Below are 115,343 nucleotides of genomic sequence, written 5' to 3'. Positions count from 1 at the left end.
CTTTCGATTTCCTCTGCAGTAAGTGCCTGAGCCTGTTTTGTCTTTAATCCTAAATGTCTGATTCCTGTTTCTAATGAACGGATGGCTTTCTGTAAAGATTCTTCAAGGTTTCTTCCGATCGCCATTACTTCACCGGTTGCTTTCATCTGAGTGGAAAGTCTTCTATCTGCCGTTTCGAATTTATCGAAAGGGAATCTTGGGAATTTTGTTACTACGTAGTCAAGAGCAGGCTCAAAACATGCGTAAGTTTTTCCTGTTACCGGGTTCATGATCTCATCCAGCGTTAATCCTACGGCAATCTTTGCAGCAATTTTTGCAATCGGATATCCTGTTGCTTTACTTGCCAGCGCTGATGAACGCGAAACTCTAGGGTTTACCTCAATGATATAATAGTTGAATGAGTGTGGATCTAAAGCTAACTGTACGTTACATCCTCCTTCAATTCCTAAGGCTCTGATGATTTTCAGTGAAGCGTTTCTCAGTAACTGATACTCTCTGTCTGAAAGCGTCTGAGAAGGTGCTACTACGATAGAGTCTCCTGTGTGAACTCCTACCGGGTCTATATTTTCCATGTTACAAACCACAATGGCGTTGTCGTTTGCATCACGCATTACTTCGTATTCAATTTCTTTGAAACCTGCAATTGATTTTTCAATAAGACACTGGGTAACAGGGCTGTGCTTTAATCCCAGTTCAGCAATCTCTTTCAATTCAGCTTCTGTGGAAGCGATACCTCCTCCGGTTCCTCCCATCGTAAAGGCAGGGCGAACAATTACAGGATATCCGATTTCATCCGCGAAAGCTAATGCTCCTTCTACCGTGTTTACGATATCAGATTCCGGTACCGGCTCGTTCAGTTCTCTCATCAACTCACGGAAAAGGTCTCTGTCTTCTGCTCTGTTGATCGCAGAAAGCTTTGTTCCCAATACTTCCACTTTGCATTCTTCAAGAATTCCTGACTTTTCCAATTCTACCGCCATGTTAAGACCTGTCTGTCCTCCCAATGTTGGTAATAATGCATCCGGACGTTCTTTTCTGATGATGTGGCTTACAAACTGTAATGAAATCGGCTCGATATATACTTTATCCGCGATTTCCACATCCGTCATGATCGTTGCAGGGTTTGAGTTGATCAAAATTACCTTGTAGCCTTCTTCTTTCAGAGACAAACAAGCCTGCGTTCCTGCGTAATCAAATTCAGCTGCCTGACCGATGATGATAGGTCCTGAACCGATTACTAAAATTGTTTTTATATCTGTACGTTTTGCCATTTTTCTTTTTTAATTGGGGTTAAGAATCAAATTCTTAAACTTCGTATTTTTTACTTTTATAAGACTTACGATTGTACTTTGTCATTCCATAGAATCTAACTCATTATAGTTAAGATTCTTAACTCCGCTATTGCTTCGTTCTGAATGACAAACAAGCAGTCTTATTTCTTAAAGTCTTCCATCATTTGAATGAACTCATCAAACAGGTAGTTTGCATCTTCAGGGCCCGGGCTCGCTTCAGGGTGGTACTGAACTGAGAAACAAGGGTGGATTTTGTGTTTTAATCCTTCGTTTGTTCTGTCGTTCAGTGCGATGTGCGTTTCGATAAGGTCTGTTCCTTTTAAACTTTCCTGATCTACAGCATATCCGTGGTTCTGAGAAGTAATAGCTACTGTATTTTTCTCAAGGTCTAACACCGGGTGGTTTCCTCCTCTGTGTCCGAATTTCAGCTTGAACGTTTTTGCTCCGCAGGCAAGACCAATTAACTGATGCCCTAAACAGATTCCGAAGATCGGAACTTTTCCTAATAATCCTCTGATCATATCTAAAGCATGTGGTACATCTTCAGGGTCACCAGGACCGTTTGACAGCATAATTCCATCTGGGTTCATCAACAGGATTTCTTCCGCTGTTGTGTCCTGAGAAACGACGATGATATCACAGTTTCTTTGAGACAGTTCTCTGATGATTCCCAGCTTGGCACCGAAGTCTACCAATACTACTTTGAAACCTCTGTTTGGATTAGCATAAGGTGTTTTTGTAGAAACTTCCTCTACCTGATTGGTTGGGAAAACTGTTGATTTCAATTCTGAAGCTACAGCCGCTTCGTCAGCATCAGCGTTTACGATTTTTCCTTTCACTACTCCGTGGTTACGAAGAACTCTGGTCAGTCTTCTGGTGTCAATTCCTGAAATCCCTGAAAGGTTTTTCTTTTTAAATAATTCATCTAAAGTGATCTGAGTACGGAAGTTGGAAGGAAGATCGCAAAGTTCTTTTACGATAAGCCCTTTGATTGCCGGCTCGATACTTTCATAATCATCACGGTTAATACCATAATTCCCGATAAGCGGATAGGTCATACAAACTATCTGACCGCAATACGACGGGTCAGAAATCAATTCCTGATACCCTGTCATTCCGGTATTGAAAACTACTTCCCCTGCAGTTTCCAATTCTGCTCCGAAACCTTCTCCATGAAACACTTCACCGGACTCCAGTATTAATTTTTTCTTCATTTTAAACTTTTATCTCTTATTATTTTATTTATATGTCATTAACAGGTCGCCTCTACGGGGCTCTTTACCTTTTAACTTCTTACTTTTACCCTGGCTCTTATTTAAAAGTATACCCTTTACTTTCCAGCGCATCTTTCAGAATAGCCATTCTTGCGAATACACCGTTTTGCATCTGCTTGAAGACTCTTGATCTTTCGCATTCCACAAGTTCAGAGTCAATTTCTACCCCTCTGTTGATAGGAGCCGGGTGCATGATGATCGCTTCTTTTTTCATTGCATGCTCTCTTTCTTTAGTCAGTCCATATCTTTTATGGTATTCCGAAGCGGTGAAACTCATTGCTGAATCATGTCTTTCATGTTGTATTCTTAACAGCATCAGAACATCCACTTCACCGATCAGCTCATCTACGGACATATAAGTTCCGTTAATCAGGGCTCCTTCGTCAAACCACTGTTCCGGTCCTGAGAAATATACTTTAGCACCTAATCTTCTCAGTGCCTCTGCATTTGAATTAGCAACACGGCTGTGTTTTACATCTCCTACGATTCCCACTTTCAGTCCTTCAAACTTTCCGAATTCCTGATAGATGGTCAGCAGATCCAGCATACATTGTGAAGGATGGTTTCCTGTTCCGTCTCCTCCATTGATTACAGGAATGCTGATATTTTTAAGTTCCTCAAAGTATCTGTCTTTTTTATCGCGGATTACCACAAGGTTTACTCCTATACTTTCAATAGTCTTTACTGTATCATAAAGACTTTCGCCTTTGTTTACCGAACTGTGTGATGCATCAAAAGGAACTACCTGAAGTCCCAGTTTTCTTTCTGCAAGATCAAAACTTGTTTTCGTTCTTGTGCTGTCTTCGAAGAAAAGGTTTGAGCAAAAAACTTCTCCTTCAATTTTAGCAGTTTTACCATTTGCAAAAGCCATTGCTTCTGTCAGTATACTGTTGATTCTCTCGGTGCTTAGTTCTGTAATCGTAAACATAATTCTTATTTTTTGGCATAAAAAAAAGCGAAGACAACTATCTTCGCTTAATAACAATAAATATCGTAAAGGGCGCTTTCGCCCGGTAAATCTAATGATATAAATGCTTTTTTATTCATTAGGTGCAAAGATACAACAATTTTATGAACCTACAAAAATTATGTTCAAAATAAATTAAAAACTTCCGTCCTTCCTTATTCTCATTAAAAATTAATATTTTTGTTATCACTCAAATATATTCTATGGATTTAAAAGACAAAATGATTCTCAGTATTATTCAGGAAGACTCTACACTCTCGGTAAAGGAAATTTCCGAAAAGATAGGTCTTACCTTTACTCCTACGTATGAGCGAATCAAACAATTGGAGAAACAGGGGATCATTCAGAAGTATGTGGGCCTTTTAAACCGTGAAAAACTGGGTTTAAATATTGTAGTCTACTGTAATGTCCGTCTCAAGGAACAATCTAAGAAAGTATTGGAAACTTTTGAGAACCATATCGGCAAATATGATGAAGTACAGGAAATCATCAGTCTTTCCGGGGAGTATGACTATATGCTGAAGATTATTGCTAAGGACATCAATTCTTATAACGAATTTGCGGTTAATGTTATTTCAAACATTCCCAATATCGGGCAGTACCATAGTTCTATCGTGCTTCACGAGGTAAAAAAATCTACCAAATTCAAAATTGATCTGGAATAATCCCTTTATTTTAAACTCATTATTCATACCTATTTCAATTACTGAAAATCTTTGATTTTCTTGCGTCTTAAAAATAATATCTATTATATAATTCCTTGCGCCTTTGCGTATACCAACACTTTTCATTTCTATTATCTTGTTAGAAAACGCAAGGACGCAAAAGAAATTTATTAACTTTATGCTTTAGGGCGCAAAGATTTTATCTCCGATAAAATTTTATGCAGCAGATTTACTCTCAATTTCCAACCATAGTCAGTTTAAAGATCAATCATCAAATTCAAAGAGCAGAGTAAAATCCAACCATTAAGATCACTTAAGCAGATAAGATTTATTAAGATTAAGGTTTCTACAACGAAAAGACAGCAGGCTAAAATAATTTAGAAATTCCACTGATTTTTGCTTAAGTTCTGATGACCTTAATGGTTTAGACTCTAACCCAATAATTTATTTTTCAGTTTATTGAACTGATATTCTATTTTATCCAGACAAAGGTTGCCAATACTTCCCTGGTGGGTATGTTCAAAGTTTCCAGGTTCAAATTCAAATTCATTGTTTTCAATCTCCTGTCCCACTTTTACATACGCATCACGGAATGAACTTCCGTTTTTAACCTCTTCATTGATCTTTTCCACACTGAAAAGGTATTTGTACTTCTCATCTTCCAGAATTCCATCTTTTACCTGAATATTCGGTAAAGTATAGCTTAGGATTTCCAGACATTCCTTCAAAGAATCTATTGCAGGAAAAAGAATTTCTTTCGTCAGCTGTACATCTCTGTGATATCCTGAAGGCAGATTGCTTGTTAAAAGAATCAGTTCATTCGGAAGAGACTGAATTCTGTTGCAACGTGCACGAACCAGCTCAAAGATATCCGGATTCTTTTTATGAGGCATAATGCTGCTTCCTGTAGTAAATTCTTTTGGAAAGCTGATAAAATCAAAATTCTGGCTCAGATACAGACATACATCGTAAGCAAACTTCCCCAGCGTTCCTGCCAGAGTAGCCATAGCCATAGCAAGCATTTTCTCTGACTTCCCGCGGGTCATCTGAGCGTAAACCGAGTTATAATTCATTGACTGGAACCCCAGGTTATAAGTGGTACTTTCGCGATTGATCGGGAATGAAGAACCGTAACCAGCAGCTGATCCCAATGGATTTTTATTAATGATATTCTTTACCGAAAACAGCATTTCCACATCATCCAAAAGTGCTTCCGCATAAGCTCCGAACCACAATCCGAATGATGAAGGCATTGCAATCTGCAAATGGGTATATCCCGGAAGCAGTACATTTTTATGCTGATCTGCCAGTTGAATTAAAATCTGGAAAAACTCATCTGTAAGCGATGTTATTTCACGGATTTCATCCAGCAAATACAATTTGATATCCAGTAAAACCTGATCATTTCTTGATCTTGCGGTATGGATTTTTTTCCCTGTATCTCCTAATTCTTCAATAAGAATAGCTTCTACCTGAGAATGGATATCCTCAGCATCTTTATCAATTTCAAAACTACCTTCTTCAATTTTATATAAAATACTGTTTAAAACAGATAGCATCTGTTCTGATTCTTCCTGAGTGATAATCCCGGTTTCTGCCAGCATTTTGCAATGCGCCATAGAACCTTTGACATCATATTTTGCTAAACGCTCGTCAAAGTCAAGATCTTTACCGACTGTAAAGTTATTGACTAATATATTGGTGGCAAGGTCATCCTTCTGCCATATTTTTTTCATGATAATATTTGATTTAAATATTTGTTGGTTTTGACATGCCCGGCAAGGCAATCCTTATTACTATTAACTATAAAAAAACATTTCCTTATGTAAAGCCTTCATTTCTAATTTTCTTCTTGCATAAATCTTATTAAAAACTGAACTTTTAGCGCCTGCCGGACGGAGTCAAAACATATATTGAGCTGGAAGCCTGAGGCTGGAGGCTGGAAGCTAATAACATACTGCAATAACTTCCCTCTTCCTACACCCATCTTCCATTTTTATAACACTTTTTCTAAAATTCTGATGTAGATTTCTATACCTTCTTCTATTTCATGGATATAGATAAATTCATCTGCAGTATGGGAGCGCCTACTGTCTCCAGGTCCTATTTTCACTGATGTGCATGGAATAATCGCCTGATCTGAGGAAGTCGGTGAACCATAGGTTGTCCTTCCGATTTCAATTCCTGCCTTTACAAACGGGTGATCCATTTCGATCCTGGAGGAATTCAGTCTGAACGATCTTGCCGTTAATGTGGATTTCATCTGGGACTGGATAATTTCAAATGCTTCCTGATTGGAATATTCATCCGTTACCCTTACATCCAGTGTAAAATTGCATGATTCCGGAACAACATTATGTTGTACTCCTGCATGAATTCCTGATAAAGTCACTTTAACTTCTCCCAGATATTCCGAAACCTTTGGAAATTTAAAGGCAAGAATATTCTGCAGATCCTGCATACATTTTATAATTGAGTTATCATCATTAGGATGAGCGGCGTGAGAAGGAGTACCTTTCATTTCTCCATCAATCACAAGAAGTCCTTTTTCTGCAATCGCCAGGTTCATCTGCGTGGGTTCTCCTACAATGGCGAGTTCTACGTTGGGTAGCTGCGGAAATAAGGCTTCGATTCCATCAAATCCTGAAATCTCCTCCTCTGCCGTCAAAGCAATAACTAAATTATATTTTAAATCTTCTTTATCATAAAAATGTAAAAAAACATGCGCCATAGCAACCAGAGAAGCCCCGGCATCATTGCTTCCCAATCCGAACAGTTTCCCTTCTTTTTCGATAGGTACAAATGGATCAAGTGTGTACGCTTTATTAGGCTTCACCGTATCATGATGGGTATTCAGCAAAACAGATGGCTTAAATACATCAAAGTGCTTGTTCACCGCCCAGATATTGTTTTTAAAACGCTTGGTAGGAATCTGGTGTTTTTTGAAAAAATTCTCGATTTCTACGGACGTATTAAATTCATCTTTACTGAATGAAGGAATTTCAATCAAATTCTTAAGCAATCCGACCGCATTATTCAACAGTTCTTCTTTATTATAAACAGATTTCAGTTCCTGCATGATGATTTTCTATATGGTTTTTCAGTTCTGTTTCTTTGATGAGAAACACTTTATTGACATTATTCTTTATCGCTCCAAGAGCATTTTCAAGTTTGGGTAAAATCCCTTTGTGAAGTTTTCCTTCTTCTTTTAATACCGTGAATTCTTCCTCATTTACACTTTTGATCACAGACTCCGGATCGTTTACATCCTCCAGAACACCTTCTTTATCAAAGCAATACAGCAATTCAACTTCATATTTCTCAGAAAGCGCCTGTGCAATCACAGAAGCAATGGTATCTGCATTGGTATTAAAAAGATTTCCTTTTCTGTCGTGGGTAATGGCAGAAAACACAGGAACAAGATCCATCTTGATTAATTTTGAAACCAGCTTCCTGTTGACACTTTTCTTGGTAATGTCTCCCACAAATCCAAAATCTATTTCAGGATGTTCTCTTTTCTTAGCTTTGATCAGATTTCCGTCTGCTCCGGAAAATCCTATGGCATTGCATTTTTTCTGCTGCAGCTTTTCAACAATGTTCTTATTGATTCCTCCTGCATATACCATGGTAACAATATCCAATGTTTCTTTATCCGTAATCCTCCTTCCGTTGATCATTTTCTGTTCTATACCCAGTTTATCAGCCAACGTTGTAGCCAGCTTTCCACCACCATGAACAAGAATTTTCTTTTCATTAATTCCGGAAAACTGTTCTAAAAACTGATCCAGCAATTGTTCATCATCAATGAGTGCTCCGCCTATTTTTATGATGTATATTTTCTGTTTCATTAGAAAGGATTAAAGATTAAAATTATAGGGTATATTGTTATTTAATATCATCCAAAATTTCACTGAACACAGCCTGTGCAGAGAAAATACGGTTTTTTGCCTGCTGATAGATGATAGAATGGTTTCCATCCATTACCTCATCACTCAGCTCCACATTACGGCGAACCGGAAGGCAGTGCATCACTTTTGCATTATTGGTATTGGCTAATTTTTCATTCGTAAGCATCCATTCGCCTTTTACTTCAGGCATTGCTGCATAATCATCAAAAGAAGACCAATTCTTCACATAGATAAAGTCTGCATCTTTCAATGCTTCATCCTGATCATGGATTACTTTTACATCTTTGGTAAAGGTTTTATCTAAATCATACCCTTCGGGATTGGCAATAACCAACTCAACATCCATTTCCTGCATCCACTCGGCGAAAGAGTTTCCAACAGCGTGCGCAATAGGTTTGATGTGCGGCGCCCATGTTAATACCACTTTCGGCTTGTGATCTTTTTTCCAGTTCTCTGTAATCGTGATACAATCTGCCAGACTTTGCAGCGGATGACGAGTTGCAGATTCCAATGAAACCACAGGTACTTTTGCATGCTTTTCAAACTGGCTTAAGATGCTTTCATTCACATCATCTTCTTTGCTTTTCATTCCTGCAAAACAACGTACCGCAATGATATCACAATATTGATTTAACACTTCGATAGCATCTTTGATATGTTCTACAGTGTCGCCGTTCATTACCGCTCCGTCAGCAAATTCAAGATTCCATGCTTCCTGTGCTGCATTTAATGTCAACACATTCAACCCTAGATTTTGAGCTGCAATCTGACTGCTCAGACGGGTTCTTAAACTTGAATTTAAAAATACTAGTCCGATTGTTTTTCCCTTTCCTTTTTGTGTTTCAGTAAGGGGATCCGCTTTTATCTGTAAAGCTTTTTTTATGATTTCCTGTAAGTTTTCTACATCACTTACAGAGGTAAATTTTTTCATTTTGAATTGATTTTAAAGGTTACTACCTATTTTGTTAATTTAACCACAAAAGACACAAAAGCTTTATTTAAACACTTTAGAACACTTAAGTAAGTTTAAAATAAAACTGTATATCATAGTTCACATAAGACAAAAATCAAAGATTTTCGAAAACTTAAGTGTATTTCTTAAGCGTTTAGTAGTTTCTTAATATCACTTAGATGCTTAACTCTTTGTGATTTTTGTGGTTGAAAGATTTTGAATGCCAGTAACCCGGTTTAGATTCCTACGGAATGAAAATACTGGATTAGAATTTTATCTTCGCATTTGCACTCTGCCCTCTTAATCTTTTTAATTTTCGATACTTTCCAATACCGTTTTCAAAGCATTGATGAAAAGATCCGTTTCCTCTTTTTTGATATTGAGTGCCGGAAGAATCCTCAGCACCGTTTTATCATTCGAGTTTCCGGTGAAAATATGATGATCAAAAAGGAGCTCCCTCCTTACTTCTGAACAGTCCCTGTCGAGTTCTATTCCGATCATCAATCCTTTCCTTCGGATGGATTTAATATATGGTAAATCTTTAATTTCATTTTCAATATACTCACCCATTTCCTGAGCATTTGTGATAAGATTTTCATCTTTCATCACATCCAGCACAGCAATGGAAGCAGCGCAGGCAAGGTGATTCCCTCCAAATGTAGTTCCCAGCAAACCGTTACTTGCCTGGAATTTTGGATGGATCAAAACTCCGCCTACAGGAAATCCATTTCCCATTCCTTTTGCCGTAGTAATGATATCTGCTTCAACTCCAAATTCCTGATGGGCAAAAAAATATCCGCTTCTTCCGTATCCGGACTGCACTTCATCCAAAATAAGAACAGCGTCATGCTTTTCGCACAGTTCTTTGATTTTAGATAAAAATTCCGGTGTTGGAATCATAATACCTCCTACTCCCTGAATTCCTTCGATGATCACAGAAGAAATTTCATCTCCAAACTTCTCAAAAGTCTCTTCAAGCTGCTGTACATCATTCCATTCTGATTTGATAAATCTTTCGGAAAAGTTAACCGGAGCTACAATTTTTGAATTATCAGTTACCGAAACCGCCGCTGAAGTTCTTCCGTGGAATGAACCTGAGAAATACAGCACCTTGCTTTTCCCGTTATGAAATGAAGCCAGTTTTAAAGCGTTTTCATTTGCTTCAGCCCCGGAATTACATAAGAAAAGGTTATAATCTTCATACCCGGAAAGCTTTCCTAGTTTTTCTGCCAGCTCAGTCTGTAATTCATTCTGAACAGAGTTGGAATAGAAAGATATTTTTTCCAGCTGATCTTTAAGTTTATTCTGATAATACGGATGGTTGTGGCCGATAGAAATTACAGCATGACCTCCGTAAAAATCGAGATATTTTTCTCCTTTATCGTCCCAAAGAAATGATCCCTGAGCTTTTACCGGATTGATGTTGAATAATGGATATACGTTGAATAAATTCATTTTTTTGTTTTTTAACTTTTCTTTTGTCTTGAAATCGAAGATTCGATGTAGTCAAACAAAAGAAACAAAGTTCAAGACCTGGAAACTTCCGCTAAAAATTAGTTCTATTCTCTAAAAATTCTAAAACTTGTGCGAAATCCAAATTGGTTCTTTGGTTCTGTATTCTCCTCGCACTTCGAACAGTAGAATTTTCTTAACGTTCATAGAATTGATTTTCTTAACGCTACATTTTCCTAAGTCGGATTTACTTCTTGTTTAAAATTCTCAATTATTTATTGTCAATTTAAAATGCTACCGGTTTCAGGTTCAGTCCTGCATTTTCTTCCCAGTTCATGGCCAGATTCATATTCTGTACGGCCTGTCCCGATGCACCTTTTAACAAATTGTCAATCGCTGAGTGAATAACGACAACATTTCCACTCTTTTCGATCTGAATCACACAGCGATTTGTATTGACAACCTGCTTTAAATCAACTGCCTTCCTGCTTACCGTAACGAAAGGCTCCTCCGCATAAAAATCCTGATACAGTTGTTCTATTTCCTCCAGCTCTAAATCCGTCTTCATCGTGGAACTTGTAAAAATTCCCCTTGCAAAATCTCCTCTCCATGGAACAAAATTCAGGTTTACTTCTTTATTATTGAATGAAATCAGCTGTTGCAAAATCTCATCTACATGCTGATGAGTTAATGTTTTGTATGCTGAAACATTATCATTTCTCCAGGTAAAATGAGTTGTAGCCTGCAAGGACTGTCCGGCTCCTGTAGAACCTGTAATCCCTGTGGTAAAAACCTCATTTAACATTCCTTTTTCTGCCAATGGCAATAAGGCCAATTGAATTGCTGTTGCAAAACATCCCGGGTTGGCAATGCTTTTGGCAGTTGCCAGTTGTTTTTTATTGATTTCCGGTAATCCGTAGATAAAATCTCTGTTTCCGAAATTTCCTTCTAAACGGAAATCGTTTCCCAAATCAATAACCAGTGTTTCCTCTTTAACAGGATTCTGCGTTAACCAGTTTTGACTTTCTTTATGAGGCAGACACAGAAAAAGGATATCTACATCTTCAGGTTTATCTGTTAAAATCATTTCACAGACCGTCGTTAAATCCGGGTACAGATCCGAAATGCTTGTTCCCGAATTCGAACGACTATATAAAAAACTCAATGTCACATAGGGATGAAAAGCCAGTAAGCGTATTAGCTCACTTCCTGTATAACCGTTGGCACCAATAATTCCTACTGTTTTCTTCATTTTGATTCTGACAGAATTTTGTTCTGCCTTTCATTAAACCGTCCCTTCGGAACTAGTTGATATTCTGGTTAATCTGGTGGTATATATTTAAAGAATTGCTTACAATCTTAGTATATCCTTTTACATCATCGCCTGTCCATGCTCTGTTGGCTTCTCCATAACTTCCGAATTTATCGGACATCAGGTCATGATCAGATTCAATTCCATTCAAAATAAATCTGTATGGATGAAGGGTTACAAATACTTTACCGCTTACTGTTTTCTGAGAATCTGTAAGGAAAGACTCAATATTTCTCATCACAGGATCTAAGAAAAGTGCTTCGTGAAGCCAATTTCCATACCAATCAGATAACTGCGACTTCATCATTTGCTGATATTTTGAAAGCGTATGCTTTTCCAATAAATGATGCGCTTTAATGATCACCGATGCTGCTGCCGCTTCAAAACCTACCCGTCCTTTAATTCCGACAATAGTATCTCCTACGTGGATATCACGGCCGATTCCATATGCTGAAGCCAGTTCTTCTATTTTTTGAATAGCATATACAGAATGTTCAAAACTTTCTCCATTCACAGCAACTACCTCACCTTTTTTAAACTCAATCTCCAGTTCTGAAGGTTGGGTTTCTTTGATCTGAGAAGGAAAAGCTTCTTCCGGAAGATAATTTCTTGAAGTCAATGTTTCTTTTCCTCCCACAGAAGTTCCCCAAAGTCCTTTATTGACAGAATATTGCGCTTTCTGGAATTCCATTTCATAACCGTGTTCCTTCAAAAACTCAATCTCTTCCTCACGGGATAATGCCATATCGCGGATAGGCGTAATGATTTCGATATTCGGACACATTACCTGGAAGATCAGGTCAAAACGAACCTGGTCATTTCCGGCTCCTGTGCTTCCGTGAGCAATAGCATCAGCCTGTACTTCAATGGCATATTTTGCAATCTCCTGCGCCTGAATGGTACGCTCAGCACTTACAGAAAGTGGATAGGTATTATTTTTCAGTACATTCCCGAAAATCAGATATTTCACACATGAATTATAATAGTCTTCCTGAGCGTCCACACACCTGTATTCTTTTACTCCAAGGTTTAAAGCTTTTCTTTCCAATTCTTTTTCTTCTTCTTTTGAAAAACCTCCGGTATTTACAGTGACTGCATACACATCATATCCCAGTGTTTCACTAAGATATTTAGCACAGTAGGAAGTATCCAAACCTCCGCTAAACGCTAAGATGACTTTCTTTTTCATCTGGATTTTTTTTATTTTTATTAATTGCCGCATTGAATTCCCCAACAGTATCCTGTACAGAATATTTAAAATCTGCAGGGTTCATTTCATTATATTTATTTTCCGAGCGGTCATTTACCGCCTCATTCTTTTTTATATTGTCAGGAACAAACAACATCGCTGTACATAAACAGTTTTTACGTTCCTTCATCATCAGGATTTCATAGTTAACACAGTTCTTGCAGCCGTTCCAGAATTCCTCATCCTGAGTCAGTTCCGAATAGATCACTGGTTTATATCCCAGATCACTATTGATTTTCATTACTGCCAAACCTGTTGTTAATCCAAATACTTTCGCATCAGGATATTTATCTCTAGATAACTGGAAAACTTTCTGCTTGATCTGAGTCGCTACTCCCCCGTTCCTGAATTTCGGCGACACAATCAGTCCCGAATTGGCCACAAACTTCCCATGTGACCAGGTCTCTATATAACAGAAACCTACCCACTCGCCGTTTTCAGTGGCTACCACAGCATTGCCCTCTGAAATCTTCTTGCTTAAATATTCTATGGAACGTTTTGCGATTCCCGTTCCTCTACGCTGTGCAGAATCATACATTTCCTGCTGTATTTCACTCACATACATTAGATGTTCGCATGAGGAAATTTCTATTTCCATTTATTTATCTAAATTTTTTGGCAAATTTAAAATATAATTTCTTTTATATCCAAATAAAAAAGATATTTTTTTTGTTTTAAAATTTTAAACAGGTAAAATTATCTTTAAACAAAATCATACATTTGCTAATTTATTATATATTTGCTAAAATAATATAGTTATGGAAAATACCTGTCCAAGATGCAAGAGTACCAAAGTGGTAAAAAGTGGTATTGTCAATGACAAACAACGTTTTCACTGCAAAGACTGCAATTATTATTTTACCGTTAAAAAACTGGGGAAACAAATTGATGATTATTACGTCACCAAGGCTCTTCAGCTTTATCTTGAAGGCTTAAGCTACCGTGAAATTGAAAGAATCATCGGAGTTTCTCATGTTACTATAAGTTCATGGATTAAAAAATACAATATTACCAGACCCCCACACTCTGAATTCCATCCTGTCTATAAAATATTAAAGCAGAATGAACTGATCGAATATATTGCTCAGGAAGAAAACATTAAAAATTCCGGGATTATCATCACCCAATTTGCTGATAAGTATATGCTGATCAAGTGGGAAAGGTTTAAGAAGTAGAGCGGGATTCGGGTTACGGTTTACAAGTGAGAGACACCGGACCCAAGGCACAATAAAATATTAAATATCAATCACTTACAAATAATTTAAATTAAAACCCGGGATTACGAAACCCAAAACTTAAAACATAACACCAATTATAACTATATTATTACCAATAATATATATTAAATTTTCATAAACAAATTATTAATTACAATTTGGCATTCATAAAAAACAACGCCAAAAATTGATAATTTATGAAGAAATTACTTACATTTATTGGAGTAGCCTTAATCAGCAGTTCTCTATACTCACAAGGTTCTCCTGATTATGGCAGTGGCTTAAAAATCAACCTTAATCCTGATGGTGATAAATTTGTCAGATTTATTTTATGGGACCAGCTTTGGTTAAGAAACACTTCCATGAACCCGGGAAGTATGGTAGGCGGTGAACCTACAGACAATTCCTGGAGCATAGGAAACAGACGATTACGTGCTCTTACCTACGCACAGATTTCTAAAAGATACATGATTCTTCTTCACTTTGGAATCAATAACCAGACCTTTATCAATGGCGGAGCTACAGGCACTTCCGGGACAGGAGGTTACGGAAACGGAAAGAAAACCCAGCTGTTTTTTCATGATGCCTGGAACGAATATGCAGTTATTTTACCTGGAGAAGCAGGAAAATTCAGTTTATCTTTGGGAGCAGGACTTCATTACTATATGGGACTTTCCCGTATGACCATGGCTTCCACTCTTAATTTCCTTACATTAGATTCTCCTGTATTTTCATGGCCGTTAATTGATAATTCCGATCAGTTCGCAAGACAGCTTGGAATGTTCGCCAAAGGGAAATACGGAAAACTCGAATACCGCTTTAGCTTAAATAAACCATTTGCTACAGATCTCGTTCCTGTGAACGTGACAGATCCTTCAAAAGCAATAGCCGTTGACAATAACGGAAATCCTAGTTTTTCCAAAGCAGGATATGTTGAATATCAATTTCTTGATGAAGAATCCAACACTCTTCCTTTTAAAGTAGGATCTTACCTTGGAACAAAGAAAGTCTTTAATGTAGGCGCCGGTTTTTATCACCAGGCTGACGGCACAAGGACTTCCGTCAATTCAAATATTGAAAAGCATGACATTACTCTTTTTGCTGTAGATGCATTTGCAGATATTCCTTTGGGTGAGGCAAAAAACAAAATGGCTCTTTCTGCCTATGCCGGATATTATAATTACAATTTCGGACCCAATTATGTAAGAAATCTGGGAACGATGAATATTGCAGCATCTGACCCTAATTTTATAGGGAATAAAGCCATCGCAGGACCGGGGAATCTGCAACCCACCATCGGGACAGGTAATATTATCTACGCACAGGCAGGTTTACTCTTACCAAGTCAGGCAGAAAAGCCAAAGATCAGAATACAGCCTTTTGCGGCATATACTCACAAAAACTTTGAGGCTTTTGATAAATCATCCTCCCAGTTTGATGTCGGTGCCAATTGGTTTATAGACGGACATCATGCGAAAATAACGACACAATATTCAACAAGACCGGTTTACACAAGTCCTACGGAAAGCCCATCTTCAAAAGGAGAATTCATTGTACAGTTTCAAATCTACCTTTAAAATTTGAACCATTAAGAATAGTAAAGAATTTAAGATAAGTTAAGCTCCATCAAAGATGGATAGCAAGAATACCACTGAATAAAATAGCTTTAGCTATCATCTCAAATTATTCTTATCAACTTAAAATCCCTTAATGGTTTAAAACAAATTAAATTCCTATTCCACTAACATCAAAAACTAATCAATATGAGCGAAAATCATCACGAAAGCTACGAAAATATGACCGACAGGCAGAAAAACCGCACCATCTGGAGCGTTATCACAGCCTCCTCCCTCGGTACACTGATAGAATGGTATGACTTTTACATCTTCGGAAGTCTTGCCATTGTCTTAGCGACCAAATTTTTCCCTGCAGTCAATCCTACAGCCGCATTCTTATCTACTCTTGCAACTTTTGCTGCCGGATTTGTAGTAAGACCTTTCGGGGCTTTATTTTTCGGGAGACTGGGAGATCTTATCGGAAGAAAATATACTTTCCTTGTGACACTGCTGATCATGGGTTTTTCCACTTTCCTGATAGGGTGTATTCCAAGTTATGAAACCATTGGGTTTCTGGCACCGGTCTTAGTTTTAATTTTAAGATTGCTTCAGGGGCTAGCTCTTGGAGGTGAATATGGAGGTGCTGCTACCTATGTTGCAGAATACGCTCAACCTCATCGAAGAGGTTACTGGACGTCATGGATCCAGACTACTGCAACAGCAGGACTTTTTATTTCATTAATTGTTATTCTGATCACCAAAACCACTCTTTCCGCAGAAGAATTTGACACCTGGGGATGGAGAGTTCCTTTCTGGATTTCCATTCTGATGGTAGCCGTATCTTACATCATCAGAAAGAATATGAAAGAGTCTCCGCTTTTTGCGAAAGCTAAAAGCGAGGGAAAAACGTCTAAAAATCCTTTAAAGGAAAGTTTCGGAAACAAATACAACTTCAAGTTTGTATTATTGGCTTTATTCGGAGCTGCGATGGGACAAGGTGTCATCTGGTATACAGGACAGTTCTATGCCATGAGTTTCCTTCAAAAGGTCATGAATGTAGAATCTGCTCAGGTAGATTCATTAATGGCTACCGCTTTATTCTTAGGAACACCTTTCTTTGTCTTTTTCGGATGGCTGTCTGATAAAATCGGAAGAAAAGCAGTGATGATGACTGGCATGCTGGTTGCCATTTTAGCGTACAGGCCTATTTATGACAGTATGTTCAAAAGTGTGAGCCTTGAGAATAAAACGGTTGCTTCCAATGGAATTACTGAAAAAAGAACAGCAAAAATCCATAACGATATTGCAACAGACAGCCTGGTTACTTTCCACAAGGAAACCCTTTATACAGACGGAACCCTGATTAAAAAAGACAGTATCGTTCACTGGTCGCCTTCAGGAGTTGTTATGAAAGACGGAAAAGCCGAAGAGCCTAAAGTTTCCCAAAGCTTACAATTAAGTGACAACACCAAATGGTACCTCGTCTTCCTTGTATTCATCCAGGTAATATTTGTAACCATGGTATACGGACCTATCGCAGCTTTCCTTGTTGAAATGTTCCCTGTGAGAATCCGATACACCTCAATGTCGCTACCTTACCATATCGGAAATGGAGTTTTCGGAGGCCTTCTTCCGGCAGTGGCAACTTATCTTGTAACCACCGGAAAAGAAGCAGGGCATGCAACATGGTATCTTGAAGGATTATGGTATCCTATCGGAGTGGCTACGGTATGTCTCATCATCGGATTGTTTTATCTTAAAAATAAGAACAATAATCTTCACGATTAAGTACTGAATCACTCAAATTTTTATTAATTTTAAAACTACTAAAATGAACGGACTAAAAAAAATATTAGGCATTCTCTGGATCACCATTGCTGTAATCGTAGGATATTTCGGAATTACCGTACTGGGAATCCCGAAAATAACTTCCGGAAAGCAGGAAGATCTGGTTTTTGGCATCATCATTCTTTTTGTGCTGATGCCGATTATCTCTGGCGGAATGGCAGTTTTTGGATATTATGCATTAAAAGGAGAATATTCTGACGACAAAATTTAAAGCAATATAAAAAACAGATAATTGATGGATGCCGCATTCATCAATTATCTTTTATCAAAGAATCATTTATGAAAAAAAGACACGAACAAAAACTTATCATACTGAGCATAGGACTTATGATTGCTTTCAGTATTCCTGTTTCACTGCTTTTCAATAGTGACAGGGAGGTTTTGGGCTATCCTATGATTCTTATTTATATGTTCGTGGTATGGATGATTTCCATTATCATTTCTTTGGTAATTGTAAAAAGGTATGATGAGTAGTTTCGCCTTATTTTTTGTGGTTTTGTTTTATCTGGCTCTTCTGTTCTTAGTTGCTTATTTAGCAGAGAAGAAAAGAAGTAAGATCTGGATCAACAACCCCTATATTTATGCTTTGTCTCTTGCCGTTTATTGTACTGCGTGGACGTATTATGGAAGCATAGGCGTTGCAGCAACAAGCGGATTAAATTACCTTCCGATCTACATTGGCCCTATTATGATTATTCCGGCATGGATCTATATCAACACCCGGATTGTAAGAATTTCAAGGGTCAACAAAATAAGCAGCCTTGCCGATTTTATCTCATTGAGATACGGGAACAGCAGAAGCCTGAGTGCTATTATCACGGTGGTTTGCCTGCTGGCCATTGTTCCTTATATCGGACTGCAGATCAAAGCTATTTCTGAAACCTTCCATCTGGTAACGGAAACTCCGATGTCTAACGATATCCTGACCGATAATGCAACTTTTGTGGTAGTTTTAATTGCTTTATTTTCATCTTATTACGGAACACGATATGTTGATGCTTCCGAAAAAAGACTGGGAATTATCTCTGCAATTGCATTGGAAAGTTTTTTAAAACTATTTTTTATCATCATTCTCGGATTTTTTGTCATTTATTATGTCTTTGACGGGTTCTCAGACATTTATGAAAAAGCCAGCAAGTTTGCAGATTTTAAAGAAAAAAATACCTTTAACGGAATTGAAGGCGCTATGAACTGGATGGTTTTATGCATGATTTCCGCTACAGCCATATGCATTTTACCAAGACAGTTTCACACTGCGATTGTTGAAAACAGACAGGAAAAGCATATCAGAACAGCCATTTGGTTTTTCCCGCTTTATCTTTTGATCTTTACCGTATTTATTTTTCCCATTGCCTGGGGCGGCAGGTTGATTTTTGACGGACAAAAAGTAAATCCTGAGTTCTACTCTATTCTGATTCCACAGCATTTTGACAACACCTTAATCACGGTATTTGTATTTCTGGGAGGACTGAGTTCATGTATTTCCATGATTATTATTTCTGCTATTACTTTATCCATTATGCTTTCCAACAACCTCATCATTCCATACGGATTGCTGGGAAAACTAAAGTCTGAAAATGAGGAACAAAACACCAGAAGCATTACCAATATCAGGAAATTCAGCATTTTCGCTTTGATCATCATGGCTTTTGCTTTCTATAAATATTTCATTCTGAAAACTTCACTGGATTCAGTAGGATTAATCTCCTTTGTGGTCATTGCACAGCTGGCTCCGGCATTTTTCGGGGCTCTATTCTGGAGAAGAGGAAGTTATAAAGGCGCTGTTACAGGTCTTATAGCGGGATTAATAATCTGTTATTTCGGATTGATTATTCCTCAGTATTATTTTTCTTACAACCAGGAATTCAAAGGAGTGCTGAGAGATATGTATAATGCTTTCGGTTTTTTCACAATTCCTTATCTGGGAAGAATTCCGCAGATCTTCTTCTGGTCGATGCTTGTAAATACCGGCTTGTTTACTATTATTTCGGTAAGCTCAAAAGGAAATTACCGAGAAAGGAATTTTGCTGAACTCTACGTTGATATTGACAAATATATTCAGAATCATGAAAATGCTTTCATCTGGCGCGGAACAGCCTATATTTCGGATATCCGGAATATTCTTGAGCGTTTTTTAGGTAAAAATAAAACAGAACAGGCCTTAAGAATTTTTAATTTAAAATATAACATCGATTCCAATACGGAGACTGCTGATTCAAGGTTTATCAAATTCTCAGAAAACCTTTTAGCGGGCAGAATCGGGACTGCTTCCGCAAAAATATTGATTGAAGGTGTCACCAAAGAAGATAAAATATCCTTAAAAGAAGTACTGAATATCCTTGAAGAATCCAAAGAAAATATCAGCCTAAACAAGAAACTTACAGAACAGTCTGAAGAACTGCAGAAACTTTCTGATGACTTAAGAAATGCCAACGAAAGTCTTATTATCAAAGACCGCCAGAAAGATGATTTCCTGGATTCTGTTGCCCATGAGCTGAGAACTCCGATTACAGCCATCCGCTCTGCAGGAGAAATTTTAGCGGATGACGACGATATTCCTTTTGACATTAAACAGGAATTTTTAAACAACATCATTACAGAATCTGACAGATTAAGCGAAATTATCAACGATATACTTTACCTGGACAAACTGCAACATGGTGAAATCTCTTTACATATTCAGGAAAACAACATTCTTGAGACTTATAAAAAAGCATTAAATCCGCTTCTTCACCTGATACAGCAGAAAAACATTCATTTAAGCGAAGTAAATCTCCTGAATCAGTTTATATTTGAATATGATGAAGCGAGAATGATTCAATTGTTTCAGAATATCTGGGGAAATGCTTTAAAATTTACAGATGAACAAGGCACCATCCAGACCAAGTTATTTGAAAAAGATGAACAGCTCGTGATTACCATTTTCAATACCGGGAAACATATTCCCGAAGAGGATCTGGAAATGATTTTTGACAAGTTTTATCAGTCAAAGAATCAGAATATTTTAAAACCTACGGGAAGCGGACTGGGACTGGCCATTTCCAAAAAGATAGTACAGGCACTTGGAGGAAGTATAAAAGCAGAAAACAGCGGACTGGGCGTAACTTTCACCATAAGCATTCCCAAAAAAACTAAAAATGAGATTATAAATGAAGTTGAACACCATTAAAACCTTTTTATGAGAAAGATCATTATTGCGGATGACGAACACAAAATATTAATGTCGCTGGAATACAGCTTTAAGAAAAACGGATATGACGTTTATATTGCCAGAGACGGCACAGAAGTTCTCGACTTTTTGAAAACAATGGTTCCGGATGTCATTCTTCTTGATATTATGATGCCGAACCTTGATGGATACAGCACTTTGGATATTATCAGACAGGATGAAAAACTGAAAGGTACCAAAGTGATCTTTCTGAGCGCTAAAAATAATCCCAGGGACATTGAAAAAGGACTGGAAATGGGCGCAGATGCTTACGTCACAAAACCGTACTCCATCAAAAAACTGATGCAGCAGATTGAGGAGATGTTTTAGATTGCTTCGCCTCCGGCCGGCAATGACATAGCTTAACCAAACACAAGATTATTGACATGAAAACAGATACCTTATTTAAACAAAGCATAGAAAATAAAGAAGACTTCTGGAGAGAACAGGCAGGAAAAATACAATGGTTTGAATTTCCCCAACAGATCCTTTCAAAAGACGAAAATAATTACCCACAGTGGTTTTCTGATGGAAAACTTAACATGTGCTACTTATGTATCGATAAACATATTGAAGACGGATTTGGAGATCAGATTGCCATCGTTTATGATTCCCCTGTTACCAGCCAAAAGAAAACCTTCACTTTCAATCAGGCGAAAGAGGAAATTGCAAAGCTGGCTGGCGGATTGATTTCTTTAGGGCTAAAAAAAGGAGATACAGCCGTTATTTATATGCCCATGATTCCGCAGACGCTTTTTGCCATGCTGGCGTGTGCAAGAATCGGAGTCATTCATAATGTGGTTTTCGGAGGCTTTGCTCCCCACGAGCTTGTGGTAAGAATTGATGACTGCAAACCTAAAGTTTTAATCACTGCTACAGCCGGTGTGGAAATTGCCAAAAGAATTCCTTACCTGCCACTGGTAGAAAAAGCGATTGAGCTGGCTCAGGATAAAGTAGACAATATCGTTGTATACAATAGAAGATTAGTGGATAATCAGGATGAGATGTTTGACGGATTAATCGATTATGAAGAACTGGTAGAGAAATCAGCTCCGGCAGAATGTGTTTCTGTAGAATCTACCCATCCGCTTTACCTGCTTTACACTTCAGGTACTACAGGAAAGCCTAAAGGTATTGTTCGTGATACCGGAGGATATGCCACTGCATTGCAATTCTCAATGACCTATGTGTATGGTGTTGAGCCGGGAGAAACCTATTGGGCAGCTTCAGACTTTGGCTGGGCTGTAGGACACAGTTTTTCGGTGTACGGACCACTAATCAACAGGAATACGACGATTATTTTCGAAGGAAAGCCTGTCATGACTCCTGATGCCGGAACTTTCTGGAGAATTATCTCAGAATATAAAGTTTCGGTGATGTTTACGGCACCTACTGCGATCAGAGCTATAAAAAAAGAAGACCCGAACGGGGAACTGGTAAAAAAATACGATTTAACCCACTTCAGGAAACAGTTTCTTGCAGGCGAAAGATGTGATGTAGCCACTTTGGACTGGTTTGCAGAGCATATTGGTGTTCCGGCAATAGATCATTGGTGGCAGACAGAATCCGGATGGCCTATGCTTGGACTGCTGACTCATGATGAAAATTATCAGATCAAAAGGGCATCTGCCGGAAAACCTGTTCCCGGATATGATATTAAAATCTTTGATGAAAATGGCTTTGAACTGGATCCTCACCATGAAGGTTATCTAGTGATCAAGCTTCCTCTCCCACCCGGCGCCATGCTTGGAATCTGGAAAGACTATGACCGTTTTGAAAGCAGCTACCTTTCTCAGTACAAAGGATACTATTTCTCAGGAGACGGCGCCATACAGGATGAGGACGGCTATATTTTCATTACAGGACGAGTGGATGACGTAATCAACGTGGCAGGCCACAGACTTTCCACTTCTGAAATGGAAGAAATCGTTTCTTCACATCCGGACGTTGCCGAATGCGCTGTAGTAGGTATTGATGATGATTTAAAAGGGCAGGTTCCTTTTGCAACAGTAGTTCTAAAAAACGGCTCAGCTATTTCCGAAGAAGACATAGAGAGAGACATTATTCAGATGGTACGCAACAAAATCGGAGCGGTAGCTTTTCTTAAAAATGCCATGGTTGTCAAACGATTACCAAAAACCAGGTCAGGAAAGATTTTAAGAAAGCTGATCAGGACGTTACTGGATGGGAAAGATTTCCAGATTCCATCAACGATTGATGATGAAAAAATCATTGATGAAATTCAGGAAAAAATCAAAGAATATAGGGCTTAAACGGGAAATTAAACATAAATTTAAAATATAATAAATTCAAATTTCAAAAAACGAAAGGGATATGAGAAATTACTTGATAGAAGATTTACCACAATATTTTGAAGACTATAAAAAATCTATCAAAAACCCAAAAAAATTCTGGGATAAGGTAGCGGATCAGAATTTCGTGTGGTACCAGCGATGGAGCAAGGTTGTTAAGTACGATATGAATGAAGCCAAAATCACATGGTTTAAAAATGCAAAGCTCAACATTACCAAAAACTGTATCGACAGGCATCTGGCAATAAGAGGAGATAAAACGGCTATCATCTGGGAACCCAATGATCCTAAAGAAGAAGCACAACACATTTCTTACAACGAACTCTATACACGTGTCAATAAAACAGCCAATGTGCTTCGTGACATGGGTATTGAAAAAGGAGACAGAGTCTGCATTTACCTTCCCATGATCCCTGAGCTTGCCATTACCATGCTTGCCTGCGCCAAACTGGGTGCTGTACATTCTGTTATTTTTGCAGGATTCTCGGCTTCAGCAGTAGCTTCCAGAGTGAATGACTGTGAAGCGAAAATGGTCATTACTTCTGATGGAAGTTATAGAGGAAATAAAGTTCTTGATCTTAAAAGCATAGTAGATGATGCATTGGAAAAGACACCAACTGTTGAAAGTGTTCTTGTGGTAAAAAGAACCCACAATGAAATTAAGATGAAGGAAGGAAGAGATCATTGGATGGCTGATTTGTATGAAAAAGCATCTCCTGATTTCGTCACTGTAATCATGGATTCCGAAGATCCGCTCTTCATTCTATATACTTCCGGATCTACAGGAAAACCAAAAGGAATGCTTCATACCTGCGCCGGCTATATGGTGTACACTGCTTATACCTTTAAAAATGTATTCAATTATAAGGAAAATGATATTTATTGGTGTACTGCGGATATCGGATGGATTACCGGACATTCTTATATCCTTTACGGACCTTTATTGAATGGAGCAACAACAGTAATTTTCGAAGGCGTTCCTACTTATCCTGAACCGGATCGTTTCTGGGAAGTGATTGAAAAGCATAAGATCACTCAGTTTTATACCGCTCCTACCGCCATCCGTTCTTTAGCAAAAGAGAGTGCAGAATGGGTAGATAAGCATGACCTTAGTTCTCTTAAAGTAATCGGTTCTGTGGGTGAACCTATCAATGACGAGGCATGGCATTGGTTCAATGATCACGTCGGAAGAAAAAAATGCCCGATTGTAGACACCTGGTGGCAGACCGAAACAGGAGGAATTATGATTTCACCGCTTCCTTTTGTGACCCCCACCAAACCTACCTATGCTACCCTTCCATTACCAGGTATACAGCCTGTCCTGATGGATGATAAACGAAATGAAATTACAGGTAACCAGGTAACCGGAAATCTTTGCATCCGTTTTCCATGGCCGGGAATCGCAAGAACTATCTGGGGAGACCATCAAAGATATAAAGAAACGTACTTCACAGCCTTTCCGGGCAAATATTTTACCGGAGACGGTGCATTAAGAGATGAAGTTGGTTATTACAGAATTACAGGCCGTGTAGATGATGTGATCATTGTTTCAGGACACAACCTTGGGACTGCTCCTATTGAAGACAGCATCAACCAGCACCCTGCCGTTGCAGAATCCGCTATCGTAGGCTATCCTCACGATATCAAAGGAAATGCACTGTATGGATATGTAATGCTTAAAGAAACCGGGGAAAGCCGTGATAAGGAAAACCTGAAAAAAGAAATTAACCAGCTGATTTCAGATCAGATCGGCCCGATTGCCAAGCTGGACAAGATACAGTTTGTTTCCGGGCTTCCGAAAACGCGTTCCGGAAAGATTATGCGTAGGATTCTGAGAAAAATTGCAGAAGGTGATTTCAGTAATTTCGGAGATATCACTACTCTTTTGAATCCTGAAATTGTAGAGGAAATTAAAAACGAAAGAATTTAATTAATCATTATTTAACCAATAGTGGGCCCTGGGAGTTATTTCCGGGGCTTTTGTTTATGGATAAAATAAATTAAGCCAAACTACCTCGCTCTTCCCCTACCTCACATAAATATTGTAACTTAATAACGTAGATTTCATTATTTTTATACCATGAACACTCTGATTTATAGTACTGTAATTCACATGATCATATGGATAATCTTAATTATACAATAGAAATTACTTAAAATAAAACTTCATGATAATTAGGCTATTAACTAAACTGCGCTACTATATTTTTGAAAGAAAATCAAAATGGAATTATTTAATAATTATAATAATGATTTCTCCTATATTTATTTATATATATAATAAACAGTCTCCTGTTAAGGTTGGCAATTACACAATTGGGTATGCTACAAAGATGTATTGGGCCAATAATATCCTATAAGAGAATTAGATTTAATTACACTGTAAATGGGAAAAATTATAAAACTACAAATATTTATGCACAAGATCCTGAAGCGAAAATACCTGCAAGGTACTTGGTACAATTTTCTTTAGAAGATAATTCATTTTCTAACATTTACCCGAATATTCCGATTCCTGATAGTATACAAAAATCACCTCCGGAAGGTTGGAAAACACTTCCTGAATGGGCAAAAAAATAATTGGTAATGAAATGAAATTTATGTAGGACAATCACAACATTATCCAATCACTAAAATTAAACACCCGTTCAATAATTATTCTCAAACATTATCTACATCTATTAAAAACCAAATATTAATTAACAAATTTTATTGGATCAAATACAATGATAATCGGAAAATTATTAGTAACTTTAATGGTAACTTAAAACCAATTAACTATGTCAAATATATTAGCTGGACTATTTGAGCATCACAGCGACTACAAAAAATTAGAGGGTGATCTGGAAAATTCAGGATTTGGAAATGAAGATTACATTATATACCTTAATAGTGATTCTAATAATTCACAATACCTGGCAAGTGTTACGGTAAAAGATAATACACAGATTGACCTTGCACGGAATGTATTTATTCAGAATGCGGCCCTGAAATCATACTTATTTGAAAATATGAGCATCAGTGAGACAAATTATGATACGATCAAAAAATATATTGACGCAAGAAACAGAGCAGAAATTCATAACAGTCCTGACATTAAGATTAAAACATCAAGCGATGGGATGAATTCTGAAGTAAAATTCTAATCATATAAAAACTTGATAACCGGAGATCCGCAGTGTATGCTGCGGATCTTTTATGTTTGAAAAAAGTAAAAAAATTCGTATTTTCGTCTAATTATAGGCATGTGCACAAATGAGTTACGATTTAGAACAAGAGAATAAGGAAATCCTTGCAAGATATAAGGATCTGATTTCTAACACATACAGAACGTTGGATGAGGAAAATAATAAGCTCATCCGAAAGGCATTCGATATCGCTCTGGACGCTCACAAGGATCAAAGGAGAAAATCCGGGGAACCTTACATCTACCACCCTATTGCTGTTGCTAAAATTGTAGCGACAGAAATTGGTCTGGGTGCAACTTCTATTGCTTGTGCCCTTTTGCATGACGTGATTGAAGACTCTGATTATACCTACGAAGATCTGAAGAAGATCTTTGGAGAAAAGATTGCCAATATCGTGAATGGACTTACCAAGATTTCCATCATGAACCATCAGAATATTTCTGTGCAGTCTGAAAACTACAGAAAACTGTTATTGACCTTATCCGAAGACTTCAGGGTGATTCTGATTAAAATTGCAGACCGCCTCCACAATATGCGGACTCTGGAGAGTATGGCCCCGGACAAACAGAAAAAAATCGCTTCTGAAACGGTTTATATCTATGCTCCGATGGCTCACCGTCTTGGTTTGTATAACATCAAATCTGAGCTGGAAGATCTTTCTTTAAAATATAACAATCCTGAAGTATATAACGAAATCACGGAAAAATTGGAATTAGCCAAAGAAAGCCGTGAAAGATATATCGAAGAGTTCAAAAAAGAAGTATCCGAAAGATTACATGAAGAAGGTTTGAACTTTAAAATCAAAGGCCGCGCAAAAGCCATTTCCTCTATTTACAGGAAAATGCTGAAGCAGGGAGTCTCCTTTGAAGAAGTTTTTGACAATTATGCCATCAGAATTATTTATAAATCGGATGCAAAAAATGAAAAATTCCTTGCCTGGAAGATCTACTCCATCGTTACAGATGTATACCACAGTAACCCTTCCAGAATGCGTGACTGGATTACACAGCCCCGCTCCACTGGATATGAAAGTTTACATTTAACGGTTTTAGGTCCAGATAAAAAATGGATTGAAGTACAGATCCGTTCTGAAAGAATGGATGAAATTGCTGAAAAAGGAGTTGCCGCACACTATAAATACAAAGAAGGTTACAAACAGAGTTCCGATGACAGAAACTTTGAAAAATGGGTAACCGAGATCCGTGAAGTATTGGAGCAACAGCAAAATCTTTCCACTTCCGAACTTTTGGATAATATTAAGCTTAACTTATATTCCAAAGAGGTATTTGTCTTTACACCAAAAGGAGAGATTAAAATTCTTCCTACCAATGCTACAGCTCTGGATTTTGCCTTCTCTGTTCACTCCGATCTGGGAATGAAATGTTTAGGAGCTAAAATCAATGGTAAGCTGGTGCCTATTTCCTATATCCTTCAAAACGGAGATCAGGTAGATATCCTTTCCTCTCAGAATCAGAAACCAAAATCTGACTGGCTGGAATTTGTGGTGACCTCAAAAGCAAAATCCAAAATCAAGAGTTACCTGAATTCTCAGAAAAATCAGCTTGTAGAAGAAGGAAAAGAAATCCTGCAGCGAAAGCTCCGTCATGCGAAAATCAATTTCAATGATGAAGAAATTAACAAGCTGCAAAAGTTCTTCAATTTAAAATCATCTCAGGAACTGTTCCTTAAATTCCAAAGCAATGAGCTGGATGTCAGCAGCCTGAGAAAATATATAGAAAGTAAAAACGTATTCAATAATTTACTTTCAAGATTCAGAAAATCACCTAATAAAAGCCACCATTTCGAGGAACCGAAAGAGGAAAACCTTGATATGATTGTCTTTGGGAAGGATGAAGAGAAGCTTAACTACAGCTACGCAAAATGCTGTACCGTAATTCCGGGAGATAAAATTTTCGGATTTATCACCATTTCAGATGGAATTAAGGTACACAGTGACAACTGCCCGAATGCTATTAATCTTAGAGCTCAGTACGACTACCGTGTAATTCCTGCTAAATGGGTGAATGCGGAAAGCTTCAAAAACAGGGTGAAAATTGAGATTGAAGGTCTGGACAGAATGGGGATGATTAATGATATCACAACGGTCATCAGCGGAAGCATGGGAATGGATATGAAAAGTATGTCCATTGAATCCAATAACGGTGTTTTCACAGGAAATATCAATCTGGAAGTCAAAAATAAAGGTCAGCTCGAAGAGACCTTTAGAAAACTTAAAAGTATTAATGGTGTTTCCAGAGTGAGACGACTACAATCATAACATGAATTTATCTCTTTACTTTAAAAAATTTTTCAACAACAGTCAGTCATCAGGAATTATTCTTATTTTCTGTGTACTTATTTCATTGTTTATTGCCAACTCCTCTGCTGCAGAAAATTTTCAGCAATTTTTAGACAAAGAAGTGGGCACCCATCTTTTCGGGCTTAAATATCCTGTCAGCATCTGGATCAATGACGGATTAATGGCTATATTCTTCCTTCTGGTAGGCCTTGAAATAAAACGGGAACTTATAGAAGGAGAACTTTCATCCTTTAAAAATGCCTCCCTGCCCATTTTTGCAGCAGTAGGCGGAATGCTTGTCCCGGCGGTAATTTACAGCATTTTCAATACCGGAACAGAATACAGCAACGGCTGGGGAATTCCTATGGCAACAGATATTGCTTTCTCTTTGGCGATCATTTCAATGCTGGGTAAAAAGATTCCGAATTCTATCAAAATATTTTTGGCAGCACTGGCTATTGTAGATGATCTGGGAGCTATTCTCGTGATTGCCATTTTCTATACTGAGCAGATTCACTGGAGTTATCTTCTGTTATCTTTTGGAGTAACGGCCTTACTTTTTATCTTAAACTTTTTAAAAGTAACCAGAATTATATTTTATATCATTCCGGGACTGTTTTTATGGTACTTCCTCCATCATTCCGGAATTCACGCCACTATAGCAGGTGTTTTACTTGCATTTTCAATTCCTACCAATGCTTCCAACGTAGAAATATCACCTTTGGAAAAACTGGAGCATCAGCTCCATATTCCGGTAAGTTTTCTGATTATGCCGATATTTGCACTAACAAATACCAATATCACTTTTTCCAACGAAATGGTGACGGGAGTTACAAGTACATTAGGATTGGGAATTATCTGCGGGCTGGTATTGGGCAAACTTCTTGGCATCAATTTATTCTCATTGATTGCCATCAGATTAAAGCTTAGTTCCCTACCCCAGAACAGCAATTGGCTGCAGATGATTGGTGTAGGTCTGCTGGCTGGTATTGGATTTACAATGTCTATTTTTATTGCATTGCTCTCCTTCAAAGAAGAGATACCAATTCAGGACGAAGCTAAGTTTGCCATTCTGATTGCTTCCTTTATTGCTGCAATTGCCGGATTTACCATCCTGAGCATAAGTTCAAAAGAAAATCCTGAACTGGAGGAAAATTAATCTTTCTTCCGGTTCTCCAGCTTTCTTTTATGTTCCTCATCACCATCAAAATCCGGCTCAGTAACCTGTGCATGATATTCTGAGGCTTCTTTGCGGATTTCATCTGACAGCAGCTTTTCTATTCTGAGTTTTCTGATTGCCATATTCAGCTCATTCCCGAATAAAAGAAGATACACATTTACATTCACCCATACCATCAGCAGGATCATACTTCCTATGGATCCGTAAAGAACGTTATACCGTGCAATATCCTTTACATAAATGGCAAAAATATAAGTTGTTACCACAAACAGTACAGTAGTCAGGATAGCTCCCGGAACCGCCTGACGGAATCTTGTGATTTTCACTGTTCCCAGCCAGTAAAATAATGTCAGAAGTATAAAGTAAAAAAGCGGGAAAGAAACGAAACCAATAATCTTGGAAAGGTTATCTACTAGCCAGGTGATTTCATAAGCCGGCGTAAAAGGCCGCATAACAACCTCCGCATAGTAAACACCAAAGAGGGCTAGAAACACGATGGTAATAAAGCCAATTGTAATAAAAAAGGAAAGAATGAATTCTTTTACATCGCTCAGCTTTTCATCCGAATTTTCATTGAAACCATTAATCAGGGAAAAAGTTCCGTTGGTTGCAAAAAGCAAAGCCAGCAAAATGGTCAGATTACTGATCCCTTTCATATTGGGAACAATATTGGCCTCAATATATCCTCGTATATCCCCTTCCATATTAGAAGGAAAAACATTGTGCATCAATACTTCAAAAATATAAAACTGCAGCTTGGCATAATGCGGCATATAAGGCAAAACCGAAAGCAGGAAGAGAATAAACGGAAACAGACTTATCGTAAAGCTCCAAGAAATAGCAGCTGCTTTTCTTCCTATTTTCCCTTTAAAAATTCCGGAGATATAAATCTGAAACATCTGCCAAAGCGATATTCCCAAAACAGGAATATGGATGCTGTCGAAAAACTCTTGAATCTTTAAAATAAATTTAGGAACCTTTACACTCATCGATCTGTTTGTCTTTGATACAAAGGTAGGGGAATTAAATTAAATGGGAAAAGATAGAAGGTAATAGGTAGCAGGAATTAGGACTACAAAATTTAGAGTTCAAAGTTTAAGGTTTAGAGTTTAAAGCTATGAGTTAATCAGTAACAAAAACAAAACCGAATCACGCAACTCGCAACCCGTAACCCCACAACAAAACAATCAACAACTTTGATCTTCCCCTCCTAAAGCCCTATCTTTGCAGCCTGAAACATCTTACAATGCGAATCAGCCTACTTTGTATCGGTAAAACAGATGATAAGGAAATTACCTCTTTGATCAGTTATTACCTTAACCGCCTGCCCAAACACTGGAATTTTGAAATCATTGAAATTCCGGATGTAAAAAATGCTAAGAACCTGTCTCCCGACCTTCTTAAAAAAGAAGAAGCTAAATTATTTTTAAATCATATTGATAAAAACGATCTGGTTGTCATTCTTGATGAGAAAGGGAAACAGTTTACCAGCCGGGAATTTTCAGCAAAGATTGATGTATGGATGAATTCTTCAGTAAAAAAAGTACATATTCTGATTGGAGGTGCTTACGGCTTTTCTGAGGAAATCTACAGCAGAGCCAATGAAAAAATGTCTTTATCCAAAATGACTTTTACCCATCAGATGATCCGCCTGTTTATTGTGGAGCAGCTTTACCGTGCAGATCAGATTTTGCAGGGAAAACCTTATCATAACGATTAAAAGAAAACCCTTCCGGATTCAGGAAGGGTTCATATTTTTCAGATTTTGATTTCATTTACTTATCGGGATCTGTTATTTTAAGCTGAGCTGCCTCTTTGCTTCACCTATGACAAAAGCAACGGAATTGGCAATATTAAAACTCCTGATAAGTTTTGACATAGGAATGGTCAGATGATTATCAAAACGGTCCAGAACATCTTTACTCAGCCCTGCACTCTCCTTTCCGAAAACCAGCCAGTCCCCATCCTGGAAATCAGTTTCCAGATAGGATTTTTCAGCATGTGAGCTCATTAAAAAAACACGTGATCTATCAGGAACAGTTTCAATCCATTCTTCTATATCTGCATATTCTGAAACATCAAGATGTACCCAATAATCCAGACCGGAACGCTTCAGGTTTTTATCATTAATTACAAATCCAAATGGATGTACCAGGTGCAATCTGCTTTCAGTCCCCACACACAATCTTCCGATATTCCCTGTATTATTAGGTATTTCGGGTTCTACAAGAACAATATTCAACATCTTTCTATTCTTAATTCTTTTTTTAACAGTTACACCAGTTTGGTTTTAGTATGGATTAATTAAATGATTGGGAAGGATCAGTTTTCTGTTATTTTTTTGCACATTTAGCGTAAAAATCAGTCAGCACCGCTTTTTCATATCCCAAAGCAACTGCTTTGTCAAGATTTTCGCAGGCTTCTTTTGGCTTGGAAGTATCAAACAAAATCATAGCCTTGCTTACATAAGACTGCGAAAATTTCGGGTCTATAGAAATAGCTTTATTGGCATCGGCCAGCGCCTCCTTGTATTTTTTCATTTTAAAATAAACATCTGCCCGCCCGTTATATAGCAATGATTCCGGTTTTTCAGCAAGAAGCTGATTATAATCTTTTAAAGCTCCATCCAGATCACCATTATTTTTTTTCAGATTGGCAAGCCCTGTTTTTGCAAAAATATTGTCCGGAGCAAAAGTCAGAATCTGGTTAAGATCTTTAATCGCAAGATCTTCTTTTCCCTGGCTGTCGTAGATTTTGGAACGGGTAAGATATAAATCTACTGTTTCAGGATTTACTTTGAGTCCTTTCTCTATATATTCCAGGGCCTTCACTTTGTTTCCTTTCTGGCTGTAAAGTGATGACAGATTGACGTATACAGAAACTGCCAAAGGGTTTGCTTTCAGAGCAGAATCATAAGATTTAAAAGCCTGAGTGGTTTTCCCAAGCCTTCTCTGTGCTGTTCCCAGATAATCGTAATATTCTGATTGAAATTTTTGGATCTGTTCTTTCTCTGCCAGTTTTAAGTATTGCTCTTCGGCACACTTATAATCAGCTTTTTTAAAACATTCTTCCGCCAGTTTTTTATCCTGGGCATAGAAATTAAGAGAAAAACAGAGGGAAGTTACTAATAATAAAGTTTTTTTCATGAAGTTATAGTTTGTTTGTTGATCACTTTTTTGGCGAGTGCACCAAATATCACTCCCAATAAAGATCCAACAAACGCCCCCACCAAAATATCTATCGGGAAATGCACACCTAAATATATACGGCTGTAGGAAACTACCACAGCCCATACAAATATAGCATATGGAAACCATTTAAGCTTATTTTTTAATAAAATACTTAAAAAGGAAGCCAAAAAGAATGTATTGGAAGCATGGGCAGAATAAAAGCCATACTGTCCTCCGCATTTCACGATTCTCATGTGATGTTCCAGAGTGGGGTCATGACAAGGTCTGAGTCTTGCCACACCATATTTGAAGACACCGGCCAGCTGGTCAGAAACCGTTGCGCCAATTGCCAGAAATATAAGGATAAAAACTAACGATCTTAGTTTATAGTTTTTGTATAAAAAATAAAGAAATATAATATAAAGGGGCACCCAGATCCAGGTACTTGAAATCAGCATCCAAAACTGGTCAAAAGATGAATTGCCCAAATTATTAAGGTAGAGAAATACCTTTTTATCTTCCTGAATGATTTCCTCCATCGTTATCTGCTTACAGGTCCTTCGTAAGTCTCATCATCTGCAGGTTTTGGTTTTGGAGGCTCATTAGAAGCAACAGAAGAGGGCTCCGTAAGAATATCTTTTTTGATATCATTCACAGGATTGAAATCTTTGGCAGCATCTTTCACCTTCTCAATTTCACGCTTGATTTCAGAAACAGGATTATCTGTTTCCTTCATGATTTCAGTTTTGATATCTTCTACCGCTCCACGCATTTTTCTAACGCCTGCACCTAAGTCACGCGCAATCTGAGGCAGTTTATCCGGACCGAATAATACAACGATTGCAATGGCAATGAGTGCCATTTCTCCAATGCTTAATTCCATGCGGTAAAATTACGAAAGATTATTCCATTTACAGACTGTAAACTAAAAATTTAAACAAATTTTAAGATTTTATATCAGGGTTCAATGTTTAAGGTTTAAAGTTGCTGACTGTATTTTACGGGTTACGGTTTGCGTGATCCGGGTTTGTTTTGTTGCTGGCTGACTGATAACCTTAAACGCTAGCCTTGAACTTTAAACCTTAAACCTTAAACCTTAAACCTTGAACTTTAAGCTCCCTACCCTCTAATTCCTGCTATCTGCCACCTATAAATTAACAAATATTTAATTCAAAACAATGAGAATTAAATAATAATTCTGTATATTTATAACACACAAACCAATAAATATTAATTATGAAAAAACTAGTGACTACTTTTAAAGTTTTCGCCGTCTTATCGGTATTAACTCTCAACAGCTGCCGGAATGAAAGCAGTGAAATGAACCAGCAGGAAACAGTTCAGTCAAAGGTAACTGTTGCTGATCTGAAGAAGGAGATTACTTCTCTTCCATCTCAAATTGTCCCAGAAGCAGTTCAGCACCAACTGGATGAATCCGGAAAAAATCTTGAAGCCTATCTGAAAAATGATTTACAGATTACAGGAGTACATGTATTGGGTAAAATTTCATCACAGCAAGGTGTTGAGCTTTCCAAAAAACTGATCACAGATAAAGACCAGTTTATTGCATCAGGAAACATCATGGATCCTTCTTCTGTAAAAATCGGGAAAATCGGAGATCTGTACGAGGGAGAAAATCTGACAACAGCACAACAGGGATTAAATGAAGCAATCACAGAAGAGCTAAAAGCCGGAATCAATGTTATGGAAATAACATGGAACAGTAAAAGCGGGAAATTTACCACATTATGCTTTTATGGTGATTCAGGTATTGTCTGGGATAATATTTTCGGAGGTCTTGTTATGATGGATACGCGTGGACATTCAGAAGCATCTGATGAAGTTTCTAAAGTAGCTTCCAAATGGTATAAACAGTGGTGGACCGCTAACTGGTTATGGGGATCTAAGAGAGGTGAAGCCGGATACCAGATTACCATTTATTATTCCGGTTCTACAGTGTCCAATGCAGATGTAAGTGATTGGGGTTATATCAGCTTAGGAAAAGCGAAAAGCGAGAGTAAAATTACAAAAAGGACAGGTGCTTACGGGCAATGCCGTTATGCATTGGGACTTTGTACTCCTACAGGTTCTTTAAGCTTTAATTCCACTAATTTTTCTGTATCATTCTCCGGATTGGGCAGCAATATAGTAAGTAACGGGACAAAATCCCTTTATCCATAATTCTCATAAAAATCTGATTAATAAAACCGGGAAGCCTTTACAAGCTTCCCGGTTTTTTATAGGTTATATTTTCTGATACTACCATATTCTAACTTTTGATTTCAGGGCTTCTATTGCATTTTCCTTTAATCCGAAAGTATTAAACAGTATTTCATACAACTGAATATCATTTTCTATCGTTACAGACTCTTTCGCACCATCATCAGACCTGATGTTCAGGATGTGATCCGTATAAGTATAACGGGCATTCTCATCTACTTTTGAGAGGATCAGCTTATTCTTAAAATGCGAATCCGGATGTGTAGACAGGTACCAATTTGAAATCTCAAGATCAATAAGCTCTACATGCTCAGGGATGAAGCGATATACCGGAAGCCATTGCTCTTTCCACATCCAAAGGATATATGTATTTTCTCTGTGCGAAACTTTAAATATTCCGTTGGGTGTCTGCTGCTGATCTTCTTCATTTAAAAGTATTGGAGAAGTAAGTGTAGCAGTTCCAAATCCACAGTCTACAACATACTTTTTATCTTCAAAATCAACAATAAGCAGCAAATGTGTCTGTGCAGCAACACTGTCTTCTTGTCTTCCCCATACTACCCTTCCCAGCTGAAGCTTTACATTAAATCCTAAATATTTTAAAACTTCACTTAAAAGCAGGTTTTGTTCATAACAATATCCTCCTCTTGATTCAACAACCAGTTTTTTAAAGACATCATCTGCATTCAAAGAAGGTACTTTCTCTGTATAAGGGTCTATATTTTCAAACGGGATATGTTTGGGATGAAGCTGATGAATTTTCTTCAATGTTTCCATATTCATTTCCGGAATACCGGAGAAATGAATCCGTTCGAGATACTTTTCAAGATCTGATGCATTCATAATTTTGTTTTTCCTGTTACAAAATTGAGTAAAACTACTTCAGTAAAGTTATCGAATAGATTAAACCCAAAGCTATAAATATATTCAGAATAGAACAGATCTATTATTTCTGAAAGTCTTTTTCGGAGGTTACATCAACCAGATCTTTTCTTTTTTTCTGAAAAGCAGAATAAGTAATCACAACGCTGAGAGCCATTAAAATAAATGCAAGGAAAAACGGCGCTCCCGAAAACTTGAATGGTGCTTCATCATGGGTAAAAAAGTAAAATAAATTCGTCATCATCGGAGGTCCTATAATGGATGTGGCACTCATTAAACTCGTTAATGCTCCCTGAAGTTCACCCTGTTCGTTGGAAGGAACACTTTTCGTGATTACAGACTGTAAAGCCGGTCCGCAGATTCCTCCCAGGCAATACGGAATCAGAAATACAAACATCATCCAGCCTTCTGATGCAAAGGCAAATAACAGCATTCCTACTGCATAGAAAGCCAATCCGTAATAGATACTTTTCTGCTCTCCGAGTCTTGGAGTTGTCCATCTGATAAGACCACCCTGTACAAGTCCTACCAATAAACCCACTACTCCTAACGAAATCCCTACCATTCTTTCTGTCCAGCTGAATTTATACATGGTAAAGAAACTCCAGTTGCTCTGTACTGCATGTCCAGCAATATAAATTAAGATCAGTGAAACAATCAGCCCGGAAATTTCAGGATGTTTCCCTAAAAACTTAAATGAGCCTATAGGATTCGCACGCTTCCAGTCGAACTCTCTTCTTTTATCTTTATCCAGACTTTCAGGAAGGATAAAATAACCATAAAGGAAATTAAGCAGACACAAACCTGCTGCGGCATAGAAAGGTACTCTGGCACCGTAATGCCCGAGAACTCCACCCAGAACAGGTCCTATGATAAAACCTAAGCCAAAAGCAGCTCCTATCAGTCCGAAATTTTTAGCTCTGTCTTCATCCGTAGAAATATCTGCAATGTAAGCACTGGCGGTGGTTACACTTGCACCGGTAATTCCGGCAATAATTCTTCCCATAAACAGCCACCAGATCGTAGGCGCTAATGCAAGGAAAATATAATCTACGGCAAATCCGAAAAGGGAAATCAGGATAATGGGTCTTCGCCCGTATTTATCACTCAAATTACCGACTAAAGGCGAAAATATAAATTGTGTAAATGCATAGGCAAATCCAAGCCAGCCGCCATATTTTGCGGCTTCACTGATATCTGCATGAATGAGTTCTTCAATTAATTTAGGAACAACAGGAATGATGATTCCCCAGCCTGTAATATCAATCAGTAAAGTAATAAATATGAAGCCTATAGCTGCTTTTTTCTTTGAATTTTCCATGATGGTGCAAAATTAATCAAATCTGAAAAATAATGATTCTAAATTATGAGCAGCATATATAAATACTAAAAAATCAAATACATAAAATAATGACAAATAATGCATTACATTTAAAAAAGCTTTGTATTTTTTATATTTTCTTTTAACTGAGTCGTCCTAAAATAGGTTGACATAAATTAAACAATATTTAATCCGGAGAGATATTTTATTTCTTCGGATTTTTTATGCACTTTATCTGGAGTTTGCATATTAAGGCTTAGATGTGGTCTTTTAGTATTATAAAGATAAATACTTTCTTTTACTAATGAGTTTAGATCTTGCATATTCTTTGTTTTATAAAAAAGGAATTCTTGTTTCAATATTCCATTCACCCTTTCTGCCAGTGCATTTTGATAGCAATCATAACCATCAGTCATTGACGGTTTGATTTCATTCTTATTAAGTATTTTCTGGTAATAACCAGAGCAATATTGCAAACCTCTATCTGAATGATGAATTAATGGGCCACTTGAACCTCTATTTTTTATTGCCATTTTTAAAGCTTTCGCAACATTTTCAGTGTTCATATTTGAACTTAATGAATATCCCATGATCTTTCTACTATAGGCATCTGTTACCAAAGATAAATAACATGTAGATTCTTTGGTTTTAAGATAAGTTATATCGCTTACAAACACCTGTTCCGCTTTTTCTACTCTCAAATCCTTCAACAGATTGGGATGCTTTCTAAGCCAATGCTTTGAAAATGTTGTTTTAATATATTTCTTTTGTCTACGGATTAGCATATTCTCTCTTTTTAAGTAGGCAAATAAAGCATCTCTTCCCAATTTGACATCTTCCTGTATGAGCTGTTCTTTAAGAAGATGATAAAGTTTTCTTGTTCCTAATTTAGGTAACTTCATTCGTATTTCCTGAACCAGAAATTTTACCTTCAGTAATTGGTTTTCCCGGATTAAAATCCTTTGCTTAGCTTGATAAATAGCCTGACGGCTTATCCCAAACAATCTACACAGTCTTGATATACTTATTCCTTGTCTGTGGAGTTGGAAGATTGTTGGGAGGAAAACTTTTTTCTGATTTGAGTCCCATATTGTTTATCTGAGATATCAATCATCGTATTAAGAACCTTGGTTTTTAGCTTTTCATCAGCTAGTTCTTTTTCTAAACGTTTAATTTTTTGAGCTGGTGTTTCTTTGGAATTAGGCATAGTATGAAGTTTAGGTTTACTCCACTCTAAGTTACCATATCTTCGCAACCAAACCAAAACAGTACTTCTTCCCTGGATACCATACTCTTTTTGAGCCTGCTTGTAAGTGTAATCGCCGTTTTCTACTTGAGAAACTATTCTTAATTTAAAGGCTATACTGTAGTCTCTTTGTGTGCGCTTTTCTCTTTTTAATACTTGATCTTTCATAAATAAGTCGATTAATTGTCAACTTATTTCAGGACGGGACAAACATAAAGAAAAAGGCCGTTTCTTTCGAAACGGCCTTTACTAATTTATTGTAGTTTGTATTACTTTGAAACCAATTCTTCTTTTGCAGAAGTGGATTTTCCATGTACCTCTTCTTCTTTTCCTGTTTTAAGGAAGTCGTAAGCAATTGCAGATGCAACAAAGATGGATGAATAAGTACCGAAACCGATACCGATTAACATCGCAAACATGAATCCTCTCAGGTTATCACCACCGAAAATGAAGATCGCAAGGATAACCAGAATCGTAGTGAATGAGGTGTTGAATGTTCTACCCAATGTACTTGAAATAGAGTCATCAAACAGACCTGCCAATGTTAAAGATTTTTTCTCTCTCAGGTATTCTCTGATTCTGTCGAAGATAATTACCGTATCGTTAATAGAGTAACCCAATACTGTAAGGATTGCAGCAATGAAATCCTGGTTGATCTCCATGTTGAAAGGCATATACTTGTGAAGCAATGAATATGCTCCTAAGATAATTACCGCATCGTGGAACAGAGCTGCAACCGCTCCAAGAGAGAACTGCCATTTTCTGAATCTTACAAGGATATAGATGAAGATCATAGCTAATGCAGCCAATACCGCATAAATACCGTGAGTCTGGATATCATCAGCCACTGAAGGTCCTACTTTCTCAGAAGAAATAATTCCTGCGTGGTCTTTATCAGCAGATTTGAAATCTTTCAATGTTGTTCCTGCCGGTAACTGTGACTTTAATCCTTCAAATAATTTTTGCTCGATAATCTGGTCAGCTTTTAAAGATTCATCCTGGATAAGGTAATCCGTAGAGATCTTTAATTGTTTGTTGTTTCCGAAAGTCTTAGCTTCTACTGAAGAGTTTTTACCATCTTCAGTTTTGAATAATGCCACTAATTTTTCTTCAACATCTTCAGCTTTCACATCTTTATCAAATCTTACCACATAGTTTCTACCTCCTGTAAAGTCGATACCGTATTTGAAACCGTGCGTTGCAATTGAAATGATACAAACGATCGTAAGTACTGCAGAAATGATGTAGGCATATTTTCTCTTTCCAATGAAATCGATCCATGTATTTCTGAACAGGTTCTTCGTAGCCGGAGTCCATACAGAAAGACCTTTTCCTTTATTCAATCTTGAGAAGATCATTACTCGTGAAAGCAATACAGATGTAAATAAGGTCATTGCGATACCAATCATCAGCGTCAATGCAAAACCTTTGATAGGTCCTGTTCCGAAGAAGAACAATACAACTGCCGTAAGGAAAGTCGTGGTGTGACCGTCAATAATCGCGTTCAATGCATGTTTGAAACCATCTTTGTAAGCTTCAAGAATACTTTTCCCGGCGAATAATTCTTCTTTTGTTCTTTCATAAATGATAACGTTCGTATCCACTGCAACTGCCATGGTAAGAACGATACCTGCGATACCTGGAAGCGTAAGCGTAAAGTCTCCCGAATCCATAATACCGAAAATATAGAATAAGTTAATCACCATTGCAATTACCGCATATACACCAGCTCCACCGTAGTAGAAAATGATATAAACAATGATAATAGCAAATGCGATGATGAACGACATTAAACCTGAATCAATAGCCTCCTGTCCTAAAGACGGACCTACAACCGTAGCCTGAACTACTTTTGCACCTGCAGGCAATTTACCGGCACCCAACACGTCTACAAGCTCCTTAGCTTCTTCCTGAGAGAAGTTACCGGAAATCTGTGTTCTACCGTTAGGAATAGCGCCAACAACGTTCGGAGCGGTATATACTCTGTTATCAAGAGTTACTGCAACCGGTTTTCCAACGTTTTTCTCTGTTAATGTTTTCCACTCTTTTGCTCCTTTGGAATCCATCTGCATGTCTACTACTATTCTGCTTAGTTCATCATAACCGATGCTTGCAGTTTCAACAGCACCATCTACCGGAGCTTTTTGATTGATGTTACCTCTGATCGCATACAATACCAGGCTTTCAGTATCAGTAGCTTCAGGTTTGTAACCCCACATGAACTGTGTATATTTAATGTTAGCCGGACGTAAAGACTGAGCTACTTTGCTGTTCAGGATTTTGTTTACAACTGCAGTATCAGATAATTTTACATTAGCAACACCATTAGTTCTTAATTTGTCAAGCTGTAAAAGGTTCATGAAGTTCACATTCTTTGCAACTCCCATAGAATCTCCTTTTGCAGCAACCATAGTTGTCAAAGTCTGGAAATAAGGCGCAATTTCAGGAACCTGCTGTACTTCCCAGAACTGAAGTTTTGCAGAAGTCTGAAGCATTTTTTTCACTTTATCAATGTCCTTCATACCAGGCATTTCCACAGAAATTCTAGCGGTACCAGGTACTCTCTGAACGTTTGGCTGGATGGCTCCAAGCTTGTCAATTCTCGTTCTGATTACCTCAAAAGCTGTTCCTACAGATGCATCGATCTTTCTTTTAACAATGCTTTTTACCTGCTCGTCAGGAGTGTTATACTTCACCTCAGTAAGGGTTGTATTTCCGAAAATTTCCGGATCTGCCAGCTTAAGGTTTGCCCCTTTAGCTTTGTTTACTACATCGAACTGCTCGAAGAAGTTGTCGATGTAAGGTTTTGTAGAATTCTTCTGTGCTTCATCCGTTTTGTTTAAAGCCTCGATAAGAACAGGATTTGTAGAATAATTTGTTAAATCATTCACAAGATCTCTTTGGTTGATCTCCAAAAGAACGTTGATCCCCCCTTTCAGGTCAAGACCAAGTTTCATTTCCTTGTCTTTGGCTTTAGTGTAATAAAGTTTTGTGAATCCTAAATTCAAAGTATCCTTAGAAAGTCTTGCGATTTCTTTCTGATACTTCTCCGGATTGTCTCCTGCAATAGCAGTCGCCTGCTTTTCAATTTTGCTGGCGTACCATGTTGGTAATAGCTCGTTTAAGCAAATCAACCCTAGTACAATAGCGACAATTGTAATAAGTCCTTTTCCTTGCATTTTGTTATAACTACGTTAAATTAAGTCGGCAAATATAATGATTTTCTTGTATTTTATGAATTTTTAACAACAGAAATGGTTTATTTCCAGATATATTGGTATTGTGATTTCTATTTAAGATTTAACAATTTTTTCGTGCTATCATAGCGAAGTTTTCAAAATATATTGGTATAAAATTTTCATTCCATTTATCAACACACTAACTATCAAAATATTATGAAAAAATTACTTTTTTGCATCAGTATTTTTTCTTCCTTAATTGTTAATTCTCAAAGCATTAATTTGGAAGAATTTGTCACGGGGCTTACCAGTCCTGTAGAGATTACGAATGCCAATGACAGCCGTCTTTTTGTTGTACAGCAAAACGGGATCATTAAAATTATTCAACCTAACGGTACAATCAACTCCACCAATTTTCTGGATATTAGTTCAAAAATTATTTTTGGAGGCGAAAGAGGTCTTCTTGGCCTCGCATTTCATCCACAATACTCTGCCAACGGGTATTTTTTTGTGTATTATAACAATACAGCCGGAAATGTTACCGTCGCAAGATACAGCGTAAGTTCCACAGATCCGAATGTAGCTGATCCCGCTTCTGAAAAAATCCTTCTGAGCATTCCGAAACCTTTCGACAATCATAATGGAGGAAGTATTCATTTCGCTCCCGACGGAAAATTATGGATCATTACCGGAGACGGAGGAAGCGGCGGTGACCCGAATAATAATGCTCAAAACAAAAATTCACTGCTCGGAAAGATGCTGAGAATAGACGTAGATGCTGCCGGCCCATACAATATTCCGCCCGACAATCCTTTTGCAGGAGCCGGAGTGGATGGTGCTGATGAAATATGGGCTTACGGATTAAGAAATGCCTGGAAGTTTTCTTTTGATCTTACAACAGGAAATGCCATGATTGCAGATGTTGGGCAAGGAGCAATAGAAGAAATCAACAAAATACCTGTTATTCAAGGAGGCTTAAACTACGGCTGGCGCTGTTACGAAGGGAATAATGCTTACAACACAGCAGGATGTGCCGCACAGTCTACCATGACCTTCCCTGTTGCCGTATATGATCATTCCGGAGGGAAATGTTCTATCACAGGAGGATATGTCTACAGAGGCTCCCAATATCCGTCATTACAGGGTAAATATTTCTTTGCAGACTACTGCTCTACCCAGATTGGTATTCTGGACAGTAATAATGCCATCACATGGACGACACCTTATTCCGGGAATAACTTCTCTACTTTCGGGGAAGATTACCAGAAAGGGCTTTATGTAGCAGCTGTGAACAATGGAAAGATTTTTAAAATAACCACAGGTACTTTGGGAACTCAGGAAAATAATGCCTTTGGAAATATAAAAGTTTATCCTAATCCAGCTTCCAAAGAAGTTTTCATTGATGGAGTTAAAGATAAAAAAGCAACCCTAGAAATCATCAGTGCAGACGGAAGAAAAGTGATGGAAACGGATAAAGTCTCTAATGGCAAAGGAATTAATATTTCAGGAATTCCTGCCGGAGTGTATTATATTAATCTGAAATCCGTGGAACTGAAATCATATAGTCAGAAATTGATTATCAAATAGTAATAGCCGGTTTTAAGCGCAAACGAAACGCTAAGGTTTTTTACATTCTATGAAAAAGGATCGCAAAGGCGCTTCACTAAGCAAAAATATTGCTAGACAGAGTGGCTTTGCGAACAAAAAAATAAATCGGCATTATAAAATCTTTGCGAACCTTCCGTTTAATTATTTTTAAATAAAGGAGTTGTTTAAACTATCAAAAAATATTGAATATTTCTTAAACCATTAAGAAGAATTTAAGCAAGCATAGTTAAGATAATCTTAATACTCTAAACACCTTACTACAATCTTAATGTTTCAAAAAGTTTAAACAAGTTCAAAATAAGCCATAAGTCAATAAAAAAAGCGGTTCAGATCTGAACCGCTTTTGCTTATATTGTCATAGAGAAAATTCTCGTTTCCGGTTTATTTCTCATCATTCTCAGGTCAAAAACCATGGCTACATTCCTTGTGAATGCTCTTCCGGCTTCAGTAATTTTAACTTCAGTTCCGTTGATTTCAACCAGACCGTCATTTTCCATCTCTTTTAGCATTTCTAAAGCGTTTTCAAGCTCAGGGAAAGAGTTGTTTATATCAAAAGTGGTCTCAAGTTGGCACATCAGATTCAGAATATGTCTTCTTACCGTAAGATCTTCATCACTCAGTACGTGCCCTTTTACCACAGGAATCTCACCTTCTTCAACCATTTTCTGATATTCCTCAACTGTTTTTACATTCTGGGCAAACGCATACCAGGAATCTGAAATAGCAGACATACCAAGCCCAACCATCAGCTGGGTCTTGCTGGAAGTGTAGCCCATGAAATTTCTGTGAAGTTTCTTATGAATTAAAGACTGATAAAGATCATCATGCTCAAGAGAGAAGTGATCCATTCCAACCTCAATATATCCTAAATCCTGAAGCAGCTTTTTCCCGTCTTCATACAGACGGCGTTTTTCTTCACCACTTGGAAGGTCATTTTCATCAAAACCTCTCTGTCCGACTCCTTTTACCCATGGAACGTGTGCATAAGAATAAAATGCAAGTCTGTCCGGTTTCAGCTCCATTGTTTTTCTGATGGTATATTCCATCGCTTCCCAGTTCTGATGTGGCAATCCGAAAACCAGATCATGGCTGATTCCTCTGTACCCGATTTCCTTCGCCCATTCTGTAACATTTTTTACATTTTCAAAAGGCTGGATTCTGTTGATCGCTTTCTGAACTTTAGGATCATAATCCTGAACTCCGAAGCTCACTCTTCTGAAACCAAGGTCATATAAAGTCTGAAGATGTTCTTTCGTTGTATTGTTTGGATGCCCCTCAAAAGAAAACTCAGGATGCTCTGCAATATCTACTGTAGAAAAAATTCCCTCCAGTAATGTTCTTAAGTTCTCAGGAGAGAAAAATGTAGGAGTACCTCCTCCAAGGTGCAATTCTTTCAGTTTTGGTCTTTCACTGAAAAGATCAAGGTACAATTTCCACTCTTTTAAAACACTTTCAAGGTAAGGAACTTCAACACTGTGCTGTTTGGTAATACGTTTATGACATGCACAGAACGTACATAGCGCCTCACAGAAAGGCAAATGGATATAAATAGAAATTCCCTCCCCTGCATTGCTTTCATCAAAAGACCTGATTACGGTTTCCTTCCATCTTTCAGGCGAAAATGTTGATTCGTCCCAGTAAGGAACAGTAGGATAAGAAGTGTAACGCGGTCCGGGAATATTATACTTATCTATTAAAGAGTTCATTTTGAAAATTAAATTTTATAAGGCATGAAATTTAACATAATTAAATTCATCGTACAAAATTAACCATTAGTTATGAATTTTAACCTATGAATTATATTAGGTTCTATTTTATAATGAGTCTAAATACGTATGATCAGGCTTTTGGCTAATAGTGATATATTCTATTCCTGATATTTAAAATTTTAATTTCATCACCGCAATTTTATTATTTCCTGCAAGAACAACATTATTGCCATCAACCCATTGACAGACAAAGAATCCTTTTTCGTCAGAAATTTTCTTCCATGTTCTTCCAAAATCTGAAGAATAACTGACGTGCTTATCTCCTACCGCAAGAATCTCTTTTCCTTTTGATCCCGGTTTAATTTTCACACAAGTCGTATATCCTGCATTCTGCCCTGAGGCCTGAATCTGCCAGGTTTTACCACCATCGGTAGTCGTTGCGATATTATTGATATTAGCATCCTGTTTGGTATAATCTCCTCCAACAGCAATTCCAAACTTATCTTCATAAAAATCTATAGAATACATTCCTTGTGAAGATTCTCCCTGAACAAATGGAGTATTGAAAATTTCAAACTTTTCATTTTTCAGATCCATTCTTAAGATTCGGGAAGCTTTTCCTCCGGTTGCAATCCAAAGATATTTTTTAGAGGATGAAATATTGGTATTGCTGGCGGCAAAAGCAGCCTCACCCTCATTTAATTTTACATTATTCTTAAACATGCTCCATTTTCCGTCTTTGTACACAGCCAGCTTCAGCAGTTGATCTTTATCTGCATCGCTGAAGGTATAGGCAAGTTTATCATTTACGAAATGTAAAGCATCATAAAAAGCAGTTTTTGCTGTATCTTTAAAGACAACCTGTGAGGTCAGAGTTTTTTTATCAATGGCAAAAAATCTTCCCGGACTTTCAATATTGATCGTATAGAAAGAAGTTTTATTCTGACCTAATGTTCTGAACTGAAGTTTTTCTTCAGAAAGTTTTATCTGCTTCTGGTTTTTGTAATTTTTAAGATCTACAAAACCGAATTTGGAATCTGTACCGCTATACCATACTTTATTATCGTATAACTCAAGGGCTCTGATACTTATTTTATCATTAAGAATGGTTTCGAGGCTTTCCACCTGCTGGGAAAACGCTGCAAGTCCTGCAGACAGAAATAAAATGGTGAAAATCTTTTTCATAGTATAGTATTGTGACAAAAAAAAACCGCCGAAGCGGTTTATATAATTATTAATCCTGGTTCTGATATTTTTCAGGATTGTTAAGTTTACCATGTGATTTTCCATAAAGGAAGTATACCAAACCTCCCAGTACCAGCCATACAGCTGAAAGTTCCAATGCATGGGCACTCAGGTTAAAAATCAGATATAAATTGATAATTACTCCCAATGCTACTACAATTTTATAAGCAGGAACCTTGAAAGGTCTTATCAGATTAGGTTCTTTTTTTCTCATTACCCAAACGGCGATACAAACCAAAGTAAATGCAAACAGGGTCCCGAAGCTTGTCATATCTGCCAGTGTTGAAATCGGAGTAAATGCAGCAATAAATGCCACTACCAGTCCTAACAGAATGATTCCTTTATATGGAGTCTTTGTCTTTGGATGAAGCTGACCGAAGAATTGAGGAATCAAACCGTCTTTTGCCATACCGATAAAGATTCTGGACTGTCCCATCATCATTACCATTACTACGGAAATTAATCCTACCGTAGCAGCAATCGTTACGATATTACTTGCCCAGTGTTTTCCTGCAATTTCAAAAGCATAGGCCACAGGAGCTTTGATAGCGTCCGGATATTTACCTTCAGGGTTGAAGTCTGTATAATGCATCATCCCTGTTAATACAAGAGATACACAGATATATAAAGCGGTACAGATTAACAATGACGCAATGATAGCGAAAGGCACATCTTTTTTAGGATTAATAGCTTCTCCCGCCTGTGTGGAAACAGCATCAAAACCAATATAGGCAAAGAAAATAGCTGCAGCTCCGGAAATAATCCCTTTAATACCATATGCGGAGACCAGATCCCCTTCAGAGTTTTTGATTTTTACAGGATCCGGGATGAAAGGTTTCCAGTTTTTAACCCCATCTACAGCATTGTAAAGATCAGTATTAGAGAAAATAATATATACTCCTGCTATAATTACAAAAATAACAGCTGAAGTTTTCATTAAAACAATCAGGTTATTAGCTCCTGCAGCTTCTTTAGTTCCTTTTACCAATAATGCAGTAATTAAAAGAACCAGAATAAATGCGGGCAGGTTCATAGAAAATCCATCTCCTGTATAACTTGCAGGATCTGAAGTCAGATAGGCAGGGAGATGAATATTAAATATTTTCAAAAATTTATTAAAATATCCGGACCAGCTCACGGAAACTGCCATACTCGCCATAGCATATTCGAGGATGAGACACCAACCCATGGCCCAGGCAAAAATTTCTCCTACTGTTCCGTATGCATACGCATAAGCAGAACCTTCTACAGGAATGATGGATGCAAACTCTGCATAACATAATGCAGCAAAAACGCAGGCGATCCCTGCTATGATAAAGGAAATGGCAAGTGCTGGCCCTGCATGATAATAGGCTCCTGTTCCGGTAAGAACAAAGATTCCACCACCAATGATAGCACCTACTCCAATTGCTGTTAAACTCCACTTTCCAAGGACTTTCTTCAGCTCACTTTTCTTCATATCTGCCTCATAGGCACTTAGTGGCTTTTTAACCCAAATTTTCGACATGTTTTTTTATTTATTTAAGGATTTACGAAAATATAAAAAATTTAGAAACTCTCACGTTAATCGTTAAAATTTCATCATTTATTTTACATTAAAAACTTTAAAAACCTGACCAACACCTTATTCATACTATTTTATCTAGTGTTAAATTTTTCTTTATTTTTGATAACATGAATTTATATGATCTTTTCATAAAGCCTTATGAGAGCTATGATACCTTACAGATTATACTGGAAGCTTCAGGAGCTGTATTAGGAACCTTAAGCGTCTATTTTTCGATTAAAAAAAACATATGGGTATACCCCACCGGTATTGTTTCTACAATGATCTATGTGTATATTCTCTTCAACTTTGGTTTATTGGGAGACTGCCTGATCAATGTATATTATACCATCATGAGTATCTACGGGTGGATTTTATGGGCTAAAAATTCCGAAGATCATATTCATGTGGACGTTACCTGGGCTGCCGGAAAGGAATGGATCTATGCCAGCATTCTTTTTATATTGAGCCTCGCGCTTGTTACTCTTATTTATTATTATAAACCTTATATTGATAATCAGTTTTCTATGGAAGGAACCAGTCTTGGATTATATCATCTGGATTGGGCAAACTGGATGGATGTTTTCACCACTTCAATATTTTTAGTAGGAATGTGGTTTATGGCCAAACAGCGCATTGAGAGCTGGATTTTCTGGATTATCGGAGACCTTATTTGCATCCCTATGATGATTTTTAAGGGACTTGGAATCACTTCGGTTCAATATTTGGTATTTACTATAATGGCGATCTCAGGATACGTCAATTGGAAAAAAAGTTTTAAAGAAAAAAGTACAATAAAGTCATGAAAAATTTATTTAAAATAGCAGTCAGTATTTTTGCTATTGCCAGTTTAACATCTTGTTTAGCATATACCGACGGATACGGTAGCAATAATGGAGGTTATTATGGAGATCCCTATTATAACAACGGATATTACTATGCTCCTGCAGGATACTACGGAAGCGGTGGATACTGGGGCAACGACGGCTATTATTACAGAAACAACGTTAATTATTACTATGATAATGGCATCCCTTATTATTATGACAATTATAATAATTCCAGAAGAAAAGTCTATGTAGAAAGAAGGTCTGCTTCTTCAAGACCTCAGAACGGATTCCAGAATACCCGTACAACAAATAATAACGGTTCATACAATAATAACAGCGGAGGATTCAATAATAACAGAAACTCCAACAGCAACAGCGGATTCAGAAACCAGAACAGCGGTTATCAGAACAATCAGGGAAACCAGAATAATAGTGGGTTCAGAAACCAAAACAATGGGAATCAGAACAACCAGAACAACAACGGTTTCAGAAATTCCAATAGTAATAGCGGATTCAGAAATTCTGAAAGCAGCAGATCAGAATCTTCCGGTGGTGGATTCAGAAACAGCTCAGGCAGCCAAAGCACCAGCTCCAGCAGACAGCAGAGCGGCGGAGGCGGTTTTAGATAAAACGATTATAAATAAGAAAACGAACAGCTAACACTGTTCGTTTTTCATTTTAAATATGTTAATTTTGCTTCTTCATTTAACAAAAAAATATGGAATTTTATAAATATCAGGGAACAGGGAATGATTTTGTAATGGTAGACAACCGTGATCTGCAATTTACTAAGGATAAAGGTATTATTGAAAAACTATGTGACAGACGCTTCGGAATAGGTGCTGACGGTCTTATTCTCTTGGAAAACGATCCCAATTATGATTTTAAAATGGTATACTATAATTCTGACGGAGGTGAGAGTACCATGTGCGGGAACGGAGGAAGATGTCTTGTAGCTTTTGCTTTTTTCCTGGATATCTTTGAAGATAAATGCAGATTCATTGCGACGGACGGCGAACATGAAGCTGAAATTCATAACGGAATTATTAAATTAAAGATGATTAATGTAGACGCGGTATCCCATGACGGAAATGACTTCGTTCTGAATACCGGTTCACCCCATTATGTAAAATATGTTGAAAATCTGAAGGATTATCCTGTGTATGATGAAGGATATGGAATCAGAAATTCTGAAACTTATAAAGAAAAAGGAATCAATGTGAACTTTGTAGAAAAAATTTCAGATAATGAAATTTTTGTAAGAACCTATGAACGAGGCGTTGAGGACGAAACTTACAGTTGCGGGACAGGAGTTACGGCTTCTGCTTTAACTTTTCTGCAAAAACACAATCTAACCTCTGTAAAAGTTAAAACCTTAGGTGGAAATCTTAAGGTATATGCTGAAAAAAGCGGTGACTCATTCCGGAATATATGGCTGGAAGGTCCTGCAAAGCAGGTTTTTAGAGGTAAAACAGATCTTCTTTAAAAACAAAAACTTTTAATCAACATTAACAGGAATGAAAAAAGCTATTCTCATTATCATTCTGCTGGTTTTTATAGTGGCAGGATTTTTTGGTTTGAGATTTTATAATAAATATTTAGGAAATAACGTAGAAAAAGAAGGTTATGTGCTGATTCCTCACAGGGCAGGTTTTAAGCAGATCCTTGACTCTATTGCTCCTTATATGAAAGACAGGGAATCTTTTGAAGCAGTGGCTAAAGAAAAAGGTCTTGATACGAATTTTAAAGCAGGACGTTATCACATCCAAAGCGGAACAGGAAACAAAAACCTTGTCAATATGATTAAAGCAGGAAACCAGACAGCAAATTCTTACAGGATTGGTGATTTTGGGGATATGTATCAGATGATTGGTAAGGTTACCAAAAAAACAGAAATAGATTCATTACATTTTGTAACTGATCTGGATGCTGTTGCACAAGAGAAAGGATACAAAAATGCTGAGGATTTAAAAAAATATTTTTTCATTGATACGTATAATTTTTTCTGGACCGTAAGTCCGAGAGAATTTTTTGCCAAGTTTGAAGATCAGTATAATGATTTCTGGACGGCTGAAAGAAAAAATAAAGAACAGCAGTCCGGTCTCACAAGAGATCAGATATATGCTCTGGCCTCTATTGTCTATAAGGAATCGGGAGGAAAAAAAGATGAGATGAAAACGATTGCCGGATTGTATTTAAACCGTTACAGAAAAGGAATGAAACTTCAGTCTGATCCTACGGTAATTTATGCGATCAATAAACAGACTAATTTTAAAGAACCTATAAAAAGGGTATTATATAAGCATTTGTCTACACCATCACATTATAACACTTATGCCAATGCAGGGATTCCTCCGGGGCCAATCTGTGTAGTGGATAAAAACTCAATAGATGCTGTTTTAAATGCTGAAAATAACAATTATATATTTATGTGTGCCGATCCTTCAAGACCCGGATACCATAAGTTTACGGCAAGCGCTGAAGAGCATGCTGTAAATGCAAAGGCTTATCAGGACTGGCTCAATTCAAAAAATATAAAATAGGCTTAAAAAGCACCAAGAAACTTATACAGTTAGAAAACAATAAACGCGACCATAATATTTTGATGATCAAACAGATGTGAAATTCAAAATATTAAGGGTTATTCTTTCACGATCTTATACAAAAAAATAACCTATGAAGAATAAGACAGAAATTGTCACTATTTTCACCAGAAAAACTTTAGGACTTACGTTAGTACTTTCAGCGGCAGCATTAGCTTTTGCACAGGAGAAAGCTGGAGTTTCAGGGACTATTGTCAACAAAAAAAACCAACCGGTACCTTATGCCTCTGTGACTTTCAGTAATAAGACCAACAAAACATTAAGCGACGCTGTACTGACAGATGAAAAAGGACAGTATAAGATTCAGCTTATGCCCGGCGATTATGAAATTACAGTAGAAGCTATTGATTACAAGAAAAGTGTAGTCAGCAAAAATATTGCAGCAGCAGGTAATATCGGGGCTTTGTCTATTGAGGCTGAACCTACTTCTACTGTTGACGGTAAAACAAAAGAAATACAAGGCGTTGTGATTACTGCTTCAGCAGCAAAACCTTATAAAGTAGAGCTTGACAAAAAAACATATGACCCTTCACAGGATATTGTGAGTAAAGGAGGAACCCTTCAGGATGTTTTAACCAATGTTCCTTCAGTTTCTGTAGATACAGATGGAACGGTATCCATGAGAGGAAGTTCCAATGTAAAATTCCTGATCAATGGGAAGCCTTCTGCCCTGCTTGGGATTGACGATGGTGCAAATGCACTGCAAAGTATTCCTGCTGATCAGATTGATCGGATCGAGGTCATTACCAATCCTTCTTCTAAGTTTGAAGCCAGCGGAACTGCCGGTATTTTAAATATTATTTTAAAAAAGAATAAAAAGACTGGTTTTAACGGAAGTGTTACAGGAACGTTAGGATATCTCCCACAAACTTCTCTCAATACTAATCTAAGTTGGAGAAAGGGTAAATTCACATGGTTCCTAAACGGCGGCGGCGGATACAGAGAGTCCAAAAATACTAGTAGAAATGATGCATGGTTCAACAGCGGGATCAACAAAGAGACCCATAATGAATCCATCAGCAAAAATAAAAATGACAACTACAATGCTACCGGAGGTCTGACTTATGATATTTCTGATAAAACATCTGTAAACGCATCCGGTACCGTAAGAACCTTTGACAGCGACAACACAGGAAATATTAACTATTTTGACTATCCTTTCAGCGGAGGAAATATTTTCAGACAGAGAGCCAGTATTGGAACAGGAAATAATCTTGCTTTTCAGGGAGATTTTGGTTTAGACCATAAATTTGATGATAATGGCCAAAATTTATCTGTTTCACTAAGCTTACAGAGAAACCGTTCCAACAATGATAATGATATCAATGATACGACAAACGGTATTTTCCAGCTTCAGGACCTTGTCAATCAGAGTACACTTAATAAATCTATTATTGCTAAAGCCGACTACGAGCTTCCTATCGGGGAAAATTCCAAAATCGAAGCTGGTTACAGACTGGATCATAACGACAATGATTATAGTAATGTTGTGAGGCAAAGACCAGCATTAAATCCTGCATTGGTGTATCTTGATAAATACACCTACAATGCAAATTACAAAGAAATGTTTAATGCTTTTTATCTTCAGTTTAAAAGTAAAATAGGAAAGTTAGGCTATCAGATTGGGCTTAGAGACGAATTATCAAAAGTAGATGTTGATTATCTAAACCGTGAGGGTACTGCTGTAAATAAATCTAAAACTTACAACAACCTTTTCCCAAGTGTATTTTTAAGTTATGAAATTGCAAAGGACAATCAGTTTTTAGTGAACTATTCAAGAAGGATAGACCGACCTCGTTCTTTCTTTTTGATCCCGAATCCAAATTATAATGATAATCAGAATCTTTTTGACGGAAACATCGATCTGAATCCCTCTTATGTAGATTCTTATGAGATTGGCTACAGTATTTCTAAAAAGAATTTTACCATCAATCCTACAGTTTATTACAGGCATACCACTGATGATGTAAAAATGTTGGTATATGATGAAAATGTTGCCTATACTGATGCCAATGGAAATCCACAGACTTTGGTTGCTTTCCATACCAAGCCAATTAACTTAGGAACTGATGATCGCTACGGACTGGATCTAAACTTCAACTGGGATGCTACAAAATGGCTTAAATTCTTAGGAAATGTAGACTTATTCGGATATAAAACGACTGGAACTTATTTTGATCCTGAAATCATGGAAAAACCTGCACCTTTTGAAGGAAGTGGATTTTCCACAAGAGCAAGGCTTACTTCTACGTTCAAAATCGATAAAACTCTGAACTTCCAGCTTCAAGGGTTCTATAGAGGAGGACAAAAAACAGCAAGTATCGACAGAAGAGATATGTATGCACTTAATTTTGGTGCATCCAAAACAATATGGAATGGAAACGGAACCATCAGTTTTAATATCCAGGATATTTTCAATACAAGATCTATGAGGTCTACAGCATATGGTCCTAACTATACCAGAGATAGCTATATGCAGTGGCAGCCAAGACAATTTGCCCTGTCATTTACCTATAGATTTAAGCAAGGAGAAAAAATTGAACAGCCTAAAAAGAAAAAGGATATCAATTCCAACGCAACGGGCGACGACCAACAAGGCGGTCCAATGTAACAGAATATAATACAACTAAAAAATCCCGAAAATATTTTCGGGATTTTTTTATTAATGCACCTTTGCTTTTCAATGATGAAAATTGTAAACTAAAAATATAAATAACTGATAGTAAGGTTAAAAACTTTTATATTTACCTCGTAAAACATAGAAACATCTTTATAAACTAAAAATAACCTATGAACTTTTTTCAAAGAACTCTGTCAATAGCACTGCTCTTCCCTATCTTTATTTTAGCACAGACACCTGACAAACAAAAATTGAAAGAATACATTATTCCTGATAAAGGTGACACGATACGTTTTTATATTCATACTACAGATCATCTACCAAAGGAAAAAGTATTTATCTATCTGCAGGGAAGCGGTGATTTACCTATGGTAAATGGTGATGATACAGAACCCTGCTGTTATAATAACTATCCCAAAAAATTAATGGCAGAGTTTCCAAAGGATTATGCATTCGTTTATATACAGAAAATCGGACTGCCCTATTACTCAAAAACATTAAATAATTATATACCTTCCCCAACATTTACCCGAAGAAATAATGTGTCAGACAGAGCTGAAGTCGCCAATAAAGTTGTTAATTTCATAAAGAAAAAAACCTATCCCAATGCTAAAATAATTGCTGTTCTCGGCCATTCTGAAGGTAGTGATGTGGTAGCAAAACTGGCAACTCTCAATAAAAATATCACTCATATTTGTTTTTCAGCAGGGAATGCGACCCCTCAGATATTTAATGATATACTTTTTACGAGAAGACAAATGCAGGAAGGAAAATTAAGTGCCAGCCAGGCCCAGGATAAAATTGATGAACTGATGAAGGGATATAATAAGGTTTATCAGGCTCCTGATTCAGTAAAAGATTATTTTAATGGTGATACCTACAAATGGAATGTTGCTATAAACGAACCTCCTGTAGAAAATCTTCTGAAATTAAAAATTCCCATCTTCATCACCATCGGAAGCCATGATGATAAGGTACCCGTAGAAACCAGCGACTTAATTACCGCAGAATTTATCTGTCATAGAAAAACGAACCTGAAAAGCAAAGTTTATCTGAACTGCAATCATAATTTTGAAGAAATAAAAGAAGACGGAACTAAAGTAAGCCATTGGAAAGAAATGTTTTTTGATTTCCTGAGTTTCATTGATAAGGACTTGAAATAGAGAAAATTTTAAAACTATATCTGTAAAATAAAAAGCTGTAAAATGATTTACAGCTTTTTATTTATAATCTTTGAAATATTTTGTCTGAATTTATTTTACAGGCTCTGCTTTCGAGTATTTCTCTTTTTCAGCTTCATAGATTCTTCTTCTCAGATCGCTGGTAGAAAACCTGTGGTCTCTTTTGTTGTAAAAGATTTCAATTCCTTTTTCTTCACAGTATTTTTTACCTGTAAAGTCTTTGTCCATATAATCATCTCCGATGATTCTTACATCAATTACGAATGATTTTAAAATATCCAACAGATCTTCTTCCGTGTAATAAGGAATGATCTCATCTACAGCATTTACTGCTTTCAGCTGAATGTACCTTTCAACGATAGTCTGACTTGGCTTATTTTTGTTTGGACGATCGTGGGATGGATCGATCTGAAGTCCTACGATTAAATAGTCACATACAGTTTTAGCTTCTTCAAGCATTTTGATGTGTCCTGCATGCAATAAGTCAAATGACGAAAATGTAATACCTATTCTCTGTGTCTTCATATTAATTTAAAATTAAAACTCCGCTGAAATAAGTGATCCTTTTAAGAACACAAGTGATTCAGGGAAGGTGTTTTGTAATTTGTTTTATATTTAATTATTCTTTCCAAACGTAAATATAGCAATACTTAAGTTTATGAATTTCTGCTGTTCAGATATTTCTGCCACTCCCATACTGTTTTTAAAGCTTCCTCAAGGGACGTCTCAGATTTCCAGTTGAGTTCTCTTTCTGCTTTTTCAGGATTCGCATATGCTATTGTAATATCTCCTTCTCTTCTGTCACATATCTGATAGGGCACTTCCACATTATTAGCCTTTTCAAATGCTTTTACCACTTCCAGCACAGATGATCCTTTTCCTGTTCCCAGATTATAAATATCAATCACTGTTTCTGCTGAAGAGTCTTCTATTAGTTTTTTCAATGCTGCAACATGGGCTTTCGCCAGGTCAACAACATAAATATAATCACGGATAGGAGTTCCATCTTCTGTAGGATAATCATCTCCCCAGATATTCAGTTTCTCTCTTACTCCTGACGCAGTCTGCATTACGTAAGGCACCAGGTTATTGGGAATTCCGATCGGCAATTCGCCAAGTTTGGCAGATGGGTGTGCGCCAATAGGATTGAAATATCTTAACAACGATATTTTACTGCCATAGGCCTTCGCAAAATCAATCAGGATCTCTTCTCCCATTTGTTTTGTTTTTCCATATACACTTTCCGGTGTTTTTAACGGAGTATTTTCATCTATCGGCATTACATCTGCCTGTCCGTATACCGTACAAGACGAACTGAAAATAAAATTAGAGATTTTTCTTTCCTTAAATTCCTGAAGAATATTAATTAAAGAGAACAGATTATTTTCATAATAATCTATAGGTTTTACCTGACTCTCTCCTACTGCTTTAGAAGCTGCAAAATTGATACATCCATCAATCTGATGCGCATCAAAAACCTGAGTAAGCAGTTCTTTTCTTCTCAGGTCAAAAGGATAAAAAGCAGGCTTCACCCCTGTAATTTTCTCAATATTATTTAAAATAAACCTCTCCGTATTGGATAAATCATCAACAATAACCACTTCAAAGCCGTTATTGATAAGTTCTACTACAGTATGAGAACCAATATATCCAAGTCCCCCGGTAACAAGTATTGCCATTTTTATTTTTTAATCTTCGCTTTTTCCTATCTGTTCTATTTCATGTACTCCGTCATTCTTTTTCACCTTAAACACATTTACAATCAATAAACACAATATGAATATGATTAAAAATCTAAAAGTAAAATGTTCCAAAACATAATATCCGTTCAAAAATCCAAACAATAAAGGATAGCCTAAAATAATTATGGATAGTAATAAACTGAGATTTAGAAACAAAATAGCTTTATCATATTTTTCAATCAGATTGACAAATGCAAATGAATTGATAACTAACGAAATAACAATAAATAATGTTTTAAACAGGCTAAAGTCATTAAATATTTCAAGAATCCAAAATGCTGATATTATAAAAAGTAGTAAACTAGTTATTACCGCTAAGTAGTATACCAGCTTATATTTAAATATCTTTCTTTTCATTATCCCATAAACTCAAGCACTGCATCCGTAATATACTTCAGCTGCTCTTCGTCTAATTCTGTATGCATTGGTAAAGAAATTACCTGATCCAAAAGTTTATCGGTATTTACAAAATCTGCAGGATTACTTTCCTGGAAGTATGCTTTTTGTTTTCTCAATGCTACAGGATAATAAATCATTGCAGGAATTTCTTTTTCCGCCAAAAACTTCTGAAGTTCATTACGTTTACCGTTCAGGATTCTTAAAGTATACTGATGGAATACGTGAGTAGAATTTTCAGCTCTTTTTGGAGTCAGGATATCCGGATGACCGGCAAATGCTTCATCATAAAAATCTGCTGCTCTTCTTCTTGCTTCGTTATAAGAATCAAGGTGAGGAAGCTTCTTTCTTAAAACTGCTGCCTGAATGCTATCCAGACGTGAGTTTACTCCAACCTCATCATGGTAATATCTTTCATACATCCCGTGGTTTACAATTCCTCTTAAACGGTGAGCCAGTTCATCATTATTGGTAAAAATAGCCCCGCCGTCTCCGTAGCATCCCAGGTTTTTTGATGGGAAGAAAGAAGTTGTTCCAACAGTAGACATTGTTCCGGCCTGTTTTACCGTTCCGTCCGAGAATGTATATTCTGAACCAATTGCCTGAGCGTTGTCTTCAATAACATATAAGTTGTGCTCTTCAGCAATTTTTAAAATTTCTTCCATATTGGCACACTGTCCGAAAATATGTACCGGGATAATCGCTTTTGTTCTTGGTGTAATTGCTTTTTTAATCTGCTCTGTGGAGATTGTAAATGTATCATAATCTACATCTACCAATACAGATTTCAACTTAAGCAGGTGAATAACTTCTACCGTTGCAGCAAAAGTAAAATCAGCTGTAATAATTTCATCTCCTTCTTTCAGATCCAAAGCCATCAGGGCAATCTGTAATGCATCTGTACCATTGGCACACGGAATCACATGTTTTACGTCTAAATAAGACTCCAATTCATTCTGGAAAGACTTTACTTCAGGACCGTTGATAAATGCCGCAGAATCCATTACATTTAAAACTGCATTGTCTACATCATTCTTTATTTTGTAATACTGACTTTGCAAGTCAACCATCTGAATTTTTTTCATATAATAAATATTTCTGTAAAAATAAGGATTTTAATATCTGATCAAAAATTTTATTGATTTTGTTTTTATCTTTATACAAATAAATTTTATGAAAAAACTTTTACTCTTTTGTTTCCTAACAAGTTACCTTACTGTTTCCGCACAAACCGAGCTCGTCTTCGTTTACTTTATGGATAAGCCGAATAAGGCTGCATTTTATGCAAATCCACTCTCAGAACTCAGTCAGAAATCCCTCAACAGACGTACCACGCTGGGAATACCTCTGAATGATCAGGACGCTCCTATTGAACAGTCTTACATTCAGAATCTTCAGAATTTAGGATTTACCGTTACTGATTATTCAAAATGGCTTAATGGTGCAGCCGTAAATGCCACTCCTGCCCAAAAAATCTTACTGCAGTCACAGTCTTTTGTTTCCTCTGTTGAAAGCTTTGCCAGAAATAATTCCGGTACATTGAAGACAGCACCTTCAAAATGGAAAGACGATGCAAGCATCAATAAAACACTGACCAACTTTAATTACGGTTCAGGCGCTGCACAAATTGACCAGGTTAATATACGCCCTCTTCATCTGGCCGGCTTTACCGGAACCGGAATTTCTATAGCAGTCATTGATGCCGGATTTCCCACTGTGAATACAGGTGCAGCATTCGCAAGGTTATGGACCAATAACCACATCAAAGCATCTTATGATTTTGTTACCAAAACTGCAGATATCTATAATACTGCTCTCAGCACTCATGGTTCTGTTGTTTTAGGAACTATCGGCGGATATCTGCAAAACACTTTTGTAGGGGCAGCCCCTGATGCGGATTTTTACCTTTATCGCAGTGAAAATGCTGTGGTAGAGATTCCTGAAGAAGAGCTATATTGGATTGAAGCGGCTGAGGAAGCAGACAGAAAAGGTGTAGACATTATTACTTCATCACTGGGGTATAATATTTTCGATGACAGCCGTTACAATTATTCTTATGCAAATATGGACGGAAACACCTCTTTCATTGCACGTGGGGCAGGTATTGCCGCAGAAAAAGGAATTTTTGTTCTTGCCGCTGCCGGTAATTCGGGACAGCAGCCGTGGCATTATCTTCTGACGCCATCTGATAATGCTAAAGTCTTCTCTATCGGTTCTGTGGATTCTGCCGGAAATGCGTCCGGATTTTCTTCTTTCGGGCCAAACTCTTTAGGCGTGGTAAAACCAGACGGAAGTACTCAGGGAACCGGTACAACAACGGTTTATGATAATGCTACAATGGTGGTGAACGGAACCTCCATTGCCACTCCTATTGCCGCAGGAGGGGTGGCGTGTCTTATCCAGGCATTTCCAACCATGAACAGGGAACAGATGAGAACAAAATTGAGACAAACCGCTTCCCTGTATCCCGCTCATTCGGATCAGATCGGATATGGGATCCTTAATTTCGGGAGCTTATACAATCTCGTTCTGAACACTTCTGAAATCGTAAAAAAGGAAAAGTTTTCCCTATTTCCGAATCCGGCGAAAAGTATCCTGAATATTGCGTCAGAACAGGAAATTCTTTCATTAGAAATTTATGATAACCTGGGAAGACTCATCAGGAAAAGCAACAACCAGAAATCTATAAAAGTAGAGGATTTTGCAAAAGGAACGTATTATCTGAAGATTCAGATGAAGGATAAGGTCTTCTATGAAAAATTCTTGAAGGAATAATTATTTGTTTCCCGCAGATTGTGCAGATGGATTACAACATAAACATCTGTACAATCTGTGGGAGATATATTACTATTTCTGATCGTATTACAACATAAAAATAAGTTTGAGCTAAAGCTCATTGAATGGTTTCTAATAAAAAAACGGGCTAAAGCCCGTTTCTATTGATAATGATTATCATCTTTATGATCATTCTTATTTTAAAAAATAGCTTATGCAGAGTTTCTACTGGCATTAATATTTCCGAACAGCGAGCGTGTTACCAGCTTTTCATAAGCTTCTTTGTTGCCTTCTCCTTTCTGAATCTTCATTAAAGCATACTGCTGAATGCTTAACAAAGGAAGCACAATCTTTTCACGGATCTTCACAGATTTTCTGGAGAGCGGATCTTCTTCCTGAAGCATTTTGAATCCGGTCAGTTCCAGCATAATATCTCTGGAAAGCTCATATTCATCGAACAGAACATTCCAGAATGCACCGAATTTCGGATTGTTTTTAATATAATAAGTCAATGGAAAGTAAGACTTGTTCATACTCATCATCGAGTTCAGGACTAAAGTTTTAAAGAAATCGGAACCTTTGTAGAGTTCTATTACTTCTTCAAACCTTCCCTGTTCTTTCATCTTTTGCATGGCATATCCAAAACCAAAGAAACCAGGTACATTCTGCTTCAGCTGTGACCATGAACCTACAAACGGGATCGCTCTCAGATCCTCGAATTTCAGCTCGCTGCCATTTCCTCTTTTTGAAGGACGGCTTCCGATATTCGTTTTTCCATAATATTCAAGAGTACTCATTTCCTGTAGGTAAGGAACAAACATTGGATGAGCTTTCAGGTCTGAATATTTTTTATAGCTGATATCCGCCAATTCGATGATTAAAGCCCTTTCCTTTTCTGTGAGTTCTTTTTTTGCATTTTTAAATACATCATTTTCAACTCCGGCAGTGAGAAGCTGTTCAAAATTGTATTTTGCCTGTTCTTTGTTTCCGAAAATACTCGTTATGGTTTGACCCTGAATGGTTAATTCAATCTTATTATTGGCAATCGTTTTTCCCTGAGAAGCGTAGAAGTCGTGTGTTTTCCCACCTCCTCTTGCCGGTGGTCCGCCTCTGCCATCAAAGAAAACAACTTTGATATTATTCTGTTCCGAAAGTTTTGTCAGCACTTCTTTAGCTTTATAAATTTCCCAGTTGGCTTTTAAATAACCACCATCTTTGGTTCCATCCGAGAATCCCAGCATAATCGTCTGCTGGTTTCCTCTTTTTTCCAGATGTTTTTTATAGACAGGATTCTGGTACAGCTCACTCATTACATGTTCAGCATTGGCAAGCCCTTCCATTGTTTCGAAGAGCGGAACGATATCCATATTGATATCTTCGTCTTTATACCCGCATACTTTGAAGAATGCATAGACATTCATTACGTCTTTTACTGCATCAGAATTGGAAATAATATAACGGTTCATTCCTCTCAGTCCGTTCAGATGCTGAATATCTGTAACCTGTGAGACGGTTAATAAAGTATCTTTTACAATATCTTCAAAATCTTCAGGATTTATCTTTTCAGAGATCTGAATAAGCTTATTGAACTTCTGTTCATAATCTGCTTCTTCATTCCCATATACTTTTGCATACACTTCATCAATGACTTTCTGATGAATCCTGCTGTCCTGGCGGATATCCAAAGTTGCAAAGTGGGTTCCGAAAATCATTACACGGTCTCTGAAATTCACCAAAAGATCTAAAAACAAAGAATTATGCTCATTGATCAGTATTTTTTCCGCTTCTGCGGCCCTTTTTAAGATATCTTCTGCCTTAATGTCTTTTCCATCAAAAATAGCAGCATAAAGCTCTTCACTTAATTGGGTCAGAACTTCAGAAACTCCTCTGAAACTTAATCTTCTTCGGATAAATTTCAGATGGCTGTAATAAGATTTCAGAATGGCTGAACGCAGTTCTTCCGCTACTCTTTTCGTTACATCCGCTGTTACAAAAGGATTTCCGTCTCTGTCTCCGCCAGGCCAGAAACCAAGCTGGATAATATCTTCATGAAGGTGGAAATGGCCGTTTCCGAAAGTCTTCTTGATTTTGGTAAACAGTTCCCCAATGGTATCATAATATACATATCTCAGGTAAGAAATAATACTCAGCGCTTCATCTATCGGAGTCGGTTTTTCTTTGTTGACAAAAGGAGTCTTTCCCAGCTGCTGCAAAAGCATATCAATCTGAGTCACGGAATCACTGGTGATGGCCCCTCTCAGATCCTGAATAATCCTTTGTACTGAGCTTGGATAAAACTGGGTGGGGTGCGCCGTAAATACAACCTTTACACTGAAATCTTTTAATTTCTCCCTTACTTTTTCAATCTTATGGTCCTGCAAAGAGCGTTCAAAAAGATTGGTGACCGTACCATTGTCGCTTTCAGAATGAAGATTTGGAAATGCTGCATCTTCAATACTGTCAAACAAAACTACCTGTCTTTCTATATATTGTATGATCTTGAAAAGCAGTTCAAGTTTCTGCTCTTCCGTCTGGAGATCGGTATGATTCTTAAAAAATTCTTCGACGATATTTTCAGGTGTTTTTCCTGCTTCATAACCGGTTCTGCTTTCCTCATAAAGAAACGGAAGCAGCATTCCGATATTCGTCATTTTATCATAAGGCAGGCTCATAAATAATGAATTATAGATCTGGAACTTATTTTCCACAATCTGCCTGAATTTTTCTGCGCGTTGGTCGTGTATCATAGTAACAAATGTAAGCGATTTTCAAATTAGTTGGATTGACAAATGACAAAAATTAAGGGTGAAAATCAAAAAATTTTTTAAATTTTTTAAATAATTTTTCAGGTCAAAAGCATGATTTAACCATGAAATATTTTGTGCAGCTTTTGACAATACAGAGATTCTTTTTAAAAACTCAGGTTTAATATAATTTTGATTAATTTTACTCTCAATACCATCCATAATCTATGAAAAAAACTTTTATTTTCTTACTTATGACGTTTCTGTTGATATCCTGTGAAAAGGATTGTTACAATGCGCCATTACCCATCATATTTGAATTCGTGAATTCTGACAATGAAAACCTCATTGCCAACGGGACACTGACCAGCTATTCGGTTCAGGATGAAAATAATATGAATGTACAGCTAAGCAAAACATCGGACAACAAGGTTATTCTGGAAAATGTAGGAGCCTATAACGGAACAAAAAACTATAAGTTTTATTCTAATATCAAAAACCTTGATTTTTCAATCCAGTCATCTGAATTTAAAGGAGGCTGTGATGGCTATCAAATCAATAAGCTGACTTTTACCGGAATAAATTTTGATGTAACTGACGAAAAAGGATATTATAAAATTGTATTGGAATAATTCTCTTTCTAAATTTGTACCTGGAAACACATTCTTTATGAAAACCATCATCACATTTTCCCTGATCTTCTCTAATCTTCTATACAGCCAGATCAAGGTTCCTGATGATTATAAAAAAATTCCCGACATTCTTGATACTACAGAATATCTCTACCCGTTCATTGTGCCGGATAAAGAGTATGCTTACTGGCGTGTCCTCAGCAACGATATGGACTATGAAAAAGCTGTGATCTATGAAAGCCAGGCTCCCGACTTCATGACGATCAATGAACCTGTTCCTGAAAGAGGTTTTTTCCAGAAATGTATTGGTAACAATTGTTTTTCATATATTCTTGCATGTAAGAATGAAAGATCGGTTTATTTTTCGAGTGAACAGCAGTTAAGAGACTTTATCGGAACTGTGGATAATCTTCCTGAAGCTATTTTACTGGCAAAAACCTATGGCTATTCGGTGGATACCAACAACCGCTTTACCGGGGCTTATAAAATTGAAGACCGCCATATTTCCATGTACCTGATGCAGTCTAAAGGCTGTCCGGTTGTAAAGGAGTCTTTTTTAGTTAAAATCAACAGAAAAACCGGAAAACTGGAGGCAAAGAGCAATGGGGTCTATGCAAAAGATGAAAACTGTTCTATATTGTAAATGATGATTGTGAAAATACTTAAAATTGAAAATCTTATTTTAAACCATTAAGGTTTTAAGCTGTTAAGAGTACTTAAGGGTAAAAACGAAAGCTATTTTTTAGCGATGTGCTTTATTTTTCCATCAGAGATGGATCTTAACTATCTTTCTTATCTTCATTAACCTTAATGGTTTAATTTTTATATATTGACAGCTCCCTGTCCGGAAGCTATCAGATAAGCTTCCTTCAACGTTTCAGAATAGGTTGGATGGGCATAGGAAATGCGGAACATGTCTTCTGCGGTCACTTCATATTCCTGGGCAATAACACCTTGTGCAATCAGATCGGCAGCTCTGGCACCAATGATATGGACACCCAAAACTTCTCCATACTTCGGATCTACCAAAACTTTAGCAAAGCCTTCCATGTCCATTGACGCCCGGGCCCTTGCACTGGCAGAAAACGGGAATTTTCCGACATTGTAAGCTATATTGTTTTTTTTCAGGTATTCTTCCGTAGATCCTACTGAAGCCACTTCCGGCCATGTATAGACCACTGAAGGAATACGGTTGTAATGAATGTGACGGTTTTGTCCGTTGATCGTTTCTGCCACCAAAACACCTTCTTCCTCAGCTTTGTGAGCCAGCATCGCACCGCCGATAACATCACCTATTGCATAGATATTGGAGACGGAAGTCTGATTGTTTTCATTCACTTTAATGAACCCTCTCTCATTAAGCTGTACATCTGTATTTTCAAGACCAAGACCTTTTACATACGGACTTCTTCCCACAGCTACCAATACATAATCTGCTTCCAGCGCTCCTTCTGTTCCGTTTTGATCTTTAAAAAACACCTTAGCGGCAGAACCTGTATTTTCAGTTTTATAAACCGCCTGATTGAGACGGATTTCAACTCCATCTTTTTTCAGGATTTTCTGCAGGCTCTTTCCAAGCTCATGATCCATTGCAGCAATCAGGTGGTCTGCATATTCCAGAATGGTAACTTTTGTTCCGATACGGTTAAAAATAGAAGCCATTTCCACTCCTATTACGCCTCCTCCGATAATCACCATAGATTCCGGCTTTTCCTTCAGGGATAAAGCTTCCGTAGAGGTAATGATTCTTTGTTTGTCAATTTCAACTCCGGGAATGCTTGATGGTTTTGAACCCGTCGCAATGATATAATATTGTGCCGTAATTTCTTTAATTTCAGAATCGTTTGCAACTTTTATCGTAGAATTATTAATAAAACTTGCCGTTCCTTTTAACCGGGTAATTTTATTTTTATTCATTAAAAAATCGAGACCTCCGGTATTTTTTGAAACGACATCTGCTTTCCTCCTGTACATCTGAGAGAAATCAAGCTCTATTGTATCAAGCCTGATGCCATGTTCATTGAATTTATGGTGTGCTTCTGCATAATGATGGGTGCTGTCCAGTAAAGCTTTAGTAGGAATACATCCCACATTGGTACACGTTCCTCCCAATGTATCATACTTTTCTACAATTACTGTTTTATACCCCAACTGGGCACTTCTTATAGCAGCTACATATCCTCCGGGCCCTGAGCCAATTACGGCAATGTCATATTGATCCATTTGATTTATTACTTTTTTTAATTAAATTTACTTGCAAAACAAAAGCAAAATTAAAACAAACACTTTCATTTTGCAAGTATTATTTTTAAAATTAACAAAATGAGTAAAAAAAGATCAGACTGCCCCATTAGCTGTTCACTGGAAATGTGGGGCGATAAGTGGTCACTGCTTATTATAAGAGATCTTATGCTGAAAAAGGAATGTACCTATGGTGACTTTCTGAAAGCAGACGAAAAAATAGCGACCAATATCCTGGCATCTAAGCTTCAGAATCTACTGGATAATGGCATTATTGATAAAAAAGATCATCCGGACAGTAAGTTGAAGATTCTGTATTTTCTGACTCAGAAAGGAATAGATCTTATTCCCGTAATTGTAGAAATTAATCTTTGGGGAGATCAGTATTTGACTATTCCTGATGACCGTAAAAAGCTTATTGAGGATATTAAAAAGGATAAGGAAGGTTTTATAAAGAGAGCAAAAGCTTATCTTTCATCAGAAGTTTAATATAATCTTCAAAAATAAAAAAAAATAATAGCTTTCATAAAAATGAGTGATAGCAATTTTAAAATTTCATTAACTCTCTTTTCCTTTTTCATTCCGTACATTTGACTTAAAATAAATTTAGAACAATGCTTAATTTCGAGTTTAAAAACCCAACAAAAATACTTTTCGGAAAAGGCGAAATCGCGAAAATTTCCAAAGAAATTCCTAAAGACGCAAGAATCTTAATGATTTACGGTGGTGGAAGCATCAAAAACAATGGTGTATACGACCAGGTAAAAGAAGCTTTGACAGACCATGAAGTGTACGAATTCGGCGGAGTGCCGGCCAATCCGGAGTATGAAGTACTGATGAATGCGTTAAGCTTTATTAAAGAAAAAAACATCACTTACCTTCTTGCAGTAGGTGGAGGATCTGTGATTGACGGAACGAAATTCCTTTCTGCAGCTGCCAATTATGATGGCGAACCATGGGATATTCTGAGAAAATCTGTACGGACTTTTGAAGGTGAAGGAATGCCATTCGGAAGTATCTTAACTCTTCCGGCAACCGGTTCTGAGATGAATTCCGGATATGTGATCTCAAGAAGAGAAACCAATGAAAAACTGTCTTCAGGAGGACCGGGACTTTTCCCGCAGTTTTCTGTACTGGACCCGGAAGTGATCAGATCTATCCCAAAAAATCAGATTGTGAATGGAATTACAGATGCCTACACTCACGTTCTGGAACAATATATGACGGCTCCTTCTTCGGCTGACCTTCAGGAAAGAATTGCAGAAAGTATTCTGATCAGCCTTCAGGAAACGGCTCCTAAAGTATTGGCTGATGATTTCAACTACGATGCTGCCGGAAACTTTATGTGGTGCTGTACAATGGCCTTGAACGGACTGATCCAGAAAGGAGTGATTACCGACTGGGCGGTGCATGCAATGGGTCACGAACTGACAGCTTATTTTGGTATTGACCACGCCAGAACACTGGCTATTATTGCTCCGTCGCATTACCGTTATAACTTTGAAGATAAAAAAGGAAAACTGGCTCAGTATGCAGAAAGGGTTTGGGGAATCAAAGATGGAAGTGTAGAAGAAAAAGCAGAATTGGGTATCAAAAAACTGGAAAAATTCTTCCACAGCCTTCATATCAAAACCAGACTTTCTGAATACACGGATGACTTTAAAGGAACAGCCGAAAAGGTTGAAAAAGCTTTTACAGACAGAAACTGGCTGGGTCTTGGTGAGTATAAAAAACTGACTCCGCAAGACGCTTATAAGATTGTGGAGATGAGCTATTAAAAGAATTCGGGGTGCCGGATTCGGGACTGGAGGATAACATTTATTTTAATTCATATTCACTTTCAAAGTGAAAATAGATAACCCGAAACCCGCATCCCGCATTTCAACCTCTATAAAATTATTTAATTTACAAACATTTGTTTAAAAAATCATTATTTCATTACAGATATTTCAAATTTATTTATATTTTAGCATATTCTTAAATTTGTGAAAATGAAAAAACAACTACTTTTATTTACCTTTTCTGCCCTTGCACTTACTTCTTGTAAAGATGACAACCTGGAAGCTTACGATATGGAGATTATGAAGGGAGACTGGAAGGAAGTAAAAAAGGAAATAATTTCAGGAAAAGATAATAAAACAGTACTTTTTTCCTATCCGAATACCGGATGCGCAGCCAAAAACACACTTTTCCTGAGAACGGATTATTACGTAAGCTATACGGCATATACGGGAACAGGAGCAGATTGTCAGATGGATCAGAAAAGTGAAGGAAGGTACACTTATGATGCAGACACAAAAATTCTGGGTATTAAGCTTGGTGATGAAGGAACAGCTGACTACAGAGTGGATGTTCTGACAAGCAAAGAACTAAGGCTTGCCCAGCAATTCGGAAACTTTGATATGGATGGAGACAAAATTCCTGAAGTTGCTTACGTTACTTACAAAAGATAAATCATAGACTCCCGCTAATCGGGAGTTTTTTATTATTTTTATATCTTAATTTAAAACTGAATATAATGAAGAAGATTCTATCAGCATTCTTATTGCTGTATTTTGCTATTGCTTTTTCTCAGGAGAAAAAACCGATGTACTGGCAGGACATCCAGGAGTTTAAAAAGCAGGACCAGCAAAACCCGCCCCCAAAAGATGCCATTCTTTTCATCGGAAGCTCCTCTTTTACCAAATGGACTGATGTAGCAGATTATTTTCCCGGCAAAACAATTATTAATAGAGGATTTGGAGGTTCCAGACTTACTGACCTCAATTATTTTGCTGATGATCTTTTAGCACCTTATCAGCCTAAGCAGATTGTTATTTATTGTGGGGAAAATGATTTTGCAGACAATCATCAGCTGAAAGCAAAAGTGGTTGTAGACCGATTTAAAGCTTTCTACAAAAAAATACGTGAAAGATTTCCTGATATTGAAGTAGATTATATCTCAATCAAGTATTCGCCGAGCAGAGAAGTGATCTGGCCTCAAATGAAAGTTGCCAACAAAAAGATCGCTGCTTTTATGAAAAAGCAACCTAATGCTGAATTCATTGACATTACAAAAGCCATGGAAGATGCTAACGGAAATGTAAGAAAAGATATTTTTGTGGAAGATATGCTTCACTTTAAGCCGGAAGGATATAAGATCTGGGCTAAAGTGATTACTCCTTATTTGAAATAAATGAAAGAACATCGGAATTTACCTATTTATAAAAAGGCTGAAGAGATCTACAAAACATTGCGGATTATTACAGATCTCTTTCCTGACGATAATGAATGATTACCTCCAACATCTAAAATCTAATTTATTAGAAGATATAATGGTAATTCAGGCTAAAATTTCAGGTGCTGAAGCCGTGAAGCTGTATGATATTAAAATGGAAAATGCAGCAATAATCCGAAAAGCAGCACGTGAGATGATGGTGAGTGGTCATCAGCTTGAATTTTTAGGATTTTCTGATGCCAAATATTATAAGATTATCCGCAACCAGATAGAAGACTTTCGTCTTTTATTTATTGGCTGGGTTGCCGGATTTAATCCAAAGCATTATATTGTTGATGAGTGGGGACTATTCAATCCTCCCGGTATATCACCTGATTATGTTCAAAGAGACGACGAACTGGACTTTTTGGATGAAGATGATGAAGATAATTAAAATCATAAAAAAACGATTCCAATTTTCAGGAATCGTTTTTTTATTTTATTTCTTTCTTTTTGATTTAGATTTTGCTTTCTGCTGAGCTCTGTTCGCTCCAAACTTTTTAGGCGCCTTTCTTTTGGAAGGTCCACCCCAGTTCTCTTTAGTGTTTTTAGCTTTCTTCTCATGGAATGCTCCTCCCCCTTCATTCAGTTTTACCTGTGCAGGATTCTTCATCACCACTTCATCTTTTTCAGAAGCTATTTTGTTAGGATTAATCTTAACGCCTTCCGGGAATTCATTAAATTTCAATTCCTTATCCATTAACAGCTCAATATCAAGAATCAAAGGTTCTTCTTTTTTAGTTACAAAAACCAAAGCCTTTCCTTCTTTATCCGCTCTACCGGTTCTACCGATCCTGTGGATATACTGCTCAGGAATATCAGGTGTTTCAAAATTGATAACATGGGTAATATTGGAAATATCAAGACCTCTTGCCATTACGTCCGTAGTAATCAGACCTCTGATCTCTTCATTTTCGAACCTTTTCATCGCTTTCAACCTGTAGTTCTGCGATTTGTTAGAATGGATCACGTCAAACTGTTCAGGGAAAAGCTCATCAATTTTAGTAAAGAGCAAATCAGCATGCTTTTTATTGTTGTTAAAAATCAATACCTTGGACATATCTGCATCGTTCTTCAACAAATATTCAAGCAAATTGATTTTGGTATTAAAGTTTTCAACCTTGTACCCGATCTGTTCAATTTTTTCAAGCGGCGTTCCTGATTTAGCCAATGAAATCTCTACCGGATTGGCAAAATAGACATCCAGCATTTCATCTACCGCTTCTGTCATGGTTGCAGAGAAAAGAATATTCTGTCTCTTCTCTTTCATCATTTCAAAAATGTGGGTCAGCTGTGGTCTGAAACCTAAGTTAAGCATTTCATCAAACTCGTCAATGATCAGCTTCTGAACTTCTTTCAGAGAAATAGCATTATCTATGGAAAGGTCCATCACTCTACCTGGTGTTCCTACCAGAATATCACAACCGTCATTGAACAGTAATTTTTGAGTATTGATATTCTTTCCACCGTAAACTCCAATTACTCTTGCCGTAATATTTTCTGTAAGCTTCTCAAGAATTTCAGTTACCTGCACCACCAATTCTCTTGTAGGAACCAGCACCAAAACAGTTGGATTTCCTGTTTTGCTGTATTTCCATGTTTTCAGAACGGGTAAAAGATAGGCTAATGTTTTTCCGGTTCCGGTCTGCGCAATTCCCATTACATCTCTTCCTGAGAGAATAGGTTTTAAGCTCTTCTCCTGAATCGGGGTAGGTTCAAATAATTCCAGATCCGCTAAAACATCAAGAATTTTAACCGGCAGGTCAAAATCTGCAAAAGTGAGTTTTTCCATTTTGCAAAGATAGGTATTTAATTTTGTAGTATGGAAGCACGAAGCCTGAAGCTGGAAGATTATCAAACGTTCTTTAATTTTTTGAATGTACAATGAAACCGATAAATGTATTAACACAGGTCATTTCCTTCCCTCTTCCAGCCTCCAGCTATTTTACTCAATTCACCTTAACACTTTCACTGATAATTTTAATATCATCATCTATCCATTTGCTTGAGGTAACAATGACATAACCTTTTCTGTTCGGATCTTTTCTGATAGGAAACCGATCTTCTTCCCACTGATTACAATGGGTAGAAATAGACGGTAATAATGGCTTCCAGCCCGTTTTACTTAAAGTATATACATAGAACGGATGCCAGCAGCTGGTACACCAATCCGGATAAAAGCCGATTTCATCTTTTCCGTCACCGTTAAGGTCACCAAGATTATAGAGACTTCCCTGATTCGCTGGTGCAATTTTTATCGATTGTATATTTTTATCACTGAAATAAATGGTTGTTTCACATTTTCCTTCACATTCCTCACCACAGTCGGTGACTTTTGTATAAGCGTATTCTTTGGCTCCGTTTCCGTCAAAATCTCCCTGAAGTTTTTCTTCATTTCCTTGTTGAGCCATACAAAGTGAGCTGAATAAGGTGATGGATGTTATAATAAGTGTTTTCATTGTTTTTAGTTTAAATACGGTTTTGGGATTCGAGTTACGGGTTGCGAGGTGCGCGGGATTAGGGTTTAAACATTCTTCGGATTCAAATTCAACTTCCTTTTTATTTTCTGGTTACTCTCAGCAGTAAAATTATAACCAAAAGGATTGAGAAGATAAAGCCCAAAACCGCTACCAGAGAGAGCTCTCCTATTCTCGGGCCGGATTCAGAAGAAAAAACGATTGCCGTTGCAATGATATTGGCACCCAGAACCATCGCCAGAATCAGATTTACCACACTGGATTTGATCAGTTGGTTGGTTTTTTCAATATTTTTTATCTCGCTGGAAACGGTAAATTTATTTTCATCCAGTTTTTGAAGAACAGAACGCAGTTCTTTCGGGATTTCATCTACATTATCAGTGAAATTCATCATCCGGTCCATTCCTGTTTTTAAAAGGTTCTTCGGACTGATTTTTTTGGTGAAAATCTTTTTGGTATAAGGATGAAGGCTTTTAACAATATCGAGATCAGGATTAATACTTCTGCCAACTCCTTCTATCAAGCTGATTCCTTTGAATAAAAGATAGAAATAATCCGGCATATAAAGCCTGTTGTCTTTCAGAATATCCTTCATTTTGTTGATGATTACCTGAACATTGATATCCTGTAATGACGAACTGTGAACAAAATTCAGAATATCTTCCACATCATTTTCAAACCTTCTTTCATCAGGGATTTCATAGCTTATGGCCATTTTCTTGAGTGAACGGACTATTTTATGGGAATTTTTGGCCACAAAACTGACGATCAGATTTTCAAGAATTTCTTTATCATTCGGCTGAATTTTCCCTACTGCACCAAAATCAATGAAAACGATTTTACCATCTTTTTTTACCAGAATATTCCCGGCGTGAGGATCAGCATGAAAGAATCCATAATCCAAAATCTGTGATACAAACAACCTTAAGCCTGCTTCAGAAACTTTTACAGGATCAATATTATTGGCCAGAAGAACTGATTTATCGGTAACTTTTATCCCATCAATAAATTCCATACAAAGAATATTGTTGTTGGAAAATTCTTCGTACACTTTAGGAACATAGGTTTCTTTATTATTTTTAAAATTAAGCCGGAACTGCTGGATATTGTTCTTTTCATTGATGAGAGAAACTTCTTCCAATAAAGACTTTTCAAAAGTAGAAATGGCTTGCTTCAGATTCAGCTTTTCCCCGATTTCCGAATAGGCTGATATCAGCTTTTCAATGTCTTTGATCAAAAGCAAATCATCTTCAATAACAGACTGCACATCAGGCTTTCTTAATTTTAATATCACCGGGCTGCCATCAAGTAAAATACCTTTATAGACTTGGGCAATGGAAGCTGTAGCCAAAGGTTCCTTCTGGATTTCGCGGAAATAATCCTTAACGGAAATATTAAACTCACTTTCCAGTGCTTCCTCTACATTCATATCTACTGTTTCCACTTTGTCCTGGAGTTTCTGCAGCTCCTGAATCATTTCTGGTGGCAATAAATCTTCCCTGTTACTGAATGTCTGACCGAGTTTCACAAAAGTAGGTCCCAGCTCCTCAAGAGCCAGCCTTATTCTTTCATAAACGGTTCCTTTTGAAATAATTTCATCCGAACTGCCTGAAATGTCTTCCTGCTTATTTCCTCCGTTCATTCTTGCCAGCATATCTTTAAATCCATATTTACTCAATACAGAAATCAGTCTCGCGGATCTTTTCAGTTTTCTTTGTGGCTTGTCAAACATAGTGTATTAATAGTAGGTGCAATGTAATCCAAAAATTGTTCCTTTATGAAAAGAATTATTATAACCATATTGCAGGATAAAAATTTAAAAATAATAACACATAATCAGTATTTTAAAGAATAAAATACATCAATATCAATAAAAACATATCATATATTGTAAAAATTAATATATTTACAACGTACAAATTAACAAACTAAAGTATTAAAACATGAAAAATTTACGTAACAACAAACTTTCAAGAGAGCAATTAAAAGGAATCGCAGGAAGCGGCCTTAGTGGTATCATTATTCCAAACTGTTCTAACGAGTGCTGTCCTACTGATGGAAGACCAAGATGCCCAAGACTGATTTGTCCTGCGGTAGTTTGCCCTCAGTACGTTTAATGTATTTTAAAAATTTTAGGTAAAAATAAAAACAGAATGCAATTGCATTCTGTTTTATTATTTAAGATAGGTCTCATACAGATCTTTCCGGCGGTCTTTCATTACCTGCACAGAACCGTTGTGATGAAGATCTTTTAATAAGTTCAGGTCTACATCAACAATCAGGGTCATTTCTGTATTGGGTGTAGCTTCTCCTTTTACTGCATTGGATGGGAAAGCAAAATCAGAAGGAGTAAATACGGCAGCCTGGCCGAACTGAATATCCATATTGTTTACTTTAGGAAGATTACCTACACATCCGGCAATCGCAACATAACATTCATTTTCTATGGCTCTTGCAGCGGCACAGTGACGCACTCTCATATAGGCATTCTGAGTATCGGTCAGATAAGGAACAAACAGGATTTTCATCCCCTGATCGGCTAAAATTCTCGGTAATTCCGGGAATTCTACGTCATAGCAGATTACAAGACCTATTTTACCACAATCGGTATCAAAGACTTTGATTTCATTTCCTCCTTTCATCCCATAATATCTCTTTTCATTCGGGGTAATATGGATTTTCCTGTATTCATCCATACGTCCGTCACGATGAAGAAGGTAGCTCACATTATACAGTTCATTGTTTTCAAAGACAGGCATGCTTCCGGAAATTATATTCACATTGTAGCTGATTGCCAGCTCAGAAATTTTATTCTTGATCTGTTCGGTAAGTTTCGCCAGCTCTATCATACTGTCTCTTTCCGAAAGGTTGTTGAAAGGGGCCAGCAAAGGGGTGTTGAACAGTTCCGGGAACAGCACAAAATCTGATTTGTAATCTCCCATCACATTCACGAAGAATTCTACCTGTTCATAAAAGGCATCTATATCTTTGAAATGCCTCATCTGCCACTGTACCAACCCAAGACGGATGATACTGTCCTGCATGGTATTCGGTCTTTTGCTGTAATAGATATTGTTCCATTGCAAAAGCACCGCATTTTCTCTGGAGGCTTCATCTTCCGGAAGGTATTTTTTCAGTACCCTGATCGGCAAAAAATTGTTGGAAAGCTGGAAAGACAGTACTGGATCATAGATTTCCTTATCTCTCACTTTCCGTATGTATTCCCTGGGAGAAAGCTCGTGACTATATTTGTGATAGCTCGGGATTCTTCCACCAAGAATGATAGATTTTAAGTTTAACTGTTCGCAAAGTTCTTTTCGTGCGTCATACAGCCTTCTTCCCAACCGCAGCTCACGGAACTCCGGGTCTACGAAAACTTCTATTCCATACAGAACATTTCCTGTGGATGAATGGGTATTGAAGGTATAGTTTCCCGTAATATCGCTATAGGTATGATCATCCCCGAATTCTTCATAATTGACAATAATGGAAAGTGCTACAGCGGCCAGCTTCCCATCAACCGTGATACAAATTTGTCCGTTGGGGAATATTTTTGTGAGTTTATCAATACTTTTTCTGGACCAGATAGATTCCGACATTTGCGGATAGGCCCTTTTCATCGTTTCCGCCAGCTCATTATAATCCTGAAGGGTCAGGTTTCTTGTTTCTATTTGCATTTGATGTAATTTTACTTAAATTTAATGAAATTTGCTTTAATAGGATATTACCTATCAAAACATTAACCAAACATTAATTCGGAATGGCAATAATTTTTCTGAATCAAAGCGAATGTCCCGTTTGTAAAAAAACTTTAGATAAAGGACAGGATATAGTTTTATTTCCTCCTTTCACCTCGGACAAGAATCATCAATTTTACTTATTTAATGATGAAGGAGCTCATCGTTCTTGTTTGCAGAAAGCAAAACTTGGAACAGAAGCTTTAAAATTTTTAGAAATAATTCTCCGATATAAATAAAAAATCCCACCCAAAAGGGCAGGATTTATATCTAAATTCAAGTCAAAATTATTCCCACTCAATAGTTGCAGGTGGTTTGCTTGAAATATCGTAAGCTACTCTGTTGATTCCTCTTACTTCGTTGATGATTCTGCTGGAAACAGTATCAAGGAACTCATAAGGAAGTCTGCTCCATGTTGCCGTCATAAAGTCGATCGTATTGGCAGAACGAACTACAGCTGTGTATTCGTAAGTTCTTTCGTCACCCATTACCCCTACAGATTTTACAGGAAGAAGTACAACAAATGCCTGAGATACTTTCTCGTAAAGATCATTTTTGTATAGTTCTTCGATGAAGATATCGTCAGCTTCCTGAAGGATTCTAACTTTTTCAGCATCTACAGCTCCCAATACTCTGATTCCTAATCCGGGACCTGGGAAAGGATGTCTGTATACCAGGTGGTGAGGAATTCCTAATTCTTCTCCTACTTTTCTTACCTCGTCTTTGAAAAGTTCTCTTAGCGGCTCTAATAATTCGAATTCCATATCTTCAGGAAGTCCGCCAACGTTGTGGTGAGACTTGATCACTGCAGACGGTCCGTTGACAGACTGGCTTTCGATAACGTCAGGATAAATGGTTCCCTGAGCTAAGAATTTAGCGCCTTCAATTTTGTGAGATTCTTCGTCAAATACGTGGATAAATTCGTTTCCGATGATTTTTCTCTTCGCTTCAGGATCATCTACTCCAGCTAGCTTTGAAAGGAATCTTTCTTTAGCATCCACCATTTTAATGTTCATATGGAAATGTTCTCCATACTGATCCATTACTTTTTTGCCTTCATCTTTTCTCAATAATCCCGTATCTACGAAGATACAAGTCAACTGATCTCCGATGGCTTTGTGGATCAAAACAGCCGCTACAGAAGAGTCTACTCCTCCTGAAAGACCAAGGATTACTTTATTGCCTCCTACTTTCTCACGGATTTCTTCAACGGTTCTGTCAATATAGTTGGTCAGTTTCCAGTTTTTCTCTGAATTACAGATTCCAAATACAAAGTTTTCAAGCATTTTTCCTCCTTCTTCTGTATGAGAAACTTCCGGGTGGAACTGAACACAGAATATTTTTTTGTCTTCATTAGAGATCGAAGCAATGACACCTGATTTTGCGTTTAATTCAAAACCTGCAGGTAACTCTCCTACCTCATCAAAGTGGCTCATCCAGACTACAGAATTCTGAGTTACTCCTTTCAATAAAGAGCTTTCTTTAACGATCTCTAAGTTTGCCTTACCATATTCTCCTTTTTCTCCTTTGTTTACTTTTCCTCCCAAAAGGTGGGCAGTCATCTGCATTCCGTAGCAGATTCCCAATACAGGAACTCCCTGCTCATATAATTCTTTTTCAACCAGGTGGGCATTTTCTGCATTCACAGAGCTTGGTCCACCGGAAAGGATGATTCCTTTTGGCTGTTTTGCTAAAATATCTTGTAATGGTGTATTGTAAGGTAAGATCTCAGAGTATACGCCCATCTCACGGATTCTTCTTCCGATAAGCTGGTTGTACTGGGATCCGAAATCTAAAATAATAATACCGTTGTTCATTTTTGATAATTGATAAATGATGATTGATAAATGATAGAGCTTATGGCGGCTCGCTTATGACTGATGGTTTGGAGATTACTCCAAATTAACCTTTATCCAACTCACGTCTAACCTGTAGCTTCTAACTTCTAATTATTAACTGTTTTACAAAAAAAGACTTGGAATGACTCCAAATCTTTTTTCGTGATTTTTATTAAAACTTTCCGATGTCTTCTCTGTAGAAGCCGTAATCGAAATGTACATGAGCTGCGTCTTCGTATACTTTTTTGCGGGCATCTTCATAGGTAGCTCCTGTAGCCACAATGTTCAGTACTCTACCACCATTGGAAACCACTTTATCACCTTTGCTGATGGCACCTGCATATAATAGTTTACTATGCTTCAACTTATCTTCTCCTGTGATTTCGAAGCCTGTTTCGATGTTTCTAGGATATCCTCCTGAGCACATTACCAGACAAACAGCTTTTTCGTCTTTGAATTTAAGCTCGATGTCTTTACCATCCATACAGTCCTGGATCACATCCAAAAGATTGTTTTCCAAAAGAGCCATCAATACCTGTGTTTCAGGATCTCCGAATCTCATGTTATACTCAAGAAGGTAAGCTCCGTTTTTCGTTACCATCAATCCGAAGAAGATGATCCCTTTAAATCCGAAACCTTCAGCTTTCAGTCCTTTTACAGTAGGCTCTAAGATATTTTTTTCAAAATCTGCATAATGTTCCTGAGTAAATTCCGGACTTGGTGCTACTGATCCCATACCTCCTGTATTAGGTCCTGTGTCACCATTTCCAGCTTTTTTATAGTCTTTTGCTGCTACACATGGGAATAGTTTTTCACCATTAGAGAACGCAATAATAGACGCTTCAAAACCTTGTAAATATTCTTCGATAACTAAACGGATACCTGCATCTCCATAGATTCTTCTGATCATAAAATCATGAATCGTAGCTTCAGCTTCTTCAAGGGTATCACAAATAACAACACCTTTTCCTCCAGCTAAACCACTTGCTTTAACTACTAAAGGATACTGCTGTGTCTTTACATATTCTATCGCTTCGTTATATGAATCAAATACCACAGCTTTAGCTGTTTTGATATCATAGGTCTGCATAAATTTCTTAGAGAAAGCTTTACTTCCTTCAAGGCTTGCCACTTTCTGAGTAGGACCGAAAACTTTAAGATCGTGCTTTTTAAACTCGTCCTTGATACCTGCTACAAGCGGTGCCTCAGGACCTACGATCGTAAGATCAATCTTTTCTTTAATGGCGAAATCTCTAAGTTCTTTGATTTCTGATAAATGAACATTTTTCCCTATTACATCGGTAGTAGCATTCCCGTTGGCAAAAAACATTTTAGAAATTCTCGGGTCATTCTGAAGCTTTGCCGCTAAAGCAGATTCTCTACCGCCTTCACCTATGATTAATATTCTCATACTTTATTTATTATCTAGTCTTAATTTACAAATATATAATTTTGAATGCTAAAAATACAATCCCTGATTATTTTTTAATTCTATTTTAATTAGTGGAAAAAGTGTCTGACACCTGTAAACATCATCGGGATTTTGTGCTCATTGGCTGCTTCTATACTATCCTGATCTTTTACACTTCCACCTGGCTGAATAATTGCCTTGATACCTTCCTGAGCGCAGAAGTCTACCACATCACGGAAAGGGAAAAATGCATCTGAAGCCAGCACCAGATCTCCGGAGAATTTTTCTTTAGCTCTTTCAATAGCCTGTTGCGTTGCCCAGATTCTGTTTACCTGTCCGCCACCGATACCGAATGCCTGAATTCCGTTGGAAACTACAATTGCATTTGACTTCACATATTTTACTACTCTCTGCGAGAAAAGTAATGCTTTTTTCTGTTCTTCTGTTGGCTGCACTTCAGTAACTACTTTAATATCGTCAGAGAAGTGGGTATCATTATCCTGAACAAGAATACCACCGTCTACCTTCACCCATGTCTGTTTGTCTGAAACAGGGTTTACGATTCTGATGATTCTCAGGTTTTTCTTTTTTCTTAAAATTTCAAGAGCTTCTTCATCAAATTCAGGAGCCATTACAATCTCAAGGAATGTTTTGTTCAGCTCTTCAGCTGTTGCTGCATCAATTTTATAGTTCATTGCAACAATTCCGCCAAAGATGGAAACCGGATCACATTCGAATGTTTTCTTGTATGTTTCCAGTGCTGAAGTCCCGATCGCCACACCACAAGGAGTAGAGTGTTTTACGGCACAGCAAGCCATTTCTTCTTTGAACTCATTTACTACTTTCCAGCAAAGGTCCATATCACGAAGATTATTGAAAGAAAGTTCTTTACCTCCAAGCTGTTCGAAGTCTTTCATGGCTCCGTTCTCGAAAGTAGAAACATAGTAAGCTGCCGTCTGGTGAGGATTTTCCCCGTATCTTAAGTCTGCAACTTTTTTATAAGAAGCATTCAGATAAGCAGGATAGTCTTCATCTAAAAGCATTCTTGAAATGGCTGCGTCATAAGCAGAAGTAAGGTTGAATACCTTTCCTGCAAGCTTTTTACGGGTTTCAATGTAAGTATCTCCGTTTTGCTCCATTTCAATTTTCACTGCTGCATAATCCTCAACATCAGTAATTACTGTTACGGAATCAAAGTTTTTAGCGGCAGAACGAAGCATTGACGGACCTCCGATGTCGATAAACTCAACTTTCTCATGTAAAGAAATGTCTTTGTTTACATTCTCAAAGAAAGGATAAAGGTTTACGATTACCATGTCAATCAGACCAATTCCGTGCTCCTGAACGGTTTTCATATGCTCTTCGTTGTTACGAACAGCCAATAATCCGCCGTGAACTTTAGGATGCAGAGTCTTCACTCTTCCATCAAGCATTTCAGGGAAATTGGTTACCTCATCAATCTGAATAGGATTTAAACCAGCGTCTTTCAAATGTTTGAACGTTCCTCCTGTAGAGATCAACTCATAATTCTGAGCTTCCAAAAACTGCGCGAATTCTATTAATCCACTTTTGTCAGAAACACTGATTAAAACTCTCTTTTTACTCATTTTACTTTCAATTTTTTACTTTTTACAGCTATTTCAAACTGTGTCCGGGTCTTTCACCTCCGGACTTACTTTTATTTTTTACTTAGATTTCTTTTTATTAATGTAACAATACATCAGTTTAATAATGTAACAATAAATGGTTGGTAAACTGGTACATTATTAGATTGCTACATGATCAGTTTCCCAAAACTTTATTGATCGCTACCGGGAAAATTTCATATTCAATCTGGTGAACTTTCTGGGCTAGCGTTTCAGGAGTATCATCTGCTGTCACTTCAAAAGATTTCTGAAGAATAGCTTCTCCCTCATCAATGCCCGGCGTTACAAAATGTACAGTTGCCCCACTCTCTACTTCTTTGGCTTCAATGACTGCATTATGAACGTTCATTCCCCACATTCCCTTTCCTCCGAATTTCGGAAGCAAAGCAGGGTGAATATTGATTATTTTACCATTCCAGTTTTCACAGAATTCAGATTTTAAAATAGATAAGAATCCTGCCAATACAATAAGGTCTGTATTTTCGGGGATTACTTTGGCCAATTCGCTGCTGAAGTTCTTTCCTCTCGGAATGAGTATATTTTCTATATTGTGATTCTTTGCTCTTTCCAGTCCGAAACATTCTCTGTCAGCTACCACCAATGTTACTTTTGCATTCTGGATTTCTCCTGAGTCAATAGTATCAATAATCCTTTGCAGATTGGTTCCTGAACCGGATACGAGTACAACGATGTTCTTCATATTTTTTGTAAAATGTAAAAGGTATTCATGTATTAATGACTTCCAACATCATGAATACATTTTACGTTAATACATTTATACAGTTAAGTTTATTTTCTCTGCTCCTTCAGTGATTTCTCCGATTTCGTAAGCGTCATCTAAAAGGTGTAATACTTTTTCAGCATGTTCAGCATCTACTACAACGATCATCCCTACCCCCATATTGAATGTTCCGTACATTTCCTCACGTGTTACTCCACCTCTTTTTTCAAGCTCAAGCATTACACTAGGAATTCTGATTCTGGATCCGTCGATAGATGCGCAAAGACCTTCAGGAATAATTCTTGGAACGTTTTCGTAAAGACCACCTCCTGTAATGTGAGCAATTCCGCTTACTTTTACTTCTTCCAATACTTTATGGATATCTTTATAATATAGTCTTGTAGGAACTAAAAGGGTTTCATATAATGGTTTTCCTTCAAACTCTTCTTCAAAGTTCGGGAATACTTTTCTTACTAAAGAGAATCCGTTTGAGTGAAATCCTGAGCTTGGTAATGCAATGATTTTATTACCAGCCTTAATGGTAGAACCATCAATAATCTGATCTTTTTCTACGATTCCTACACAGAATCCTGCAACATCATAATCTCCAGGCTGGTACATTCCCGGCATTTCAGCAGTTTCCCCACCAATCAGTGCACAGTTATTATCCTTACAAGCTTCCACCATTCCCAGAACAATTTCTGCAGCGATTTCTGAATCAAGCTTTCCACAAGCCAGATAATCTAAGAAGAATAATGGTTTAGCACCATGGCAAAGAATATCATTTGCACACATTGCGAAACAATCTACACCGATAGAATCATATTTTTTGGTATCTAAAGCTACTTTCAGCTTGGTCCCTACTCCATCTGTTCCTGATACAAGAACCGGATTTTTGTATCCGCCGATTTCATAGAAAGCACCAAAACTTCCCAAGTGGTTCAATACATTGGAATTGTGGGTTTCACCGACCGCTTTTTTGATCTTGTCAACCGTTTTGTATCCTTCTTCTTTGTCTACTCCTGCTGATTTGTAAGTGTTGCTCATGTCTGCTTAGATTTTTAGATTTCAGATTTCAGATCTTATACTATTTGATCTAGTAATAGTTTCCGGAATCTTATTATCTTTTAATATTTCAATTACTTTTATACTCGATTTTAGAAAACAAAAAAGCCGACAATCTTTTCAGATTATCGGCCGTTATTTTATCTCAGAATTTCAGAGCCCACAACTTTCCCTTTATGAGAAAAACATTGTTTATAGGAGGTCTGAATTTTCATCTCTTTTCTTTTTGCAAAAATAGTAATTTTAAATGAATATTCAAATTCTATTTTTCAAGGATCGTTTCAATAGCCGAAATCTTCTTAATTTTCTCTTTTAATTCATTGACTTTCTCTTCGTTAGATATTTTTTGAGTTTCTTTATCAAAGTTATCATTGAAGAAAGGAAGTGAAAAAGTATCCACCACATTTCCTCCATGGAAAGGAAAACGTTTTGATGCAGCTTCCAAAACTCCTGCTCCACCTCTGCCTCCCGGAGATGTAGACATCAATAGCATTGGTACTTCATTCCAAACGGTTCTGTCTTTGATTCTGGATACCCAGTCGAACACATTTTTGAATGCTGTAGAATATGTTCCGTTGTGCTCTCCCAAAGAAACCAGTAATACGTCAGCTCCGTCAATTTTTGCTGCGAAATCATGAGCTTCCTGAGGAACCCCATTAGCCAGTTCTCTTTCATGTTTGTAGATAGGCATTTCGAAAGGATTTAAATCGATCACTTCTACTTCTGCATTTTCAAATAATGTTGATGCATAGGCTACCAACTGCTTGTTCATTGAAACTTCTGAGTTACTTCCTGCTATTGCTAAAATTTTCATAAGTGAGGTTTATTTTTTAAGATTACAAATTTAGTTTTTTATTTAAGATAAGACGGCAGTTCCATCGGTACTTCCATTAATAATACTTCAGTGTCTTCCACGGCTTCTATATTAAAGCTCTGAGTGTCCCAGATTCCCAATCCGTCTCTTTCGTTCAGAACACGGTCCCCGATTTTTGCACTTCCTTTGAGAACAAATGCATACACTCCGTTTCCTTTCTTGTTGAGAATATAATTTTTACCATTTCCTTTTTTAAAGTTGGCCAGATTAAACCATGCATCCTGATGAATCCAGACTCCGTCATCATTTTTATTAGGTGATAAAATCTGTTGGAATCCATTGATTTTTTCTCCTTCTTTAATGCTTTTCTGATCATATCTTGGTTCAACATTAAGCTCTTTCGGGAAAACCCATATCTGAAGGAATTTTACTTCTTCATCTTTATTTTTATTGTACTCACTGTGCATAACACCGGTCCCGGCGCTCATTACCTGGATTTCTCCTTTTCTGATCACCGCTGTGGTTCCCATAGAATCTTTATGCTCAAGATCTCCTTCCAAAGGAATTGAAATAATTTCCATGTCCTTGTGCGGGTGTGTCCCGAAACCCATTCCCTGAGAAACGGTGTCATCATTTAATACTCTTAAAACTCCAAAATGTGTTCTGTCTCTGTTTTGATAGTTAGCAAAACTGAATGTATGATAAGAATTTAACCACCCATGGTTGGCATGGCCTCTTGAATCTGCTTTATGATATACTGTTTTCATTTCTGTGATTATTTATGATACAAATGTACGGCATGCAGATGTTTAAATAGTTGATGTAGGTTAAGAAAGGAAATTTGGAGGTAAAACAGCAAAAATGCGAAACAGTAAAAATGCTGTGGGAGCAAGTAAAATGGTTCTTTTATAGTTGGACTACACAATTATGTTTTTAAGGCGCAAGGATTTTATCTGTGATAAATTTTATAAAGATTGATGGATTGAACCAATTGTATAAATGCAAATATCTGTGTTATCTGGAGGATCTGCGGGAAACTAATAGGTTCTGAATGTAAAGTTTTGGCTAAAGCCAGTTGATAGGAGCTAAAAGAGAAAGCGGGCTAAAGCCCGCTCCTATTGAATATCTTTATACTATTTCAGTTTTAAATTAAAGTTTTCAACACAACTTATAATTTCTAATTTCTAACTTCTAGTTAAAAATGTACCTGCTTGATTTCTTCTTCAATTTCTTTAGGTGTTTCATCCTCAGATTTAATAAAAATCATGGTCACTACAGCCCCAATGAGCATGCAAATACCTCCTACCACAACATAATCCATAGCCTGTTTTCCAAAAATCCCACTTACGACAGGGCCTCCGAACAAACCATTGATGATCTGCGGAATTACTATAAAAAAATTGAATATCCCCATATAAACGCCCATTTTTCTTTGTGGAATCACCTCAATAAGCATTGCATAAGGCATTGCCAGAATACTTGCCCATGCAAAACCTAATCCTATCATAGAGATCCATAAATTGTTGACATCTTTAATGAAATACATTGATATGAGTCCTAACCCTCCACACAATAAGGCTAAAGCGTGAGTCTGTTTTTTACCGATCAGTTTAGCAATGGGTGTCAATAGAAAGGCAAAAGGAATCGCCCAGAGATTGTACATTCCGAAGAGCTTTCCGGTAAGGTCTCCGGCATCGTTGAATGCCTTTGAATGGGTATCTTCCGGGGAAAGTCCGAAATGATGAGTGGCCAGAGCACTGGTGGTGAATACCCACATTGTAAATAAGGCGAACCATGAAAAGAACTGAACAATTCCCAGCTTTTTCATCTGCGAAGGTATTGCTGCAAAGTCTTTAAAAATATCAGAAAATTTGGATTGATGTTTTTCTACTTCTTTTCCATCTTCAAAATCAGCAAATTCCTGTGGGGAATACTCTCTGGTTGTCATGATGGTATACAGAATAGATATAATAAGCAATGCTGCACCGATATAAAAGGAATAAATTACATTATCCGCTACAAATCCTGCCGGTGCTTCATTGGAAATCCCCATTTTTGTTAACCAATCTGGTAAATATGAACCCAGTACCGCCCCAATTCCAATTAAAATGGTTTGTACCGAGAATCCTATTGTTCCCTGATGTTTAGGGAGCATATCTCCTACCAAAGCCCTGAAAGGTTCCATGGCAATATTCACTGAAGCATCCATCATGGCGAGGAATATTACAGCTAACAAAAGCGCATTGGCAGCAAACATCTGAGTAACAGAAGCTGCATTCGGAAGTAAAACCAATCCTATTGCGCACAAGACGGCTCCAATCAGGAAATAAGGTTTTCTTCTTCCCAACGGACTCCATGTATTGTCACCCATATGTCCGATGATAGGCTGAATGATCAACCCTGTAATGGGAGCTACCAGCCAGAACCAGGATAGCTCGTGAACATCCGCTCCTAAATTTCCAAGAATACGGCTCGCATTTCCATTCTGTAATCCGAATGCCATCTGAATTCCCAAGAATCCCATGCTCATATTGATAATCTGGAGCATGGATAGGTCTGGTTTTTTCCTTTTTCCTACCTTCCCCGTATCATATTTCCCCATCATTATTGCCATTACGATTTCAGTTTTTGAATGAATGCATCTTCAATAGGTGCTTTTTCAGTAACCACTTTGTCAACAACCTCATTGGGAACCGTCATAGAAAGAACATACTGTTTTACCTTCCAGCTTCCATTGATTTTCTCTACCACTCCGGAACCTCTGCAAATTTTCATCTGGGTATCCAGTAATTCATCAAACCATGCTAGTTTTCCATCTTTGCTGAAGTAAATATTTCTTTTAAGGGCTTTAAAGTTCCAGGTTTTCTTTTTATCAAAATAAGGTTTTGCCCACACCATAAATGCTTTTTTATCCCAGATTTCGGTAGCATCTGTTCCGATGAAGGTAGATTCATCCTCAAACAGATTAAAATAGGCATTATAATCTGCTTTTGCCGCAGCTGCATTGAAGGTATCAAGCATGCTACTGATTTCCGATTTTTCTTTTTCAAATCCGGTTTTCGACTGTGCTGCAAGTAAGGAAAATCCCAGTAAAAAAAGGATTAGTGAATAAGCAGTCGTTAGTTTTTTCATATATAATAATTATTTTTCAAGTTCAATAATCAATGGAGTTTTTGCCGGAATGTTCATACTGTTTTGCATTGGAATTTCTTTGTCTGAAATAATTTCTTTTCCTTTTGTAAATCCATTCAGTGATTCTGCAAACCGTTTCAGATCTAACGTCTGATCTTTTTCATTATTGTTGATGATGACCATAACACTTTCTTTTTCATTGTATCGGAAATACACAAAAACACCGTCCTGGGGAACGAAATTTTTAGTTTTTCCATTATGAATCACATCTTTATCTTTTCTCCAGTTCAGTAGTTTTTGAGTAAACCGGAAAAATTCTTTCTGTTCCGGAGTTTGAGAGGATAGATTGAAAGCATTTTGTGTATCAGATTTCCATCCTCCCGGAAAGTCTCTGCGGATATCAGCATCGCCGCCGGTCTTTTTATCTCCTCTCATTCCTATTTCTGATCCGTAATAAATCTGAGGAATTCCTCTTACCGTTGAGATCAGAGTAAGTGCCATTTTATAAGCATCAGGATTGGCGTTAAAGATTTCATTCCACCTTTCGGTATCATGGTTTTCAAAGAATACGAGAAGATTGTTGATATCTGGATACAGAAAATCACTTGTAAAAGAGTCATAAACCCTGATCATTCCTTTATCCCAGCTTTCTTTTTCACTCAGAGCCTTAGGCATGTTTTCAAAGAGCATAAAATCCATCACCGATGGTAAATTTGAATTGTAATTTTCTATCGCCCCGATCTTCGAATTTTTCTGCCACGCTGCAATTTGTGCTGCTGTATACAGCCATGTTTCCCCTACAATATTGAATTTTGGATATTCATCTGTAATTGCTTTAGCCCATTTTGCCATGGCTTCTTTATCATTGTAAGGATAAGTATCTACACGGAATCCTCCCAGTTCAGCATATTCAATCCACCAGATCGCATTTTGAATCAGATATTTCAGGACCAAAGGATTTTTTTGGTTGATATCAGGCATGGTAGTATCGAACCATCCGTCCAATGCATATTTTTTATCAATATCAGAGGCATTGGTATCAAATTGCGTTGTCGTTTTATAGTTGGAACGTTTAAATCCTTTTTCTCCTTCATCAAACCAGTGTATCCAGTCTTTTGAAGGAAGATCTTTAATCATCCAGTGTGATCCTCCCCAGTGGTTGGTTACATAATCCATTACCAGCTTCATATTCCGTTTGTTCAGTTCCTGGGATAACTTTTTATAGTCTTCATTGGTTCCGTAACGGCCATCTATTTTATAGAGATCAGTTTGGGCATAGCCGTGATAGGAATATACTTTTTCGTTACCCTCATTTACAGGCGTAAGCCAGACCGCTGTTGCGCCCAGGTTCTGAATATAATCAAGGTTGTTGATAATTCCGCGAAGATCCCCTCCATGTCTGCCATTGGGTAGGCTTCGGTTTGCCTTTTCAGTAAGCTCCGGTTTTGAATCATTCTTTTCATCACCATTGGCAAAGCGGTCCGGCATGATCAGGTACATAAAGTCTTTTGAAGTAAAAGACTCACGGTTGGCAGATCCGGGATTTCTTTGTTTTAATTCATAGGTGTACGAAGCAAGATTCTTCTTACCTTTTTTAATATTGATGATAAACTTCGGAATGTTTATTTCATTGGTATCAACCGTAATAAAAACATAATTGGGATTATCCACTTTCCGGATGTCTTTAATCTGTATTCCCTCTGAAAGCGAAATCTCGTGGTTGGCGACTTCTTTTCCATAAACAAGAATCTGAAGTTCAGGATTTTTCATCCCTTTCCACCAGAATGCCGGCTCTACTCTTTCCAGATTTTTCTGGGAAAAAGCTAAAGAAGCAATCGAAAGGGCAAATGCTGCATATATTGTCTTCATATTAGTGTTCAATTTAGCATTAAATTTTCATATACACATTCAAAAATATGAAGGAAACCTTGTTTTTTAGTCTATAATCTTATAAAATATGAAGATGAAATACCTTCATTTCGAATTTAATAAAGAATATTTAACTTTTTTACAAAAAATTCATATTTAAAATCAGTTTTAACTACTTTTTATTTTTAGTTTTATAGAAAAAATGTTGGATTTCAGTAATATGTTCAAAACGGAAGGACCGGATGTTGTCTACACATGGACAATTCCTGTGTTTGCTGCTATTATTTTCATAGAAATGGCTTACAGTCACTTCAATAAAGAGAAAATCTATGAAACTAAAGATGTGGCAACAAATGTCCTTTTTGCCTTGCTTAATTATGGATTGGACATCATCATGAAAGGTTTTTCCTTATTTGTTATGATGTTTTTTTACCAGCATCGTCTTTTTGACTGGCAGGAAGGAATATGGTACTGGATTGCAGTTTTCCTGGCTCAGGACTTTGCGTATTATGTTCATCATTATGTAGATCATCATTCCAGAGTTTTCTGGGCGGTACATATCACACATCACAATTCTGACTATTTCAATATCAGCACGGGATTCAGAAGTCCTGTATTTCAGCCATTGTACAGATATCTGTTTTTCTCTCCGTTAGCATTTATGGGCTTTCATCCGTGGCATATTCTGGTAGCTTATTCTTCTATACAGATTTATGGTACTTTTGTTCATACCCAATCCATTAAAAGTATGGGATTTCTGGAATATATACTCGTTACTCCTTCTCATCACAGGGTACATCACGCATGTAATATTAAATATCTGGACCGCAATATGGGAATGGGCCTGATTATCTGGGATAAAATTTTCGGGACATTTGAAAAAGAAGATCCTGAAGTTCCTGTAAAATACGGTATCTATCCTAAAATGGAGTCAAAAGATCCGGCAACTACGCTATTCTATGAGTGGCGAAGAATTGGAAAAGATCTCAGACAGCCGGGAATTTCTTTTAAAGATCGTATCAAGTACCTTTTTTATTCACCGGGATGGAGACATGACGGAACCGGAAAAACGGTAAAACAGTACCAGAAGGAATATAAAGAAAAGAAAAAAATTCAGACTCCGGTTCAGGTAAAAGAACAGGTATCAGAATCTGAGAAGCAATATCCCCAACTCATTCAACAGACAGAGGATAAATAACAAAAATACCCCGGAACATTAAAAAATCAATGAACCGGGGCACCTTAGTGTATCTTAAAAAATTATTTTACTGGCTTAATTGAAATTGCGAAACCGCCGCTTCTTGCCATTTTAAAATTAATTTTTGATTTACCTGTAATCTCTTTTTTATAGATATTATAGCTTTGAGGATTATCAATATAATCAGCATCTTTTCCATCTTCATAGATTGTTGCTTCATATTTCTTTCCTTTATCCAGGAATGAGAAGTCTACAGTGTATTCACGTTTGTTTTCATCGGTAATACCTCCCACAAACCAGTTTTCAGTACCTTTCGCTTTTCTTGCTGTTACCACATAATCACCAGGTTCAGCGGCCAGGATTTTTGTATCATCCCAATCTGCTGCCACATCCTTGATAAACTGGAATGCATCCATATGTTTTTTATAGTTTTCAGGAAGGTCTGCAGCCATCTGAAGCGGCATGTACATGGTCACATAAAGCGCCAGCTGTTTTACCAATGTAGTTTTTACGAAACGGTTATCTCCAGGGAAATAATAGTCTAGTTTTGTCTGGAAAATTCCCGGCGTGTAATCCATAGAACCTCCCATCCATCTTGTAAATGGAAGAACTGTCTGGTGATCAGGTTTATTTCCTCCGAATGCTTCATATTCTGTTCCACGAGCTGCTTCTGCAGAGATGTAGTTCGGATAGGTACGGCTTTCCCCTGTAGGACGTACAGATTCGTGAGAATTAACCATTATTTTATATTCATTTGCTTTTTCTGCAATTCTGTAGTAATGATTAATAGTCCATTGAGAATAATGATGTTCTCCTCTAGGAATGATATCTCCTACATATCCTGTTTTTACGGCATCATATCCATATTTTTTCATGGTCTGGAACGCTTTGTCTGCCCATCTTTCATAATTTGTTGCAGAACCTGAAGTTTCGTGGTGCATGATCAGCTTAATTCCTTTTGAATGTGCATATTCATTCAACATTTTGATGTCAAAATCCGGATAAGGAGTAATAAAATCGAAAACAAATTCTTTTGAATGTCCGAACCAGTCTTCCCAACCAATATTCCATCCTTCAATCAGCAATCCCTGGAAACCATTTTCTGCAGCGAAATCAATATATTCTTTAACTTTTGTATTGTTGGCTGCATGTTTTCCGTTTGGAGTTAACTTGGTAAAATCTGTTTTACCTAAATGAACATTCTCTGCAGTAGAATATGCCCACTGAGATTTTCCGATAATCATTTCCCACCAGACACCCATGTATTTTGTAGGATGAATGTAAGAGGTATCGGTATATTTTGTAGGCTCATTCAGGTTAAAGATCATTTTGGAATCCATTACCTGCTCTGCTTTCGGCGCTACAATAATTGTTCTCCACGGAGTTACTGAAGGAGTTTGAATATATCCTTTCGCTCCTTGTCTGTCGGCTGTTAAGTGCGTTTTGAATTTATAATTCTGTGCATCTACTTCAAGATGTGAAGCCGGATAATCCAATACAGCAGCTTCAGCAACGTTGATATACAAAGGCTCTTTTCCTTCTTTTTTAAGCATTAAAGGAGACTGAACTGCGTTTTTCACCAATGACTGGGAAGCATTTGCATCGTATGCCTTGTCCCATTTTGAAGGAATCTCAGATACTTTTGTTTCCTGATACTGATATTCCTGAGAATCATAGTCTGCCACGATCCACCATGCTTTCATATCGGTAGGGAAATCGATTTCAGAGTCTTCTTCTCTGATCACAAAATAGTTAAGATTTTTCTGCTGCGGGAATTCATAACGGAATCCAAGCCCGTCATTAAACAATCTGAACTTTACCACAATGCTTCTGTCTGTAGAAGCCTGGTTTAGGGTAACCGCCAGCTCGTTGTAGTTATTGATATAATTTTTCTTTTCTCCTAAAACCGGCTGCCAGGTTTCATTTTTGGAGTCTCTTTTTTCATCTGTCTTTGCAAAACCGTTGTTCAGGTCGTATTTTGCATCTTCTGGTTTGGCAATCTCAGAAGCGAACTTTATAGCTGTGTCTTTAAATAATCTCAATCCCAATTTAGAATCTTCAACCACTACCGCACCATTGTATTTCAGGTTGTAGTAAGGTACTCCCTCTTTCAGCTGAAAGTTCATTTCGAACTTCCCGTCCGGAGATTTTAAAGATTGGGCTTTCACACCTGTAAACATCATTGAGAGCAAAAGCGCTCCAACTGTAATTTTCTTCATAATGACTATTTATTAACTTAAAAAATAGATAAAGTACTGCGGTAAAGCAGCACATTACCTATTTTTATTATTACTTAATTATTATAATGCTTCTATTTTATATGTACCTAACTTCAGGTCTACAGAAATTTTGTAACTTCCTCCTGTTCCATCAAATTTAATGTTTCCATTACTTCCTTTAGGAGCTATAAGGCCTGAGTTTCCGTCTCCGGAGATATTTCCCCAGTCAAGATCTCCCCAACTCTGCTGACCCAGAAATTTAAATTGAGAACCTGCCGGAAGCGTAATAGTATGTTCAAATTTACCTCCGCCTAAATTCGTCATAGGGATCGCTCCGGCTGCATTCCAGCCGTTAATTGTACCCACCATATAAAGATTTGCAGGATTCCAGTTGTTGATTGCAGAAGGAACTACATCTATAGTTTTTTTAGCAAGATCAGAATCGATAGTAATTTTATACATTCCTGAAGCTCCGGTAAACAAAATATTTTCAGGCGCAGCAGCTGCCAGATTGGATGACCATGTTTTAAAATATTTATTAGAAGTCTGCATTCCTGATGTATCTAAACTATAATTTAAAGGGCTCCAATCTTTCTGTCCTAAAAATCTGAATGCTTTTCCACTTTCCAGATACGTATAAATTGTAGAAATATTTTCATTTTTATATAACATCTGGGCCGCTCCTGCATTCCAGCCCACTGCAGATGCTTCTCCTACAATATAAAAAGAAGGATATTCCGTCAGGTAAGGAGTAATGGTCATCGGAATTACATTGGAATAAGATACTACAGCATTTCCTACAGAGACCTTCATTCTTACTTCAATATTTGCGGCAACTCCAGGAAGGAACCCAGCATCAAGAATAATTTTATTTAAATCTTTTACAGTAAAAGTTCTGGACAGATCACCTGCAGTCAGATCTGCACTTTTGGCACCCGCAAAACCTGTTCCTGCTTTAGCGAACTCGAGAGCATTGCTGTTAACAACAGCCAGATTAAATACAGGATTTGTCCAAGTAAATTTTACTGCTTTATCATTTTCATTAGCTTTAAGCAAAACCAATGTAGTGGCATCTCCTGCTAAAGTAGGCTTTTTTGTCACCTCAAGCACCGCCTTGTCTTCATCTTTTTCGCAGGAAACTACCAAAAATCCTAAAACAAAAAGCGTAAATATTTTGAATAAATTTTTCATTGTAATCAAGTTTTAAATTAGTACCCAGGATTCTGAATCAGATTAGGATTGGCTACAATATCTTTCGCTGGGATCGGGAAAAGATTTCTATAGCTTTCTACGGCTTTCCCTTCTTTTACATTTCCTTTCCACGGCCATAAATAATCTCCTGTTGTAAACTTGTTGAAACGGATAAGATCACTTCTTCTGGTCATTTCCCAGGATAATTCTCTGGCTCTCTCATCTAAAATGAAATTCAGATTGATAGAAGAAACGTTTCCGCTCGTATCTCCATAAGCACGTTGTCTCAGCTGATTAATATAACCGATTGCCGTTGCCTGATTACCACCAGCACCTCCTCTCAAGACAGCTTCAGCATACATCAGATAAATATCGGCTAAACGGTATAACGGGATATCAGCTTCAACCCAGTTAGGATGAGCCCCAGCAGATCCGTTACTTTTAACATTCTTAAATTTGATAAAAGCATAACCATCTGTGAATGATCCTAAATCATTAATTTCTAAATTCTGTCCTGTGGTAAAGAATCTTCCTCTTTTATCACTTCCATTAGCCGGAAACAACCCAACAAATGCTTTTGTAGTTCTTAAACCACTCCATCCGCCATTCACTCCAAAGTCAGCAGCTTTCATATCACCTCCTATTGCAGCATGAACAAGATAAGTTGTTCCCCCGTTGGTTTGTGTATTAATTCCGTCAAAATTTACGCTTAAAATCTGCTCCGGGTTATTGATATTATTATCAGCAAGGAACAAATCGTCGTATTTAGGTTTTAAAGAATATCCTGCTGCAATTACTTTGTTACAGTATGTAATACAGTCTGTATTCCTTTGGGTTCCTGTATAAACTTCAGCATTTAAATATAATTTTGCCAACAATGCCCAGACAGCAGCTTTATCTGCTCTGCCATATTCATTTGTTTTAGGATCTTTTAACTCTCCTGCTACAGCAAGCAATTCAGATTCTATATAATTAAATAATGCTTTTCTTTCTATCCTTTGTGGCGGGTTGACAGATCCCGGCAAGTATGATTCATCAACAAAAGGAACATTTCCGAACATATCAATCGCATGGTAGTATGATTGTGCTCTCAGGAAACGCGCTTCTGCTCTCATCAATTTTGCCTGAGTAAGATTGTCTCCTGTAATATTATTGGAAGCTAATTTTTCATCGGTAACATTTCTTAAGAATTCATTACAAAAAGCAATTTCTGTATATATTCTATAATACATAGCTGCAATAAACTCATTGGAAGCATCCCATGTCATTTTGTGAAGCGTGTGAAGGTTTCCGTCATTCCATCCTATGACTGCTTCATCTGTTGTTACGACATTCAAAGTGTACATTAATCTTGTATACTGAGAAAAACCACCGTTGATCCCATTAATATCACTATCCGGCTGATCACCATCTCCACTTACCTGGCCACCCATAGCAAGACCTCCGTAAAGTTTTGCCAGAACATTTTTGTAATTGGCAAAATCTTTATAAATACTTGCTGAAGTAACATCTGTGATAGGTTCTCTTTCAAGGTCTTTCACACAAGAAGTTGCTGTCAATAAAAATACTGCAGAAAGAGGCAATACTATATTTTTTAGTTTAATTCTATTTAGTTTCATTGAATTCTTATTTAAAATTGGAAGTTAAAACCTAAAGAATAAATCCTAGGCATTTGATAATAACCGTTATCTATTCCACCAAAAACTTCAGGATCTACCCCAGAGTATTTAGTGATCACAAAAACATTTTGTGCCATCGCATATATTTTCAGATTACTTCCTTTAGAAAAAACTTCTCCGAAATTGTATCCGACATTAATATTATCCAGTCTCAGGAATGAAGCATTCTCAACGTAAATATCTGATTTATATTGAGGAACAGAAAATTGATATTGTGGTGCTGTTGCAAATACGTTTTGAAGATATTCATTTGTGGACGCCGACTGCAGCGAACTGTTGGACGCAGCATTATTATATACATAGTTTCCTAAGACAGCTCTTGCACTTAATGCAAAATCCCAGTTTTTATGAGATACTTTTGTAGAGAAACCTAAAATGGCATCAGGTGTTGTGGATTTGTAATAATACATATCTTTTGTATTGATTACCCCATCTCCGTTTCTGTCTACATAAGCTCCGTCAACTGGCTTTCCATTGGTATCATATACTTGTTGATAAACCCAGAATGAATTTGGTGCATATCCTACGGCATGAGCCTGAATCCTGTTTCCGGAACCTCCTTCAATTCCACCCACTTCCATATTGAATGATTCATCAGCTCTGTCTTTAAGCTTAGTAATCACCGGCTTGTAATGAGTAGCATTAAAACTTACTTCCCAGGTTGTATTTTGATTTTTAACCGGAATTACAGTAATACTTCCTTCAATCCCTTCATTTTTCATATCTCCTACATTTTGCCAGCTTGCATTACTTAAACCTCCTGCAGGTTCATCAGCATATACAAGAAGGTCTTTAGTATCTTTTCTGAAAATATCTATTGATCCTGTAATTCTGTTTTTATTAAATCCAAAATCTAATCCTAGATTTTTAGTTGTTGTTGTTTCCCAAGTCAGGTTTGGGTTATAATTAGCAGGCCTGAACATAAAATAGAATTCATTTCCAAACTGATACCCTGCTCCCTGATAGCTGGGGTTATAAGCTGCAAACGCCGGATAGTTATTAGGTTTATTACCGTTCAAAGCTGGCAATTCCTGCTGACCTGTTTTCCCCCATCCTGCTCTTAATTTTAAAGTACTGATAGCAGATATGTTTTTAATGAAACTTTCTTCATTAAGTTTCCATGCTAATGAAACCCCAGGGAAAACTCCCCATACATTATCTCTGGTTCCATTAAAGAATCTTGAAGAACCATCTTTACGAACTGATCCTGAAATAACATATTTATTAGCTATTGTAAAAATAGCTCTTCCATAGAAAGAGATCAATGTATTTTGAGTTTTGAAGTCTAAATCCTGCGAGTTAATTCCTGTTCCTCTATAAGTGATAGCTCCTGGAAGATAAATATTGAAATCCTGATAAGAATATCCTGCAGTAATATCTACACCAGTATTAATGGCACTGATATTTTTCACATAATTAAAGTAGGTCTCCAAAAGCTTGTTTTTCTTTTCCATAGAATAGAAATTTGAGCTTCCTTTATCTTCAAAACCTGGTCTCAGACGGGCATCTTTAAATTTATGTCCATCACTTTTTGTATAATCATATCCGGCATTTACATTGAAATGAAGGTCCGGAAGGAAGTGAAACTTATAATCTAATTGAATATTTCCCAATCCTCTCAATACAGAAGAGACATCTCTTACGCCATTGATCATTCCAAGAGGGTTTGAATTGGCATTTACATTATAACCTGTTGCAGATCCTGAGTCCAGCCATTCATAATAGCCTCCATAATTAGAGTTTCCTGAATATATAGGTTGTGTAGGATCAAAATAAGTAGCCGCCTTAATCACTCCACCATCTACAAATCTATTATCAGTAAATGTTCCTTTTGCGTTTACATTTACTGATAAATGATTATCAAAGAATTTAGGGTTTAAGTTCAACCCTACGGAGGTTCTGCGGAAAGAATTTGATTTTACAATACCGTTCTGCTCATTATATCCTAATGATAAACGATATGGCAGACCTTTAATACCTCCCGAAAGCGCAACGTTATTATCTGTACCCCATGCTGCCTGATAAATCTGATCCTGCCAGTCGGTATCAGCATTTCCTAACTTAGTTTTATAACCAGCAGGAGCATATGTATTAACAAAATCTCTAAACTCCTGAGCATTTAATACATCAACCTTTCCCATTTTAGTAGAAACCGAAGTCACCGTTGAAAAATTCACTTTGAACTTTCCTGCCGTTCCTTTCTTGGTTGTAATGAGAATAACCCCATTGGAAGCTCTATTACCATAAATAGCAGTAGCAGATGCATCTTTAAGGATATCAAATGTTTCAATATCGTTCGGGTTAATTAATGATAGAGGGTCTGACACTCCATTCATTCCTACAAAGTCCTGAGGAACTCCATCAATTACTATCAAAGGTGAATTCTCTCCACTTAAAGAAGAAGTTCCCCTGATTCTGATTTTTGTACCCGATCCAGGTGCCCCACTGTTATTGGTAATCTGTACCCCTGGTGTTTTACCCTGGATCAACTGACCCGCTGACGTAGCTCCCCCGTTGAAGTCTTTAGCCGTTACAGAGGTTATAGAGCCGGTAAGGTCAGATTTTTTCTGCTTTCCGTACCCAATCAGTACAACCTCATCGATCTTTTTCTCCTGAGGAACAGAGTCCTTTTTCTGCGCATGCATTACTGTACTGGCCAGTAAAAAAGCGGGCGCGATTTTTAATACTGTTGTAAAATTCTTCACAATCTTATTTTTTATAGTTTCGTTTTTTAAGTCTTATTTTAGCCTAAAGCCAGACTCGCAATTTAAAAAAAAATTAGAATTATTATAAATTTAATATAATTTTAGTTAAAATTATGTATATTACGAAACCCATTTTAGTTAGTTTTTTAAGATACAATATTTTACAACGTCTTATGCTTTGCATAATATTTATTTCAATTTAAGAAAATGTTAAACAATTGTTTAACTTTATTTTGAGTTTGAGCCTTAAAATTCGCATTCTGCATCATAATAACACCACCAATAGCGGTATTCAACAGATATTCCTTATCTTTGCAGTCAAAACTTTACTATAAATGTCAAACAGAAAGATGATTACGGCAGCTTTGCCTTATGCAAACGGGCCGGTTCATATAGGACATTTGGCAGGTGTTTATATTCCTGCGGATGTTTACGCAAGATTTCAGAGAAGATTAGGAAAAGATGTAGCGTTTATCTGTGGTTCAGATGAGCACGGGATTCCTATTACCATAAGAGCCAAAAAAGAAGGAGTAACCCCTCAGGATATCGTTGACAAATATCACGGGATTATTAAAAAATCTTTTTCTGACCTGGGAATTTCATTTGATGAATATTCAAGAACAACGTCTAAAAAGCATTATGAAACCAGTCAGGATTTCTTCAAGGTTTTATATGAAAAAGGAAAATTCACTGAAGAAGTTTCTGAACAGTATTTTGATGAGCAGGCAGGAGAATTCCTTGCTGACCGTTATATTGTAGGAACTTGTCCTAATTGCGGTAATGAAAACGCTTACGGAGACCAGTGTGAGAAATGCGGTACTACCCTTTCTCCTTCTGAGCTGATCAATCCGAAATCAATGCTTAGCGGAAATGTTCCTATCCTTAAAGAAACGAAAAACTGGTATCTGCCATTAAATGAATATGAAGATTTCTTAAACCAATGGATCATTGAAGGCCATAAAGATGACTGGAAACCTAACGTATACGGACAGGTTAAATCATGGCTGAATGACGGTCTTAAGCCTCGTGCCATGACCAGAGACCTGAACTGGGGTGTTCCGGTTCCTCTTCCGAATGCTGAAGGAAAAGTATTATATGTATGGTTTGATGCTCCTATCGGGTATATTTCTTTCACCAAAGAATGGGCAGAGAAAAACGGAAAAGACTGGAAAGATTACTGGCAGAGTGAAGACAGCGATCTGGTACACTTTATCGGAAAGGATAATATTGTATTCCACTGTATTATTTTCCCTTCGATGATGAAAGCGCACGGTGATTACATCATGCCAGCTAATGTTCCTGCTTTTGAATTCCTGAACCTTGAGAACGATAAGATTTCAACGTCAAGAAACTGGGCAGTATGGGCTCATGAATATGTGGAAGATTTTCCTGGGCAACAGGATGTTTTAAGATATGTACTTCTTTCATCTGCTCCGGAAACAAAGGATAATAACTTTACATGGAAAGATTTCCAGACTAAGAATAATTCTGAATTAGCTAATATTTTTGGTAACTTCATCAATCGTGTTGCTGTATTAATTAATAAAAACTTTGAAGGAAAAGTTCCTAAAGGAGATGTTAATGCTCCTGAATTAGAAGAAATCGGCAAAAGAGCTGTTGAAATTAGAAACTTCCTTGAAAATTATGAATTCAGAAATGCTTTAACAGCATTCATGAATCTTGCAAGATTTGGAAACCAATATTTGCAGAATGAAGAACCTTGGAAAACTGTTAAAAATGATCTTGAGAAAACCAAGAATACATTATTTATTGGAGCTCAGATTTCAGTTGCTCTAGCAAATTTAGCTGAACCATTCTTGCCTTTCACAGCTCAAAAGCTATATGAAATTTTTAATGTTGAGCAAAAAGGATGGACTGAAATTGAAAGCTCAAAAGTATTAATTGAAGCAGGTCATCCAATAATGGCTAATGCTCCAATTTTATTCTCTCAGATTTCAGACGACGTAATCGAAGCTCAGATCCAAAAGCTGGAAGACACCAAACAAAACAATAAAAAAACAAACCCTAACGCAAACCCAATGAAAGAGGAGATCACGTTTGATGACTTTACTAAAATAGATCTTAGAACAGCAACCATTATTGAAGCTGAAAAAGTAGAAAAAGCAGATAAATTACTAAAACTTACTGTAGATACAGGAGTAGATGTAAGAACTGTTGTTTCCGGGATTGCAGAAAGTTTCACGCCTGAAGAGGTGATCGGAAAGCAGGTAATGATTCTTCTGAACCTTGCCCCAAGAAAAATCAGAGGAATTGAGTCTCAGGGAATGTTATTATTAACAACAAAACCAGACGGAAAATTATCTTTCGTAACACCGGATGACAGCAATGTTGAAAATGGTATTGAGATCGGATAATTAAAATCCTTATAAAGATAACAGGCTGTTTCACTAGAAGCAGCCTTTCTTTTAAATAATACTTATGGTCAATAAAAGTGTTTTAAGAAAGCTTTCCAACCAGGAATTGGAGGGATATCTAAAAGAAGGCAATCGCTTTGTTCCGGAAGCTGTTCAGACCGCTTTTGAAATTATGGAAGAAAGAGGCCGTGTTTTCAGCGAGATGGAAAAAACAGCCGTTCAGCAATTGATTCAGCATAAAAAAGAAGAAGAGGAAGCAAAACGTTCAGAAGAGGTAGAAACCTGGAAAGATCATATTACAGAAGATCCGGATGCTATCAGGCTTTATGCACGAATGACTATTTTTGTCAGCAGTGTTCTCTTCAGTACGATTCCCGGAGCTATTCTGCTCGCACTTAATTTAATCAGACTCAAAAATACTTTCCTGCGTTTCTTACGGTGGTATTTGGCTTCCTTTTTTTTATATTTCAGAAGTACGTTCTGGTTTCTCATTTTAATTTTGGTACCACTTCCAGATACAGTCCCGAAATTGGGGTCATAGCAGCAGGAGCTTTGAGCTTACTTATCATCAGTGTTTTAGCAACTCCGAAAAAGCTTCCTTACCGCGCAGAATCTTATATTTTCCCTGTGATTTTATGTGCCGGAACTGCTGTTCTGATCTATTTTTATTTTCAGGAGTGGTTTTCATTTTATCCGCTGGCAAGGGTTATCAATATATTCAGACAATAATAAGGAGCTGATTCCCGCTATCCACTTTTACTCCTCGCCCCTGGCAAAGAGCCAACTGCATGCTGTGGGGTAACCGTTTCTATCGGGGCTGGAAATAGTACAAAAAAAAGTCATTCCGGTGTACAGAATGACCATTTATAAATTCATGAGATTGCTTCGCTTTCAGCTCGCAATGACTTGTTGTCGTAATTATTTCTTGGTGAGCTTTGCCAGGTAGGAATCTTCATCCTTCAAAACTCTTTCTATTTTAAAACCATTATTTGTGGCAGCGTTCTTCAAAGTATTAAAGTCAAGATACAGCCAGGTAATCGGTTCTTCAGATTCTCCTTTATAATGCACCACATAATCCAGTTCTCCATAATATCCGCCTGCAGGAATGTATACTCCACCATCCTTATCACGATCGAACATATAAAGAATATCTGTACTGTCGATCAGGATCTGTCCTTTATCATTCAATAAGGTATGCAGCTTCTGAAAATAGGTATCAATTTTTGCCAGGCTTTCAAAAACTCCGGTACCGTTCATCAGCAATAAGATCGTATCAAATGTTTCACCGGAAAAATCAAGCATATTTTCACAAACCGCTTTTTTAATTCCCCTCAACTTACAAACCTCAACAGATTTGGGTGAAATATCCAATGCAGTCACATCAAGATTTTTTTCATTCTGAAGGTATAACGAATGAGAACCAGCCCCTGCACCAATATCCAGAACCTTTCCTTCGGATAACTGCAGTGCTTTCTGCTCTATATCATTCATGTCTTCAAAATCTCTGAATAAGTAATCCACCGGAAGCTCATCCAGCTCGGAAATTGACGTTTCAGTCTGCAGATCTTCAGGATTTTCATTATGATAATAATCCCAGATCGCTCTGCCCATTAAATCTTTCATACGTGCAAAGATAGGTCTTCGGGATGCAAAGTTCAAAGTTTGTGATTCAGGTTTTTGAGTTACAAGCTCTTATTGTTTTTCATTAAAGCGGTTAGTTCCATTATTATAACGCAATAGATCGCAATTTCTTTTGAGACCGCGTACTCTTTAAGTTCGCGAAGGCGTTTCACTCAGCAATGAAACAATAATATCTTAGCTAAATGAAATGCCTTCGCGAACAAAATTACTTTCAGGTCGGATTAAAAAACTTTGCGGTCCCAGCGTTAAAAGAATTTTCATGATAGCATTTGGGCACATTATTATAACACAATAGATCACAATTTCTTTTGAGACCGCGCACTCTTTAAGTTCGCTAAGGCGTTTCACTCAGCAATGAAACAATAATATCTTAGCTAAATGAAATACCTTCGCGAACAAAATTACTTTCAGGTCGGATTAAAAAACTTTGCGGTCCCAGCGTTAAAAGAATTTTCATGATAGCATTTGGGCACATTATTATAACGCAATAGATCGCAATTTTTTTTGAGACTGCGTACTCTTTAAGTTCGCTAAGGCGTTTCACTCAGCAATCAAACAATAATATCTTAGCTAAATGAAATGCCTTCGCGAACGAAATTACTTTTAAGTCGGATTAAAAAACTTTGCGGTCCCAGCGTTAAAAGAATTTTCATGATAGCATTTGGGCACATTATTATAACGCAATAGATCGCAATTTCTTTTGAGACCGCGCACTCTTTAAGTTCGCTAAGGCGTTTCACTCAGCAATGAAACAGTAAATATCTTAGCTAAATGAAATGCCTTTGCGAACGAAATTATTTTCAGGCCGGATTAAAAGTTTGCGTTCTCAGCGTTAAAAGAAACTTACGTTATATTATTGATTACTAACTAGTTGAAATTTATCCATAACTGATTTTTAATTCAAATCCGGTTTCCGATCAAGCCCAGAAACCGGATTTGAAATATAATATGTTTTCAGATCAGGGTATTTTAAATCCTGATCATTTCTTAAAACTCAAAAGTATAAGACAGGTTGAATGTTCTTCCTCTTCCCTTATAATTAAACAGTTCCGGAAGTCCGTAAGTGGCATATAAAACCTGGGAACGCTTGCTCCAGATCGTCTGATAATCGGTATTAAACAGGTTCTGAATTCCTAAGTTGAATTTTCCCCAGTTGAAACGGTATCCCATCATCAGATCTGAAGTATTATAGCCTTCCACCACATTATTAAGCTCGTCTTTCTGCTTGAAATTCTGTAACGACTGGAATCTGAATGACCAGTTTTGAATTTTATACCCGATATAGGTTACCAGTTTGGAAGGAGAAGCATTATAAATCTCCTGCTTCTGCCATTCTCCTTTGTTGTCTACTTCAGATTTGATCAAAAGTCCGCTGGCCCCGAAATAAACACCATTGCTTAAAGAATAAGAAACCTCAGCTTCAATTCCTATATTCCTTAATTTCAGATCATTCACAAGAATCTGGAACGTCTTTTTATCTACAGCAACAGTTTTATCAGAATTGCTCAGGAAACCGGCAATTTGAGCTCTTAGACCGCCTCTGTTGACACGATATCCTACCTCAAACTGATTGGTTTTGATTGCCTGTAAAGGTTGTTCTTTCACATTGATACTGGATACGACATCCCAGTTTGTTCCTACAAGCTTATACTGACCGATTCCGTAAAACTTGGCGGGATCTGCTAAACTTGCTCCCTGGGAAAAGGTTCCCCAAACCTGATGCTGCTCATTAAATTTGTATAACAATCCGGCATTGGCCAATGTTACATTATAAGAACTTTCACCACCAGGAATTACAGATGCTGAACTTCCATAGCCCATGGCAACCTGTGTTTGCTGTTCTGAACCAACAAAATCGTCCATTTTTACGTTGATATGCTGATAACGGATTCCTGCATTCAACTGCAGTTTTGGAAGAATGTTATATTTTGCCTGAACATATCCTGCGTAACTTTGTGAATGGTTGGTTGGGTATCTGCCAAGGCTGTATTTTGTTTCATTGATTAAACCTCCGCTGGACATTGTCTTTGCAATGTCATAAACAGATTGAGTTCCTTCAAATTTTTCAAAATCAAAATCTGCTCCATACGTAACGTTCAGTCCGCGCCATGATTTTGATAATAAAGCTTTAATCCCGGAATAATAAGTATCCTGCTGGGATGAGGACATGTATGGTATTTTCCCTGTCTGTAAGGTAACATTTCCCGGGAATGGATAAAATCCTAATTTTTCGCCGCGGGTTGCCAGCTGTACATATAGGTCCTGTCCGCCTAAAATTCCGTTTCCGTTATATGCTACGGTTGCCATATAACGTTCTGTTCCTACATTTTTATCGGATGAGAAGCCATCTCTCATTTCCAGTAAAGAAGGATTTTTTGTAGTGAAAGCACTTAAGTTTTCACCTAAATATAAACTTCTGTCTCCATTAAATTTAGAATTGTAATACTGAACAGAGGCTGTTATTTTATGCTTATTGTTAAACTGATAACCGCCTGTTGCCAGGATATCAACCGACTGGTTATACTGAAGGTCTGTCTGGGTAATATCGGTAAAAAGCTGTTTCTGATCTGCACCATATACCCCTCCATTCTGCTGATAAGCTATTCCCAGTCTTCCGAAGAACTTATCTCCTTTTGCAGCAATAGACTGAGCGGCACGGAAATCGTGGTCATCTTTCCCCATAAATCCTGTACGCACTCCCAGTTCTGTCTCTCCGCTGATCCCTTTTTTGGAAGGTGTCTTTGTGATAATATTGATGATTCCGCCGGTAGCATTACCTCCATAGATTGAACTTGCCCCTGAAAGCACTTCAATTCTTTCAATATTAAAAGGATCAATCGCGTCCAGCTGACGGCTTATGGCACGGATACTGTTCAGAGAAACTCCGTCGATCATTACCAGTGCAGAGCGCCCTCTCATATTCTGTCCGTAGTTGGTTCTTCCTTGTGGACCGATATCCATAGAAGGAATCAGGATTGACAACATTTCTTTGATAGGAACTCCACTTTTCGCCTGCTCCCGGATCTTTTCTTTCTGTACTACCCAAACCGTTCCCGGAACTTCAGAGATTTTTGTAGGTTTTCTGGAGGCTACGATCACCACATCTTCAATATCTTTAGAGGCAATAGAATCTTTAACGGTCTGGGAAAACATCACTCCCGAAACTAAAAGACCTATGAACGCGTACTGCTTTTTCATTCTTTCTATTCAACGTTTTATAATGCCGCAAATATAATTCTTATTTAGAAAGAATAAAAATAACCAAACATGAAATTTTTTACCTTTTTGGTAAAAAAATGGAAGCTGGAAGAAGGGATCTGGAAGTTATTGATGCGCTGTAATCCATAAAAGTTACACTAACTTCTTTTGAGATAATGATTTTAAACCCAACAAAAGCTATAAACCGTCTTTTATCGCTTCCCTCTTCCAGCCTCCAGCTTCCCTACTAAAATTGTAAAATCCCAGCCCAACGAAGGACCAGGATTTTACTGTGAAAAACAAGGTTATCTTTTATACTGCAGGGCCAGCTGCATCTTTTATTTCTTCCAATAATTTTTTTCTTTCACGAAGTCTCCTTCTTGCGATAACAGACTTACCGCCAAGTACTCTCACAAATCTGAAATACTGGAAACGTTTTGCGCCAAAATGATGGGTAGCAACATAAATCAAGACTCCAAATCCTACCAAAATAATATAACCGAATATCTTTTTGGTAGCTATGATAATAGCATTAAGCTGAATGGCTTTCATATTGGCGGCTACATTCTGAGGAGTAAACGTCATTCCGTCCATATAAACAGCAAGATCTCCAATTGCGGTTACCTGAAAACGGTACTGAAACCAAGAGTACAGGGTTGAGAAGATTCCTACAGCAAGGAAAGTTCTCCAAACCAATACAAGCCCGATAGCTGCCAGCATTTCGTCCATTTCAAGCTTATCCAGCGTATAAAACCATACGGAAATAAACAGTGAACACATTCCGTAGCCTTTTAAGAACATCGGCAGGTACCAGTTGTCATAACTAAACTCCAGCACCATAGAAAAATACATGATAATAGCATATCCAACCATAGCTGCGAAACCGGAAAAAATATACATTTTCAATGGTTTTTCTTTTTTGAACCAGAAAATTGCCAGAACTCCGGCGAGGATAATTCCGGGAATCATCAATAAACTCAACCTGGTATTGGTTAATTGATCATACCCCAATACGCCCACCGCAAAAGTATTCTGAATAGAAGCAGTTCCTAAAAACATTCCCAGCCAAAAAAGCATAAATAATCCGTGCTGCACATTATTCTTTGTAAAAATTTTGAATGAGAGATATGGCCGTTTTAAGGTTAGCTGACGGATGGAAAGAAGTGCAAAACTTACAAAAGCAGCTATACTTGCATTGATAATATTCTTCGAATTGAACCAATCCTGCTGTCTTCCAAATGAATAAACATAAGCCGAAAACATAAAAGTTGAAATGAAAAGCAAAATACTTAACCAATCGATATAATGAAGGGGAACTTTTAACGCAAAATATTTGTTATGCATAAAAATCCAGTGTATCAAAGCTAAAATAAAACATAAAACTGCCGTGAACAGGTAAAACTGCTGCCAGTTATAAAGAAGAGCGAACTCTGCAGCATAGTACGTAGCCACTTGATTCATGACAAGTACAAATGTATAGAAAGCGCCATAAAATACACCACGGTTCCCAATCATCACCATTAATGGAAGAAACAGCTCTATGGTGACCATCATCTTCATAAAGCCTATCATTAAAGAAGTAAATATGAAGATCATAGGTTGTAAGGTAGTCCCGTTCACATAACTGAGCAGTCCTAAAAGCACCAGAAGCAAAACCATCTTGTCTCTTACTTTGAATCTCATTTTGATTCTGAGAACAACAGGCATACAGGCCCCATCCCGATGGTTGTAGCGTAGTTTGCCCACATAAAATATTCTGTCATGGCACCGGTACCGCTTACCAGAGAACTGATATTCCCGGTATATACTCCACCAATAGGCATTACCACGGCAAGCAGTAATACAATCAGCAGAAGCTGTACGGGTTTCGGCACCCAGTCACTATATAATCCTTTGTTGTACATGATGAATTTAGAAGTTAGAGGTTAGAAACTAGAAGTTAGTGGCTGAAAGTTTTCAGCTTAGTTTCTGTATTTCCAATCTTTTAATCTTTCAATGATTAAATCTTTTAATTACTGACCGATATTCACATTCATATTCATTCCGGCGCTCAGTTTATCCAGATCTTCTTTTTTATTGGAAGCTGTAAACTCTATTCTTACAGGTATTCTCTGCTGTACTTTAATAAAGTTTCCGGTAGAATTATCTGTAGGCACACTTGAATATCGTGACCCGGTAGCAGCAGAAACAGCTGTTACTACGCCTTCGAATTTTTTTCCGCCTAAAGCATCTGCTGTCATGGAAATTTTCTCACCGATTCTGATATTCGGCATCTGGCTTTCCAGGAAGTTGGCTGTTACCCATTTCTGACCATTCAGAACGATTGTTGCCACCTGTTGCCCAGGCTGGATTAATTGTCCTTCAGAAATCGTTCTCCTTCCCATTACTCCATCATAAGGTGCGGTAATCACAGTATATGAAAGATTAATTTTCGCCATATCCAGAGCTGATTTCGTTCTTTTAATCTCCGCATCATTAATTCCAAGCCTGCTTTTCACTTCAGTAGTAGAGAGATTGGCAGATTGTTTTTGATTGACTAAAGTCTCATAAGCAGCTTTTTGTGCATCATACTCTGTTTTTACCTGATCATACTGCTGTCTGGTAACAGCTTCAGCAGCAAGAAGATTTTTATATCGGTTTAAATTCTGTTCTGCATTCCATAATCTTGCTTTTGCCCCTGCAATATTAGACTGCATGACGTTGATATTGTTGGAAACCGTATTGACAGAAGAACTTGTTGCTGTTTTTTGTGCCATCGCATTCTGATAAGCTGCTTCTGCCTGCCCCAATTGAGTAAGGATTTCACGGTCATCCAGTATCACCAGTGTATCTCCTTTTTTTACATGCTGATGTTCAATGAACTTAATTTCTTTGATGTAGGCCGAAACCCTTGTATTGATAGGATTAATAAATTCCTCTACCTGCGCCGCTTCCGTATAAGTTTTGTTTCCGATATGGAAATATTCACGAATTAACCAGAATAGTCCGAAACCGATCACCAGAAAAACGATGATATTGGAAATGATGGCTCTGATTTTATTGGTTTTATTTTTCTTTTTTTTATTCTCCGCAGGAGTTGGTGTAGTATTTTGAGTAGTTTGTTCCTTGTTTTCCATTGTGTTGATTTTCAGTTTTAAATTAAAGAGTTCCTGTAGATTTCAAAAGATTGTAATACTGATACAGAACATTGATTTCTGCATTGGCATAATCAAGCTCTGACTGCAGTTTCTGGTTCTGGGCATCAATCATTTCTGCCTGTACAGCCAGCTGATTCAGATATTTGGCTTCTGTAATCTTGTAGTTTTCTTCCGCCAGGCTTTTAGCATCATTCAGGATATCGGCCTGTTGTATCGCTTCCTGATATTTGGTATAAGCTGCATTCACTCCCATATCCACATTCTGCTGTACCAGAGTCATTGCATCATTCGCCTGGTTCTTTTGCAGCTCACCTAATTTTACTTTTTCTTTCGTTTTATACAGTGCATCTATATTATAGCTTAAAGAAACTCCTGTCTGCCAGCCTCCCGAATACATATCCAGAACAGGATTTCTAGTTGTGATCGGTCTTTGCAGTGTATATCCTCCAAATCCTGCAACGGTAGGAGCATTATCCGTTTTTATAATCTCGATATTCTTATCTGCCACCGCAATATTTTTTTGAGCCGATTTCAGCAAAGGGTTACTGTCATGGGCAAGGTTCATATAATAATCCATGCCTATTCCGGATTCTTTGTTCTCTAAGTTTTCTGTGGGAATGATTTCTGTGTCTGAAGGCAGTCCCAAAGCAATATTTAAATTGTAATTAAGAATTTTCTTATTGTTAGAAAGGGTCAGAATCCCCTGATCAAGGTTTTTGATGGCCAGCTCTCCACGGATTACTTCGTTTCTGGTCACCATGCCCTGCTGATAGAATTTCTGGATATTTTTAAGACGCTCCTGAGCCAGTTTTTTATTATTCTGAAACACTTCTTCCTGGTTCTGGATTTTATAGACATCCAGATAATTGGAAATCACCAGAAATTTAACATCCTGTTTGTTTTTTTCCAGATCAAGTTCGGAAAGTTGCTCACGAAGTCCTGCCATTTCAATAGACTTATTCACCAAGCCCCCTTTGAAGATCAGCTGTGTTGCCTGAACTGCATAAGAACTTCCATAATGCGGCATCGGAACGTTTGTAGAATTCGAAAAGTCCTTATCAATGGCTACTGCATCCCCTAAGTAGAACTGACTTGTAGAAGCTGTAATTGAGGGCAGTTTCTGAAGTTTTGCAACATTGGTGTTCTGTTTGGCAATATCAATGTTCTGTGCGGAAACCTTGAGCTGCTGATGATTCTGAACAGCAAGTTCCGCTACCTCACCTGCGGTCATCTGTTTAATCTGTTGTGAAAAAAACAGCGCAGGAAAAGCTGCTATCAAGAGCGATAGTGCTGTTTTTATTTTCTTTGTCATTTTACCTTGTTTTACAGATGCAAAGTTAGGTCAACAACAAAATCAATCAAATGTTTGATTTTTGGAAAAAGATGTTCAAATGTAAGATTTTAATTTTCGAACTGATGTCTGTACTGTGTAGGACTTACTTCCAGATGCTTCTTAAAAAAGTGAGAAAATGAGTATTGATCACTGAATCCAAGGATAGATGAAATCTCCGAAACCGGTTTATTGGAAGAGTTTAAGAGAACTTTAGCCTCATTAATGACAATTAAAGCAATGATCTGACTTGCAGATTTACCTGTAATGGTCTTTACCACAGAAGAAAGATGTCTGGTTGTAATTGACTGCCTTTCGGCATAAAACTCAACGGTTCTTTCTGTAAGATGATGCTCAGCAAGATCGGTAAGAAATACAAATACAATTTCTTCCTGTCTGGACATCTGATTCATAGAACTGTTGTCTTCTTTGGAGATGATTCCTGCCATCTGATAGCAGAAAACAGAGAAAAGATGTTCTACCATCTCTTTCTTATAGAGCATATCGGTATCAGAATCCAGTATATACTTCAGAAAGTTAACACTTTTCCATACTACTTCCATTTCGTCTTCAGGAAAAGGAACTCCTTTATTCATCTGCTGTCTGAAATACCGATAGGTAATCAGGCGGTTAAACTTTAATGATAATGCTGAAATAAATTCTCTTTTATAAGAAACCATCCTTGACTGAAAATCACCCGTCACTCCTACCACTTCATAAATGGTTTGGGGATCGGTTACCATAAACATATTGGCAGAAACTTCCAGATCACTGAAATGCTGACGGAGTTTTATGGTTCCGGATTTAATAAAGATAAAAGCAGGATTATCAGGACGAAAAGGCTTACCAACGGCTATTCGCTCGAAAATATTACGTTCCGTAAAAATATCAACTCCGAACTTTTCTAAGGCAGACATAGGACAAATGTAAGCAATCTTACCAGTGATTACAAAATTTTATTATTTTAGCATCAATCCAATTTTCTGTCAGTATGAGAAAGGTTGATCTATTATTTGCCGAATACAGTAAAAGCCATAGAAACCCTACAAACAAGTTCATTCACTGGATTTGTGTACCTCTGATTTTCTGGACGATTCTGGGATTTACCTCCTTGATTCCCGCACCCCATTTCTGTGCTCCTTATTTCGGATGTATCAGCATTGTAAGCCTTATCGTGATTCTTCTGATCACTTTATTTTATATCAGGCTTTCTTTTAAGATCACGGTAGTAATGCTTGCTGTAATGCTTTTTATGGAGCATTTCATTTATCTTACCAACATAAGTTTTGAAAAGCAATCCTGGATAGTTTATCTGTCCGTATTCATCATTACCTGGATTTTCCAATGGATAGGTCACAAAATTGAAGGGCAAAAACCTTCTTTTCTCAAAGACCTTCAGTTTTTGCTGATAGGACCGATCTGGCTTTTAGGATTTATTTTCAAAAAAACAGGAATCAGATATTAATCTTCCAAAGCATAAACCGCAAAACTGGCCAGCCAATGGTCTCCCCCGTAATTTCCCTGGAAAAGCAGCGGCAAACCGTTAGCCAGAAATACATCGGCCTTCTCCCTGAAACTTTTTTTCAGCGGATGACTGGCAGGAAGGGCATTTGAAACTCCTTTCATACACCATGCTTTGGAAAAGGACAATCCCACCAGGTGAACCGTTTGGTAATCACTCAGGTCACTTACAACAGGAATTTTTTCAATATTCTCCAGACTTCTTTTTTCGTAGAAAGCATTCAGCCACTGTACAAATTCTTTTTGAGGAAGCACTCTCCGCATCAGGTCTGCAATCTCAAGGCTTGGAGAAAAGAAATCTGAGCCGTCCGGCTCGAGATAAGCGGGTGTTTTCTGATCTTTTAAGAAAAAGTATTTCGCTTTTTCCATCAGCTGATTTTCGAATTCTTTATCTTTATTGGCTCTTGCCCAATCTATAGCAAAAGCCATAGCAAATGCAGTATTCGGATGCACTCCGGTTCTGTTGGGATAGGTTTGTTTTGGAAGATACGTTTTCCAGGATTTAAGGATCTGATCTGTTAATGGTTTCAGATTCTGATGCCATATTTTAGCTTTCGGATGATCCCAGTTGGTGAGTTCTTCATCCAGTTTTAATATCCATGCCCAGCCGTAAGTTCTCTCAAAAGTCCCTGTCAGCTGATATTTTGTAAAATAGTCCGCCTCTATCTGTAGTTTATCTTTCTGAAATGATTCATTCAGAATTTTTTCAATCTCCTGAGCATTGGAAAGATTGGGTTTTGTTTTCAAAAGTCTTGTCAGCATCCAATGTCCGTGAACGGAGCTATGCCAGTCGAAACATCCATAAAAGCTGGGATGGAGATCTTTAGGTGTCAAAGGAACTTCACCTGCATTATTGATAATATGTGCCGTTTTATTAGGATATTCCTGATTGATGCAGTGAAGAGGTTTATCGGAAAGCTTCATTGCCATTTCGTCTGTGAGTTTCGGAGCCTCCTGGGCATACATCAGAAATGGAGAAAACACAAATGCTAAAAGACTTTTTTTCATGAATTAAAAATAGAAATAATTTACAGTTTCAGCAATTTTTCCAATCGGTTTTGAAAGCTTTTATTCTGAATTCCGACCAATATGCAATATGAAACAATTTTTAAGCACAATTTTTGATGATATCATCAGAAACTAAGTCTATGAAAAACATTATTCTTCTTTTATCCGGCATTCTGCTTATCAACTGCAGTAAATCCGGCAATGATAAATATGAAGCGAAAGCTGATTTGATGGAAGTTGTCTCTGAAGAGAAAATTACAGCATTATCTTCTCCGGCTCCTGTTATTTCTGAGAAAACGGTATCCGATAAAAATGAATCCGGCACAGAAAGCTATACCCACAAGAAAACCGATACTATTTCCAAAAAAATCATCAAAAACGGAGATATGAAGATTCAGGTGGGTGATATTAAAAAAGCGCAAAATCAGGTCAATGAAATCATCAGGAAAAATAATGCCTATATCCAGAAAGAAGAATTCCATAATACGGATATGGATGATAATCTTACGCTGACTATCCGTGTACCTCATAAAAATTTTGATGCCCTTATCAATTCATTTTCAGATGGCGTTGGATCTGTTTTGTCTAAAAATGTTTCATCTGATGATGTGACCGAGGAATATACCGATGTAGCCATAAAGCTGGCCAACAAAAAGATATATCTTGAAAAATATCGGGATATGCTTAAAAAGGCTTCCACAACAAAAGATATGCTGGAAATACAGGAAAAAATCCGGGAACTGGAAGATGAAATTGACATCGCTGAAGGCAGGCTTCGTTTTATTGATGACAGGGTGAATTACAGTACCCTGAATTTAAACCTGTATAAAGAAAAAGTGAGAAGTTCAGCCACCTCTAAAATTGGCTTTGGAAGCCGGTTTATTGATTCACTGACCGAAGGCTGGAACAGTTTTGTAAGCTTCCTGCTGGGAATGGTTTCACTATGGCCTTTCTTTCTGACCATTCCTATTGTAGTTTTCTTTTGGAGAAAATGGAAGTCAAAGAAAAAGAGTCAAAATTAATTTATTAAAAATCCGGGCATCTAAGATGCCCGGATTTTTACTGCATTGTCAATAATTTATTCTGTTTTCAGTGTTTGATTAAAAATCAAGAATAATGCAATAAACAGGTTAAGAATTGTTAAATCTTTTTGAGCAAAAAGGGTAAGAAATAATTGCTATTTTACCTTAAATATTATTTCCCCAGCACAAATACTGCAGGGATTTTATGAAGTTCCGGCTTTTGCTTCTGCCAGTCTTTTATTGATTTTGTTTTAATGAATTCATGTTCCGGATCATTAATATTGGCAGCAATGCACAGTTTTGTATTCGGTGACAAAAATTTACACAAATCTTCAAAGAGCTGATTGTTACGGTAAGGCGTTTCCATGAAAATCTGTGAGTATCCTGTTTTCTGGACAAGATTTTCCAGATGCAGGATCTGTTTCTTTTTCTCTCCTTTATCAATAGGAAGATAGCCATGGAAAGTGAACTCCTGCCCGTTGAATCCACTGGAAATCAGCGCCAGAATAATAGATGACGGCCCCGAAACAGGAATCACCCTGATATTTTTCTCATGACACCATTTAACGATCAGATTTCCGGGATCAGCAATACAAGGTAAGCCGGCTTCTGATAACAATCCGAAGTCCTGCCCTTTCAGCATCAGCTCCTGAGCTTCTTTAATATCTACATTCTCTGTGTATTTATCTAACAGAAATAACTTCAGATCGGCCTGCTTTTTTTCGGGAGCAAAAAATTTAACAACCTTTCTCGCTGTTTTTTCATTTTCCACGAAGAAATAATCCGTTTGCATGATATAATCCTTCAAAACAGGTGAAAAGTGGTTGATAGAAGTATTTTCTGATAAGTAAGCAGGAAGTAAGAAAAGCATTGTATTATTTTTTAGTTCTTTCGTTTAATGAGGGTTGTGGGAAATATTTTGTAAGATCCATGGAGAATGTAACAGAGGTAATTTTCCAAGCTCCATTGATTTTCATCAGTGTCCAGATCTCTTTTCCCCAGTTTTCCATTTTACCGTCGTACCAGAAGCTGTAATCAAAATTGGCAGAGGCAATTGACCCATCTTCTATGATCTTAATATTGTCGAATTTTTCTTCAGATTTATCATCTTTAAAGCTTTTGATAAAAGCTTTATAATCATCGGCAAAGTAGTAAGCCGCCTTAGGATTTTTCTCAAGACGTTTTGCCTGTGTTCTGTCTTTATAAATCCCGGTCCAGAGTACAGGTTCCTGAAACAAAGAAAGATATCTGGCTTCATCACGGGACTTAATGCATCCCATAAAATCGTCCATTACTTTACGGATCTCTGTTTCATCTTTAGTTTGGGCGAAACAGAAATTAAAGCTTACTAAAAGCAGCAGCAATAATTTTTTCATGGCTATTATTTTAGTATTTGGTTTTTAATGGCATCACATCCCTTATCCAGAAGCTGGAAGACATTCTCAAAATCTTTCATATCTCCCCAATACGGATCCGGAACCTCAGCATTTTCATGATCTCCCAATACTTCTAAAAATAACGCTACTTTCTTGCGTTCTTCTTCGTTTTTGGTTTTAGAAACCACGTCCTCGAATACATCAATATCCATGCAGTAGATTTTATCAAATGTTTCAAAATCTCTTCGGGTGATAGGTCTTGATTTCTGTTTTGAGATATCAATATTATGGTTGGCAGCAGTTTTAACGGCTCTTTTATCCGGATGTTCTCCTTCGTGCAATGAAATGGTTCCTGCTGAGTCTACCACAAAGTTGTCCGGTACTTTTGTTTTCATAATTCCTTCTGCCAGCGGACTTCTGCATATATTTCCCAGACAAACCATTAATATTTTCATATGAGTATTTATAAAAAAGACTTTTAACGACAAAACTAAATAAAAAATGAAGAATACAACGATTCTTCATTTTAATTATTTTAAAGCTCAGTGATTATTTACTGTTTGATTCTTTCAGTAAGATCTTTTACGTATTTCTTGATTTCTTTATCAATTTTCGATACGTCTTTGATGGTATCACAAGCATACATTACTGTAGAATGGTCTTTTCCTCCCATTTCTTCACCTATTTTAGTAAAGGTGGAATTGGTGAATTCTTTTGAGAAATACATCGCAAGCTGTCTTGGTAATGCGATCTCTCTTTTTCTTGTTTTTGAAAGCAGCTGCTCTTTTTTAATTCCGAAATAATCACAAACCACTTCCTGGATGTAAGGAATATTGATGACTTTTTTCTGGTTGGCAGCAATTCTGTTAATCGTTTCTTTCAGCAATTCAAGACTAAGGTCTCTCTTATATACTGTAGAGTAAGCGATCACTGAGTTAATTACTCCAATCAGTTCTCTTACATTGGTTTTGGCTTCGGCAGCAAGGAAGTCCAGCATATCTCCCGGAAGAACAATTCCGTCTCTGCTTAGTTTATCTTCAATGATCTGTCTTCTTGTAGAAAGGTCCGGCGATTTGATTTCTGCAGAAAGTCCCCATTTGAAACGGGAAACAATTCTGTCTTGGATATCCATAATGTCTGCAGGCGCCTTATCTGAAGTAAGGATAATCTGTTTTCCGTTCTGATGCAGGTGATCAAAAATATGGAAGAAGCTGTCCTGCGTAGCTGATTTTCCTGATAAGAACTGGATATCATCAATAATCAGTACATCTACCATCTGATAGAAATTCGCAAATTCAGTCTGTTTGTGTGCTTTGGCAGCAGAGATAAATTGCTGGATAAACTTTTCAGATGATAAATAAAGTACAACTTTATCAGGGAACTGATTTTTTACTTCAAGACCAACAGCCTGTCCCAGGTGTGTTTTTCCAACTCCATAACCTCCATATAGGAATAATGGGTTAAATGCTGTTGCTCCAGGTCTTTTTGCAATCGATCTGGCTACAGTTGCTGCAAATTTATTGCTTTCTCCTTCTACATAACTATCGAATGAATAGTCAGGTTTCAGGTTAGAATCTATATTTACTTTTCTTATTCCAGGAACCACAAATGGGTTTACAATATTGGCAGAGAATCCCTGCGGCATTGTTTCCTGTGTTTTCGGAGTAGGAACGCTTTGTCCCTTGATGTTCATGGTAACCGGCTTTTCTTCGCCTTTTGGCCTGTTTTCCATCACAGAATACCATAATTTCACTCCTTTTCCAATATTTTTCTTCAGGGCAGCAGAAAGCAGGGACAGGTAATTATCCTCTATATATTCCTTGTAAAAATCGCTCGGTACGATCAACGTAAGGTTGTTGGCCACCAATGAAAGCGGCTGAACCTTATCGAATAGCATATCGAAAGATTTTTCAAGTTTTTTAAGGTCAGAATTGTCTTCAGCAGCGTTCAGGTTATCGCGCATAAACTGAAGGCATTTCTGCCAAATCATCATTAAATTGTCATCCAT

General features: G+C 37.3%; 96 protein-coding genes (1 of these 96 running past the window's edge). 38 read left to right on the top strand and 58 right to left on the bottom strand.

What is annotated here, in order from left to right; genetic code table 11:
* From carB to EL165_RS00460, 3 genes are all read right to left on the bottom strand, one after another.
* A protein-coding gene (gene carB, locus EL165_RS00470) for a carbamoyl-phosphate synthase large subunit (protein ID WP_002980281.1) crosses the window boundary here: on the bottom strand, positions 1–1,271 show its 5' end (the start). Its footprint begins 1,912 nt before the window's first position; only the first 1,271 of its 3,183 coding nucleotides appear in the window; the start codon lies at positions 1,269–1,271; the stop codon falls past the left edge of the window.
* A gap of 161 nt (positions 1,272–1,432) precedes the next feature.
* The gene (locus EL165_RS00465; protein WP_002980283.1) at positions 1,433–2,506 is read right to left on the bottom strand and encodes a carbamoyl phosphate synthase small subunit; all 1,074 of its coding nucleotides are present in this window, start codon (positions 2,504–2,506) and stop codon (positions 1,433–1,435) included.
* A gap of 97 nt (positions 2,507–2,603) precedes the next feature.
* Positions 2,604–3,494 carry an aspartate carbamoyltransferase catalytic subunit gene (locus EL165_RS00460; RefSeq protein ID WP_002980284.1) on the bottom strand — a complete coding sequence of 297 codons (891 nt, stop codon included), beginning with the start codon at positions 3,492–3,494 and terminating at the stop codon, positions 2,604–2,606.
* A gap of 242 nt (positions 3,495–3,736) precedes the next feature.
* On the opposite strand from EL165_RS00460, the gene EL165_RS00455 reads away from it, so the two are divergent.
* Positions 3,737–4,198, top strand: a complete 462-nt coding sequence (locus EL165_RS00455) for an Lrp/AsnC family transcriptional regulator (protein WP_002980286.1) — start codon at positions 3,737–3,739, stop codon at positions 4,196–4,198.
* Positions 4,199–4,629: 431 nt separating this feature from the next.
* On the opposite strand, the gene argH is transcribed toward EL165_RS00455, so the two are convergent.
* The 8 genes from argH to EL165_RS00415 form a co-directional block, all read right to left on the bottom strand.
* Entirely contained in the window at positions 4,630–5,934 is a 1,305-nt protein-coding gene (gene argH, locus EL165_RS00450; RefSeq protein WP_002980288.1) for an argininosuccinate lyase, read from the bottom strand.
* Positions 5,935–6,194: 260 nt separating this feature from the next.
* Entirely contained in the window at positions 6,195–7,277 is a 1,083-nt protein-coding gene (locus EL165_RS00445) for a M20 family metallo-hydrolase (protein WP_002980292.1), read from the bottom strand.
* On the bottom strand, positions 7,252–8,046 hold the full coding sequence (gene argB / locus EL165_RS00440) for an acetylglutamate kinase (protein WP_002980294.1): 795 nt from the start codon (positions 8,044–8,046) through the stop codon (positions 7,252–7,254). The genes EL165_RS00445 and argB overlap by 26 nt, the downstream gene beginning before the upstream one ends.
* Positions 8,047–8,083: 37 nt before the next feature.
* Positions 8,084–9,037 carry an N-acetylornithine carbamoyltransferase gene (locus EL165_RS00435; RefSeq protein ID WP_002980296.1) on the bottom strand — a complete coding sequence of 318 codons (954 nt, stop codon included), beginning with the start codon at positions 9,035–9,037 and terminating at the stop codon, positions 8,084–8,086.
* Between the two features lie 330 nt (positions 9,038–9,367).
* Positions 9,368–10,513 (bottom strand): aspartate aminotransferase family protein, encoded by a 1,146-nt coding sequence (locus tag EL165_RS00430; RefSeq protein ID WP_002980298.1) that lies wholly within the window; start codon positions 10,511–10,513, stop codon positions 9,368–9,370.
* A 283-nt stretch (positions 10,514–10,796) separates the two neighbouring features.
* On the bottom strand, positions 10,797–11,762 hold the full coding sequence (gene argC, locus EL165_RS00425; protein ID WP_002980300.1) for an N-acetyl-gamma-glutamyl-phosphate reductase: 966 nt from the start codon (positions 11,760–11,762) through the stop codon (positions 10,797–10,799).
* 52 nt (positions 11,763–11,814) lie between these two features.
* Positions 11,815–13,011 (bottom strand): argininosuccinate synthase, encoded by a 1,197-nt coding sequence (argG, locus tag EL165_RS00420; RefSeq protein WP_041461830.1) that lies wholly within the window; start codon positions 13,009–13,011, stop codon positions 11,815–11,817.
* Positions 12,983–13,669 (bottom strand): GNAT family N-acetyltransferase, encoded by a 687-nt coding sequence (locus EL165_RS00415; RefSeq protein ID WP_002980303.1) that lies wholly within the window; start codon positions 13,667–13,669, stop codon positions 12,983–12,985. The genes argG and EL165_RS00415 overlap by 29 nt, the downstream gene beginning before the upstream one ends.
* A gap of 160 nt (positions 13,670–13,829) precedes the next feature.
* Here EL165_RS00415 and EL165_RS00410 point away from each other — a divergent pair, with 160 nt between their 5' ends.
* From EL165_RS00410 to nhaA, 13 genes are all read left to right on the top strand, one after another.
* Positions 13,830–14,246 carry an IS1/IS1595 family N-terminal zinc-binding domain-containing protein gene (locus EL165_RS00410; protein ID WP_002980305.1) on the top strand — a complete coding sequence of 139 codons (417 nt, stop codon included), beginning with the start codon at positions 13,830–13,832 and terminating at the stop codon, positions 14,244–14,246.
* A 239-nt stretch (positions 14,247–14,485) separates the two neighbouring features.
* Positions 14,486–15,865 carry a hypothetical protein gene (locus tag EL165_RS00405; protein WP_002980306.1) on the top strand — a complete coding sequence of 460 codons (1,380 nt, stop codon included), beginning with the start codon at positions 14,486–14,488 and terminating at the stop codon, positions 15,863–15,865.
* Between the two features lie 186 nt (positions 15,866–16,051).
* Positions 16,052–17,632, top strand: a complete 1,581-nt coding sequence (locus EL165_RS00400) for an MFS transporter (RefSeq protein ID WP_002980308.1) — start codon at positions 16,052–16,054, stop codon at positions 17,630–17,632.
* A gap of 43 nt (positions 17,633–17,675) precedes the next feature.
* Positions 17,676–17,903: a DUF6814 family protein gene (locus EL165_RS00395; protein ID WP_002980310.1), complete on the top strand. Its 228-nt coding sequence runs from the start codon at positions 17,676–17,678 to the stop codon at positions 17,901–17,903.
* Positions 17,904–17,971: 68 nt separating this feature from the next.
* The gene (locus tag EL165_RS00390) at positions 17,972–18,166 is read left to right on the top strand and encodes a hypothetical protein (protein ID WP_002980312.1); all 195 of its coding nucleotides are present in this window, start codon (positions 17,972–17,974) and stop codon (positions 18,164–18,166) included.
* Positions 18,159–20,861 (top strand): ATP-binding protein, encoded by a 2,703-nt coding sequence (locus tag EL165_RS00385; RefSeq protein WP_041461516.1) that lies wholly within the window; start codon positions 18,159–18,161, stop codon positions 20,859–20,861. The genes EL165_RS00390 and EL165_RS00385 overlap by 8 nt, the downstream gene beginning before the upstream one ends.
* A gap of 9 nt (positions 20,862–20,870) precedes the next feature.
* Positions 20,871–21,230, top strand: a complete 360-nt coding sequence (locus tag EL165_RS00380) for a response regulator transcription factor (protein ID WP_002980316.1) — start codon at positions 20,871–20,873, stop codon at positions 21,228–21,230.
* 56 nt (positions 21,231–21,286) lie between these two features.
* Complete coding sequence (locus EL165_RS00375) at positions 21,287–23,173, top strand: AMP-binding protein (protein ID WP_002980318.1); 1,887 nt, start codon at positions 21,287–21,289, stop codon at positions 23,171–23,173.
* A 61-nt stretch (positions 23,174–23,234) separates the two neighbouring features.
* Positions 23,235–25,142, top strand: coding sequence for an acetate--CoA ligase (gene acs / locus EL165_RS00370; protein ID WP_002980320.1), 1,908 nt, complete (start codon positions 23,235–23,237; stop codon positions 25,140–25,142).
* A gap of 371 nt (positions 25,143–25,513) precedes the next feature.
* Positions 25,514–25,792 carry a hypothetical protein gene (locus EL165_RS00365; protein ID WP_041461517.1) on the top strand — a complete coding sequence of 93 codons (279 nt, stop codon included), beginning with the start codon at positions 25,514–25,516 and terminating at the stop codon, positions 25,790–25,792.
* A 200-nt stretch (positions 25,793–25,992) separates the two neighbouring features.
* Positions 25,993–26,358 carry a hypothetical protein gene (locus EL165_RS00360; protein WP_002980325.1) on the top strand — a complete coding sequence of 122 codons (366 nt, stop codon included), beginning with the start codon at positions 25,993–25,995 and terminating at the stop codon, positions 26,356–26,358.
* 109 nt (positions 26,359–26,467) lie between these two features.
* The gene (locus tag EL165_RS00355; protein ID WP_002980327.1) at positions 26,468–28,678 is read left to right on the top strand and encodes a RelA/SpoT family protein; all 2,211 of its coding nucleotides are present in this window, start codon (positions 26,468–26,470) and stop codon (positions 28,676–28,678) included.
* Between the two features lies 1 nt (position 28,679).
* A complete protein-coding gene (gene nhaA / locus EL165_RS00350) occupies positions 28,680–29,858 on the top strand; it encodes a Na+/H+ antiporter NhaA (protein WP_002980329.1) in 1,179 nt (392 codons plus the stop codon).
* Here nhaA and EL165_RS00345 read toward each other — a convergent pair.
* Entirely contained in the window at positions 29,855–30,868 is a 1,014-nt protein-coding gene (locus EL165_RS00345) for a YihY/virulence factor BrkB family protein (RefSeq protein WP_002980331.1), read from the bottom strand. The two genes, nhaA and EL165_RS00345, sit on opposite strands and share 4 nt — an antisense overlap.
* Positions 30,869–31,125: 257 nt before the next feature.
* Between EL165_RS00345 and EL165_RS00340 the strand changes: the two genes are divergently transcribed.
* Positions 31,126–31,599, top strand: coding sequence for a 23S rRNA (pseudouridine(1915)-N(3))-methyltransferase RlmH (locus EL165_RS00340; protein ID WP_002980333.1), 474 nt, complete (start codon positions 31,126–31,128; stop codon positions 31,597–31,599).
* A gap of 72 nt (positions 31,600–31,671) precedes the next feature.
* On the opposite strand, the gene EL165_RS00335 is transcribed toward EL165_RS00340, so the two are convergent.
* From EL165_RS00335 to EL165_RS00320, 4 genes are all read right to left on the bottom strand, one after another.
* A complete protein-coding gene (locus EL165_RS00335; RefSeq protein WP_002980335.1) occupies positions 31,672–32,124 on the bottom strand; it encodes a tRNA (cytidine(34)-2'-O)-methyltransferase in 453 nt (150 codons plus the stop codon).
* Positions 32,125–32,212: 88 nt separating this feature from the next.
* Complete coding sequence (locus tag EL165_RS00330) at positions 32,213–33,025, bottom strand: tetratricopeptide repeat protein (RefSeq protein ID WP_002980338.1); 813 nt, start codon at positions 33,023–33,025, stop codon at positions 32,213–32,215.
* A complete protein-coding gene (locus tag EL165_RS00325) occupies positions 33,022–33,588 on the bottom strand; it encodes a phosphatase PAP2 family protein (RefSeq protein ID WP_002980340.1) in 567 nt (188 codons plus the stop codon). The genes EL165_RS00330 and EL165_RS00325 overlap by 4 nt, the downstream gene beginning before the upstream one ends.
* A 2-nt stretch (positions 33,589–33,590) precedes the next feature.
* The gene (locus tag EL165_RS00320) at positions 33,591–33,932 is read right to left on the bottom strand and encodes a Sec-independent protein translocase subunit TatA/TatB (protein ID WP_002980342.1); all 342 of its coding nucleotides are present in this window, start codon (positions 33,930–33,932) and stop codon (positions 33,591–33,593) included.
* A gap of 353 nt (positions 33,933–34,285) precedes the next feature.
* Here EL165_RS00320 and EL165_RS00315 point away from each other — a divergent pair, with 353 nt between their 5' ends.
* Entirely contained in the window at positions 34,286–35,230 is a 945-nt protein-coding gene (locus EL165_RS00315) for a hypothetical protein (RefSeq protein WP_002980344.1), read from the top strand.
* A gap of 78 nt (positions 35,231–35,308) precedes the next feature.
* On the opposite strand, the gene EL165_RS00310 is transcribed toward EL165_RS00315, so the two are convergent.
* The 4 genes from EL165_RS00310 to secD all read right to left on the bottom strand — a co-directional run bounded on the left by EL165_RS00310 (position 35,309) and on the right by secD (position 41,897).
* Positions 35,309–36,112: an arylamine N-acetyltransferase family protein gene (locus EL165_RS00310; protein WP_002980345.1), complete on the bottom strand. Its 804-nt coding sequence runs from the start codon at positions 36,110–36,112 to the stop codon at positions 35,309–35,311.
* Positions 36,113–36,215: 103 nt separating this feature from the next.
* Positions 36,216–37,472 (bottom strand): TCR/Tet family MFS transporter, encoded by a 1,257-nt coding sequence (locus EL165_RS00305; RefSeq protein WP_002980347.1) that lies wholly within the window; start codon positions 37,470–37,472, stop codon positions 36,216–36,218.
* A gap of 176 nt (positions 37,473–37,648) precedes the next feature.
* Positions 37,649–38,886, bottom strand: a protein-coding gene (locus EL165_RS00300; RefSeq protein WP_429825934.1) for an IS3 family transposase whose coding sequence is annotated in 2 segments (ribosomal slippage) — positions 37,649–38,538 and positions 38,538–38,886 — 1,239 coding nt in all. Because the reading frame shifts where the segments join, the coding sequence is not laid out codon by codon here.
* A 101-nt stretch (positions 38,887–38,987) separates the two neighbouring features.
* Positions 38,988–41,897 carry a protein translocase subunit SecD gene (secD, locus tag EL165_RS00295; protein ID WP_002980350.1) on the bottom strand — a complete coding sequence of 970 codons (2,910 nt, stop codon included), beginning with the start codon at positions 41,895–41,897 and terminating at the stop codon, positions 38,988–38,990.
* Between the two features lie 216 nt (positions 41,898–42,113).
* Between secD and EL165_RS00290 the strand changes: the two genes are divergently transcribed.
* Positions 42,114–43,484 carry a PQQ-dependent sugar dehydrogenase gene (locus EL165_RS00290; RefSeq protein ID WP_002980351.1) on the top strand — a complete coding sequence of 457 codons (1,371 nt, stop codon included), beginning with the start codon at positions 42,114–42,116 and terminating at the stop codon, positions 43,482–43,484.
* Between the two features lie 368 nt (positions 43,485–43,852).
* Here the strand turns inward: EL165_RS00290 and hemN are convergent, their stop codons facing one another.
* The 3 genes from hemN to EL165_RS00275 all read right to left on the bottom strand — a co-directional run bounded on the left by hemN (position 43,853) and on the right by EL165_RS00275 (position 47,966).
* The gene (hemN, locus tag EL165_RS00285) at positions 43,853–45,211 is read right to left on the bottom strand and encodes an oxygen-independent coproporphyrinogen III oxidase (protein ID WP_002980354.1); all 1,359 of its coding nucleotides are present in this window, start codon (positions 45,209–45,211) and stop codon (positions 43,853–43,855) included.
* A gap of 174 nt (positions 45,212–45,385) precedes the next feature.
* Positions 45,386–46,399, bottom strand: coding sequence for a WD40/YVTN/BNR-like repeat-containing protein (locus tag EL165_RS00280; protein WP_002980355.1), 1,014 nt, complete (start codon positions 46,397–46,399; stop codon positions 45,386–45,388).
* A gap of 49 nt (positions 46,400–46,448) precedes the next feature.
* The gene (locus EL165_RS00275; protein ID WP_002980357.1) at positions 46,449–47,966 is read right to left on the bottom strand and encodes an amino acid permease; all 1,518 of its coding nucleotides are present in this window, start codon (positions 47,964–47,966) and stop codon (positions 46,449–46,451) included.
* Between the two features lie 167 nt (positions 47,967–48,133).
* Between EL165_RS00275 and pnuC the strand changes: the two genes are divergently transcribed.
* The 6 genes from pnuC (at position 48,134) to EL165_RS00245 (ending at position 55,221) form a co-directional block, all read left to right on the top strand.
* The gene (pnuC, locus tag EL165_RS00270) at positions 48,134–48,811 is read left to right on the top strand and encodes a nicotinamide riboside transporter PnuC (protein ID WP_002980359.1); all 678 of its coding nucleotides are present in this window, start codon (positions 48,134–48,136) and stop codon (positions 48,809–48,811) included.
* Positions 48,808–49,464 carry a hypothetical protein gene (locus EL165_RS00265; RefSeq protein WP_002980362.1) on the top strand — a complete coding sequence of 219 codons (657 nt, stop codon included), beginning with the start codon at positions 48,808–48,810 and terminating at the stop codon, positions 49,462–49,464. The genes pnuC and EL165_RS00265 overlap by 4 nt, the downstream gene beginning before the upstream one ends.
* 89 nt (positions 49,465–49,553) lie before the next feature.
* Complete coding sequence (dapF, locus tag EL165_RS00260; RefSeq protein WP_002980364.1) at positions 49,554–50,321, top strand: diaminopimelate epimerase; 768 nt, start codon at positions 49,554–49,556, stop codon at positions 50,319–50,321.
* A gap of 31 nt (positions 50,322–50,352) precedes the next feature.
* Entirely contained in the window at positions 50,353–51,378 is a 1,026-nt protein-coding gene (mltG, locus tag EL165_RS00255) for an endolytic transglycosylase MltG (RefSeq protein WP_002980366.1), read from the top strand.
* A gap of 133 nt (positions 51,379–51,511) precedes the next feature.
* On the top strand, positions 51,512–54,049 hold the full coding sequence (locus tag EL165_RS00250; protein ID WP_002980369.1) for a TonB-dependent receptor domain-containing protein: 2,538 nt from the start codon (positions 51,512–51,514) through the stop codon (positions 54,047–54,049).
* Between the two features lie 179 nt (positions 54,050–54,228).
* Positions 54,229–55,221 carry an acyl-CoA thioester hydrolase/BAAT C-terminal domain-containing protein gene (locus EL165_RS00245; RefSeq protein WP_002980371.1) on the top strand — a complete coding sequence of 331 codons (993 nt, stop codon included), beginning with the start codon at positions 54,229–54,231 and terminating at the stop codon, positions 55,219–55,221.
* Positions 55,222–55,311: 90 nt separating this feature from the next.
* On the opposite strand, the gene EL165_RS00240 is transcribed toward EL165_RS00245, so the two are convergent.
* The 3 genes from EL165_RS00240 to EL165_RS00230 all read right to left on the bottom strand — a co-directional run bounded on the left by EL165_RS00240 (position 55,312) and on the right by EL165_RS00230 (position 58,462).
* Positions 55,312–55,764: an adenylyltransferase/cytidyltransferase family protein gene (locus EL165_RS00240; protein ID WP_002980373.1), complete on the bottom strand. Its 453-nt coding sequence runs from the start codon at positions 55,762–55,764 to the stop codon at positions 55,312–55,314.
* 131 nt (positions 55,765–55,895) lie between these two features.
* Positions 55,896–56,918, bottom strand: coding sequence for a UDP-glucose 4-epimerase GalE (galE, locus tag EL165_RS00235; RefSeq protein WP_002980375.1), 1,023 nt, complete (start codon positions 56,916–56,918; stop codon positions 55,896–55,898).
* A gap of 419 nt (positions 56,919–57,337) precedes the next feature.
* Positions 57,338–58,462 (bottom strand): DegT/DnrJ/EryC1/StrS family aminotransferase, encoded by a 1,125-nt coding sequence (locus tag EL165_RS00230; protein ID WP_002980378.1) that lies wholly within the window; start codon positions 58,460–58,462, stop codon positions 57,338–57,340.
* 88 nt (positions 58,463–58,550) lie between these two features.
* Here EL165_RS00230 and EL165_RS00225 point away from each other — a divergent pair, with 88 nt between their 5' ends.
* On the top strand, positions 58,551–60,152 hold the full coding sequence (locus tag EL165_RS00225) for a S8/S53 family peptidase (protein WP_002980380.1): 1,602 nt from the start codon (positions 58,551–58,553) through the stop codon (positions 60,150–60,152).
* Between the two features lie 212 nt (positions 60,153–60,364).
* Here EL165_RS00225 and EL165_RS00220 read toward each other — a convergent pair whose 3' ends face one another.
* Complete coding sequence (locus EL165_RS00220; protein WP_002980381.1) at positions 60,365–62,899, bottom strand: phosphoenolpyruvate carboxylase; 2,535 nt, start codon at positions 62,897–62,899, stop codon at positions 60,365–60,367.
* A gap of 224 nt (positions 62,900–63,123) precedes the next feature.
* Between EL165_RS00220 and EL165_RS00215 the strand changes: the two genes are divergently transcribed.
* Complete coding sequence (locus EL165_RS00215) at positions 63,124–63,528, top strand: hypothetical protein (RefSeq protein ID WP_002980387.1); 405 nt, start codon at positions 63,124–63,126, stop codon at positions 63,526–63,528.
* 37 nt (positions 63,529–63,565) lie between these two features.
* Complete coding sequence (locus EL165_RS00210) at positions 63,566–64,171, top strand: hypothetical protein (protein ID WP_126358557.1); 606 nt, start codon at positions 63,566–63,568, stop codon at positions 64,169–64,171.
* Between the two features lie 179 nt (positions 64,172–64,350).
* Here the strand turns inward: EL165_RS00210 and lpdA are convergent, their stop codons facing one another.
* Positions 64,351–65,751: a dihydrolipoyl dehydrogenase gene (gene lpdA, locus EL165_RS00205; protein WP_002980390.1), complete on the bottom strand. Its 1,401-nt coding sequence runs from the start codon at positions 65,749–65,751 to the stop codon at positions 64,351–64,353.
* A 99-nt stretch (positions 65,752–65,850) separates the two neighbouring features.
* Between lpdA and EL165_RS00200 the strand changes: the two genes are divergently transcribed.
* The 5 genes from EL165_RS00200 (at position 65,851) to EL165_RS00180 (ending at position 69,419) form a co-directional block, all read left to right on the top strand.
* Positions 65,851–66,258: a winged helix-turn-helix transcriptional regulator gene (locus EL165_RS00200; RefSeq protein ID WP_002980392.1), complete on the top strand. Its 408-nt coding sequence runs from the start codon at positions 65,851–65,853 to the stop codon at positions 66,256–66,258.
* A 125-nt stretch (positions 66,259–66,383) separates the two neighbouring features.
* A complete protein-coding gene (locus tag EL165_RS00195) occupies positions 66,384–67,547 on the top strand; it encodes an iron-containing alcohol dehydrogenase (RefSeq protein WP_002980393.1) in 1,164 nt (387 codons plus the stop codon).
* 213 nt (positions 67,548–67,760) lie between these two features.
* A complete protein-coding gene (locus EL165_RS00190) occupies positions 67,761–68,222 on the top strand; it encodes a lipocalin-like domain-containing protein (RefSeq protein WP_002980396.1) in 462 nt (153 codons plus the stop codon).
* Between the two features lie 65 nt (positions 68,223–68,287).
* Positions 68,288–68,944 (top strand): GDSL-type esterase/lipase family protein, encoded by a 657-nt coding sequence (locus EL165_RS00185; protein WP_002980398.1) that lies wholly within the window; start codon positions 68,288–68,290, stop codon positions 68,942–68,944.
* Between the two features lie 139 nt (positions 68,945–69,083).
* On the top strand, positions 69,084–69,419 hold the full coding sequence (locus tag EL165_RS00180) for a hypothetical protein (RefSeq protein WP_198418444.1): 336 nt from the start codon (positions 69,084–69,086) through the stop codon (positions 69,417–69,419).
* A gap of 45 nt (positions 69,420–69,464) precedes the next feature.
* On the opposite strand, the gene EL165_RS00175 is transcribed toward EL165_RS00180, so the two are convergent.
* The 3 genes from EL165_RS00175 to EL165_RS00165 all read right to left on the bottom strand — a co-directional run bounded on the left by EL165_RS00175 (position 69,465) and on the right by EL165_RS00165 (position 73,234).
* Positions 69,465–70,817, bottom strand: a complete 1,353-nt coding sequence (locus tag EL165_RS00175; RefSeq protein ID WP_002980402.1) for a DEAD/DEAH box helicase — start codon at positions 70,815–70,817, stop codon at positions 69,465–69,467.
* Positions 70,818–70,974: 157 nt separating this feature from the next.
* Entirely contained in the window at positions 70,975–71,484 is a 510-nt protein-coding gene (locus tag EL165_RS00170; RefSeq protein WP_041461519.1) for a hypothetical protein, read from the bottom strand.
* Between the two features lie 100 nt (positions 71,485–71,584).
* A complete protein-coding gene (locus tag EL165_RS00165; protein WP_002980407.1) occupies positions 71,585–73,234 on the bottom strand; it encodes an ABC1 kinase family protein in 1,650 nt (549 codons plus the stop codon).
* Between the two features lie 211 nt (positions 73,235–73,445).
* On the opposite strand from EL165_RS00165, the gene EL165_RS25715 reads away from it, so the two are divergent.
* Positions 73,446–73,619, top strand: coding sequence for a hypothetical protein (locus tag EL165_RS25715; RefSeq protein ID WP_002980409.1), 174 nt, complete (start codon positions 73,446–73,448; stop codon positions 73,617–73,619).
* A gap of 57 nt (positions 73,620–73,676) precedes the next feature.
* On the opposite strand, the gene EL165_RS00160 is transcribed toward EL165_RS25715, so the two are convergent.
* The 11 genes from EL165_RS00160 to EL165_RS00105 all read right to left on the bottom strand — a co-directional run bounded on the left by EL165_RS00160 (position 73,677) and on the right by EL165_RS00105 (position 87,735).
* Positions 73,677–75,179, bottom strand: coding sequence for a carbon-nitrogen hydrolase family protein (locus EL165_RS00160; protein ID WP_002980411.1), 1,503 nt, complete (start codon positions 75,177–75,179; stop codon positions 73,677–73,679).
* A gap of 347 nt (positions 75,180–75,526) precedes the next feature.
* Positions 75,527–77,056 carry a glutamine-hydrolyzing GMP synthase gene (guaA, locus tag EL165_RS00150; RefSeq protein WP_002980415.1) on the bottom strand — a complete coding sequence of 510 codons (1,530 nt, stop codon included), beginning with the start codon at positions 77,054–77,056 and terminating at the stop codon, positions 75,527–75,529.
* A 193-nt stretch (positions 77,057–77,249) separates the two neighbouring features.
* A complete protein-coding gene (gene purD / locus EL165_RS00145; RefSeq protein ID WP_002980418.1) occupies positions 77,250–78,488 on the bottom strand; it encodes a phosphoribosylamine--glycine ligase in 1,239 nt (412 codons plus the stop codon).
* A gap of 89 nt (positions 78,489–78,577) precedes the next feature.
* Positions 78,578–80,095 (bottom strand): bifunctional phosphoribosylaminoimidazolecarboxamide formyltransferase/IMP cyclohydrolase, encoded by a 1,518-nt coding sequence (purH, locus tag EL165_RS00140; protein ID WP_002980419.1) that lies wholly within the window; start codon positions 80,093–80,095, stop codon positions 78,578–78,580.
* Positions 80,096–80,270: 175 nt separating this feature from the next.
* Entirely contained in the window at positions 80,271–80,834 is a 564-nt protein-coding gene (purN, locus tag EL165_RS00135) for a phosphoribosylglycinamide formyltransferase (protein WP_002980421.1), read from the bottom strand.
* Between the two features lie 75 nt (positions 80,835–80,909).
* The gene (purM, locus tag EL165_RS00130; RefSeq protein WP_002980423.1) at positions 80,910–81,902 is read right to left on the bottom strand and encodes a phosphoribosylformylglycinamidine cyclo-ligase; all 993 of its coding nucleotides are present in this window, start codon (positions 81,900–81,902) and stop codon (positions 80,910–80,912) included.
* Between the two features lie 280 nt (positions 81,903–82,182).
* A complete protein-coding gene (locus EL165_RS00125) occupies positions 82,183–82,734 on the bottom strand; it encodes an NADPH-dependent FMN reductase (RefSeq protein ID WP_002980425.1) in 552 nt (183 codons plus the stop codon).
* 38 nt (positions 82,735–82,772) lie between these two features.
* Positions 82,773–83,501, bottom strand: a complete 729-nt coding sequence (locus EL165_RS00120) for a pirin family protein (protein ID WP_002980427.1) — start codon at positions 83,499–83,501, stop codon at positions 82,773–82,775.
* Positions 83,502–83,929: 428 nt separating this feature from the next.
* Positions 83,930–85,348: an MFS transporter gene (locus EL165_RS00115; protein WP_002980430.1), complete on the bottom strand. Its 1,419-nt coding sequence runs from the start codon at positions 85,346–85,348 to the stop codon at positions 83,930–83,932.
* Positions 85,348–85,866 carry a nuclear transport factor 2 family protein gene (locus tag EL165_RS00110; protein ID WP_002980431.1) on the bottom strand — a complete coding sequence of 173 codons (519 nt, stop codon included), beginning with the start codon at positions 85,864–85,866 and terminating at the stop codon, positions 85,348–85,350. The genes EL165_RS00115 and EL165_RS00110 overlap by 1 nt, the downstream gene beginning before the upstream one ends.
* Positions 85,867–85,875: 9 nt before the next feature.
* On the bottom strand, positions 85,876–87,735 hold the full coding sequence (locus EL165_RS00105) for a glycoside hydrolase family 13 protein (RefSeq protein WP_002980433.1): 1,860 nt from the start codon (positions 87,733–87,735) through the stop codon (positions 85,876–85,878).
* Between the two features lie 202 nt (positions 87,736–87,937).
* Between EL165_RS00105 and EL165_RS00100 the strand changes: the two genes are divergently transcribed.
* Positions 87,938–88,933, top strand: a complete 996-nt coding sequence (locus tag EL165_RS00100) for a sterol desaturase family protein (protein WP_002980435.1) — start codon at positions 87,938–87,940, stop codon at positions 88,931–88,933.
* 62 nt (positions 88,934–88,995) lie between these two features.
* On the opposite strand, the gene EL165_RS00095 is transcribed toward EL165_RS00100, so the two are convergent.
* The 4 genes from EL165_RS00095 to EL165_RS00080 all read right to left on the bottom strand — a co-directional run bounded on the left by EL165_RS00095 (position 88,996) and on the right by EL165_RS00080 (position 96,727).
* Positions 88,996–91,152 carry a glycoside hydrolase family 97 protein gene (locus tag EL165_RS00095; protein ID WP_002980437.1) on the bottom strand — a complete coding sequence of 719 codons (2,157 nt, stop codon included), beginning with the start codon at positions 91,150–91,152 and terminating at the stop codon, positions 88,996–88,998.
* Positions 91,153–91,233: 81 nt separating this feature from the next.
* Complete coding sequence (locus tag EL165_RS00090; protein ID WP_002980439.1) at positions 91,234–92,343, bottom strand: SusE domain-containing protein; 1,110 nt, start codon at positions 92,341–92,343, stop codon at positions 91,234–91,236.
* Between the two features lie 17 nt (positions 92,344–92,360).
* Positions 92,361–93,962 (bottom strand): RagB/SusD family nutrient uptake outer membrane protein, encoded by a 1,602-nt coding sequence (locus EL165_RS00085; protein WP_002980442.1) that lies wholly within the window; start codon positions 93,960–93,962, stop codon positions 92,361–92,363.
* 11 nt (positions 93,963–93,973) lie between these two features.
* Positions 93,974–96,727 (bottom strand): SusC/RagA family TonB-linked outer membrane protein, encoded by a 2,754-nt coding sequence (locus EL165_RS00080; RefSeq protein WP_002980444.1) that lies wholly within the window; start codon positions 96,725–96,727, stop codon positions 93,974–93,976.
* A 335-nt stretch (positions 96,728–97,062) separates the two neighbouring features.
* On the opposite strand from EL165_RS00080, the gene metG reads away from it, so the two are divergent.
* The 3 genes from metG to EL165_RS25710 all read left to right on the top strand — a co-directional run bounded on the left by metG (position 97,063) and on the right by EL165_RS25710 (position 99,831).
* A complete protein-coding gene (metG, locus tag EL165_RS00075; protein ID WP_002980446.1) occupies positions 97,063–99,102 on the top strand; it encodes a methionine--tRNA ligase in 2,040 nt (679 codons plus the stop codon).
* Positions 99,103–99,166: 64 nt separating this feature from the next.
* Positions 99,167–99,643: a hypothetical protein gene (locus EL165_RS00070; protein ID WP_126358556.1), complete on the top strand. Its 477-nt coding sequence runs from the start codon at positions 99,167–99,169 to the stop codon at positions 99,641–99,643.
* Between the two features lie 11 nt (positions 99,644–99,654).
* Complete coding sequence (locus EL165_RS25710; RefSeq protein ID WP_164720321.1) at positions 99,655–99,831, top strand: hypothetical protein; 177 nt, start codon at positions 99,655–99,657, stop codon at positions 99,829–99,831.
* Positions 99,832–100,020: 189 nt separating this feature from the next.
* Here the strand turns inward: EL165_RS25710 and EL165_RS00065 are convergent, their stop codons facing one another.
* The 7 genes from EL165_RS00065 to EL165_RS00040 form a co-directional block, all read right to left on the bottom strand.
* Positions 100,021–100,725 (bottom strand): class I SAM-dependent methyltransferase, encoded by a 705-nt coding sequence (locus EL165_RS00065; protein WP_002980450.1) that lies wholly within the window; start codon positions 100,723–100,725, stop codon positions 100,021–100,023.
* A gap of 1,005 nt (positions 100,726–101,730) precedes the next feature.
* The gene (locus EL165_RS00060) at positions 101,731–103,941 is read right to left on the bottom strand and encodes a TonB-dependent receptor (protein ID WP_002980452.1); all 2,211 of its coding nucleotides are present in this window, start codon (positions 103,939–103,941) and stop codon (positions 101,731–101,733) included.
* A 312-nt stretch (positions 103,942–104,253) separates the two neighbouring features.
* Complete coding sequence (locus EL165_RS00055; RefSeq protein ID WP_232529155.1) at positions 104,254–105,624, bottom strand: MFS transporter; 1,371 nt, start codon at positions 105,622–105,624, stop codon at positions 104,254–104,256.
* Entirely contained in the window at positions 105,621–105,845 is a 225-nt protein-coding gene (locus EL165_RS26125; RefSeq protein WP_232529154.1) for a hypothetical protein, read from the bottom strand. The genes EL165_RS00055 and EL165_RS26125 overlap by 4 nt, the downstream gene beginning before the upstream one ends.
* Before the next feature lie 108 nt (positions 105,846–105,953).
* Positions 105,954–107,057: an HlyD family secretion protein gene (locus EL165_RS00050; protein ID WP_002980456.1), complete on the bottom strand. Its 1,104-nt coding sequence runs from the start codon at positions 107,055–107,057 to the stop codon at positions 105,954–105,956.
* A gap of 22 nt (positions 107,058–107,079) precedes the next feature.
* Positions 107,080–108,390: a TolC family protein gene (locus EL165_RS00045; protein ID WP_002980458.1), complete on the bottom strand. Its 1,311-nt coding sequence runs from the start codon at positions 108,388–108,390 to the stop codon at positions 107,080–107,082.
* Between the two features lie 89 nt (positions 108,391–108,479).
* Positions 108,480–109,325 (bottom strand): helix-turn-helix domain-containing protein, encoded by an 846-nt coding sequence (locus EL165_RS00040; protein ID WP_002980460.1) that lies wholly within the window; start codon positions 109,323–109,325, stop codon positions 108,480–108,482.
* Positions 109,326–109,399: 74 nt separating this feature from the next.
* On the opposite strand from EL165_RS00040, the gene EL165_RS00035 reads away from it, so the two are divergent.
* A complete protein-coding gene (locus EL165_RS00035) occupies positions 109,400–109,873 on the top strand; it encodes an Mpo1 family 2-hydroxy fatty acid dioxygenase (RefSeq protein WP_002980462.1) in 474 nt (157 codons plus the stop codon).
* On the opposite strand, the gene EL165_RS00030 is transcribed toward EL165_RS00035, so the two are convergent.
* Complete coding sequence (locus EL165_RS00030) at positions 109,870–110,937, bottom strand: DUF2891 domain-containing protein (RefSeq protein ID WP_002980464.1); 1,068 nt, start codon at positions 110,935–110,937, stop codon at positions 109,870–109,872. The two genes, EL165_RS00035 and EL165_RS00030, sit on opposite strands and share 4 nt — an antisense overlap.
* A 140-nt stretch (positions 110,938–111,077) precedes the next feature.
* On the opposite strand from EL165_RS00030, the gene EL165_RS00025 reads away from it, so the two are divergent.
* Positions 111,078–111,959 (top strand): DUF4349 domain-containing protein, encoded by an 882-nt coding sequence (locus EL165_RS00025; protein WP_126358555.1) that lies wholly within the window; start codon positions 111,078–111,080, stop codon positions 111,957–111,959.
* A gap of 172 nt (positions 111,960–112,131) precedes the next feature.
* Here EL165_RS00025 and EL165_RS00020 read toward each other — a convergent pair whose 3' ends face one another.
* From EL165_RS00020 to dnaA, 4 genes are all read right to left on the bottom strand, one after another.
* Positions 112,132–112,830 (bottom strand): SAM-dependent methyltransferase, encoded by a 699-nt coding sequence (locus EL165_RS00020; protein ID WP_002980468.1) that lies wholly within the window; start codon positions 112,828–112,830, stop codon positions 112,132–112,134.
* Between the two features lie 4 nt (positions 112,831–112,834).
* Positions 112,835–113,335: a Cif family virulence factor gene (locus EL165_RS00015; protein WP_002980470.1), complete on the bottom strand. Its 501-nt coding sequence runs from the start codon at positions 113,333–113,335 to the stop codon at positions 112,835–112,837.
* Between the two features lie 5 nt (positions 113,336–113,340).
* A complete protein-coding gene (locus tag EL165_RS00010) occupies positions 113,341–113,790 on the bottom strand; it encodes a low molecular weight protein-tyrosine-phosphatase (protein ID WP_002980472.1) in 450 nt (149 codons plus the stop codon).
* A gap of 98 nt (positions 113,791–113,888) precedes the next feature.
* Entirely contained in the window at positions 113,889–115,343 is a 1,455-nt protein-coding gene (dnaA, locus tag EL165_RS00005) for a chromosomal replication initiator protein DnaA (protein WP_002980474.1), read from the bottom strand.

Origin of the sequence: Chryseobacterium gleum (genome assembly GCF_900636535.1) — a bacterium.
GTDB classification, from domain to species: Bacteria; Bacteroidota; Bacteroidia; order Flavobacteriales; family Weeksellaceae; genus Chryseobacterium; species Chryseobacterium gleum.
Note: the sequence above shows the minus strand (reverse complement) of the source record. Positions and strands in the feature narration are given on the sequence as shown.

Coding starts and splice junctions, on each gene's coding strand:
- EL165_RS00465 (WP_002980283.1), bottom strand. CDS start 2,506: ATGAAGAAAAAATTAATACTGGAGTCCGGTGAAGTGTTTCATGGAGAA.
- EL165_RS00460 (WP_002980284.1), bottom strand. CDS start 3,494: ATGTTTACGATTACAGAACTAAGCACCGAGAGAATCAACAGTATACTG.
- EL165_RS00455 (WP_002980286.1), top strand. CDS start 3,737: ATGGATTTAAAAGACAAAATGATTCTCAGTATTATTCAGGAAGACTCT.
- argH (WP_002980288.1), bottom strand. CDS start 5,934: ATGAAAAAAATATGGCAGAAGGATGACCTTGCCACCAATATATTAGTC.
- EL165_RS00445 (WP_002980292.1), bottom strand. CDS start 7,277: ATGCAGGAACTGAAATCTGTTTATAATAAAGAAGAACTGTTGAATAAT.
- argB (WP_002980294.1), bottom strand. CDS start 8,046: ATGAAACAGAAAATATACATCATAAAAATAGGCGGAGCACTCATTGAT.
- EL165_RS00435 (WP_002980296.1), bottom strand. CDS start 9,037: ATGAAAAAATTTACCTCTGTAAGTGATGTAGAAAACTTACAGGAAATC.
- EL165_RS00430 (WP_002980298.1), bottom strand. CDS start 10,513: ATGAATTTATTCAACGTATATCCATTATTCAACATCAATCCGGTAAAA.
- argC (WP_002980300.1), bottom strand. CDS start 11,762: ATGAAGAAAACAGTAGGAATTATTGGTGCCAACGGTTATACAGGAAGT.
- argG (WP_041461830.1), bottom strand. CDS start 13,011: ATGAAAAAGAAAGTCATCTTAGCGTTTAGCGGAGGTTTGGATACTTCC.
- EL165_RS00415 (WP_002980303.1), bottom strand. CDS start 13,669: ATGGAAATAGAAATTTCCTCATGCGAACATCTAATGTATGTGAGTGAA.
- EL165_RS00410 (WP_002980305.1), top strand. CDS start 13,830: ATGGAAAATACCTGTCCAAGATGCAAGAGTACCAAAGTGGTAAAAAGT.
- EL165_RS00405 (WP_002980306.1), top strand. CDS start 14,486: ATGAAGAAATTACTTACATTTATTGGAGTAGCCTTAATCAGCAGTTCT.
- EL165_RS00400 (WP_002980308.1), top strand. CDS start 16,052: ATGAGCGAAAATCATCACGAAAGCTACGAAAATATGACCGACAGGCAG.
- EL165_RS00395 (WP_002980310.1), top strand. CDS start 17,676: ATGAACGGACTAAAAAAAATATTAGGCATTCTCTGGATCACCATTGCT.
- EL165_RS00390 (WP_002980312.1), top strand. CDS start 17,972: ATGAAAAAAAGACACGAACAAAAACTTATCATACTGAGCATAGGACTT.
- EL165_RS00385 (WP_041461516.1), top strand. CDS start 18,159: ATGAGTAGTTTCGCCTTATTTTTTGTGGTTTTGTTTTATCTGGCTCTT.
- EL165_RS00380 (WP_002980316.1), top strand. CDS start 20,871: ATGAGAAAGATCATTATTGCGGATGACGAACACAAAATATTAATGTCG.
- EL165_RS00375 (WP_002980318.1), top strand. CDS start 21,287: ATGAAAACAGATACCTTATTTAAACAAAGCATAGAAAATAAAGAAGAC.
- acs (WP_002980320.1), top strand. CDS start 23,235: ATGAGAAATTACTTGATAGAAGATTTACCACAATATTTTGAAGACTAT.
- EL165_RS00360 (WP_002980325.1), top strand. CDS start 25,993: ATGTCAAATATATTAGCTGGACTATTTGAGCATCACAGCGACTACAAA.
- EL165_RS00355 (WP_002980327.1), top strand. CDS start 26,468: ATGAGTTACGATTTAGAACAAGAGAATAAGGAAATCCTTGCAAGATAT.
- nhaA (WP_002980329.1), top strand. CDS start 28,680: ATGAATTTATCTCTTTACTTTAAAAAATTTTTCAACAACAGTCAGTCA.
- EL165_RS00345 (WP_002980331.1), bottom strand. CDS start 30,868: ATGAGTGTAAAGGTTCCTAAATTTATTTTAAAGATTCAAGAGTTTTTC.
- EL165_RS00340 (WP_002980333.1), top strand. CDS start 31,126: ATGCGAATCAGCCTACTTTGTATCGGTAAAACAGATGATAAGGAAATT.
- EL165_RS00335 (WP_002980335.1), bottom strand. CDS start 32,124: ATGTTGAATATTGTTCTTGTAGAACCCGAAATACCTAATAATACAGGG.
- EL165_RS00330 (WP_002980338.1), bottom strand. CDS start 33,025: ATGAAAAAAACTTTATTATTAGTAACTTCCCTCTGTTTTTCTCTTAAT.
- EL165_RS00325 (WP_002980340.1), bottom strand. CDS start 33,588: ATGGAGGAAATCATTCAGGAAGATAAAAAGGTATTTCTCTACCTTAAT.
- EL165_RS00320 (WP_002980342.1), bottom strand. CDS start 33,932: ATGGAATTAAGCATTGGAGAAATGGCACTCATTGCCATTGCAATCGTT.
- EL165_RS00315 (WP_002980344.1), top strand. CDS start 34,286: ATGAAAAAACTAGTGACTACTTTTAAAGTTTTCGCCGTCTTATCGGTA.
- EL165_RS00310 (WP_002980345.1), bottom strand. CDS start 36,112: ATGAATGCATCAGATCTTGAAAAGTATCTCGAACGGATTCATTTCTCC.
- EL165_RS00305 (WP_002980347.1), bottom strand. CDS start 37,472: ATGGAAAATTCAAAGAAAAAAGCAGCTATAGGCTTCATATTTATTACT.
- secD (WP_002980350.1), bottom strand. CDS start 41,897: ATGCAAGGAAAAGGACTTATTACAATTGTCGCTATTGTACTAGGGTTG.
- EL165_RS00290 (WP_002980351.1), top strand. CDS start 42,114: ATGAAAAAATTACTTTTTTGCATCAGTATTTTTTCTTCCTTAATTGTT.
- hemN (WP_002980354.1), bottom strand. CDS start 45,211: ATGAACTCTTTAATAGATAAGTATAATATTCCCGGACCGCGTTACACT.
- EL165_RS00280 (WP_002980355.1), bottom strand. CDS start 46,399: ATGAAAAAGATTTTCACCATTTTATTTCTGTCTGCAGGACTTGCAGCG.
- EL165_RS00275 (WP_002980357.1), bottom strand. CDS start 47,966: ATGTCGAAAATTTGGGTTAAAAAGCCACTAAGTGCCTATGAGGCAGAT.
- pnuC (WP_002980359.1), top strand. CDS start 48,134: ATGAATTTATATGATCTTTTCATAAAGCCTTATGAGAGCTATGATACC.
- EL165_RS00265 (WP_002980362.1), top strand. CDS start 48,808: ATGAAAAATTTATTTAAAATAGCAGTCAGTATTTTTGCTATTGCCAGT.
- dapF (WP_002980364.1), top strand. CDS start 49,554: ATGGAATTTTATAAATATCAGGGAACAGGGAATGATTTTGTAATGGTA.
- mltG (WP_002980366.1), top strand. CDS start 50,353: ATGAAAAAAGCTATTCTCATTATCATTCTGCTGGTTTTTATAGTGGCA.
- EL165_RS00250 (WP_002980369.1), top strand. CDS start 51,512: ATGAAGAATAAGACAGAAATTGTCACTATTTTCACCAGAAAAACTTTA.
- EL165_RS00245 (WP_002980371.1), top strand. CDS start 54,229: ATGAACTTTTTTCAAAGAACTCTGTCAATAGCACTGCTCTTCCCTATC.
- EL165_RS00240 (WP_002980373.1), bottom strand. CDS start 55,764: ATGAAGACACAGAGAATAGGTATTACATTTTCGTCATTTGACTTATTG.
- galE (WP_002980375.1), bottom strand. CDS start 56,918: ATGGCAATACTTGTTACCGGGGGACTTGGATATATTGGTTCTCATACT.
- EL165_RS00230 (WP_002980378.1), bottom strand. CDS start 58,462: ATGAAAAAAATTCAGATGGTTGACTTGCAAAGTCAGTATTACAAAATA.
- EL165_RS00225 (WP_002980380.1), top strand. CDS start 58,551: ATGAAAAAACTTTTACTCTTTTGTTTCCTAACAAGTTACCTTACTGTT.
- EL165_RS00220 (WP_002980381.1), bottom strand. CDS start 62,899: ATGATACACGACCAACGCGCAGAAAAATTCAGGCAGATTGTGGAAAAT.
- EL165_RS00215 (WP_002980387.1), top strand. CDS start 63,124: ATGAAAAAAACTTTTATTTTCTTACTTATGACGTTTCTGTTGATATCC.
- EL165_RS00210 (WP_126358557.1), top strand. CDS start 63,566: ATGAAAACCATCATCACATTTTCCCTGATCTTCTCTAATCTTCTATAC.
- lpdA (WP_002980390.1), bottom strand. CDS start 65,751: ATGGATCAATATGACATTGCCGTAATTGGCTCAGGGCCCGGAGGATAT.
- EL165_RS00200 (WP_002980392.1), top strand. CDS start 65,851: ATGAGTAAAAAAAGATCAGACTGCCCCATTAGCTGTTCACTGGAAATG.
- EL165_RS00195 (WP_002980393.1), top strand. CDS start 66,384: ATGCTTAATTTCGAGTTTAAAAACCCAACAAAAATACTTTTCGGAAAA.
- EL165_RS00190 (WP_002980396.1), top strand. CDS start 67,761: ATGAAAAAACAACTACTTTTATTTACCTTTTCTGCCCTTGCACTTACT.
- EL165_RS00185 (WP_002980398.1), top strand. CDS start 68,288: ATGAAGAAGATTCTATCAGCATTCTTATTGCTGTATTTTGCTATTGCT.
- EL165_RS00180 (WP_198418444.1), top strand. CDS start 69,084: ATGGTAATTCAGGCTAAAATTTCAGGTGCTGAAGCCGTGAAGCTGTAT.
- EL165_RS00175 (WP_002980402.1), bottom strand. CDS start 70,817: ATGGAAAAACTCACTTTTGCAGATTTTGACCTGCCGGTTAAAATTCTT.
- EL165_RS00170 (WP_041461519.1), bottom strand. CDS start 71,484: ATGAAAACACTTATTATAACATCCATCACCTTATTCAGCTCACTTTGT.
- EL165_RS00165 (WP_002980407.1), bottom strand. CDS start 73,234: ATGTTTGACAAGCCACAAAGAAAACTGAAAAGATCCGCGAGACTGATT.
- EL165_RS25715 (WP_002980409.1), top strand. CDS start 73,446: ATGAAAAATTTACGTAACAACAAACTTTCAAGAGAGCAATTAAAAGGA.
- EL165_RS00160 (WP_002980411.1), bottom strand. CDS start 75,179: ATGCAAATAGAAACAAGAAACCTGACCCTTCAGGATTATAATGAGCTG.
- guaA (WP_002980415.1), bottom strand. CDS start 77,056: ATGAACAACGGTATTATTATTTTAGATTTCGGATCCCAGTACAACCAG.
- purD (WP_002980418.1), bottom strand. CDS start 78,488: ATGAGAATATTAATCATAGGTGAAGGCGGTAGAGAATCTGCTTTAGCG.
- purH (WP_002980419.1), bottom strand. CDS start 80,095: ATGAGTAAAAAGAGAGTTTTAATCAGTGTTTCTGACAAAAGTGGATTA.
- purN (WP_002980421.1), bottom strand. CDS start 80,834: ATGAAGAACATCGTTGTACTCGTATCCGGTTCAGGAACCAATCTGCAA.
- purM (WP_002980423.1), bottom strand. CDS start 81,902: ATGAGCAACACTTACAAATCAGCAGGAGTAGACAAAGAAGAAGGATAC.
- EL165_RS00125 (WP_002980425.1), bottom strand. CDS start 82,734: ATGAAAATTTTAGCAATAGCAGGAAGTAACTCAGAAGTTTCAATGAAC.
- EL165_RS00120 (WP_002980427.1), bottom strand. CDS start 83,501: ATGAAAACAGTATATCATAAAGCAGATTCAAGAGGCCATGCCAACCAT.
- EL165_RS00115 (WP_002980430.1), bottom strand. CDS start 85,348: ATGGCAATAATGATGGGGAAATATGATACGGGGAAGGTAGGAAAAAGG.
- EL165_RS00110 (WP_002980431.1), bottom strand. CDS start 85,866: ATGAAAAAACTAACGACTGCTTATTCACTAATCCTTTTTTTACTGGGA.
- EL165_RS00105 (WP_002980433.1), bottom strand. CDS start 87,735: ATGAAGACAATATATGCAGCATTTGCCCTTTCGATTGCTTCTTTAGCT.
- EL165_RS00100 (WP_002980435.1), top strand. CDS start 87,938: ATGTTGGATTTCAGTAATATGTTCAAAACGGAAGGACCGGATGTTGTC.
- EL165_RS00095 (WP_002980437.1), bottom strand. CDS start 91,152: ATGAAGAAAATTACAGTTGGAGCGCTTTTGCTCTCAATGATGTTTACA.
- EL165_RS00090 (WP_002980439.1), bottom strand. CDS start 92,343: ATGAAAAATTTATTCAAAATATTTACGCTTTTTGTTTTAGGATTTTTG.
- EL165_RS00085 (WP_002980442.1), bottom strand. CDS start 93,962: ATGAAACTAAATAGAATTAAACTAAAAAATATAGTATTGCCTCTTTCT.
- metG (WP_002980446.1), top strand. CDS start 97,063: ATGTCAAACAGAAAGATGATTACGGCAGCTTTGCCTTATGCAAACGGG.
- EL165_RS00070 (WP_126358556.1), top strand. CDS start 99,167: ATGGTCAATAAAAGTGTTTTAAGAAAGCTTTCCAACCAGGAATTGGAG.
- EL165_RS00065 (WP_002980450.1), bottom strand. CDS start 100,725: ATGAAAGATTTAATGGGCAGAGCGATCTGGGATTATTATCATAATGAA.
- EL165_RS00060 (WP_002980452.1), bottom strand. CDS start 103,941: ATGAAAAAGCAGTACGCGTTCATAGGTCTTTTAGTTTCGGGAGTGATG.
- EL165_RS00055 (WP_232529155.1), bottom strand. CDS start 105,624: ATGAGATTCAAAGTAAGAGACAAGATGGTTTTGCTTCTGGTGCTTTTA.
- EL165_RS26125 (WP_232529154.1), bottom strand. CDS start 105,845: ATGTACAACAAAGGATTATATAGTGACTGGGTGCCGAAACCCGTACAG.
- EL165_RS00050 (WP_002980456.1), bottom strand. CDS start 107,057: ATGGAAAACAAGGAACAAACTACTCAAAATACTACACCAACTCCTGCG.
- EL165_RS00045 (WP_002980458.1), bottom strand. CDS start 108,390: ATGACAAAGAAAATAAAAACAGCACTATCGCTCTTGATAGCAGCTTTT.
- EL165_RS00040 (WP_002980460.1), bottom strand. CDS start 109,325: ATGTCTGCCTTAGAAAAGTTCGGAGTTGATATTTTTACGGAACGTAAT.
- EL165_RS00035 (WP_002980462.1), top strand. CDS start 109,400: ATGAGAAAGGTTGATCTATTATTTGCCGAATACAGTAAAAGCCATAGA.
- EL165_RS00030 (WP_002980464.1), bottom strand. CDS start 110,937: ATGAAAAAAAGTCTTTTAGCATTTGTGTTTTCTCCATTTCTGATGTAT.
- EL165_RS00025 (WP_126358555.1), top strand. CDS start 111,078: ATGAAAAACATTATTCTTCTTTTATCCGGCATTCTGCTTATCAACTGC.
- EL165_RS00020 (WP_002980468.1), bottom strand. CDS start 112,830: ATGCTTTTCTTACTTCCTGCTTACTTATCAGAAAATACTTCTATCAAC.
- EL165_RS00015 (WP_002980470.1), bottom strand. CDS start 113,335: ATGAAAAAATTATTGCTGCTGCTTTTAGTAAGCTTTAATTTCTGTTTC.
- EL165_RS00010 (WP_002980472.1), bottom strand. CDS start 113,790: ATGAAAATATTAATGGTTTGTCTGGGAAATATATGCAGAAGTCCGCTG.
- dnaA (WP_002980474.1), bottom strand. CDS start 115,343: ATGGATGACAATTTAATGATGATTTGGCAGAAATGCCTTCAGTTTATG.